This window comes from Herminiimonas arsenitoxidans (assembly GCF_900130075.1).
GTDB lineage: Bacteria > Pseudomonadota > Gammaproteobacteria > Burkholderiales > Burkholderiaceae_D > Oxalicibacterium > Oxalicibacterium arsenitoxidans.
Genome location: NZ_LT671418.1, coordinates 2,763,223 through 2,878,565 on the forward strand (window position 1 = coordinate 2,763,223; position 115,343 = coordinate 2,878,565).

At 50.4% G+C, this 115,343-nt stretch carries 110 protein-coding genes (2 of these 110 only partly in view); 94 read left to right on the plus strand and 16 right to left on the minus strand.

Annotation, left to right across the window (positions count from 1 at the left end; all coding sequences use genetic code 11):
- From rpoB to BQ6873_RS13250, 42 genes are all read left to right on the plus strand, one after another.
- Window positions 1-3,445, plus strand: the 3' portion of a protein-coding gene (gene rpoB, locus BQ6873_RS13045) for a DNA-directed RNA polymerase subunit beta (protein WP_076593027.1). Its footprint begins 662 nt before the window's first position; only the last 3,445 of its 4,107 coding nucleotides appear in the window; its start codon lies beyond the left edge, outside the window; the stop codon is at window positions 3,443-3,445.
- Window positions 3,446-3,695: 250 nt separating this feature from the next.
- Entirely contained in the window at window positions 3,696-7,940 is a 4,245-nt protein-coding gene (rpoC, locus tag BQ6873_RS13050; protein WP_076593028.1) for a DNA-directed RNA polymerase subunit beta', read from the plus strand.
- Window positions 7,941-8,250: 310 nt separating this feature from the next.
- Window positions 8,251-10,524 (plus strand): TonB-dependent hemoglobin/transferrin/lactoferrin family receptor, encoded by a 2,274-nt coding sequence (locus BQ6873_RS13055; RefSeq protein ID WP_076593029.1) that lies wholly within the window; start codon window positions 8,251-8,253, stop codon window positions 10,522-10,524.
- Between the two features lie 71 nt (window positions 10,525-10,595).
- On the plus strand, window positions 10,596-11,720 hold the full coding sequence (locus BQ6873_RS13060) for a hemin-degrading factor (protein ID WP_076593030.1): 1,125 nt from the start codon (window positions 10,596-10,598) through the stop codon (window positions 11,718-11,720).
- Between the two features lie 298 nt (window positions 11,721-12,018).
- The gene (gene rpsL, locus BQ6873_RS13065; protein ID WP_011872533.1) at window positions 12,019-12,402 is read left to right on the plus strand and encodes a 30S ribosomal protein S12; all 384 of its coding nucleotides are present in this window, start codon (window positions 12,019-12,021) and stop codon (window positions 12,400-12,402) included.
- Window positions 12,403-12,538: 136 nt separating this feature from the next.
- Window positions 12,539-13,009 (plus strand): 30S ribosomal protein S7, encoded by a 471-nt coding sequence (gene rpsG / locus BQ6873_RS13070; protein ID WP_012081253.1) that lies wholly within the window; start codon window positions 12,539-12,541, stop codon window positions 13,007-13,009.
- A gap of 124 nt (window positions 13,010-13,133) precedes the next feature.
- Window positions 13,134-15,242: an elongation factor G gene (gene fusA, locus BQ6873_RS13075; RefSeq protein WP_076593031.1), complete on the plus strand. Its 2,109-nt coding sequence runs from the start codon at window positions 13,134-13,136 to the stop codon at window positions 15,240-15,242.
- A 135-nt stretch (window positions 15,243-15,377) separates the two neighbouring features.
- Window positions 15,378-16,568, plus strand: a complete 1,191-nt coding sequence (gene tuf, locus BQ6873_RS13080; protein ID WP_076593020.1) for an elongation factor Tu — start codon at window positions 15,378-15,380, stop codon at window positions 16,566-16,568.
- Between the two features lie 86 nt (window positions 16,569-16,654).
- A complete protein-coding gene (gene rpsJ, locus BQ6873_RS13085) occupies window positions 16,655-16,987 on the plus strand; it encodes a 30S ribosomal protein S10 (RefSeq protein ID WP_012081250.1) in 333 nt (110 codons plus the stop codon).
- A gap of 210 nt (window positions 16,988-17,197) precedes the next feature.
- Complete coding sequence (rplC, locus tag BQ6873_RS13090; protein ID WP_076593032.1) at window positions 17,198-17,872, plus strand: 50S ribosomal protein L3; 675 nt, start codon at window positions 17,198-17,200, stop codon at window positions 17,870-17,872.
- Between the two features lie 3 nt (window positions 17,873-17,875).
- Window positions 17,876-18,496 (plus strand): 50S ribosomal protein L4, encoded by a 621-nt coding sequence (gene rplD, locus BQ6873_RS13095; protein ID WP_076593033.1) that lies wholly within the window; start codon window positions 17,876-17,878, stop codon window positions 18,494-18,496.
- Window positions 18,493-18,810 carry a 50S ribosomal protein L23 gene (gene rplW / locus BQ6873_RS13100; protein WP_076593034.1) on the plus strand — a complete coding sequence of 106 codons (318 nt, stop codon included), beginning with the start codon at window positions 18,493-18,495 and terminating at the stop codon, window positions 18,808-18,810. Before rplD ends, rplW begins: the two co-directional genes overlap by 4 nt.
- Complete coding sequence (rplB, locus tag BQ6873_RS13105) at window positions 18,810-19,637, plus strand: 50S ribosomal protein L2 (protein ID WP_076593035.1); 828 nt, start codon at window positions 18,810-18,812, stop codon at window positions 19,635-19,637. Before rplW ends, rplB begins: the two co-directional genes overlap by 1 nt.
- Window positions 19,638-19,646: 9 nt before the next feature.
- Window positions 19,647-19,922, plus strand: coding sequence for a 30S ribosomal protein S19 (rpsS, locus tag BQ6873_RS13110; RefSeq protein ID WP_008113170.1), 276 nt, complete (start codon window positions 19,647-19,649; stop codon window positions 19,920-19,922).
- A 6-nt stretch (window positions 19,923-19,928) separates the two neighbouring features.
- A complete protein-coding gene (gene rplV / locus BQ6873_RS13115; protein WP_012081245.1) occupies window positions 19,929-20,261 on the plus strand; it encodes a 50S ribosomal protein L22 in 333 nt (110 codons plus the stop codon).
- Window positions 20,262-20,270: 9 nt separating this feature from the next.
- The gene (gene rpsC, locus BQ6873_RS13120) at window positions 20,271-21,119 is read left to right on the plus strand and encodes a 30S ribosomal protein S3 (protein WP_076593036.1); all 849 of its coding nucleotides are present in this window, start codon (window positions 20,271-20,273) and stop codon (window positions 21,117-21,119) included.
- A 2-nt stretch (window positions 21,120-21,121) separates the two neighbouring features.
- Window positions 21,122-21,541 carry a 50S ribosomal protein L16 gene (gene rplP / locus BQ6873_RS13125; protein ID WP_076593037.1) on the plus strand — a complete coding sequence of 140 codons (420 nt, stop codon included), beginning with the start codon at window positions 21,122-21,124 and terminating at the stop codon, window positions 21,539-21,541.
- Between the two features lie 11 nt (window positions 21,542-21,552).
- Complete coding sequence (gene rpmC / locus BQ6873_RS13130; RefSeq protein ID WP_076594129.1) at window positions 21,553-21,744, plus strand: 50S ribosomal protein L29; 192 nt, start codon at window positions 21,553-21,555, stop codon at window positions 21,742-21,744.
- Window positions 21,744-22,016, plus strand: coding sequence for a 30S ribosomal protein S17 (gene rpsQ, locus BQ6873_RS13135; protein WP_012081242.1), 273 nt, complete (start codon window positions 21,744-21,746; stop codon window positions 22,014-22,016). The genes rpmC and rpsQ overlap by 1 nt, the downstream gene beginning before the upstream one ends.
- A gap of 226 nt (window positions 22,017-22,242) precedes the next feature.
- Window positions 22,243-22,611, plus strand: coding sequence for a 50S ribosomal protein L14 (gene rplN / locus BQ6873_RS13140; RefSeq protein WP_011872519.1), 369 nt, complete (start codon window positions 22,243-22,245; stop codon window positions 22,609-22,611).
- Between the two features lie 9 nt (window positions 22,612-22,620).
- Window positions 22,621-22,935, plus strand: a complete 315-nt coding sequence (rplX, locus tag BQ6873_RS13145) for a 50S ribosomal protein L24 (protein WP_012081240.1) — start codon at window positions 22,621-22,623, stop codon at window positions 22,933-22,935.
- Between the two features lie 6 nt (window positions 22,936-22,941).
- Window positions 22,942-23,481 carry a 50S ribosomal protein L5 gene (gene rplE, locus BQ6873_RS13150; protein ID WP_076593038.1) on the plus strand — a complete coding sequence of 180 codons (540 nt, stop codon included), beginning with the start codon at window positions 22,942-22,944 and terminating at the stop codon, window positions 23,479-23,481.
- A gap of 7 nt (window positions 23,482-23,488) precedes the next feature.
- Complete coding sequence (gene rpsN / locus BQ6873_RS13155) at window positions 23,489-23,794, plus strand: 30S ribosomal protein S14 (RefSeq protein WP_076593039.1); 306 nt, start codon at window positions 23,489-23,491, stop codon at window positions 23,792-23,794.
- 14 nt (window positions 23,795-23,808) lie between these two features.
- Entirely contained in the window at window positions 23,809-24,204 is a 396-nt protein-coding gene (gene rpsH / locus BQ6873_RS13160) for a 30S ribosomal protein S8 (RefSeq protein ID WP_012081237.1), read from the plus strand.
- A gap of 10 nt (window positions 24,205-24,214) precedes the next feature.
- Complete coding sequence (gene rplF / locus BQ6873_RS13165; protein ID WP_076593040.1) at window positions 24,215-24,748, plus strand: 50S ribosomal protein L6; 534 nt, start codon at window positions 24,215-24,217, stop codon at window positions 24,746-24,748.
- A gap of 9 nt (window positions 24,749-24,757) precedes the next feature.
- Window positions 24,758-25,120 (plus strand): 50S ribosomal protein L18, encoded by a 363-nt coding sequence (gene rplR, locus BQ6873_RS13170; RefSeq protein ID WP_076593041.1) that lies wholly within the window; start codon window positions 24,758-24,760, stop codon window positions 25,118-25,120.
- Window positions 25,121-25,132: 12 nt separating this feature from the next.
- Window positions 25,133-25,651 carry a 30S ribosomal protein S5 gene (gene rpsE, locus BQ6873_RS13175; protein ID WP_076593042.1) on the plus strand — a complete coding sequence of 173 codons (519 nt, stop codon included), beginning with the start codon at window positions 25,133-25,135 and terminating at the stop codon, window positions 25,649-25,651.
- A 10-nt stretch (window positions 25,652-25,661) separates the two neighbouring features.
- Window positions 25,662-25,841, plus strand: a complete 180-nt coding sequence (gene rpmD / locus BQ6873_RS13180; RefSeq protein WP_206604447.1) for a 50S ribosomal protein L30 — start codon at window positions 25,662-25,664, stop codon at window positions 25,839-25,841.
- A 26-nt stretch (window positions 25,842-25,867) separates the two neighbouring features.
- Entirely contained in the window at window positions 25,868-26,299 is a 432-nt protein-coding gene (gene rplO, locus BQ6873_RS13185) for a 50S ribosomal protein L15 (RefSeq protein WP_076593044.1), read from the plus strand.
- A gap of 27 nt (window positions 26,300-26,326) precedes the next feature.
- Complete coding sequence (secY, locus tag BQ6873_RS13190; protein WP_076593045.1) at window positions 26,327-27,658, plus strand: preprotein translocase subunit SecY; 1,332 nt, start codon at window positions 26,327-26,329, stop codon at window positions 27,656-27,658.
- Between the two features lie 24 nt (window positions 27,659-27,682).
- Window positions 27,683-27,901 carry a translation initiation factor IF-1 gene (infA, locus tag BQ6873_RS13195; protein WP_005663428.1) on the plus strand — a complete coding sequence of 73 codons (219 nt, stop codon included), beginning with the start codon at window positions 27,683-27,685 and terminating at the stop codon, window positions 27,899-27,901.
- 40 nt (window positions 27,902-27,941) lie between these two features.
- On the plus strand, window positions 27,942-28,055 hold the full coding sequence (gene rpmJ, locus BQ6873_RS13200) for a 50S ribosomal protein L36 (RefSeq protein ID WP_012081231.1): 114 nt from the start codon (window positions 27,942-27,944) through the stop codon (window positions 28,053-28,055).
- 28 nt (window positions 28,056-28,083) lie between these two features.
- The gene (gene rpsM, locus BQ6873_RS13205; protein ID WP_076593046.1) at window positions 28,084-28,449 is read left to right on the plus strand and encodes a 30S ribosomal protein S13; all 366 of its coding nucleotides are present in this window, start codon (window positions 28,084-28,086) and stop codon (window positions 28,447-28,449) included.
- A 45-nt stretch (window positions 28,450-28,494) separates the two neighbouring features.
- On the plus strand, window positions 28,495-28,899 hold the full coding sequence (gene rpsK, locus BQ6873_RS13210) for a 30S ribosomal protein S11 (protein WP_007875349.1): 405 nt from the start codon (window positions 28,495-28,497) through the stop codon (window positions 28,897-28,899).
- Between the two features lie 175 nt (window positions 28,900-29,074).
- On the plus strand, window positions 29,075-29,698 hold the full coding sequence (gene rpsD, locus BQ6873_RS13215; RefSeq protein WP_076593047.1) for a 30S ribosomal protein S4: 624 nt from the start codon (window positions 29,075-29,077) through the stop codon (window positions 29,696-29,698).
- 94 nt (window positions 29,699-29,792) lie between these two features.
- On the plus strand, window positions 29,793-30,770 hold the full coding sequence (locus BQ6873_RS13220) for a DNA-directed RNA polymerase subunit alpha (RefSeq protein WP_076593048.1): 978 nt from the start codon (window positions 29,793-29,795) through the stop codon (window positions 30,768-30,770).
- A 147-nt stretch (window positions 30,771-30,917) separates the two neighbouring features.
- Complete coding sequence (gene rplQ / locus BQ6873_RS13225; protein WP_076593049.1) at window positions 30,918-31,313, plus strand: 50S ribosomal protein L17; 396 nt, start codon at window positions 30,918-30,920, stop codon at window positions 31,311-31,313.
- A gap of 123 nt (window positions 31,314-31,436) precedes the next feature.
- Window positions 31,437-32,369, plus strand: coding sequence for an ATP-binding cassette domain-containing protein (locus BQ6873_RS13230; RefSeq protein ID WP_076593050.1), 933 nt, complete (start codon window positions 31,437-31,439; stop codon window positions 32,367-32,369).
- Entirely contained in the window at window positions 32,366-33,151 is a 786-nt protein-coding gene (locus BQ6873_RS13235) for an ABC transporter permease (RefSeq protein WP_076593051.1), read from the plus strand. The genes BQ6873_RS13230 and BQ6873_RS13235 overlap by 4 nt, the downstream gene beginning before the upstream one ends.
- A 17-nt stretch (window positions 33,152-33,168) precedes the next feature.
- Window positions 33,169-33,510, plus strand: a complete 342-nt coding sequence (gene cutA / locus BQ6873_RS13240; RefSeq protein ID WP_076593052.1) for a divalent-cation tolerance protein CutA — start codon at window positions 33,169-33,171, stop codon at window positions 33,508-33,510.
- A complete protein-coding gene (dsbD, locus tag BQ6873_RS13245; protein WP_076593053.1) occupies window positions 33,503-35,263 on the plus strand; it encodes a protein-disulfide reductase DsbD in 1,761 nt (586 codons plus the stop codon). Before cutA ends, dsbD begins: the two co-directional genes overlap by 8 nt.
- Window positions 35,264-35,388: 125 nt before the next feature.
- On the plus strand, window positions 35,389-36,027 hold the full coding sequence (locus BQ6873_RS13250; protein ID WP_076593054.1) for a peroxiredoxin: 639 nt from the start codon (window positions 35,389-35,391) through the stop codon (window positions 36,025-36,027).
- 72 nt (window positions 36,028-36,099) lie between these two features.
- Here BQ6873_RS13250 and hemB read toward each other — a convergent pair whose 3' ends face one another.
- Both hemB and yihA read right to left on the minus strand, forming a co-directional pair.
- A complete protein-coding gene (gene hemB / locus BQ6873_RS13255) occupies window positions 36,100-37,113 on the minus strand; it encodes a porphobilinogen synthase (protein ID WP_076593055.1) in 1,014 nt (337 codons plus the stop codon).
- A gap of 211 nt (window positions 37,114-37,324) precedes the next feature.
- Window positions 37,325-38,032 carry a ribosome biogenesis GTP-binding protein YihA/YsxC gene (gene yihA / locus BQ6873_RS13260; RefSeq protein ID WP_076593056.1) on the minus strand — a complete coding sequence of 236 codons (708 nt, stop codon included), beginning with the start codon at window positions 38,030-38,032 and terminating at the stop codon, window positions 37,325-37,327.
- Window positions 38,033-38,195: 163 nt separating this feature from the next.
- Here yihA and BQ6873_RS13265 point away from each other — a divergent pair, with 163 nt between their 5' ends.
- The 5 genes from BQ6873_RS13265 to BQ6873_RS13285 all read left to right on the plus strand — a co-directional run bounded on the left by BQ6873_RS13265 (window position 38,196) and on the right by BQ6873_RS13285 (window position 44,257).
- A complete protein-coding gene (locus BQ6873_RS13265; RefSeq protein ID WP_076593057.1) occupies window positions 38,196-38,855 on the plus strand; it encodes a c-type cytochrome in 660 nt (219 codons plus the stop codon).
- 146 nt (window positions 38,856-39,001) lie between these two features.
- Window positions 39,002-41,119: a cytochrome c biogenesis protein ResB gene (locus tag BQ6873_RS13270; protein ID WP_076593058.1), complete on the plus strand. Its 2,118-nt coding sequence runs from the start codon at window positions 39,002-39,004 to the stop codon at window positions 41,117-41,119.
- Window positions 41,120-41,277: 158 nt separating this feature from the next.
- Complete coding sequence (gene ccsB, locus BQ6873_RS13275; protein ID WP_076593059.1) at window positions 41,278-42,429, plus strand: c-type cytochrome biogenesis protein CcsB; 1,152 nt, start codon at window positions 41,278-41,280, stop codon at window positions 42,427-42,429.
- 144 nt (window positions 42,430-42,573) lie between these two features.
- A complete protein-coding gene (gene msrP / locus BQ6873_RS13280) occupies window positions 42,574-43,557 on the plus strand; it encodes a protein-methionine-sulfoxide reductase catalytic subunit MsrP (RefSeq protein ID WP_076593060.1) in 984 nt (327 codons plus the stop codon).
- A 55-nt stretch (window positions 43,558-43,612) separates the two neighbouring features.
- On the plus strand, window positions 43,613-44,257 hold the full coding sequence (locus BQ6873_RS13285) for a protein-methionine-sulfoxide reductase heme-binding subunit MsrQ (protein WP_076593061.1): 645 nt from the start codon (window positions 43,613-43,615) through the stop codon (window positions 44,255-44,257).
- Between the two features lie 46 nt (window positions 44,258-44,303).
- Here the strand turns inward: BQ6873_RS13285 and lysA are convergent, their stop codons facing one another.
- Together lysA and lptM are read right to left on the minus strand one after the other, a co-directional pair.
- On the minus strand, window positions 44,304-45,587 hold the full coding sequence (lysA, locus tag BQ6873_RS13290; RefSeq protein WP_076593062.1) for a diaminopimelate decarboxylase: 1,284 nt from the start codon (window positions 45,585-45,587) through the stop codon (window positions 44,304-44,306).
- 7 nt (window positions 45,588-45,594) lie between these two features.
- A complete protein-coding gene (lptM, locus tag BQ6873_RS13295; RefSeq protein ID WP_076593063.1) occupies window positions 45,595-45,813 on the minus strand; it encodes an LPS translocon maturation chaperone LptM in 219 nt (72 codons plus the stop codon).
- Window positions 45,814-45,853: 40 nt separating this feature from the next.
- Between lptM and cyaY the strand changes: the two genes are divergently transcribed.
- The gene (cyaY, locus tag BQ6873_RS13300; RefSeq protein WP_076593064.1) at window positions 45,854-46,192 is read left to right on the plus strand and encodes an iron donor protein CyaY; all 339 of its coding nucleotides are present in this window, start codon (window positions 45,854-45,856) and stop codon (window positions 46,190-46,192) included.
- Between the two features lie 80 nt (window positions 46,193-46,272).
- On the opposite strand, the gene BQ6873_RS13305 is transcribed toward cyaY, so the two are convergent.
- The gene (locus BQ6873_RS13305; RefSeq protein WP_076593065.1) at window positions 46,273-48,624 is read right to left on the minus strand and encodes a penicillin-binding protein 1A; all 2,352 of its coding nucleotides are present in this window, start codon (window positions 48,622-48,624) and stop codon (window positions 46,273-46,275) included.
- A gap of 353 nt (window positions 48,625-48,977) precedes the next feature.
- On the opposite strand from BQ6873_RS13305, the gene BQ6873_RS13310 reads away from it, so the two are divergent.
- The 7 genes from BQ6873_RS13310 to BQ6873_RS13340 are packed head-to-tail and all read left to right on the plus strand — an operon-like array spanning window position 48,978 to window position 56,910.
- The gene (locus tag BQ6873_RS13310; RefSeq protein WP_076593066.1) at window positions 48,978-50,057 is read left to right on the plus strand and encodes a pilus assembly protein PilM; all 1,080 of its coding nucleotides are present in this window, start codon (window positions 48,978-48,980) and stop codon (window positions 50,055-50,057) included.
- The gene (locus BQ6873_RS13315) at window positions 50,057-50,680 is read left to right on the plus strand and encodes a PilN domain-containing protein (RefSeq protein ID WP_076593067.1); all 624 of its coding nucleotides are present in this window, start codon (window positions 50,057-50,059) and stop codon (window positions 50,678-50,680) included. The genes BQ6873_RS13310 and BQ6873_RS13315 overlap by 1 nt, the downstream gene beginning before the upstream one ends.
- Before the next feature lie 15 nt (window positions 50,681-50,695).
- Window positions 50,696-51,352 (plus strand): type IV pilus inner membrane component PilO, encoded by a 657-nt coding sequence (locus BQ6873_RS13320; RefSeq protein ID WP_076593068.1) that lies wholly within the window; start codon window positions 50,696-50,698, stop codon window positions 51,350-51,352.
- The gene (locus BQ6873_RS13325; RefSeq protein ID WP_076593069.1) at window positions 51,349-51,891 is read left to right on the plus strand and encodes a pilus assembly protein PilP; all 543 of its coding nucleotides are present in this window, start codon (window positions 51,349-51,351) and stop codon (window positions 51,889-51,891) included. The genes BQ6873_RS13320 and BQ6873_RS13325 overlap by 4 nt, the downstream gene beginning before the upstream one ends.
- 35 nt (window positions 51,892-51,926) lie before the next feature.
- Window positions 51,927-53,987: a type IV pilus secretin PilQ gene (gene pilQ, locus BQ6873_RS13330; protein WP_076594130.1), complete on the plus strand. Its 2,061-nt coding sequence runs from the start codon at window positions 51,927-51,929 to the stop codon at window positions 53,985-53,987.
- A 58-nt stretch (window positions 53,988-54,045) separates the two neighbouring features.
- Window positions 54,046-55,722 (plus strand): bifunctional shikimate kinase/3-dehydroquinate synthase AroKB, encoded by a 1,677-nt coding sequence (aroKB, locus tag BQ6873_RS13335; protein WP_076593070.1) that lies wholly within the window; start codon window positions 54,046-54,048, stop codon window positions 55,720-55,722.
- A gap of 39 nt (window positions 55,723-55,761) precedes the next feature.
- Window positions 55,762-56,910, plus strand: a complete 1,149-nt coding sequence (locus BQ6873_RS13340; protein ID WP_076593071.1) for a deoxyguanosinetriphosphate triphosphohydrolase — start codon at window positions 55,762-55,764, stop codon at window positions 56,908-56,910.
- Window positions 56,911-56,961: 51 nt separating this feature from the next.
- Here BQ6873_RS13340 and BQ6873_RS13345 read toward each other — a convergent pair whose 3' ends face one another.
- Window positions 56,962-58,053 (minus strand): enoyl-CoA hydratase/isomerase family protein, encoded by a 1,092-nt coding sequence (locus BQ6873_RS13345; protein ID WP_076593072.1) that lies wholly within the window; start codon window positions 58,051-58,053, stop codon window positions 56,962-56,964.
- A 179-nt stretch (window positions 58,054-58,232) separates the two neighbouring features.
- On the opposite strand from BQ6873_RS13345, the gene BQ6873_RS13350 reads away from it, so the two are divergent.
- The 7 genes from BQ6873_RS13350 to BQ6873_RS13380 all read left to right on the plus strand — a co-directional run bounded on the left by BQ6873_RS13350 (window position 58,233) and on the right by BQ6873_RS13380 (window position 66,390).
- A complete protein-coding gene (locus BQ6873_RS13350) occupies window positions 58,233-58,691 on the plus strand; it encodes a type IV pilin protein (RefSeq protein WP_076593073.1) in 459 nt (152 codons plus the stop codon).
- Window positions 58,685-59,299, plus strand: a complete 615-nt coding sequence (locus tag BQ6873_RS13355) for a GspH/FimT family pseudopilin (RefSeq protein WP_076594131.1) — start codon at window positions 58,685-58,687, stop codon at window positions 59,297-59,299. Before BQ6873_RS13350 ends, BQ6873_RS13355 begins: the two co-directional genes overlap by 7 nt.
- Window positions 59,300-59,311: 12 nt before the next feature.
- Window positions 59,312-59,761: a PilV family protein gene (locus BQ6873_RS13360; protein WP_231949337.1), complete on the plus strand. Its 450-nt coding sequence runs from the start codon at window positions 59,312-59,314 to the stop codon at window positions 59,759-59,761.
- Between the two features lie 11 nt (window positions 59,762-59,772).
- Window positions 59,773-60,888 carry a PilW family protein gene (locus BQ6873_RS13365; RefSeq protein ID WP_157889168.1) on the plus strand — a complete coding sequence of 372 codons (1,116 nt, stop codon included), beginning with the start codon at window positions 59,773-59,775 and terminating at the stop codon, window positions 60,886-60,888.
- Window positions 60,885-61,490: a pilus assembly PilX family protein gene (locus BQ6873_RS13370; RefSeq protein ID WP_076593076.1), complete on the plus strand. Its 606-nt coding sequence runs from the start codon at window positions 60,885-60,887 to the stop codon at window positions 61,488-61,490. Before BQ6873_RS13365 ends, BQ6873_RS13370 begins: the two co-directional genes overlap by 4 nt.
- Before the next feature lie 77 nt (window positions 61,491-61,567).
- Window positions 61,568-65,632, plus strand: a complete 4,065-nt coding sequence (locus BQ6873_RS13375) for a pilus assembly protein (RefSeq protein ID WP_076593077.1) — start codon at window positions 61,568-61,570, stop codon at window positions 65,630-65,632.
- Between the two features lie 98 nt (window positions 65,633-65,730).
- Window positions 65,731-66,390, plus strand: a complete 660-nt coding sequence (locus tag BQ6873_RS13380; protein WP_231949338.1) for an energy transducer TonB — start codon at window positions 65,731-65,733, stop codon at window positions 66,388-66,390.
- Window positions 66,391-66,459: 69 nt separating this feature from the next.
- On the opposite strand, the gene hpf is transcribed toward BQ6873_RS13380, so the two are convergent.
- The 7 genes from hpf to BQ6873_RS13415 form a co-directional block, all read right to left on the minus strand.
- On the minus strand, window positions 66,460-66,822 hold the full coding sequence (gene hpf / locus BQ6873_RS13385) for a ribosome hibernation-promoting factor, HPF/YfiA family (RefSeq protein WP_076593079.1): 363 nt from the start codon (window positions 66,820-66,822) through the stop codon (window positions 66,460-66,462).
- 103 nt (window positions 66,823-66,925) lie between these two features.
- Window positions 66,926-68,395: an RNA polymerase factor sigma-54 gene (locus BQ6873_RS13390; RefSeq protein ID WP_076593080.1), complete on the minus strand. Its 1,470-nt coding sequence runs from the start codon at window positions 68,393-68,395 to the stop codon at window positions 66,926-66,928.
- 21 nt (window positions 68,396-68,416) lie between these two features.
- Window positions 68,417-69,157, minus strand: a complete 741-nt coding sequence (gene lptB, locus BQ6873_RS13395; protein ID WP_076593081.1) for an LPS export ABC transporter ATP-binding protein — start codon at window positions 69,155-69,157, stop codon at window positions 68,417-68,419.
- Window position 69,158: 1 nt separating this feature from the next.
- On the minus strand, window positions 69,159-69,713 hold the full coding sequence (gene lptA, locus BQ6873_RS13400) for a lipopolysaccharide transport periplasmic protein LptA (protein WP_076593082.1): 555 nt from the start codon (window positions 69,711-69,713) through the stop codon (window positions 69,159-69,161).
- Window positions 69,714-69,759: 46 nt separating this feature from the next.
- Window positions 69,760-70,353 carry an LPS export ABC transporter periplasmic protein LptC gene (gene lptC, locus BQ6873_RS13405; RefSeq protein WP_076593083.1) on the minus strand — a complete coding sequence of 198 codons (594 nt, stop codon included), beginning with the start codon at window positions 70,351-70,353 and terminating at the stop codon, window positions 69,760-69,762.
- Entirely contained in the window at window positions 70,350-70,901 is a 552-nt protein-coding gene (locus tag BQ6873_RS13410; RefSeq protein WP_076593084.1) for a KdsC family phosphatase, read from the minus strand. Before BQ6873_RS13410 ends, lptC begins: the two co-directional genes overlap by 4 nt.
- A complete protein-coding gene (locus BQ6873_RS13415; RefSeq protein ID WP_076594132.1) occupies window positions 70,901-71,929 on the minus strand; it encodes a KpsF/GutQ family sugar-phosphate isomerase in 1,029 nt (342 codons plus the stop codon). The genes BQ6873_RS13410 and BQ6873_RS13415 overlap by 1 nt, the downstream gene beginning before the upstream one ends.
- 109 nt (window positions 71,930-72,038) lie before the next feature.
- Here BQ6873_RS13415 and BQ6873_RS13420 point away from each other — a divergent pair, with 109 nt between their 5' ends.
- From BQ6873_RS13420 to BQ6873_RS13450, 7 genes are all read left to right on the plus strand, one after another.
- Window positions 72,039-74,027 (plus strand): monovalent cation:proton antiporter family protein, encoded by a 1,989-nt coding sequence (locus BQ6873_RS13420; RefSeq protein WP_076593085.1) that lies wholly within the window; start codon window positions 72,039-72,041, stop codon window positions 74,025-74,027.
- 153 nt (window positions 74,028-74,180) lie between these two features.
- Window positions 74,181-75,692 carry a UbiA family prenyltransferase gene (locus BQ6873_RS13425; RefSeq protein WP_076594133.1) on the plus strand — a complete coding sequence of 504 codons (1,512 nt, stop codon included), beginning with the start codon at window positions 74,181-74,183 and terminating at the stop codon, window positions 75,690-75,692.
- Window positions 75,689-76,066, plus strand: a complete 378-nt coding sequence (locus tag BQ6873_RS13430) for a DMT family transporter (RefSeq protein ID WP_231949342.1) — start codon at window positions 75,689-75,691, stop codon at window positions 76,064-76,066. The genes BQ6873_RS13425 and BQ6873_RS13430 overlap by 4 nt, the downstream gene beginning before the upstream one ends.
- 10 nt (window positions 76,067-76,076) lie before the next feature.
- Window positions 76,077-77,606: an ArnT family glycosyltransferase gene (locus BQ6873_RS13435; protein ID WP_076593086.1), complete on the plus strand. Its 1,530-nt coding sequence runs from the start codon at window positions 76,077-76,079 to the stop codon at window positions 77,604-77,606.
- A gap of 64 nt (window positions 77,607-77,670) precedes the next feature.
- Entirely contained in the window at window positions 77,671-78,561 is an 891-nt protein-coding gene (locus BQ6873_RS13440) for an alpha/beta hydrolase (RefSeq protein WP_076593087.1), read from the plus strand.
- A gap of 86 nt (window positions 78,562-78,647) precedes the next feature.
- Window positions 78,648-79,568 (plus strand): AEC family transporter, encoded by a 921-nt coding sequence (locus tag BQ6873_RS13445; protein ID WP_076593088.1) that lies wholly within the window; start codon window positions 78,648-78,650, stop codon window positions 79,566-79,568.
- A gap of 140 nt (window positions 79,569-79,708) precedes the next feature.
- Window positions 79,709-80,656 carry a bifunctional helix-turn-helix transcriptional regulator/GNAT family N-acetyltransferase gene (locus BQ6873_RS13450; RefSeq protein WP_076593089.1) on the plus strand — a complete coding sequence of 316 codons (948 nt, stop codon included), beginning with the start codon at window positions 79,709-79,711 and terminating at the stop codon, window positions 80,654-80,656.
- 117 nt (window positions 80,657-80,773) lie between these two features.
- Here BQ6873_RS13450 and uvrA read toward each other — a convergent pair whose 3' ends face one another.
- Entirely contained in the window at window positions 80,774-83,629 is a 2,856-nt protein-coding gene (gene uvrA / locus BQ6873_RS13455; protein ID WP_076593090.1) for an excinuclease ABC subunit UvrA, read from the minus strand.
- Window positions 83,630-83,768: 139 nt separating this feature from the next.
- Here uvrA and BQ6873_RS13460 point away from each other — a divergent pair, with 139 nt between their 5' ends.
- A complete protein-coding gene (locus tag BQ6873_RS13460) occupies window positions 83,769-84,998 on the plus strand; it encodes an MFS transporter (RefSeq protein WP_407928052.1) in 1,230 nt (409 codons plus the stop codon).
- A gap of 15 nt (window positions 84,999-85,013) precedes the next feature.
- Window positions 85,014-85,508: a single-stranded DNA-binding protein gene (ssb, locus tag BQ6873_RS13465; protein ID WP_076593092.1), complete on the plus strand. Its 495-nt coding sequence runs from the start codon at window positions 85,014-85,016 to the stop codon at window positions 85,506-85,508.
- A 116-nt stretch (window positions 85,509-85,624) separates the two neighbouring features.
- Here ssb and BQ6873_RS13470 read toward each other — a convergent pair whose 3' ends face one another.
- Window positions 85,625-86,536, minus strand: a complete 912-nt coding sequence (locus BQ6873_RS13470) for a LysR family transcriptional regulator (protein ID WP_076594135.1) — start codon at window positions 86,534-86,536, stop codon at window positions 85,625-85,627.
- 140 nt (window positions 86,537-86,676) lie between these two features.
- Here BQ6873_RS13470 and BQ6873_RS13475 point away from each other — a divergent pair, with 140 nt between their 5' ends.
- The 22 genes from BQ6873_RS13475 (at window position 86,677) to BQ6873_RS13580 (ending at window position 113,644) form a co-directional block, all read left to right on the plus strand.
- Window positions 86,677-88,011 carry a DUF3100 domain-containing protein gene (locus tag BQ6873_RS13475; RefSeq protein WP_076593093.1) on the plus strand — a complete coding sequence of 445 codons (1,335 nt, stop codon included), beginning with the start codon at window positions 86,677-86,679 and terminating at the stop codon, window positions 88,009-88,011.
- Between the two features lie 35 nt (window positions 88,012-88,046).
- Entirely contained in the window at window positions 88,047-89,243 is a 1,197-nt protein-coding gene (locus tag BQ6873_RS13480) for a M20 aminoacylase family protein (RefSeq protein WP_076593094.1), read from the plus strand.
- Window positions 89,244-89,268: 25 nt separating this feature from the next.
- Window positions 89,269-90,648, plus strand: coding sequence for an L-serine ammonia-lyase (locus BQ6873_RS13485; RefSeq protein WP_076593095.1), 1,380 nt, complete (start codon window positions 89,269-89,271; stop codon window positions 90,646-90,648).
- Between the two features lie 358 nt (window positions 90,649-91,006).
- Window positions 91,007-92,227, plus strand: coding sequence for a porin (locus tag BQ6873_RS13490; RefSeq protein WP_083664467.1), 1,221 nt, complete (start codon window positions 91,007-91,009; stop codon window positions 92,225-92,227).
- A 397-nt stretch (window positions 92,228-92,624) separates the two neighbouring features.
- Window positions 92,625-93,821, plus strand: coding sequence for a multidrug effflux MFS transporter (locus BQ6873_RS13495; RefSeq protein WP_076593096.1), 1,197 nt, complete (start codon window positions 92,625-92,627; stop codon window positions 93,819-93,821).
- Between the two features lie 149 nt (window positions 93,822-93,970).
- The gene (locus BQ6873_RS13500; RefSeq protein ID WP_076593097.1) at window positions 93,971-95,380 is read left to right on the plus strand and encodes a MipA/OmpV family protein; all 1,410 of its coding nucleotides are present in this window, start codon (window positions 93,971-93,973) and stop codon (window positions 95,378-95,380) included.
- 620 nt (window positions 95,381-96,000) lie between these two features.
- Window positions 96,001-97,773, plus strand: coding sequence for a collagen-like triple helix repeat-containing protein (locus tag BQ6873_RS13505; protein ID WP_231949344.1), 1,773 nt, complete (start codon window positions 96,001-96,003; stop codon window positions 97,771-97,773).
- A 628-nt stretch (window positions 97,774-98,401) separates the two neighbouring features.
- Window positions 98,402-100,093 (plus strand): ShlB/FhaC/HecB family hemolysin secretion/activation protein, encoded by a 1,692-nt coding sequence (locus BQ6873_RS13510; protein WP_083664468.1) that lies wholly within the window; start codon window positions 98,402-98,404, stop codon window positions 100,091-100,093.
- Window positions 100,094-100,295: 202 nt separating this feature from the next.
- Window positions 100,296-100,496, plus strand: a complete 201-nt coding sequence (locus tag BQ6873_RS13515) for a Flp family type IVb pilin (RefSeq protein ID WP_076593099.1) — start codon at window positions 100,296-100,298, stop codon at window positions 100,494-100,496.
- Between the two features lie 55 nt (window positions 100,497-100,551).
- A complete protein-coding gene (locus BQ6873_RS13520) occupies window positions 100,552-101,070 on the plus strand; it encodes a prepilin peptidase (protein WP_076593100.1) in 519 nt (172 codons plus the stop codon).
- A gap of 68 nt (window positions 101,071-101,138) precedes the next feature.
- Window positions 101,139-101,630, plus strand: coding sequence for a TadE family protein (locus BQ6873_RS13525; RefSeq protein WP_076594138.1), 492 nt, complete (start codon window positions 101,139-101,141; stop codon window positions 101,628-101,630).
- A 34-nt stretch (window positions 101,631-101,664) separates the two neighbouring features.
- Window positions 101,665-102,600, plus strand: coding sequence for a Flp pilus assembly protein CpaB (cpaB, locus tag BQ6873_RS13530; protein ID WP_076593101.1), 936 nt, complete (start codon window positions 101,665-101,667; stop codon window positions 102,598-102,600).
- A 44-nt stretch (window positions 102,601-102,644) separates the two neighbouring features.
- Complete coding sequence (locus tag BQ6873_RS13535; protein ID WP_076593102.1) at window positions 102,645-103,943, plus strand: type II and III secretion system protein family protein; 1,299 nt, start codon at window positions 102,645-102,647, stop codon at window positions 103,941-103,943.
- A gap of 32 nt (window positions 103,944-103,975) precedes the next feature.
- Window positions 103,976-105,223 carry an AAA family ATPase gene (locus BQ6873_RS13540; RefSeq protein WP_076593103.1) on the plus strand — a complete coding sequence of 416 codons (1,248 nt, stop codon included), beginning with the start codon at window positions 103,976-103,978 and terminating at the stop codon, window positions 105,221-105,223.
- 39 nt (window positions 105,224-105,262) lie between these two features.
- The gene (locus BQ6873_RS13545; protein WP_076593104.1) at window positions 105,263-106,576 is read left to right on the plus strand and encodes a CpaF family protein; all 1,314 of its coding nucleotides are present in this window, start codon (window positions 105,263-105,265) and stop codon (window positions 106,574-106,576) included.
- A complete protein-coding gene (locus tag BQ6873_RS13550) occupies window positions 106,576-107,508 on the plus strand; it encodes a type II secretion system F family protein (RefSeq protein ID WP_076593105.1) in 933 nt (310 codons plus the stop codon). The genes BQ6873_RS13545 and BQ6873_RS13550 overlap by 1 nt, the downstream gene beginning before the upstream one ends.
- A 103-nt stretch (window positions 107,509-107,611) precedes the next feature.
- Window positions 107,612-108,466 carry a type II secretion system F family protein gene (locus BQ6873_RS13555; RefSeq protein WP_231949347.1) on the plus strand — a complete coding sequence of 285 codons (855 nt, stop codon included), beginning with the start codon at window positions 107,612-107,614 and terminating at the stop codon, window positions 108,464-108,466.
- A gap of 2 nt (window positions 108,467-108,468) precedes the next feature.
- Window positions 108,469-109,323, plus strand: a complete 855-nt coding sequence (locus BQ6873_RS13560; protein ID WP_076593107.1) for a tetratricopeptide repeat protein — start codon at window positions 108,469-108,471, stop codon at window positions 109,321-109,323.
- Window positions 109,316-109,714: a DUF3613 domain-containing protein gene (locus BQ6873_RS18280; RefSeq protein ID WP_231949348.1), complete on the plus strand. Its 399-nt coding sequence runs from the start codon at window positions 109,316-109,318 to the stop codon at window positions 109,712-109,714. The genes BQ6873_RS13560 and BQ6873_RS18280 overlap by 8 nt, the downstream gene beginning before the upstream one ends.
- A gap of 21 nt (window positions 109,715-109,735) precedes the next feature.
- On the plus strand, window positions 109,736-111,838 hold the full coding sequence (locus BQ6873_RS13570; protein ID WP_083664470.1) for a pilus assembly protein TadG-related protein: 2,103 nt from the start codon (window positions 109,736-109,738) through the stop codon (window positions 111,836-111,838).
- Window positions 111,839-111,868: 30 nt separating this feature from the next.
- Window positions 111,869-112,225: a DUF4282 domain-containing protein gene (locus BQ6873_RS13575; RefSeq protein ID WP_157889170.1), complete on the plus strand. Its 357-nt coding sequence runs from the start codon at window positions 111,869-111,871 to the stop codon at window positions 112,223-112,225.
- 21 nt (window positions 112,226-112,246) lie between these two features.
- Window positions 112,247-113,644 carry a sigma 54-interacting transcriptional regulator gene (locus tag BQ6873_RS13580; protein WP_076593111.1) on the plus strand — a complete coding sequence of 466 codons (1,398 nt, stop codon included), beginning with the start codon at window positions 112,247-112,249 and terminating at the stop codon, window positions 113,642-113,644.
- Window positions 113,645-113,694: 50 nt separating this feature from the next.
- On the opposite strand, the gene BQ6873_RS13585 is transcribed toward BQ6873_RS13580, so the two are convergent.
- Window positions 113,695-114,561, minus strand: a complete 867-nt coding sequence (locus tag BQ6873_RS13585; RefSeq protein ID WP_076593112.1) for a pirin family protein — start codon at window positions 114,559-114,561, stop codon at window positions 113,695-113,697.
- A 134-nt stretch (window positions 114,562-114,695) separates the two neighbouring features.
- On the opposite strand from BQ6873_RS13585, the gene BQ6873_RS13590 reads away from it, so the two are divergent.
- Window positions 114,696-115,343, plus strand: partial view of a LysR family transcriptional regulator gene (locus tag BQ6873_RS13590; protein ID WP_076594139.1) — the 5' portion only. 258 nt of this gene lie beyond the right edge of the window; 648 of the gene's 906 nt are visible here — the first part of the coding sequence; its start codon is at window positions 114,696-114,698; the stop codon falls past the right edge of the window.

Here is a 115,343-nt window from a genome sequence, read left to right on the forward strand (position 1 = left end):
GCCGGAACAAATCCTCGAAAACTTCTTCGTTTTCGATGATTTCGCATTGCATTCGGATGGTGCCGAGATGGCATTCGTTCCAGAACGCCTGCGCGGTGAAGTCGCTCGTTTCGACATCACTGACAAAACCGGTAAAGTACTGGTCGCAAAAGACAAGCGTATTAACAGCAAGCACGTCCGCGACGTAGAAGCTGCTGGTATCAAGCATATTTCGGTTCCGGAAGACTATCTGCTGGGCCGTATTCTGGCGAAAAACATCGTTGATAAAGAAACTGGCGAAGTCATTGCCAGCGCCAACGATGAATTGACAGAAGACCTGTTGGCGCGTCTGCGCGAAGGTAAAGTCACTCATATCCAAACGTTGTACACCAACGATCTGGATCAAGGCGGCTACATCTCGCAAACGCTGCGTATGGACGACACCAACGATCAGATGGCTGCAAAAGTCGCTATCTATCGCATGATGCGTCCAGGCGAACCGCCAACCGAAGATTCAGTTGAAGCATTGTTCAACGGCTTGTTCTACAACGCAGATCGTTACGATTTGTCGGCTGTCGGCCGTATGAAATTCAATCGTCGTATCGGTCGTGATGAATTGACCGGCACCATGACACTGTCGAACGAAGACGTGTTGGCAGTGATCAAGATTCTGGTTGAGTTGCGCAATGGTCGCGGCGAAGTCGATGATATCGATCACTTGGGTAACCGTCGCGTACGTTGCGTCGGCGAATTGGCTGAGAACCAATTCCGTGCTGGTCTGGTTCGTGTTGAGCGCGCTGTTAAAGAGCGTCTCGGCCAAGCTGAAGCCGACAACCTGATGCCGCATGATCTGATCAACTCCAAGCCAATTTCGGCTGCGATCCGTGAATTCTTCGGTTCGTCGCAGTTGTCACAGTTTATGGATCAAACCAATCCATTGTCGGAAATCACGCACAAACGTCGTATTTCTGCACTTGGACCTGGCGGTTTGACACGTGAACGTGCCGGCTTTGAAGTTCGTGACGTACATCCGACTCACTACGGTCGTGTGTGCCCAATCGAAACACCGGAAGGTCCGAACATTGGTTTGATCAACTCGCTGGCTATGTATGCTCGCTTGAACGAATACGGTTTCCTCGAAACCCCATATCGTAAAGTTGAAGGCAGCAAAGTCACGACTCAGATCGACTATTTGTCCGCAATTGAAGAAGGTCGTTACATCATCGCTCAGGCGAATGCGACGATCGACAAAGCTGGTATGTTGTCCGATGAACTGGTTTCCGCACGTGAAGCTGGTGAAACGATTCTGGTATCGCCAGAACGTGTCCAGTACATGGACGTAGCGACAGGTCAAGTTGTGTCGGTTGCTGCTTCGTTGATTCCGTTCCTCGAACACGATGATGCGAACCGCGCATTGATGGGTGCCAACATGCAACGTCAGGCTGTTCCTTGCCTGCGTCCAGAAAAAGCATTGGTTGGTACCGGTATCGAACGCACAGTTGCAGTCGATTCGGGTACGACCGTTCAAGCATTGCGTGGCGGTATCGTTGATTACATCGATGCAGGCCGCGTCGTGATTCGCGTCAATGACGACGAAGCACAAGCTGGTGAAGTCGGTGTTGATATCTACAACCTGATCAAGTACACCCGTTCGAACCAAAACACGAACATCAATCAACGTCCTATCGTGCAAGTTGGCGATCGCGTTGCTAAACATGACGTTATCGCCGACGGCGCATCGACTGACTTGGGCGAACTCGCTCTGGGTCAAAACATGCTGATCGCGTTTATGCCATGGAACGGTTACAACTTCGAAGATTCGATTCTGATCTCTGAAAAAGTTGTGGCTGATGACCGTTACACCTCGATTCACATCGAAGAGTTGTCGGTTGTTGCACGTGATACCAAGTTGGGTGCCGAAGAAATCACACGTGATATCTCGAACCTGGCTGAAAACCAACTGGCGCGTCTGGATGAATCCGGTATCGTCTACATCGGTGCAGAAGTGACCGCTGGCGACACACTGGTCGGTAAAGTAACGCCTAAAGGCGAAACACAACTGACCCCGGAAGAAAAACTGCTGCGCGCGATTTTCGGCGAAAAAGCATCTGACGTAAAAGATACATCGTTGCGCGTACCGTCCGGCATGGTCGGCACCGTGATTGACGTGCAAGTGTTTACGCGTGAAGGTATTCCACGCGACAAACGTGCACAACAGATTATCGATGACGAACTGCAACGCTATCGTTTGGATTTGAATGATCAGTTGCGTATCGTTGAAGGCGATGCATTCCAGCGTCTGGAAAAAATGTTGATCGGCAAAGTCGTCAACGGCGGTCCTAAGAAAATCGCTAAGGGCGCGAAAATCACTAAAGAGTATTTGGACGATCTGGACAAATACCACTGGTTCGATATTCGCCCTGCAGACGACACATCGGCAAATGCTTTGGAAGCAATCAAGGAATCCATCGCTGAAAAACGCCATCAGTTCGATCTGGCATTTGAAGAAAAACGCAAGAAACTGACGCAAGGCGATGAATTACCGCCAGGCGTACAGAAGATGGTCAAAGTGTATCTGGCAGTCAAACGTCGCCTGCAACCTGGTGACAAGATGGCGGGCCGTCACGGTAACAAAGGTGTGGTTTCACGCATCTTGCCTATCGAAGACATGCCGCACATGGCTGACGGTACACCAGCAGACGTCGTGCTGAACCCATTGGGTGTTCCATCGCGTATGAACGTTGGTCAGGTGTTGGAAGTTCACTTGGGCTGGGCAGCTAAAGGTCTGGGCTTGCGTATTGGCGAAATGCTGACTGCACAAGTACAAATCGCTGAACTGCGCAAATTCCTGGCTGCGATTTATAACGAATCTGGCAAAACGGAAGATCTGGACAGCTTCAGCGATGCAGAAATCCTGGAATTGGCTGGTAACCTGAAAAACGGCGTGCCGTTCGCAACACCGGTGTTTGACGGTGCTGATGAATCGGAAACCCGTCGCATGTTGGATCTGGCTTACCCAGATCACATTGCGAAGCAATTGGGCATGACCGCTTCCAAGAACCAAGTCACGATGTATGACGGTCGTACCGGTGAAGCGTTTGAGCGTTCTGTAACCGTCGGTTACATGCACTACCTCAAACTGCATCACTTGGTTGATGACAAGATGCATGCTCGTTCGACCGGTCCTTACTCGCTGGTTACGCAGCAACCACTGGGCGGTAAAGCTCAGTTCGGTGGCCAGCGTTTCGGTGAGATGGAAGTCTGGGCACTGGAAGCATACGGCGCGTCTTACGTCTTGCAAGAGATGTTGACCGTCAAGTCCGATGACGTGAATGGCCGTACCAAAGTGTACGAAAATCTCGTCAAGGGCGACCACGTCATCGACGCCGGCATGCCGGAATCCTTCAACGTTCTCGTTAAGGAAATCCGCTCGCTGGGTATCGATATCGACCTGGAACGCGACTGATGTAAAGCAAGGGAGGAAGGACATGACGTCCTTCCTCCCTTTGCTGCTTGAAATTTAGTATTGAAGTAAAAGTAGTCAGTAAAAAATAGTAAGAACGAAAATAGCAGTTTTTGGAAGTGTCGTCTGTCCCGGTATGCGCGGAACTTAGCTCGCGAAGCTTAGCTCTCCCGCCCATGCGAACAGGGTTTAAAGCAGCGCCGGCACAACCGTCTCATCATCAAGCGTTTTTTCACGCCAACTGGAGTGATACATGAAAGCACTGCTCGATCTATTCAAGCAAGTTCAGCAAAATGAACAATTCGACGCGATCAAAATTGGTCTGGCGTCTCCTGAAAAAATCCGTTCGTGGTCCTACGGCGAAGTCAAGAAGCCGGAAACCATCAACTATCGTACTTTCAAGCCTGAACGTGACGGCTTGTTTTGCGCAAAAATCTTTGGCCCTATCAAAGATTACGAATGCCTTTGCGGTAAATACAAACGCCTGAAACATCGCGGCGTTATCTGCGAAAAGTGCGGCGTTGAAGTTACGTTGGCTAAAGTGCGTCGTGAACGCATGGGCCACATCGAGTTGGCATCGCCAACTGCACACATCTGGTTCCTGAAATCGCTGCCATCCCGTTTGGGTATGGTGCTCGATATGACCTTGCGGGATATCGAACGCGTACTGTATTTCGAAGCCTACGTTGTGACCGATCCAGGCATGACTCCGCTGAAAAAATGCCAGATCATGTCGGAAGACGACTACGCAGCTAAATACGAAGAATTCGGCGACGACTTCACCGCATTCATGGGCGCCGAAGGTATCCGTGAATTGCTGCGCGCTATCGACATCGATCGCGATGCTGAAATGCTGCGTCAGGAATTGAAAGATTCCAAATCCGAAGCCAAGATCAAGAAATACGCTAAGCGCTTGAAAGTGCTGGAAGCGTTCCAACGTTCGGGCATCAAGCCTGATTGGATGATCATGGAAGTGTTGCCAGTATTGCCGCCAGAACTGCGCCCATTGGTGCCGCTGGATGGTGGTCGCTTTGCAACCTCCGATCTGAACGATTTGTATCGCCGCGTCATCAACCGTAACAACCGTTTGAAGCGTTTGATGGAACTCCGCGCGCCGGAAATCATCACCCGCAACGAAAAACGTATGTTGCAAGAAGCGGTCGATTCGCTGCTGGATAACGGCCGTCGCGGTAAAGCGATGACTGGCGCTAACAAGCGTCCGCTGAAATCGCTGGCAGAAATGATCAAAGGCAAGGGCGGTCGTTTCCGTCAAAACTTGCTGGGCAAACGCGTCGATTACTCGGGTCGTTCCGTTATCGTTGTGGGCCCACAACTGAAATTGCATCAATGCGGCTTGCCAAAATTGATGGCTTTGGAATTGTTCAAGCCATTCATTTTCAACAAGCTTGAATTGATGGGCTTGGCGACAACGATCAAGGCTGCGAAAAAACTGGTTGAGATTCAAGAACCAGTCGTGTGGGACATCCTGGAAGACGTGATCCGTGAACATCCGGTCATGTTGAACCGTGCGCCTACCTTGCACCGTTTGGGTATCCAAGCGTTTGAACCAGTCCTGATCGAAGGTAAAGCAATTCAATTGCACCCGCTGGTCTGTGCTGCATTTAACGCCGACTTTGACGGCGATCAAATGGCGGTTCACGTTCCATTGTCGATCGAAGCACAGATGGAAGCACGCACATTGATGCTGTCTTCGAACAACATCTTGTTCCCATCGAACGGCGAACCATCGATCGTTCCTTCGCAAGATATCGTGTTGGGTCTGTACTACGCGAGCCGCGAAGCGATCAACGCCAAAGGCGAAGGCATGATCTTCCCGGACGTTTCGGAAGTCATCCGCGCCTACGACAACAAAATGGTTGAGCTGGCAACGCGTATCACTGTTCGTATCACCGAGTATCCAAAAAATGTGGAAACCGGCGAATTCGAAAAAACAGTTACTCGTTACGAAACCACAGTTGGTCGCGCAATCCTGTCCGAAATTCTGCCTAAAGGCTTGCCGTTCTCAGTATTGAACCGCGCGCTGAAAAAGAAAGAAATTTCGCGTCTGATCAACTTGTCCTTCCGTAAGTGCGGTCTGCGCGCAACGGTAGTATTTGCTGATCAATTGCTGCAATCAGGTTTCCGCTTGGCGACACGTGCCGGTATCTCGATTTGCGTCGATGACATGCTGGTACCGAAAGAAAAAGTCAACATCATCGCGACGGCTGAAGGCGAAGTTAAACAGATCGAACAGCAATACTCGTCCGGTCTGGTTACTGCTGGTGAACGTTACAACAAAGTGGTTGATATCTGGGGCAAAGCAGGCGATGACGTCGGCAAGGCCATGATGGATCAACTCAAGGTTGAAGACGTTACCAAACGCGACGGCACCAAAACCACACAAGAATCGTTCAACGCGATTTACATGATGGCCGATTCCGGTGCGCGCGGTTCCGCAGCACAGATTCGTCAGCTGGCCGGTATGCGTGGTCTGATGGCGAAACCGGATGGTTCCATTATTGAAACGCCGATCACCGCGAACTTCCGCGAAGGTCTGAACGTTTTGCAGTACTTCATCTCGACTCACGGTGCGCGTAAAGGTCTGGCCGATACCGCTCTGAAAACAGCGAACTCGGGTTACCTGACACGTCGTCTGGTTGACGTTACGCAAGATCTGGTTGTGATTGAGGATGATTGCGGTACGACAAACGGCGCATCGATGAAAGCGCTGGTTGAAGGCGGTGAAGTTATTGAAGCATTGCGTGACCGTATCCTCGGCCGCGTAGCGACTAACGACATCGTTAATCCTGAAACACAAGCAACCCTGTACGCGGCTGGCACATTGCTGGACGAAGACATGGTTGAAGAAATCGAACGCCTCGGCATCGATGAAGTAAAAGTACGTACACCATTGACTTGCGATACACGCTTCGGCCTGTGCGCAATGTGCTATGGCCGTGACTTGGGTCGCGGTTCGATGGTCAACGCCGGTGAAGCAGTAGGTGTTATCGCCGCACAATCGATCGGTGAGCCAGGTACTCAGTTGACGATGCGTACCTTCCACATTGGTGGTGCAGCGTCGCGTGCGGCAGTTGCTTCGTCGGTGGAAGCCAAATCGAACGGTACCGTACGCTTCACAGCAACGATGCGTTACGTCACCAACGGTAAAGGCGGTCAGATCGTCATTTCCCGTTCGGGCGAAGTGTTGATTACTGATGACTACGGTCGTGAGCGTGAACGTCATAAAGTACCGTACGGTGCAACCCTGATCGTCAAAGACGGCATGGTTATCAAAGCCGGTACCGCATTGGCAACATGGGATCCATTGACCCGTCCGATCATTACCGAATACACCGGTGTGGTGAAATTCGAGAACGTCGAAGAAGGTTCGACCGTTGCACGTCAGATCGATGAAGTGACTGGTCTGTCGACTCTGGTTGTTATCGATGCAAAACGTCGCGGTTCGGTTACCAAAACGTTGCGTCCACAGGTCAAACTGTTGAACGAACAAGGCGAAGAAGTGAAGATCGCCGGTACCGAGCACGCAGTGACGATCGGCTTCCAAGTCGGTGCGCTGATTACTGTTAAAGACGGCCAGCAAGTTACCGTCGGTGAAGTATTGGCACGTATCCCGACCGAATCGCAAAAAACACGTGACATCACCGGTGGTCTGCCGCGTGTTGCCGAATTGTTCGAAGCGCGTTCGCCGAAAGATGCCGGCATGCTGGCAGAAGTCACCGGTACGGTTGCGTTCGGTAAAGAAACCAAAGGTAAGCAACGTCTGGAAATCACAGACATGGACGGCAACAAGCACGAGTTCTTGATCACCAAGGACAAGCAAGTGCTGGTACATGACGGCCAAGTTGTGAACAAAGGCGAGATGATTGTTGACGGCCCAGCTGATCCACAAGACATTCTGCGTTTGTTGGGTATCGAAGCGCTGGCACGTTACATCGTCGACGAAGTTCAAGACGTGTACCGTTTGCAAGGCGTGAAGATCAACGACAAGCACATCGAAGTCATCGTGCGTCAGATGTTGCGTCGCGTACAAGTTGTTGATGCTGGCGATGCAAATTACATCGTGGGCGAACAAGTTGAACGTTCGGAACTGTTGGACGAAAACGATCGCGTGATTGCAGCGGGTAAGATTCCTGCAACCTACGAAAACGTATTGCTGGGTATTACCAAAGCATCGTTGTCGACCGATTCCTTCATCTCGGCTGCGTCGTTCCAAGAAACGACACGTGTTCTTACCGAAGCTGCGATCATGGGTAAACGCGATGGTCTGCGTGGCTTGAAAGAAAACGTGATCGTTGGTCGCTTGATCCCTGCTGGTACCGGTTTGGCATTCCACCGTGCTCGCAAGGAAAAAGAATCGTGGGAAGCAGAAGAGCGTACAGCTCTGTTGCAATCCGAGAAAGCTGCTCGCGCAGCGGAAGCGGAAGCGCAATTTGCTGACGTTTCAAGCACCCCGGATAGCGATACCGACGCTTCGTAATTCAAGCTGTAGTTGAAGCATCTAACGGCATCAGGAGAAATCCTGGTGCCGTTTTTTTATGCTTGTTCTGTTTGGGTGCAGACAGCGTTCAGCTGTTGCATAGAAGCCTCATTTCTAAGTTGATCTGCAAATAATAATGATTATCATTTGAATGTAAGATATCATCACGTCCTGATGTTTGCCATCGGCAACATCGCTATTTTTATCGTGTGCCTTGCTTTACGAAGCCGCCACGCGAAAACACCAAAAAATTACGGCAGCCAGCATTACTTTCGCGAGCAACCTATCCACAATTAAAGGAATGGTTGTTATGAAGTTATGCAGGAAGAAACTCGCCTTGGCCACCATGCTCGTCTTGCAGCAATGGCCAGCACATCAAGCAGGTGCACAACAACTCAGCAAGCTCGATGAAATCACTGTGACCTCTACACGTGGTACCTCGGGCGACATCTCGCGTGCGGCAGCGACTGTATCTGTCATCACGGCAGAAGAGATGGAGCAGCAGAACGCTAAGGACATCAAGGATGCGCTGCGCTATGAGCCGGGCGTTGAAGTAAGGCGGGCAGTCAACCGCACCAGTGGTATCAGCGGAGCGAGTGCCACTGCCGGACGTGGCGGAAATGAAGGAATTACTATTCGCGGACTGGATGGCAACCGTGTGTTGTTATTGGAGGATGGCATCCCGGTTCCGCGAGCATTCAGCGTTGGTACTTTGAGTGCTGGACGCGGTAGTTATTTGGATACGGATTTGTATCAACGTATAGAAGTGTTACGTGGGCCAGCCTCGTCGATGTACGGCAGTGATGGCTTGACGGGCGCGGTTAATTTCGTGATTAAGGACCCGCAGGACTACCTGAATATCTTCAATAAGAATACGTACTTTGCATTACGTCCGTCCTATGACTCAGTAGATAACAGTTACGGTACGAGCGGAACATTTGCAATCGGTGGCGAGCGTTGGCAGGGTATGTTGCTACTAAATACCAGGCATGGGAAAGAGACGGATAACAAGGGTGAGCGGGATGTCATCGGTAGCACTCGCACGACGCCTGATCCATCAACGTATGACACTCAGTCGGCCTTGGGTCGTGTCGTGTTTCGTGCTACGGCGCAAGATGTCTTCAAGCTGACGTTGGCGACAACGGAAAATAAAACTTCGACTAATAGCCTGTCCGCTCTCGGTCCTGCTTCTGTTGGGACGGTTAGTGGTTATCAGACAACGAGCAATGTACAAAGTGATCGTGTCAGTTTGGCATACGAACGCGACGATGCCGAAAATACAGCCATTCAGAAAATTCGTGCCAATCTGTTTTATCGTGATGCAAAGACCAATCAATATACTTTTGAAAGCGGAACTGGTTCTGGAAGGCCGCGTTTCCGCAATGTAACGTATGAGGATACGGCGATCGGCGGTGGCGTGATGGCTGAAAGCCGTTTTGATCTCGGCTCAGTGCGTAATCAGCTGGTGTACGGAGTTGATGTCAGCAGGAGCACGCTAAGTCAACAAGCGAGCGGCACAGGTTGGACGGTTTGTACTGGAACGCAATATTGCGAACTATTTCCGAAAACGAATTACTCAATTTTTGGTGCTTATGTGCAGGACGATATGCGCTTTGGGAAGTTGAGTGTCATTCCGGGATTGCGTTATGACGCGTATGAGCTAAATCCTCAAGCGAGTGCGCGCTATGACGCACAAGCAAATGCGAATGGTCAGCCGGCTTCGCGTAGTAAAGATAATGCGCTCTCGCCAAGATTGGCATTTGTGTATGAGGTGACGCCGGCGTTGGTGCCTTATGCGCAATATGCACGAGGTTTCCGTGCGCCGTCGCCACATGAAGTGAACTCCTACTTCAACAATGTCGGTACTCCGAATCAATCGTACATGCAAATTGCTAATCCGAACCTGAAAGCGGAAACCAGCAATTCTTTTGAAATTGGTTTGCGTGGCAAGATGGACTTTGTAGATAGTCGCGTACGGTACAGCGCAGCTGCATTTGCTGGAAAATATAAAAATTTCATAGAGCTTGTGCAGATTGGCGGTAACTTCTCAGTTGCGACTCCTGCTATCAACCAATACATCAATGCATCTCGTGCAAACATCCATGGTGTGGAAGGGCGCGTTGACTGGCGCTGGAATGCGGGCTGGACGGTACGAGGTGGCTTTGCTTATACACAAGGCGATAGCATCAACCGGAATGGTGTGAAAGCCGGCCTGGATTCCATTTCTCCGTTGTCAGTCGTAGCGGGATTACGCTATGAGAAAAACCAAACTTGGTTTGTGCAAGGTGATGTGCTTTACAACACAGGGAAGAAGCGTAGCGACCTTGCATCACAAACTGTAACTGTCTCTAATCAAGCGCAGCCAGCGTTCGTCCCTTCATCGTTTGCCATTCTGGACCTATCGAGTGGTTATCGCTTCAGCAAAAACGTCAGTCTTAATGTCGGTGTACGAAATTTATTCGATCGCAAATATTGGGTCTGGAATGACGTGCGTGGACTTGGGCTTGCTGGCAATGCAGGCAATTTGGATGCTTACACCTCTCCCGGTCGCAGCCTCAATGCCAGTCTAAAAATCGAATACTAATAACCCGAACCCGACACCTTTGCGCATCTGCAAAAGCTGTCGGGTATTTTTTATAGAAAGAGGAAAACACAATGAGATACACAAAATTGATGAGTGCTTTACTGGCGACGTTGGCTTTGTCCGGCACGGCGCTGGCGGATGCAGATGCTGACGCCCTCAAGGCAAAACAAGTAGCCTTGCAAGCTGAGCAACCAGGTCTGTTTGCAAGAGACGTCGCGCAAAAACTCGGTGTCAGTGAAGCGAAACTGCTGGCAGCCGACATCGGTCGCGGTGCGACGCTGCTGCGCTCAGATGTGGCTACTTACAAAGCCTTGTTTAACCGTATGCACGAACTGGGTCGGATCAAGGCGATTACACGCAATGAAAACGGCGTCATCGAACGTACTGCAGTCGCGTTGCCGCCCAAGCTGGATGATAAAGGTCGTGTGATGCTGGGTAGCGGTTTCGTTGGTACCGAGATCGATTTGCGCTTCAAGATGGATAGCTGGGGTTATGCATTTGCGGTGGTCGCGCCCCGTGGCGGTGGCAGGACCAGCCGCAGCTTGCAATTCTTTGACAAGAATGGCGAGGCTATCCACAAGGTTTATCTGAACGATGAAAAAGGTGTGCCGGCGTTTGACAAGCTGGTGGCCGAGTTCAAGGCGGCGGATCAAAAGCCGAACTGGGCTGTCGCTGCCGTCAAGCCAGCGAAACCTTTGACCGACATGCATATCAAGGAACTGCGCAGTGCCTGGTACGAAATGACCGACGTGCATGAATTCCAGCGCCTGATTAATGACTTCGGTATTTCGCGCGAACGTGCGTTTGAACTGATCGGCACCGATGCTGCTTACAAAATCACCGGCAAGTCGGTGGAAGCCCTGCTGGAAACAGCTTCCAAGAAGGAGCAGCCGATTATGGTGTTTGTGAGCAACTCAGGCATGGTTCAGATCTATAGCGGCCTGATCGAGAAAACCGAGGCCAAGAACGGTTGGTTTAATGTGCTGGATCCGGACTTCGATCTGCATCTGCGCCAGTCAGGTGTCGATCACGGCTGGGTGGTGCGTCGCCCGGCCAAGAGCGGAACAATTACTTCGGTGGAATTCTATGATGCGAAAGGTGAGCAAGTTGTTAACTTTTTCTCCCGTCGCGATCAAGGCAAGGAAGAAACCAAAGTTTGGCGCGATATAGTTGGCAGTTTGGCACGCTTGCCTTAAGGATTTCGTTGCCGTGCGCGTAGCAATTAAGCATCGCGCGCGGCGTCGAATGAAAACTATCCTTGACCCTTGATAATTTGGGGAATATACTCGCGAGTTCTCGATTTTAAGCTCTGCTGGGCTTAAGCGTTCTTTGATCTGCCGTGTTGTAGTTCCTTCCTGGCAATTCCTGCGCGCTTTTTCCTTCATGGTTAATCGAGCCGCGCGTTGATTTAATTCTTCCGCAATGATTCTTTAGTCCCCGGACAACCGTTTTCGGGTTCGTATTATTAATGTTGTATTAGCTGGATAGAGAGCGATGCCAACCATCAATCAACTGATTCGCCAGCCGCGTGTTTCTGCACGCGTCAAGAGCAAATCGCCGGCGCTGGAAAACAGCCCGCAAAAACGCGGCGTATGTACCCGCGTTTACACCACAACTCCAAAGAAGCCTAACTCGGCTCTGCGTAAAGTTGCCAAAGTGCGTTTGACCAACGGTTTCGAAGTAATTTCGTATATCGGCGGTGAAGGCCATAACCTGCAAGAACATAGCGTCGTGCTGTTGCGCGGCGGTCGTGTAAAAGATTTGCCGGGTGTGCGTTACCACATGGTTCGCGGCGCGTTGGATACCCAAGGTGTTAAAGACCGTAAGCAAGCACGTTCGAAGTACGGTACCAAGCGTGCAAAAGCTGGCAAGAAGTAATTAAAAGTTTTTCGCAGTCTCTGCGAAATGAGTGTCGGTCCCCAATGGGCCGAGTAAGTGGATGGTTATGATGACCTCCGCGAGTGTGCAGCAAATTTGTTGTTTGCACCTCAACTGAAGATTGAAAGGAATCGAAATGCCACGTCGTCGTGAAGTTCCCAAACGGGAAATCCTGCCAGATCCGAAGTTCGGCAATGTTGATGTTGCTAAATTCGTTAACGTTTTGATGTTGTCCGGTAAGAAATCGGTCGCAGAAAACATCATTTACGGTGCGTTTGAGCACATCCAAACTAAATCCGGCAAAGATCCGCTGGAAGTGTTTACAGCCGCAATCGCGAACTGCAAACCACTGGTTGAAGTGAAATCCCGTCGTGTTGGTGGTGCTAACTACCAGGTGCCGGTTGAAGTGCGTCCAGTTCGTCGTATGGCTTTGTCCATGCGTTGGTTGCGCGAAGCTGCAAACAAGCGCAGCGAAAAATCGATGCCACAGCGTCTCGCTGGCGAATTGCTCGAAGCGGCTGAAAGCCGTGGCGGCGCAATGAAAAAGCGCGATGAAGTTCACCGCATGGCAGAAGCGAACAAGGCGTTCTCGCACTTCCGCTTCTAATAGATTGGTGGGCTGGTCTGTCTATACAGATGCAGTTCGCCACATGTGTAATTTGTTCGAGGCCGGGCACATTTTGGAAAAAATGGCGCTCGGTTTTGTTCATTAAAAAGAATTAGGACTAATTATGGCCCGCAAGACCCCCATTGAGCGTTACCGCAATATCGGTATCTCGGCTCACATTGATGCTGGTAAAACGACGACTACCGAGCGCGTTCTGTTCTACACAGGCGTTAACCACAAGCTGGGTGAAGTGCATGATGGCGCAGCCACCATGGACTGGATGGAACAAGAGCAAGAGCGCGGTATCACGATTACTTCCGCTGCTACCACTTGCTTCTGGAAGGGTATGGCAGGTAACTTCCCAGCGCATCACATCAACATCATTGATACCCCGGGCCACGTTGACTTCACCATTGAAGTTGAACGCTCGATGCGCGTACTCGATGGCGCATGCATGGTTTACTGTGCAGTAGGTGGTGTGCAGCCACAATCCGAAACAGTTTGGCGTCAAGCTAACAAGTACAAAGTCCCACGTTTGGCATTCGTCAACAAGATGGACCGTACCGGCGCAAACTTCTTCAAAGTCTACGATCAAATGCGCGCGCGTTTGAAGGCGAATCCTGTGCCTATGCAAGTGCCTATCGGTGCTGAAGATTCGTTCGAAGGCGTAATCGATCTGGTCAAGATGAAAGCAATCATCTGGGACGACGCTTCGCAAGGTATGAAGTTTGAATACGGCGACATCCCTGAGCATCTGTTGGCTGAAGCGAAAAAATGGCGTGAAAACATGGTTGAAGCCGCCGCTGAAGCATCAGAAGAACTGATGAACAAGTACTTGGAAGAAGGCGACTTGTCAGAAGCTGAAATCAAGGCAGCGATTCGCCAGCGTACTATCGCCAGCGAAATCGTTCCAATGATGTGCGGCACCGCGTTTAAAAACAAAGGCGTGCAAGCTATGTTGGACGGCGTTGTTGAGTACTTGCCATCGCCAGTGGATATTCCACCAGTGCCAGGCCTGAACGAAGATGACGAACCAGTTGTGCGTAAAGCAGAAGACACCGAGAAATTCTCGGCACTGGCATTTAAGATCGCAACCGATCCGTTTGTTGGTCAATTGTGCTTTATCCGTTGCTACTCAGGTACTTTGAATTCCGGCGATACCGTTTTCAACTCTGTTAAAGAGAAGAAAGAACGTATCGGTCGTATCGTTCAGATGCACGCGAATCAACGCGAAGAAATCAAGGAAATGTTGGCAGGCGACATCGCTGCGATCGTTGGCTTGAAAGATACAACGACAGGCGACACCCTGTGCGACGACAAAGCGATCGTTGTGCTCGAACGCATGATTTTCCCTGAGCCAGTTATTTCTCAAGCTGTTGAGCCTAAAACCAAGGCTGACCAAGAGAAAATGGGCTTGGCTTTGAACCGTTTGGCGGCTGAAGATCCATCGTTCCGCGTGCGTACCGATGAAGAATCAGGTCAGACCATCATCGCTGGTATGGGCGAATTGCATCTGGACATTATCGTTGATCGTATGAAGCGCGAATTCGGCGTGGAAGCGACTGTCGGTAAGCCACAAGTTGCATACCGCGAAACCATCCGTAAAGTTTGCGAAGAAATCGAAGGTAAATTCGTCAAGCAATCCGGTGGTCGTGGTCAGTACGGTCACGTGGTTCTGAAGATCGAACCGCAAGAACCGGGCAAAGGCTTCGAATTCATCGACGCAATTAAAGGTGGTACGGTTCCTCGCGAATACATCCCTGCAGTTGAAAAAGGTGTGCGTGAAACATTGACCTCAGGTGTTCTCGCGGGCTACCCAGTGGTTGACGTTAAAGTCACCCTGTTCTTCGGTTCATACCATGACGTCGATTCGAATGAAAACGCGTTCCGTATGGCAGCATCGATGGCGTTCAAAGACGGTTGCCGTAAAGCCAGCCCAGTCATTCTGGAACCTATGATGGCTGTTGAAGTTGAAACACCTGAAGACTACGCTGGTACCGTGATGGGTGATTTGTCCTCACGTCGCGGCATGGTTCAAGGTATGGATGAAATCGCGGGCGGTGGCGGCAAGATCATTAAAGCCGAAGTACCTTTGTCCGAAATGTTTGGTTACTCGACATCGTTGCGTTCCGCAACACAAGGTCGCGCAACCTACTCGATGGAATTCAAGCACTACTCTGAAGCACCTAAGAACGTGATCGATGCAATCGTCACATCGAAGGCGCCTAAGTAATTATTCGTTGAAAAAAGACCAAGCGAGCAGAGCAGTTTTGCAAAGCTCCTTGGTCGATAGCAAGTAAATGTTGATGGGCCTCCCATGAGGGATGTCCTACTGTAAATAAATCGTTCTTTTTGAAGGAAGAATAAAATGGCAAAAGGCAAATTCGAGCGGACCAAGCCGCACGTGAATGTGGGCACAATTGGTCACGTCGATCATGGTAAAACCACATTGACGGCAGCGATTGCGACCGTGTTGTCGAAGAAATTTGGCGGCGAAGCTAAAGCGTACGATCAAATTGACGCAGCGCCAGAAGAAAAAGCGCGCGGCATCACGATCAACACCGCACACGTCGAATACGAAACAGCAAACCGTCACTACGCCCACGTTGACTGCCCAGGCCATGCTGATTATGTTAAAAACATGATTACTGGTGCTGCACAGATGGACGGCGCGATCCTGGTTTGCTCCGCAGCAGACGGTCCTATGCCACAAACTCGCGAACACATCCTGTTGTCGCGTCAAGTTGGTGTTCCATACATCATCGTCTTCTTGAACAAAGCAGACATGGTCGATGACGCAGAATTGCTGGAATTGGTCGAAATGGAAGTGCGTGAGCTCCTCTCCAAATACGAATTCCCAGGCGACGACTTGCCTATCATCAAAGGTTCCGCTAAGTTGGCACTCGAAGGCGACACAGGTCCATTGGGCGAACAAGCAATCCTGGCGCTCGCAGAAGCCCTCGACAGCTACATCCCAACACCAGAACGCGCAGTTGACGGCGCATTCCTGTTGCCAGTAGAAGACGTATTCTCGATCTCCGGTCGCGGTACCGTTGTTACCGGTCGTATCGAACGCGGTATCGTCAAAGTTGGCGAAGCCCTCGAAATCGTTGGTATCCGTGACACCCAAGTCACCACCTGTACTGGTGTTGAAATGTTCCGCAAATTGCTCGACCAAGGTCAAGCAGGCGACAACGTCGGCGTATTGCTGCGTGGTACCAAGCGTGAAGACGTGGAACGTGGTCAAGTTCTGGCAAAGCCAGGTTCGATCAAGCCACACAAACATTTCACAGGCGAAATCTACGTACTGTCGAAAGACGAAGGCGGCCGTCACACACCATTCTTCAACAACTACCGTCCACAGTTCTACTTCCGTACAACGGACGTAACTGGTTCGATCGAGTTGCCGAAGGATAAAGAAATGGTTATGCCAGGCGACAACGTGTCGATCACAGTAATGTTGATCAACCCGATCGCGATGGAAGAAGGTCTGCGTTTCGCTATCCGTGAAGGCGGTCGTACCGTCGGCGCTGGTGTCGTCGCTAAAATTATTGAGTAATAAACCGACTAAGTGACAGGTAACTGTCACTTAAATATCGCCGCGAGTGCTTATCCGCTCGCGGCTCGCTCTTTTAAGGAAATAAAATGTCAACAGCACCGAAATCAGCTCCAAACCAAAAGATCCGTATTCGTCTGAAAGCATTCGACTATCGTTTGATCGATCAGTCGGCACTCGAAATCGTTGATACAGCGAAACGTACCGGCGCAGTCGTCAAGGGCCCAGTGCCACTGCCAACTCGCATTCAACGTTTTGACGTTTTGCGTTCGCCGCACGTCAACAAAACATCGCGCGATCAATTCGAAATCCGTACTCACGTTCGTCTGATGGACATCGTTGATCCAACGGACAAAACAGTTGATGCATTGATGAAACTGGATCTGCCAGCTGGCGTTGACGTAGAAATCAAGTTGCAATAATTGTAAAGATTGCTGGGTTGGGCTCGAATGATGATGTTCCAGCCCGGCAATTGAAGGCTGGGAACAACAATTCACACATTTAGGTGTTGTGGAAGTGCTGTACACCAGTTATAATCTCGGGCTTCGCTAAGGATTCCGCTTTGGAATCCTTGTGGTACTCGTAGTTTCAAATATCAGCCCCGCCCAATCGTAGGTGGGAATGGAGAAAAAATGAACCAAAACCAAGATAAAGGCCAAGGCCTGCTTGGTCGCAAGGTTGGTATGATGCGCATCTTCACGGATGACGGGGATTCAATTCCTGTGACCGTGTTGGACGTGTCTAACAATCGTGTGACGCAAATCAAAACGTCTGAAGTCGATGGTTATTCGGCTGTTCAGGTCGCCTTCGGTAGCCGTCGTGCTTCCCGTGTCAACAAAGCATCTGCTGGCCATTTCGCCAAAGCTGGTGTTGAAGCTGGCTCAGTGCTCAAAGAATTCCGCATTGCCGCTACTGCTGCTTCCGAACTGAAAGTTGGCGATGTTATCGCTGCTAGCTTGTTCGAAGTCGGTCAAAAAGTAGACGTGCAAGGTGTGTCGATCGGTAAGGGTTACGCTGGTGTTATCAAGCGTTACCACTTCGGTTCCGGTCGCGCTACCCACGGTAACTCCCGTTCGCATAATGTTCCAGGCTCCATCGGTATGGCGCAAGATCCAGGTCGTGTTTTCCCTGGTAAGCGCATGACCGGTCACTTGGGTGACGTTACTCGCACCATACAAAACCTTGAGATCGCTCGTATTGATGCTGATCGCCAGTTGTTGCTGGTTAAAGGTGCTGTTCCTGGTGCAAAAAACGGTCAGGTGATTGTTTCGCCTGCTGTTAAAGTCAAAGCAAAGAAGGGGGCTTAATCTATGGAACTCAAGCTCCTGAATGACCAAGGTCAATCGTCTTCAAACGTTGCTGCACCGGATACTATTTTCGGTCGCGATTACAACGAAGCGCTGATTCACCAAGTCGTCGTTGCCTATCAAGCCAACGCACGTAGCGGTAATCGCAAGCAAAAAGATCGTGAAGAAGTTCATCACACGACTAAAAAGCCATGGCGTCAAAAAGGTACGGGCCGCGCTCGTGCTGGTATGTCGTCGTCGCCTTTGTGGCGTGGTGGTGGTCGGATTTTCCCGAACTCGCCTGATGAAAATTTCTCGCACAAAGTTAACAAGAAGATGTATCGCGCAGGTGTTTGCTCGATCCTCTCCCAGTTGGCTCGCGAAGGTCGTCTCTCCGTAATCGAAAACCTGTCAGTTGAAGCGCCTAAGACCAAGCTCTTGTCGCAAAAATTGAAAGATATGGGTTTGGATTCAGTGCTCGTCATTACTGATAGCCTGGACGAAAATCTGTTGTTGGCGTCGCGTAATCTGCCTAACGTGCTGATTTGTGAGCCACGTCACGCTGATCCAGTTTCGTTAGTGTTCTATAAAAAGATCCTGATCACGAAATTGGCATTGGCCAAGATTGAGGAGATGCTGGCATGAGCGCGATTCAGAAATATAGCGAAGAACGCTTGATGAAAGTGTTGTTGGCGCCGGTTATTTCCGAGAAAGCTACTTTCGTTGCTGAAAAGAACGAACAAGTTGTTTTCCTCGTAATGCCAGATGCTACCAAGCCAGAAATCAAGGCTGCAGTTGAGTTGCTGTTCAAGGTTCAAGTTGAATCTGTTCAAGTTGCCAACCGTCAAGGTAAACAAAAACGTTCGGGCCGCTTCAATGGTCGCCGCAACCACACACGTCGTGCGTTTGTGTGCCTGAAGCCAGGTCAAGAAATCAACTTCACCGAGGAGGCTAAATAATGGCACTCGTTAAAGTCAAGCCGACCTCGCCTGGTCGTCGTGGCATGGTCAAGGTCGTTAATGCCGACCTGTACAAAGGCCGTCCATTCGCAGGCTTGCTCGAAAAGAAATCGAAAACTGCTGGTCGTAATAACAACGGTCACATCACTACTCGCCACATCGGCGGTGGTCATAAGCAGCACTATCGCGTTATCGACTTCAAACGCACTAAAGATGGTATCCCTGCGAAAGTGGAACGTATCGAATACGATCCAAACCGCACGGCTAACATCGCGTTGGTCTTGTACGCGGATGGTGAGCGTCAATACATCATCGCAACCAAAGGTATGGCGATCGGTGATCAATTGATGAATGGCTCGGAAGCGCCGATCAAATCAGGTAACTGCCTGCCGATCCGCAACATCCCAGTCGGTACCGTTATGCATTGCGTCGAAATGTTGCCAGGTAAAGGTGCTCAAATGGCACGTACCGCTGGTGCTGGCGTTGTGTTGATGGCGCGTGATGGTACTTACGCTCAAGTTCGTTTGCGCTCCGGTGAAGTTCGCCGCGTGCATATCGAATGCCGTGCAACCGTTGGCGAAGTTGGCAATGCTGAGCATAGCCTGCGCAAAATCGGTAAAGCAGGTGCGATGCGCTGGCGTGGTGTTCGTCCTACCGTTCGCGGTGTGGTCATGAACCCGGTCGATCACCCACACGGTGGTGGTGAAGGTAAAACGGCAGCAGGTCGTCATCCAGTGTCGCCATGGGGCCAGCAGACAAAAGGCAAGAAGACGCGTCGCAACAAGCGCACGACTTCTATGATCGTCTCGCGCCGCGGCAAGAAATAAGGATAAGACATGACACGTTCATTAAAAAAAGGGCCGTTCTGTGACGCCCACCTGGTGAAAAAAGTTGAGACCGCGCAAGCGATCAAAGACAAAAAGCCAATCAAAACTTGGTCGCGCCGTTCGACAATCATGCCTGACTTCATCGGCTTGACGATCGCAGTGCATAACGGTAAGCAACACGTGCCGGTTTACGTATCCGAGAACATGGTTGGTCACAAGCTCGGCGAATTCGCGCTGACCCGCACGTTCAAAGGTCATGCTGCTGATAAGAAGGCTAAGAAATAAGGTCCGATGATGGAAACTAAAGCTACCCTCCGTGGTGTGCGCCTGTCGGCTCAAAAGGGCCGTCTCGTTGCAGACCAGATCCGCGGCAAAAAAGTGGATCAAGCGCTCAATATCTTGCAATTCAGCCCTAAAAAAGGTGCTGCGATCATCAAACGTGTGTTGGAGTCCGCAATTGCGAACGCCGAGCACAATGATGGTGCGGATATCGACGAATTGAAAGTTACAACAATTTATGTTGAAAAAGGTTCGGTCTTGAAGCGCTTCACAGCGCGTGCAAAAGGCCGTGGTGATCGTATCTCTAAACAATCCTGTCACATTTATGTGACTGTCGGTAATTAAGGAGTCACGATGGGACAGAAGATACATCCAACCGGTTTCCGCCTTGCGGTATCGCGTAATTGGGCATCGCGTTGGTATGCTGGCAATAGCAATTTTGCCACCATGCTCAACGAAGATCTCAAAGTTCGCGCATACCTGAAAACAAAACTGAAGAACGCTTCAGTTGGTCGCGTCGTTATCGAGCGCCCAGCTAAAAATGCTCGTATCACCATTTACAGCTCACGCCCTGGTGTCGTGATCGGTAAAAAAGGTGAAGACATTGAAGTGTTGAAGTCCGCACTGACCAAAATGATGGGCGTGCCGGTTCATGTGAATATCGAAGAAATTCGTAAGCCAGAAACCGACGCACAACTGATCGCTGATTCGATTGCACAGCAATTGGAAAAACGTATCATGTTCCGTCGTGCAATGAAGCGTGCAATGCAAAATGCAATGCGCCTCGGTGCACAAGGCATCAAGATCATGTCGTCCGGTCGTTTGAACGGTATCGAGATCGCACGTAAAGAATGGTATCGCGAAGGTCGCGTACCACTCCACACACTGCGCGCAGATATCGACTACGGTTTCGGCGAAGCGGAAACAACTTACGGCATCATCGGTATTAAAGTTTGGGTTTACAAGGGCGATCGTTTGCCTAGCGGCGAACTGCCAGTTGACCTGACAAAAGAAGATGACACCAAACGTCGTGGCCCACGCCGTGACGATGGCAAACCAAGCAGCCGTCCACGTACTGCTCGCCCAGAAGGTCAACCAGGTGCTGCTGCACCAGGCGCCGCACCGGCAGCTAAGCGTGTTCGTGCGAAAAAGCCGGATGGCGCTGTTGATGCGGCTGTGTCGGCTGAGAAAGCAGGAGAATAATCATGCTGCAACCAGCACGCAGAAAATATCGTAAAGAGCAAAAAGGCCGTAATACCGGTATTTCCCATTCGCGCGGCACAGCCGTGTCGTTCGGTGAATTCGGTCTGAAAGCAATTGGTCGTGGTCGTATTACTGCTCGCCAAATTGAAGCGGCACGTCGTGCAATGACGCGTCACATCAAACGTGGTGGCCGTATCTGGATTCGTATTTTCCCAGACAAGCCAATTTCGCAAAAACCTGCTGAAGTCCGTATGGGTAACGGTAAGGGTAATCCGGAATACTACGTGGCTGAAATTCAGCCAGGCAAAATGTTGTACGAGATGGATGGCGTTGACGAAACTCTGGCTCGCGAAGCGTTCCGCTTGGCTGCAGCTAAACTGCCGTTATTGACTAAGTTCGTCGTCCGTCAAGTCGGCCAATGATAGGGATGAACATGAAAACATCTGAACTCCAAGGCAAAGACCAAGCGGCTTTGACCAAAGAACTGAACGATTTGTTGAAAGCTCAGTTCGGTCTGCGTATGCAGATTGCAACACAACAGCTGAACAACACATCGCAGCTGAAAAAAGTACGTCGCGATATAGCACGTGTGAAAACGGTCTTGAATCAGAAGGACGCCAAATAATGAACGATCAAGTAAAACAAGCGCTTAAGCGTACGTTGATTGGCAAAGTCGTGTCTGACAAGATGGACAAGACCGTAACCGTGCTGATCGAGCGTCACGTCAAGCATCCGTTGTACGGCAAAATCATCATGCGTTCGAGCAAGTATCATGCGCATAATGAAGGTAACCAGGCAAAAGCTGGTGATACGGTCGAGATTCAAGAAGGTCGTCCTATCTCCAAAACTAAAGCTTGGACCGTGACACGTGTTGTACAAGCAGCGCAAATAGTTTAATTAGTTGTTGCGGACCCGCTATTTCGATGTAATAATAGCGGGCTTCGTTCTTGTAATGTTTCTGTTGCAAGGCAGTAAAAAGAGTTAGCGCCGAGTAGTGGTGCTAATCAAAGGTTTTTGAAATCGTCCACCTCATCAGTCTGCTTTCGGCGGGCTGCCGGGACCAAGACTGACCGTGAGTGTGCATTGTGCGCAGTGATCGGGTTAAGTTGGGAAAGAAAATACTATGATTCAAACTGAAAGCCGGCTCGAAGTAGCCGACAACACTGGTGCTCGCGAAGTAATGTGCATCAAGGTGCTGGGCGGTTCAAAACGCCGTTACGCAGGTATTGGCGATGTGATCAAGGTCACCGTCAAAGTTGCAGCGCCACGTGGTCGTGTGAAAAAAGGCGAAATTTATAACGCTGTTGTTGTGCGTACTGCTAAAGGTGTTCGTCGTCAAGATGGCTCCCTGGTCAAGTTCGACAGCAATGCAGCAGTTTTGCTCAACGCAAAGCTGGAGCCAATTGGCACGCGTATTTTTGGACCGGTTACACGTGAATTGCGCACTGAGCGCTTCATGAAAATCGTTTCTCTTGCGCCTGAAGTTCTGTAAGGAGTCGTGATGGATAAGATTCGTAAAAGCGACGAAGTCATTGTGCTGACTGGCAAAGACAAAGGCAAACGTGGTGTTGTTCAACGCCGTGTTGATGCTAACTACGTAGTTGTCGAGGGTGTCAACGTTGCTAAAAAAGCGACCAAGCCTAACCCAATGACAGGTGCAACTGGCGGCATCGTCGATAAGTTGATGCCAATTCATGTGTCGAATGTTGCGTTGTTTAACGCTGCAACCGGCAAGGCAGATCGTGCTGGCTTTAAAGATGTGGACGGTAAAAAAGTCCGCGTTTACAAGTCAAGCGGCGAAGCAGTGAAGGTTTAAGAGATCATGGCCCGTCTCCAAGAATTCTATAAAGAAAAAGTCGTTGCTGATTTGACTGCAAAATTTGCATACAAATCGGTAATGGAAGTTCCGCGCATTCTGAAGATCACCCTGAACATGGGTTTGTCGGAAGCTGTTGCAGACAAGAAAATCATCGAACACGCAGTTGGCGATTTGACTAAGATTGCTGGCCAAAAGCCAGTAGTTACCAAAGCGCGCAAGGCGATTGCTGGTTTTAAAATTCGCGAAGGTTATCCAATCGGTTGTATGGTGACTTTGCGTGGCGCTCACATGTATGAGTTCCTTGATCGTTTTATCACTGTTGCGTTGCCACGTGTGCGCGACTTCCGTGGTATCTCCGGCAAGGCGTTCGACGGGCGTGGTAATTACAATATCGGTGTGAAAGAGCAGATCATTTTCCCCGAAATTGAGTACGACAAGATTGATGCATTGCGTGGTATGAATATCAGTATCACGACAACTGCAAAGACCGACGATGAAGCAAAAGCGCTTCTCGCCGCATTTAAATTTCCGTTCAGAAACTGAGGTTGCCATGGCAAAACTGGCACTGATTAACCGTGAACAAAAGCGTGCAGACCTGGTAAAGAAATATGCCGGCAAACGCGCTGAGTTGAAGGCGATCATTGATGACCAATCGAAGTCGGAAGAAGAGCGCTACGAAGCGCGCCTGAAATTGCAGGCGTTGCCACGTAACTCGGCTCCTACTCGTCAACGTAACCGTTGCGCTTTGACTGGTCGCCCCCGTGGCACTTTCCGTAAGTTCGGTTTGGGCCGTATTAAGCTCCGTGAAGTCGCCATGCGTGGCGAAATCCCGGGTATGACTAAAGCCAGCTGGTAATAGGAGAATAAGCAATGAGTATGAGCGATCCTATCGCCGATATGCTGACCCGTATCCGCAATGCGCAAGTGGTTCAAAAGACTTCGGTAGCAATGCCGTCGTCGAAGGTCAAAATTGCGATTGCCAACGTCCTCAAGGACGAGGGTTACATTGAAGACTTCGCCGTGACAGAGGCTGCTGGTAAAGCAGAGCTGAAAATCGGTTTGAAATATTATGCAGGTCGTCCAGTTATTGAGCGCTTGGAGCGCGTATCCCGTCCAGGGCTGCGTATCTACAAGGGCAAGGACGATATTCCAAACGTCATGAACGGTTTGGGTGTGGCTATCGTGTCAACACCAAAAGGCGTTATGACTGACCGCAAAGCGCGCGCAACCGGTGTCGGTGGCGAAGTTATTTGCTACGTCGCCTAAGGAGTGCAAGATGTCTCGTGTAGGTAAAATGCCGATTGCACTGCCTAGTGGCGCGGAAGCGACCATTACTGCAGCGCAAATCACAGTAAAAGGCCCGTTGGGTACTTTGTCCCAGTCATTGAATGGCTTGGTGCAGGTCGAAAACACTAACGGTACACTGAATTTTAAAGCCGCTAACGACAGCCGCGAAGCAAATGCGATGTCGGGTACATTGCGCGCATTGGTCAATAACATGGTCAATGGCGTAACTAAAGGCTTTGAAAAGAAATTGACGTTGGTTGGCGTTGGTTACCGTGCGGCAGCGCAAGGTGACAAGCTGAATCTTTCGTTGGGTTTCTCGCATCCTGTAGTACACCAAATGCCAGCCGGCGTGAAAGTGGAAACACCGACGCAAACCGAGATCCTGATCAAAGGCATCAACCGCCAGCAAGTTGGTCAAGTGGCTGCTGAAGTCCGCGCATACCGCAGTCCTGAGCCTTACAAAGGCAAAGGCGTTCGTTATTCGGACGAAGTGGTTGTGATTAAAGAAACCAAGAAGAAGTAAGGGTTGACGATGGATAAGAAACAATCACGTCTGCGCCGCGGACGCCAAACTCGAGCAAAGATCGCTGAGTTAAAGGTGATTCGCCTGGCAGTGCATCGCACCAACTTGCACATCTACGCTAGCATCATCGGACCAGATGCCAAAATTTTGGCCTCAGCATCGACATTAGAAGCTGAAGTGCGCCAAGAGTTGGCTGGTCAGTCCGGTAAAGGTGGTAATACTGCCGCTGCTGCACTGGTAGGCAAGCGCGTTGCAGAAAAAGCACTGAAAGCAGGAATCGCCGAAGTTGCGTTCGATCGCTCCGGTTTCCGTTATCACGGCCGCGTCAAAGCAGTTGCTGAAGCTGCGCGTGAAGCTGGTCTGAAGTTCTAAGGAAGAATCGTCATGGCAAAAATGCAATCCAAAATGCAAAGCGATAAGCCGGATGATGGCATGCGCGAAAAAATGATCGCGGTCAACCGTGTGACCAAAGTGGTCAAGGGTGGTCGTATCATGGGTTTCGCAGCATTGGCTGTAGTCGGTGATGGCGATGGCCGCATCGGTATGGGCAAAGGCAAATCGAAAGAAGTGCCGGTCGCAGTGCAAAAAGCAATGGAAGAAGCGCGCCGCAAAATGATCAAAGTCACGTTGAAAAACGGTACTTTGCAACACATGGTAACCGGCAAGCACGGCGCGTCATCAGTTTTGATGCTGCCAGCTAAAGACGGTACTGGTGTGATTGCTGGCGGTCCAATGCGCGCAATTTTTGAAGTAATGGGTGTAACGAACGTTGTGGCGAAATCCACTGGTTCGACCAATCCTTACAACATGGTTCGTGCAACACTGGACGGCTTGGCAAAAATGAACACTGCTTCGGAAATTGCAGCTAAGCGCGGCAAGTCTGTTGAAGAAATTCTGGGCTAAGGTGAGCACAATGGCAAAGACAGTTAAAGTTACATTGGTCAAAGGTTTGATCGGTACCCGCGAAACACATCGCGCTACCGTTCGCGGCCTGGGCTTGCGCGGTATCAACTCGGTATCCGAGTTGGAAGACACACCGGCAGTTCGCGGCATGATTAACAAAGTATCGTATCTCGTGAAAGTAGTGTCGTAAGCCTCGGCTTGCGCACGGAGAAAATCATGGAATTGAATAGCATTCAACCAGCAGACGGCGCTAAGCACTACAAGCGACGCGTCGGCCGTGGTATCGGTTCCGGTCTGGGTAAGACATCGGGCCGTGGTCACAAAGGTCAAAAATCCCGTTCAGGCGGTTTCCATAAAGTCGGTTTCGAAGGCGGTCAAATGCCTTTGCAACGTCGTTTGCCTAAGCGTGGTTTCAAATCGCTGGCAACGCCATACAAAGCAGAAGTTCGCTTGTCCGATCTGGAAGCATTGCCAGTGACGGAAGTCGATATCCTGGCATTGAAACAAGCCGGCGTTATCGGTGAGCTCGCACGTGTTGTTCGCGTTATCTTGTCCGGTTCGATCACTAAAAAAGTGACGCTCAAAGGCTTGATCGCAACAAAAGGCGCAAAAGCAGCGATCGAAGCCGCTGGCGGTTCGGTTGCGTAAGTTTGTAGTCTGATAACGGAGTAAACATTGGCGACTACTCCTCAGCTTGCTAAGGGTGCGACAAGTGGATTTCCATGGGGTCGCCTCTGGTTCTTGCTCGGTGCATTGGTTGTATTTCGTATCGGTGCACACATTCCTGTCCCAGGAATTGATCCGGAACAGTTAGCGCAGTTGTTTAAGCAAAATCAAGGCGGTATCTTGGGCATGTTCAACATGTTCTCGGGTGGCGCGTTGTCCCGCTTTACGATTTTTGCGCTCGGTATCATGCCGTACATTTCTGCATCGATCATCATGCAATTAATGTCGGTAGTGTCTCCGCAGTTGGAAGCGTTGAAAAAAGAAGGCGAATCAGGCCGTCGTAAGATCACACAATACACACGCTACGGCACGTTATTGTTGGCGACCTTTCAAGGTTTGGGTATCGCAGTGGCGCTGGAATCGCAAATTGGTCTGGTCATTGATCCAGGCATGGCGTTCCGCCTCACGACAGTCATTACGCTGGTAACCGGCACAATGTTCTTGATGTGGTTGGGTGAGCAGATTACCGAACGTGGTTTGGGTAACGGCATCTCGATCATCATTTTCGCTGGTATCGCGGCAGGTTTGCCAAGTGCAGTTGCAGGTTTGTTTGAATTGGTTCGTACCGGTTCGATGAATGCACTGTCAGCAATTCTGATCTGTCTGGTGGTTGCTGCTGTAACGTATCTGGTTGTGTTCATTGAACGTGGCCAACGCAAGATCTTGGTGAACTATGCCAAGCGTCAAGTGGGTAACAAGATTTACGGTGGTCAAAGCAGTCATTTGCCATTGAAGTTGAATATGGCTGGTGTGATTCCTCCGATTTTCGCTTCGTCGATTATTTTGTTCCCGGCGACGATTACGAGCTGGTTCACATCGGGTGAAACGACAAGCAAGTTTGTCCTGTTCTTGAAGGATCTTGCAGCGTCGATGGCACCAGGTGAGCCGATTCATGCTTTGCTGTATGCTGCTGCGATTGTTTTCTTCTGCTTCTTCTATACCGCTTTGGTATTCAACAGCAAAGAGACAGCCGATAATTTGAAGAAGAGTGGTGCGTTTGTTCCAGGTATACGTCCTGGTGATCAAACCGCTCGGTATATTGATAAGATTTTGACTCGGTTGACATTGGCTGGCGCGGTCTATATTACGCTGGTGTGTTTGCTGCCTGAATTCTTGATCGCTCGTTGGAAGGTACCGTTCTACTTCGGTGGAACATCACTTCTGATTATTGTGGTGGTAACGATGGACTTCATGGCACAGGTGCAAAACTACGTGATGTCGCAGCAATATGAATCGTTGCTCCGCAAAGCGAATTTCAAGGGCGGGATTCCAACGCGCTAAGCGCGAAGGAAAACGGGCAAACGAATGGCAAAAGACGACGTAATCCAAATGCAGGGGGAGATTCTAGAGAATCTTCCAAACGCAACATTTCGAGTTAAGTTGGAAAATGGGCACGTAGTGCTTGGTCATATTTCAGGAAAAATGCGCATGAACTATATTCGCATTTTGCCTGGCGACAAGGTGACGGTAGAATTGACACCTTATGACTTAAGTAGGGCACGTATTGTGTTCCGTACTAAGTAACTTTAAAAACGAATCAAGAACTGTAAGAAAGAGGGCAAAAATGAAAGTGCTCGCATCAGTCAAGCGGATCTGCCGCAACTGTAAGATCATCAAGCGCAAGGGCGTCGTTCGAGTAATTTGCATCGAACCGCGTCATAAGCAGCGCCAAGGTTAATTTAACGTTATTGATTGAGGAATAACGAATGGCACGTATCGCAGGGGTAAACGTACCCAACCATCAACATACTGTAATCGGTCTGACCGCTATTTATGGTATTGGCCGCCCACGTTCGCAAAAAATTTGCGACACAGCCGGTGTTCTGACCACTAAAAAGGTCAAAGATCTGGACGACAACGAGCTCGAAAAGCTGCGCGATGAGATTGCAAAATTCATCGTCGAAGGCGATCTGCGCCGCGAAATCTCGATGAACATCAAGCGCCTGATGGACTTGGGTTGCTATCGTGGTATGCGTCATCGCAAAGGTTTGCCTTGCCGTGGTCAGCGTACACGTACGAATGCACGTACTCGCAAGGGTCCGCGTAAAGCAGCACAATCGCTGAAGAAATAATTCAAGTAAGTAGTTCGATTAGACGTCGGATTCAAGGAAAGAATAATGGCAAAAGCACCTAATAACGCCGCAGCAGCACGTGTGCGTAAGAAAGTTAAAAAGAACGTTGCTGAAGGCATCGCGCACGTACACGCGTCTTTCAACAACACCATCATCACGATCACAGATCGTCAAGGCAATGCGCTGTCATGGGCAACGTCTGGCGGTGCTGGCTTCAAGGGTTCGCGTAAATCGACTCCGTTTGCAGCGCAGGTTGCAGCAGAAGCAGCTGGCAAGGTCGCGATTGAATGTGGCATCAAGAATCTGGAAGTTCGCATCAAGGGCCCAGGCCCAGGCCGTGAATCGGCTGTGCGTGCGTTGAACAATCTCGGTATCAAAATTACCCAGATTCAAGACGTTACACCAGTGCCACATAACGGTTGCCGCCCACCAAAGCGTCGTCGTATCTAAGCATTTGTTGTATCAACGGTAGTTTGTTGTGCCGTAATTCGCCCGCCAAAGACCTTGGCGGGTTTTGTTCTTAAGTAAGCCCACTGTCTGATTGCAGATTTGTCAGACTAGCGCTCAGTGAATTGGTTTTCGCAAGAAGATTCATTCGGGGCGTCATTATCTAAAGGAAATTCTCGTGGCACGTTATATTGGACCTAAAGCAAAACTCTCCCGTCGTGAAGGTACCGACCTTTTCCTGAAAAGCGCACGTCGTTCGCTGGACTCGAAATGCAAACTTGATTCGAAACCTGGTCAACATGGTCGCACTTCCGGTGCTCGTACCTCTGACTACGGCAATCAATTGCGTGAGAAGCAAAAAGTTAAACGTATGTACGGCATCTTGGAACGTCAGTTCCGCCGCTACTTCGCAGAAGCCGACCGCCGTAAAGGCAATACCGGCGAAACATTGTTGAAATTGCTCGAAGCGCGTCTCGACAACGTCGTGTATCGCATGGGCTTTGGTTCGACACGTGCTGAAGGCCGTCAGTTGGTCTCGCACAAAGCGTTCACCGTCAACGGTATCGTTGTCAACATCGCTTCGTACCAAGTTAAACCGGGCGACGTAATCGCCGTTCGTGAAAAATCGAAAAAACAAGTGCGTATCGTTGAGGCTTTGTCCTTGGCTGAACAAATCGGTATGCCATCATGGGTATCTGTTGATGCTAAGAAAATGGAAGGTACTTTCAAGTCCTCTCCAGATCGTAGCGAAATCGCTAACGACGTCAACGAATCGTTGATCGTCGAATTGTATTCCCGTTAATACTGAATCCCCGGCCCACCTTCTGGTGGGCTTTTCTCGTAATGCCATCAGCCTTATCGGTGTAATGAGCCGAGGGTATTGAAAAGGACATTTCATGCAAAACAGTTTGTTGAAGCCACGTATTATTGAAGTTGAAGTGCTCGGTGCCGGTCACGCTAAAGTCGTAATGGAACCGTTCGAACGTGGTTATGGCCACACCTTGGGTAACGCGCTGCGTCGCGTTCTGTTGTCTTCGATGGTTGGTTACGCGCCAACAGAAGTCACTATCGCTGGTGTAGTTCACGAATACTCGTCACTCGACGGCGTGCAGGAAGACGTTGTTGATCTGTTGTTGAATCTGAAGGGCGTTGTGTTCAAGTTGCACAACCGTGACGACGTCACCTTGATTCTGAAGAAAGACGGCGAAGGCCCAGTGTTGGCATCCGATATCGAATTGCCACACGACGTTGAGCTGATCAACCCGGATCACGTGATTGCTCACTTGACCGCCGGCGGCAAACTCGACATGCAGATCAAAGTCGAAAAAGGCCGTGGCTATGTACCAGGTAACGTTCGTCGCTTGTCGGAAGATACCAACAAGACTATCGGCCGTATCATTCTGGACGCTTCGTTCTCGCCAGTTCGCCGCGTGTCGTACGCAGTTGAGTCGGCTCGTGTTGAACAGCGTACCGATCTGGACAAGCTGGTCATCAACATCGAAACAAACGGCGTGATCTCGCCAGAAGAAGCGATACGCCAATCGGCGCGCGTTCTGGTTGATCAACTGAATGTATTCGCTGCTCTGGAAGGCACAGAAGCGCCAGCAGATGCACCTTCACGTGCACCTGCCGTCGATCCTATCCTGTTGCGCCCAGTCGATGATCTGGAACTGACAGTGCGTTCGGCTAACTGCCTCAAAGCAGAAAACATTTACTACATTGGTGATTTGATCCAACGTAGCGAAAATGAATTGTTGAAAACGCCTAACCTCGGCCGTAAGTCCTTGAATGAAATCAAGGAAGTATTGGCATCCCGCGGTTTGACGTTGGGCATGAAACTCGAAAACTGGCCGCCAGCTGGTTTGGAGAAGTAATTTAAGTTGGGGTAGAGGCGACTCTGCCCCAATGGTTTTTGTAGTAGAATCCACCGTCGTAAAATTTATAGATACCGGTCCGCGTCATTGCACTATGCAGTGTCGATAGAAGAACTGGATTTAAACTCAAACTAGAAAGGAATTACCATGCGTCACCGTCACGGCCTTCGTAAATTAAATCGTACTTCTTCGCATCGTCTTGCTATGTTGCGCAACATGACTGTTTCCTTGCTGCGTCACGAAGCAATCAAAACAACGTTGCCAAAAGCAAAAGAACTGCGTCGCGTTATTGAACCGATCCTGACTCTCGGCAAAACCGACAGCCTGGCAAACAAGCGTCTCGCCTTCAATCGCCTGCGCGATCGTGAAATGGTTGTCAAACTGTTTGCTGAACTCGGTCCACGTTACGCTAACCGCAATGGCGGCTACCTGCGTATCTTGAAAATGGGTTTCCGTGTTGGCGACAACGCACCTATGGCATTTATCGAATTGGTTGATCGTCCAGATACAACTGAAGCTGTTGACGATACCAGCGGCGAATAAGTAAGCGACCGCGCAAGCGGTTTGCATAGATGACAAAAGCCAGGCATAGCCTGGCTTTTGCTTTTTCAGAACGACAAAGATGTTTGTGGCAAGATGGACGCTCTTAATAAAGAACCGTTACTCATGTCCGATTCTTCTATTCTCTCCGTCGTCGACTTGCATAAATCGTTTGGCCGCCATGCTGCAACCAGCAAGGTGATTGATGGTTTGTCATTCGCATTGCGGCGCGGTGAATGCTATGGGCTATTGGGGCCAAATGGCGCAGGTAAAACAACGACACTGCGTCTGTGCCTGGGCTTAACTACGCCTGACAGTGGCACGATTACGCTGGTTGGTCACGCGATTCCACAATATGCGCGCGAAGCACGTGCGCGTGTCGGTGTCGTACCGCAAGGCGATAATCTGGATCCTGATTTCACCGTATCGGAAAACCTGCTGGTCTTTGGCCGTTACTTTGGTATCGATGACAAAACAATACTGACGCGTATTCCATCGCTGCTGGAATTTGCCAATCTGACGAATAAAAAAGACGCGCGTATTGGCGAGTTGTCCGGTGGCATGCGGCGCCGTTTAACCTTGGCGCGTGCCTTGGTTAACGATCCTGATCTGATCTTTATGGATGAGCCGACCACCGGTCTCGATCCGCAGGCGCGCCACATGATCTGGGAACGTCTGAAAGCGCTGCTGGCACGTGGCAAAACGATATTCCTGACCACACACTTCATGGATGAGGCGGAGCGCCTGTGCGACCGTCTCGCCGTGATGGATCATGGCAAATTAATTGTAGAAGGTTCGCCACGTGATTTGATTGCGCAACATATTGAGGCACAAGTGGTCGAAGTCTATGGCGATGGTGCAGCAGCATGGGGTGCAGCGGAAGGACGGGCAAAATCAGCGCGTTATGAAGTCAGCGGTGAAACTATCTTTTGCTATACCAATGATGCGCAAGCCTTGCTTGATGGTTTGGATAAAACGCCCAATGTGCGCTACGTTCACCGTCCAGCCAATCTGGAAGATGTGTTTTTAAAATTGACCGGTAGGGAGATGCGAGATTGAAATCGACCTTATACGCTTTGCCTACTTTTTCGCTGCGCGCCTTCCCAGTCTGGCAACGCAATTTCCTAGTGTGGAAAAAACTGGCAGGTGCCAGCGTGCTGGGCAATATTGCCGATCCATTGATTACGCTGGTTGCTTTCGGTTATGGCCTCGGTAGCTTGCTGACGCATGTGAATGGCATTCCATATATTCAATATCTGGCATCTGGCTCGATATGCATGTCCATCATGATGGCGGCTTCGTTTGAGGCGCTGTATTCAGCTTTCTCGCGCATGCATGTGCAGAAGACGTGGGAGGCGCTGTTGAATGCGCCGCTATCACTGGATGATGTGGTGCTGGCAGAAATGTTGTGGGCAGCGACCAAGGCCTTGATCTCGGGTGTGGCGATCCTGTGCGTGATCTTTGCTCTAGGTATAGGTTTGCATTGGCATACTATCCTCGTAGTGCCTTTGCTGTTCTTGATCGGCATGATGTTCGCATCCCTAGGCTTGGTGATTAATGCATTGGCTAAAGGCTACGATTTCTTCACCTACTATTTCACGCTGGTGTTGACGCCGATGATCTTTTTGTCAGGTGTGTATTATCCGATAGCGCAATTGCCATCGTGGTTGCAGGTGATCTCCAGTATATTGCCGCTGGGTGCCGCGGTGAATTTGGTGCGCCCACTGATTCTGGGTACTTGGCCGCCAACGCCGGTGCTGGATATAGGCATATTGCTTATATATTGCGTCGCAGGATTTTATGTGGCGATCGTATTGACGCGCAAACGTCTCTTGAATTGAACGAAGGTTGAATACGCATGTCGATAACAGGCCAAGTATTGTTGGTGTGCAGCAATGTGCCCAATATAGAAAGCGCGAAGAAGTTAGCGCAGCACTTGCTTGAACAACGTTTGGCTGCGTGCGTGAATATCTTGCCTGCAGTGCAATCTATGTATCGCTGGCAAGGCGTGATTGAAGAGGCAAGTGAAGTAACGCTACATATTAAAACGACACAAGCGCGTTACACCGAATTGGAAGCAGCGATCAAGGCCGCGCACCCATACGATGTGCCGGAAATTATTGCAGTTCCCGTTGTTGAAGGTTTGTCGGTCTATCTCGATTGGGTGAGGCAGGAAACAAATAAGGATAGTGATGTTTAAGAAATGGATGTTGATGCTGCGCGGCTTTTTGCTCGCAATTGTATTGTGCGGCTTGGCGCCGCTTGTGCACGCTGATGAAGATTTTTTGAACCCTGAAGTAGCGTTCAAATTTTCTGCGCGCATGGACGATGCAAAAACAATAGTAGTCACTTATGCGATCGCCGACGGTTATTACATGTACCGTGAACGCTTTGCATTCAAAGCCGCTGGTGCAACATTGGGCGAGCCGATTATTCCTGATGGAAAAATCAAATTCGATGAAACGTTTCAGAAGGATGTCGAAACGTATCGCAATAGTGTGACGATACGTATTCCGGTAGAGGCCTCTGCACCGTTCACATTGATAGCGACCAGCCAGGGTTGTTCGGATAAAGGCTTGTGCTATTCGCCTATGGATTCCGAGGCGCGTTTATCGGTTGCAGGCGGCGGAGCAGAGATATTGTCATCGTCTACCCCTGCTGCGCAGGCAGGCAATGCTTTGCCTGAATCTGAAATGGGGCAGATAGAACGTTCGCTGAAAAGCGGGAAGTTGCTGACCATATTGCCATTGTTCTTTTTGCTGGGCTTGGGGCTGGCGTTTACGCCTTGCGTCTTGCCTATGGTGCCTATCCTTTCCAGCATCATTGTGGGTGAAGGCACGCAAGTAAAGCGTAGTCGCGGCTTTGTATTGGCGCTGGTGTATTCGCTGGGTATGGCCATCGTCTATACCTTGCTCGGCACGGCAGCGGGCTTGATCGGTGAAGGCTTGGCAGCGGCGCTACAGAATCCGTGGGTCTTGGGTACCTTCGCTATTTTGATGGTTGTACTGGCCTTGTCGATGTTTGATGTTTATCAATTGCAGATGCCAGCAGCAATACAAACCAAATTGACGCAGGCATCGGAGAAGCAATCTGCCGGCAAGTTAATCGGCGTGTTCATCATGGGTGCTTTGTCGGCCCTGATAGTTGGTCCTTGCGTGGCCGCTCCTTTAGCCGGTGCCTTGGTCTATATCAGCCAGACTCGTGATGTGATGATAGGTGGCAGTGCTCTGTTTACGATGGCGATCGGTATGAGTGTGCCTTTATTGCTAGTCGGTTTGTCAGCAGGCGCTTTGTTGCCGCGTGCCGGGATGTGGATGGATGCGGTCAAGCGTTTCTTTGGCGTGCTGATGCTGGTCGTCGCTTTGTGGATGGTGTCGCCGGTGATTCCTGCTGTTGCGCAAATGCTGGGCTGGACTGCGCTGCTGGTTGGTTATGGCGCCTACTTGTTGTGGGGCGCAAAAGGTGGTTGGTTCTCGAAGGCGGTTGGTTTGATTTGCGTCGTACTCGGCATGTTGCAATTGGTAGGCGTCGCAACCGGTGGCCGTGATGCATTGGCACCGCTTGAACATTTGCAAGGCGAGCGTCAAGAGAAGGTGACGTTCAAGCATGTTAAAACGGTAGCGGATCTGGACGCCGCTTTGGCGCAGGCTAAAGGCAAACATGTGATGCTGGATTTTTATGCGGATTGGTGTGTCTCTTGTATCGAGATGGAAAAGCTGACTTTCACTGATCAGCGTGTGCGTACCCACTTCGCTGAAATGGTTCTGCTGCAGGTCGATGTGACGGCGAACGATGCAGAAGACAAAGCCATGTTGCGTCGCTTCAATTTATTCGGACCGCCGGGCATTATTTTCTTTGATAAGGCCGGTCAGGAAATCCAGGGCGGGCGTGTCATTGGTTTTCAGAACGCAGACAAGTTCACGCAATCATTGGCACTGATCAAGCAATTTTAAGTGCGACGCAGCTTGCGCTATGATCATAGCTCCTCGTTATTTGTATAGTTGTTATTTGTCGTTGGGAAAGTGGTCTGGCAGGGCTATAGTCAGACTTTAATGATTACAGTGCAAAGGAGAAAGCAATGACTTTACGTTTAGGCGATACTGCCCCCGATTTCACGCAAGATTCGTCGATCGGCAAAATAAAATTTCACGAATGGGCAGGCGATTCCTGGGTTGTTTTATTCTCGCATCCAGCTGACTTTACACCGGTCTGCACGACTGAGCTGGGCCTGACCGCCAAGCTGAAACCTGAGTTCGACAAACGCAATGTGAAAGCGATTGCACTGTCGGTTGATCCAGCAGACAAGCACGTCGAGTGGATCAAGGATATCGAAGCCACGCAAAAAACCGTGGTTGGTTTTCCTATTGTTGCGGATGCGGACAAATCGGTTTCCACTCTGTATGACATGATCCATCCGAATCAATCGGCGACGGCTACCGTGCGTTCGCTGTTCGTGATCGATCCGCAAAAGAAAATCCGTCTGACAATTACTTATCCTATGAGCACCGGCCGTAACTTCGATGAAGTGCTGCGCGTGATCGATGCCTTGCAATTGACTGATGGTTACACCGTTGCAACACCAGGTAACTGGCGCGATGGCGATGACGTGATCATTCCGCTGACGGTACAGGATGAGGCAGTCATCAAGCAGAAGTATCCTAAGGGTTACAAGGCTGAGCGTCCTTATCTGCGCCTGACACCACAACCGAATAAATAATCGGTATTGCTGCAAATAAAAAAGCGTCCATTTGGACGCTTTTTGTTTTTCTACTGACTTCCTAATCCGTGATCAGCCGAGTTTCAGGCGTCGCGCGATATCGCGTGCAAAGTAAGTCAGCACGCCATCGGCTCCAGCACGTTTGAATGCGATCATGGATTCCATCATGGTCTTGTCGTGATCGAGCCAGCCATTTTGCGCTGCGGCCTTGATCATCGCGTATTCGCCACTGACTTGATAGGCAAAGGTCGGGACCTTGAACTCATCTTTGACACGACGCACGATGTCCAGATACGGCATACCTGGTTTGACCATCACCATGTCTGCACCTTCAGCCAGATCCAGGGCAACTTCACGCAAGGCTTCGTCGCTGTTGGCTGGATCCATTTGATAAGTGGACTTGTTGCTTTTGCCCAGCGTCGCGGAAGAGCCGACTGCATCGCGGAATGGGCCGTAAAACGCCGATGCGTATTTGGCAGAGTACGCCATGATGCGCGTGTAAATATGATGATGCGATTCCAGCGCGGAGCGGATGGAGCCGATGCGACCATCCATCATGTCGGACGGTGCAACGATATCGACACCGGCTTCGGCTTGTGCCAGCGCTTGTTTGGTGAGGATGGCGCAGGTTTCATCGTTGAGTACATAACCGTGTGCATCGATCACGCCGTCCTGGCCGTGGCTGGTGTATGGGTCGAGCGCGACGTCGGTCAGGATGCCTAATTCAGGGAAACGCTTTTTTAACTCACGTACGGCGCGTGGGATCAGGCCGTTCGGGTTGGTTGCCTCGATGCCATCAGGTGTTTTCAGCGAGGCTTGAATGACGGGGAATAATGCCAAGACCGGAATATGCAGTTCTACGCATTCTTCCGCCACGCTTAATAATAAATCAACAGAAAGACGCTCCACGCCCGGCATGGATGACACTTTTTCACGCTGGTTTTCGCCTTCGGTAATAAACACCGGATAAATCAGATCGGCCGGTGTGACTACGTTCTCGCGAATCATCGCGCGCGAGAAGGCGTCCTTGCGCATACGGCGCATCCGTACCGCGGGAAATTGTGCATTGGATAAAAGTTTGGACATGGCGGTCATTCAACAAAATGAGGGTTGTTAAAAAAACGGGAAAAATAAATGAAACTTTTTTACCGTATGCTCATCCTAGTAGCGGGTGCTTTGCATCTCCCGCTTCTCCTCCCTGAGCGGGGCCAGGTCGCACAAGCGCGATATGGCATTATTGCCCTGGAGATACTCCCCTTTCTCCAGGGCCTTTTTTTGCCCGGCGTGTACTTATTCGTCAGACATCATTTGTATCTGTGTCGTTCGCTGCTTCTGGCGGTTCGACATTCAATCCTAACAATTCCACTATCTTGTCATTGGCTTCATCGAGGCCGCTGCGTTTGAGCGCCGAAAATAATTGTGCCGTAAATGGAAACGGTTCGCCGTTTTCATCCACGTAGCTGCCAAGGATGGTACGCGCAGTGCGCAAGGCATTGGCCGAATCGTTGCGGTTGAGTTTGTCGGATTTCGTCAACAGGCAGTGTATCGGCTTGCCGGTTGGGGCAAACCATTCCAGCATCTGGATATCAAGATCGGTAAACGGACGACGTGAATCAATAATCAATACCAAGGCGGCGAGTTGTTCGCGACGTTGTACGTAATCGCCCAGCAATTCTTGCCAGTGCAGCTTGGCCGAGCCTGACACTTGTGCGTAACCATAGCCAGGCAAATCCACCAGCAGGCCGCGGATTTCATCTACCTTGGTTTCATCTTTACGATGTTGGCCGACATGCGCGCCACCAATGGAGAAATAGTTGATGTGCTGTGTACGGCCCGGTGTTTTGGACGCAAAAGCCAGTTTTTTCTGGTTGCACAGGATGTTAATTGCAGTAGATTTACCTGCGTTAGAGCGACCGGCGAATGCGATTTCAGGGACTTGCGTATTTGGCAGGTCACGGAGATGATTGACCGTGGTAAAGAAGCGGGCTTGCCAAAGTAGGGACATAGGATGAGCAGAAAATGCTTGAAGGGTGGCAAAAATGCCGGAAAGCTATTGTACAATAAGGGGTTACGCATTGTTGCGCCGCAGAAGAGAACTCGTGTCTAAGTGGCCGTAAATCGTCGCCAATCGGGCAAAATTTTAATAATTAAGTCTCCAGGGTGTTTGAATGAATCGTGTTTGTTCTCCAATCGTAAAATCCTTGTTCGTTGCATTGTTGGCAATTGCCTCTATCGCCAACGCTTCTGAAGATAAAAAAGCCGTTAAAGCTGATCCAGCCAAAGGCGAAGCGCTTTACAACACGGGCGACGCTACACGCAATGTCACCGCTTGTATCGCTTGCCACGGTGCAGCAGGTAACTCGACGATCTCACAAAATCCCAAGCTTGCAGGTCAGCACGGTGCTTATATTCATAAGCAACTGGTTGATTTCAAAGGCCCTACGCGTAACAACGCGATCATGACTTCGATTGCCAAAGGCATGACAGAAGACGATATCCAAAACGTGATCGCCTATCTTGCCAAGCAAAAGCCATCCCCAGGCGCAGCCAAGAATAAAGATACGGTTGAACTGGGCAAAAAAATCTACCGCGGTGGTATTGCTGAAAAGAGCGTTCCAGCTTGCGCAGCCTGCCATAGCGCAAACGGCGTAGGTATTCCTGCGCAGTACCCACGATTGGCTGGCCAGCATCAAGACTACACAGCGGCGCAATTGATCGCTTTCCGCACCGGCGCACGTAAGAACAGCGAGCCGATGACAACCATCGCCAAGCGTATGTCGGATGAAGAAATTCAAGCAGTATCAGATTACGTCGCTGGCTTGAAATAAAAAAATAATTGCCAGAAGATGAATAAAAAAAGGGGTGGCTAAGGCTACCCCTTTTTTCTTTTTACGGAGACACCGCGAACATACACCGGATAGCATCTACACTGACGGTCGGCGTATGGTTTTAGTAGCGGTTTTAGGATGACGGAATGACAAGCGAAACAGAAACAAATACAGGCGGATGGGAATTAAAAACCAGCCGCCGTTGGTTGGCGGATACCGTCGAGTTGTTGTCTTCAATGCGGTTTGCGATCAGTTTGCTGACACTGATTTCGATTGCATCGATTATCGGTACTGTACTGAAGCAAAACGAACCGATGACGAATTACGTCAATCAGTTCGGGCCTTTCTGGTTTGAGGTATTCGGCAAGCTGAACCTGTATGCCGTGTATTCGACTTGGTGGTTCTTGCTGATCATGGCCTTCCTTGTGACGTCGACTTCGCTGTGCTTGTTGCGTAATGCGCCCAAGATGTTGAAGGACATGCGCAGCTGGCGCGAAAACGTGCGTGAACAATCGCTGCGTAACTTTCATCACAAGGCAGAGTGGCAGGTCAATATTTCACGTGCTGCTTTGACTTCACAAATGTTGGAGCGCGTTACTGCCAACGGTTACAAAACCAAAGTCGTTGAAAAAGAAAATGCCACGCTGATTGCCGCCAAACAAGGTGCGGCCAATAAGTGGGGCTATATTTTTGCGCACAGCTCGATAGTGATTATCTGTATTGGTGGTTTGCTCGACTCCGAGTTGCCGATACGCATACAAAAATTATTGTTCGATAAAACGCCGTTCTCAGGCAGCGGCGTCATAGCAGAAATTCCAGCGCAGCACCGTCTGGGTTTGGGCAATCCCACCTTTCGTGGCAATACGCTGATCCCGGAAGGCAGTAGCAGTAGCACGGCCATTATTGCGCAGCAAGATGGCGTACTGATTCAGGATTTGCCTTTCACGATACAACTCAAAAAATTCATCATCGATTACTACTCGACCGGCATGCCCAAGTTGTTTGCCAGCGAAGTCGTGGTGACTGATCATGAAAACGGCAAAGTATTTCCCGCCACTATCAAGGTGAACGAACCACTGATCTATCGTGGCGTAGCGGTGTATCAGTCGAGTTTTGAAGATGGTGGCAGCAAGTTGAAGCTGGCTGGTTATCCGATGCAGGGCACTGGACACACGGCATTTTCCTTGCAGGGTGAGGTAGGTGGTGCGACACCGCTTGAATCTGCCAAAGGTGGTGATTACACGGTTGAATGGTCAGGCTTCCGCGCATTCAACGTCGAGAACATGGCGAAGAATGGGCAGGATGTACGCGCCGTTAATCCGAATCAGGGTTTGTCATCCAGTTTCGACAAACACCTGGGCTCCGCAGCGAAAAACGCTAATAACAAGGATTTGAAGAACGTCGGTCCAAGCGTGCAATATAAATTGCGCGACAAGAATGGCCAGGCACGTGAATACCATAACTACATGCAGCCTGTGCTGGTAGACGGCGCGTATGTTTTCCTCGCTGGTATGCGTGAGTCGCCAGCCGAACCGTTCCGCTTCCTGCGCATTCCTGCTGATGATAACGATACGGTGGAAGAGTGGATGCGTCTGCGTGCAGCGATTCTGAATCCTGATTTGCGTTTGTTGGCGGCGCAACGCTATGCGCAGCGTGCATTGCCGGAATCGCGTGAAGGCGTTGGCGCCTTGCGTGCGCAATTGCAGGCTTCGGCATTGAAAGGTTTGACGATTTTTGCCGGCGACGGACAGAATGCTGGTTATATTGCCGTGTCGAAATTTCTCGAACGTATTCCGCCAGAAGACCAGGAAAAGGCTGCTGATATTTTCATGAAAATCATGAATGGCAGCATGTGGGATTTGTGGCAAATCGCACGTGCAAAAGAAGGTTTGAAACCCATCGAACTGGATGAGAAGCACGGTCGCTTTTTGCAACTGGCAACGAATGCATTTTCAGATTCTTTCTTTTACGGTGCGCCGGTTTACCTGCAGTTGCAGGGCTTTGATGAAATCAAGGCATCGGTATTGCAAGTGACACGTTCACCAGGCAAGAATATTGTTTATTTCGGTTGTTTGTTGCTCGTGCTCGGTGTGTTCTCGATGTTCTATATACGTGAACGTCGACTCTGGATTTGGATCAAATCGGAAGATGATGGCGCGCGCGCAATCATGGCAATGAGTTCACAACGCAAGACACTCGACTTCGAAAAAGAGTTTGAGATATTTAAAAAGCAACTGCTGCAATCAGGGCCGGAACAGAAGTAACAAACTGAATTAACGGGCAGACTCAACTATACTGAGCTGCCCTTATCGGTTTCGCCTTTGCAGGATATGCAGATCAAGAATTTACACTGAACTTTGTACGGCTTTATCCAAGTGAAAAGCCATAGTGCAAGTCGGTAGTAATCATTACGGAGATAGCAATGGACGCAGTACAAGATCAAATTTATACGCAGCCACCGGGTTTCTTCAAGCGCCTGTCGGCGCTGGACTGGTTATATGGCGCAGCCTTGCTGGCAGCGTCGTTGTTTGCGTTGAATCGCTTTGGCCATCATATGGATATCTACGAGGAAGCAATCCTCGTATTGGCCGCGCCTACGTTTGCCTGGTTGGGTTGGCACTGGAAATCGGTGCGTTGGCTGATTGCTTTGTTAGCGGTGTTGTCGCTCTCAGCAATTTCGATGTACGGCGGCGCGCTGGCCATGGCCGATCAAAAATTCTTCCTGAAGTATTTGCTCTCCAGCCAATCGGCGATTTTGTGGATGAGCACGCTCTTCCTTTTGTCGACAGTGTTTTACTGGGGAGGATTGATCGCGCGTTCACCTACCGGCGCTTCACTCGGCAGTAAGCTGTGCTGGGCGGCGGTGATCATGGGTTTCACCGGCATGCTGGTACGTTGGTATGAGTCGTATTTGATCGGTGCCGATGTTGGTCATATTCCGGTATCGAATCTGTATGAAGTGTTCATTTTGTTCTGCATGATCACGGCACTCTTTTATCTGTATTACGAGCAGGTTTATGCGACGCGCCAGTTGGGGCCATTCGTGTTGTTGGTGATTTCAGCGGCTGTTGGCTTTTTGCTTTGGTATACGGTCAGCCGTGATGCTGCAGAAATTCAACCACTGGTTCCTGCTCTGCAAAGTTGGTGGATGAAGATACATGTACCAGCCAATTTTATCGGTTACGGCACGTTTTCATTGGCGGCAATGGTAGCCGTCGCTTACCTGTTGAAGTCGCACGGTATATTTGTTGATCGCTTGCCTGCGCTGGAAGTGCTGGATGATGTGATGTACAAGGCGATCGCAGTTGGTTTCGCGTTCTTTACTATTGCTACTATTCTTGGTGCATTGTGGGCGGCAGAAGCGTGGGGCGGTTACTGGTCGTGGGATCCCAAGGAAACCTGGGCGCTGATCGTCTGGCTCAACTACGCATCCTGGCTGCACATGCGTTTGATGAAGGGTTTGCGCGGTAAGGTTGCTGCATGGTGGGCTGTAATTGGCTTACTGGTAACAACTTTCGCTTTCCTGGGCGTCAATATGTTCCTGTCCGGTTTGCACTCCTACGGTGAGCTGTAAGATCGGCATCACGTCGAAGACACAATTCTGAAAAGAACGGGCAAGGGGAAACTGAATTTGTGGTTTCCCCTTTCTATTTTGAAACTCCTGTAAGGTTGTCGGGTCTGAATAGACTAATGAGCACAAGCCTTATACGGAGCTGCCATGTTAATCAAACGCAATTCGGATGGAATCGATCTTCCATACGCCTCTGAAATTACACCGCGTGCGGTCTTTGAAGCGCGACGTTCTTTCATACAAAAACTTGCAGTCGGCTCTATTGCCGGTGGCGCATTGCTCGAAATGGCAACGCGCGAAGCATTTGCCGCACAATCCGCCACTGCACAAAAACTCGCAGCCAAGCTGAATCCGGCTTATGTCGTGATGGATAAGCAAACATCCTACAAAGACGCGACGACTTACAATAATTTTTACGAATTCGGTACCGACAAGAGCGATCCCGCGCGTTACGCCTCCACACTGAAGACGCATCCGTGGACGATTGCTATAGAAGGTGAAATCAAAAAACCGATGACGCTGGATATGGATAGTCTGCTGAAATTGGCTCCGCTGGAAGAGCGCGTCTATAGATTGCGCTGTGTGGAAGGTTGGTCGATGGTGATTCCGTGGATAGGTTATTCATTGTCGGAATTGATCAAGAAGGTCGAACCGAATTCCAACGCAAAGTATGTTGAATTCGTGACAGTGGCAGATAAGGAAACGATGCCGGGCTTGAATCGTGCCGTGCTGGATTGGCCGTATGTAGAAGGTCTGCGCATTGATGAAGCAAATCATCCTCTGACGCTGCTAACGCTAGGCATGTATGGCGAAGTATTGCCGAATCAGAATGGCGCGCCTGTGCGGATTGTGACACCGTGGAAATACGGTTTTAAATCGGCCAAGTCTATCGTCAAGATCCGCTTTACCAAGGATCAACCGCGTACGGCGTGGAATCTGGCAGCACCACGCGAATACGGTTTCTATTCAAATGTGAATCCACAAGTTGATCATCCGCGTTGGTCGCAAGCGAGTGAGCGCCGTATTGGTGAAGACGGCTTGTTTACCAAGAAGCGCCCAACCTTGATGTTCAATGGATATAGTCAGGTTGCTCCACTGTATGCGGGCATGGACTTGAAGAAATTTTTCTGATGCTGACAAGGTACTTTTTGATCAAGCTCATTTCCGTGACTATCAAGAGCGCATCATGCTGACGCTTAATCCTTCTTCGCGCCAATTCACGATACTGAAGGCTATCTTATTCGCGCTGGCCTTGCTGCCGTTTGCTCGGTTGGTGTTATTTACCATGACGGATCAGTTGGGCGCCAATCCGATTGAATTCATCACGCGCAATACGGGTGACTGGACGCTGTATTTTCTGTGCATGACTTTGGCGGTGACGCCTTTGCGACGTTTTAGTAAATGGAACTGGTTGCTCAAATTGCGTCGCATGATAGGTTTGTTCGCCTTCTTTTATGCCTGCCTGCACTTCATGACTTTCTTCTGGTTCGATCATTTCTTTGATCTGGCTGAGATGTGGAAAGATGTGCTCAAGCGTCCCTTCATCACCGTTGGTTTTTCTGCATTCGTCTTATTGATTCCGCTTGCTGTTACCAGTACGAATGGCATGGTGAAACGTTTGGGGGGCAAGCGTTGGCAATGGCTGCATCGCCTGGTCTATGCGATTGCGATGCTGGGCATCTTGCATTTTTGGTGGATGAAGGCGGGGAAACACGATTTCGAACAACCGATCATTTTTGGATCAATCGTTGCTGTCTTGCTGTTGCTGCGGATTTTTTGGTGGTGGCAGAAGAGGGCGAAAGCGCCTGCGGTCGCAGGTAGTGTTATCTAATCATCGAATAGGATAAGCAGTGCTTATCCTATTCGCATGCATACAATCAAGGCAATAAAGATTCCAGCGCAAACAGGTCGCTCGCCAATTCACGTTTGCGTATCAGGTGTGGCGTTGCACCATCCACCATGATTTCTGCAGCGCGACCACGCGTGTTGTAGTTGGATGACATGGTCATGCCGTAAGCACCGGCCGACATGATGGCCAGCAGATCGCCTTCTGCTATTGCCAGTTCGCGGGAACGTGCGAGCCAGTCACCTGATTCGCATACCGGGCCAACTACATCGTAAGTTTGTGCCGTTGAATCGCGTTGCACTACAGGTTGCACGCCATGCCATGCTTCATACATGGCTGGGCGCATCAAGTCGTTCATTGCGGCATCAACGATCGCAAAATTCTTGGTCTCGCCATGCTTGATGTATTGCACTTCAGTCAGCAAGATGCCGGCATTGCCGACGATAGAGCGACCTGGTTCGAACAATACTTTGATAGGTGCGCCGCCGTGTTTGCTGTTGCGCCATGCATCGATTTTGGTAAACAGACGCGATAGATAATCACCAACTGCAACCGGTTTATCGTTGTCGTAATTAATGCCGATGCCGCCGCCGATATCCAGATGATGGATAGCTATTCCTTCGCTCGCCAAGGTATCGATCAACTCGATCAATTTATCGACTGCTTCCAGCAAAGGCGCATCGTCCAGTAATTGCGAACCGATATGGCAATCGATGCCGACTACATTGATATTAGGCAAAGCTGCAGCAACGCGGTATGTCGTCAACGTGTCTTCGTAAGCGATGCCGAATTTATTGTCTTTCAATCCTGTCGAAATATACGGATGCGTCTTTGCATCGACGTTAGGATTGACGCGCAAGGAAACGGAGGCTTGCTTGCCCATTTCTGCCGCGACTGCATTGAGGCGATGCAATTCAGGAATCGATTCAACGTTGAAGCATAGAATGTCGTGCGACAAGGCAAGTTGCATTTCTTCGCGCGATTTACCGACGCCGGAAAAAATGACTTTGCGTGGTGAACCACCAGCAGCCAATACGCGTAATAATTCACCGCCGGAGACAATGTCGAAACCGGAGCCGAGTTTGCTGAGCAGATTCAGTACAGCCAGATTGGAATTCGATTTAACCGAATAACACACCAGAGCAGTATCACCATTGCGGCCATGCTTTTTGCAGGCATCGGCGTAGGAAGAGAAATTCTCCACCAGCGCTGCTTTGGAATAAATGTAGGTTGGTGTACCGAATTGTTGGGCGATTTGCGTCAGAGGTGTATCCTCCGCGCAGAGTACGCCGTCTTGATAAGAAAAATGCGACATGATGGGTTTACTTGGTATCAGATGACGTGGTGTCTGCTGCCGCAGGAGTAGTCGTTGCTGGCGGCATGACTGGTGCAGCCTTGCGTGTTTGGCCTGATGGCGGCTTGCTGCCGGGCATATAAAGCGGCCCTTGCTGACCGCAACCGGCGAGCAGACTGATGCAGGCTATGCCGGCAAGAGTGTAAAGAAACGCGACGAAGCGCGATAAGCCAGAATGAGACTTCACGATTAGAATCACTGTTTAACGAAACGAGTTGGAGTGTAGCATGACCGAATCAGAATTCCTGAAGCAAGCAGAAGCAACGTTGGACCAAATTGAGGCGACGCTGGAAGATCTGGCCAATACCAGCGATCTGGATGTCGAATGTACGCGCAGCGGCAATGTGCTGGAGATCGAATTCATCGATAACGGCTCGAAAATCATCGTCAATAGCCAGGCGCCTATGCAGGAATTGTGGGTGGCGGCAAAATCCGGCGGGTTCCATTTCAAGGGCAATGGCACGCAATGGGTAAATACACGCGATGGCGCGGAGTTATTTGCAGCTTTGTCGGAAATGGTCAGCAAGCAGGGCGGTATAGCAGTGACCTTGCACGACAAGCATTGAATTGTTGTTGTATCCAATAAAAAAGCGGGAAGACCTTAAGGGCTTCCCGCTTTTTGTATTGTTGCAGTTTCTTGTCAGAATTAGAACAATTCGTTCTTTACTTCATCCTTGGTCGGTGCATTCGACGGTGTTGCTGCATCGCCCGCGTCCAGATTACGCACACCTAATCCTGGTGGGCTTTCTGCGTAATAGTAGTCGCCATTGACGGTGATGATGCCTTCCGGCACGGTGCGCTCAACCATGGGCACATCCTTCAGTGCCTTTTGCATGTAGTTGATCCAGATCGGTAAGGCCAACCCGCCGCCGGTTTCGCGATTCCCCAGATTTTTCGGCTGATCGAAACCTATCCATGCAATACCGACAATATTGGGTTGATATCCGGCAAACCAGGCATCGAAGGAATCATTGGTGGTGCCGGTTTTTCCAGCCAGATCGGTACGCTTCAAAGACATCGCCTTGATCGCGGTGCCAGAAGTAACGACGCCCTTGAGCATGTTATCCATCAAGAATGCATTGCGTGCATCGATGGCGCGATTGGCTTCATCGCCGGCTTTGTCAGGTTTGACTTCAGACAGCAACTTGCCATTGGCATCGCTGATTTTGGAAATCAGATATGGACTGACTTTGTAGCCGCCATTGGCAAAAACCGAGTAGGCAGCGGCCATTTGTAGTGGCGTCACCGAGCCTGCGCCTAGCGCCAAGGTCAGATACGGCGGATTTTTGTCTGCATCAAAGCCAAAGCGGGTGATGTATTCCTGTCCGTATTTCGCGCCGATTTTATGCAGGATGCGGATGGAAATCATGTTCTTCGATTTGGCCAAGCCCTTGCGCATCGTCATCGGACCTTCGTATTTGCCGTCGTAGTTCTTTGGCTCCCACGGTTGTCCGCCAGTTTGGCCTGCATCGAAGCTGATAGGCGCATCGTTGATGATGGTGGAAGGCGACAAGCCTTTTTCCAGCGACGCGGAATAAATGAATGGCTTGAATGACGAGCCGGGCTGACGCCACGCTTGCGTGACGTGATTGAATTTATTGCGATTGAAGTCGAAACCGCCGACCAGGGCACGGATCGCGCCGTCATTGGTATTGGCTGCGACGAAGGCGGATTGCACTTCCGGCATCTGGATGATGCTCCAGGTTTTTCCTTCTTGCATGACGCGGATGACTGCACCGCGCTTGACGCGCTTGTTCGGTGGCGATTTTTCACTTAACAGATTGGCGGCAAAGGTCAGGCCAGAACCTTCAATTTGAATTTCTTCACCGGAGACCAATACTGCACGGACCAGCTTAGGCGTGGCCTCCAGTACCACGGCTGCGACTAGATCGTCGCTGTCTGGGTGATTTGCCAGCTCGACTTCAATGGCGGCTTCAGCTTCTTCCTTATTAGTCGGAATCTCGATATAGCTTTCCGGACCGCGATAGCCGTGGCGTTTTTCATAGTCCATCACGCCGCGGCGTACTGCGAGGTAGGCCGCGTCTTGGTCGGCCTTGGTAATCGTCGTGAAGACATTCAAGCCGCGGGTATAAGTTTCTTCCTTGAATTGTTCGTAGACCAGTTGACGCGTCATCTCCGCGACATATTCAGCATGTACGCCGAATTCGCTGCTATTTGTCTTGATCTTGAGCTCTTCGTCTTTGGCTTGGTTGTATTCTGCTTCGCTGATATAGCCCAGTTGATACATCCGTTGCAGGATGTATTGCTGACGCGACTTGGCGCGTTTTGGGTTGACGACCGGGTTGTAGGCGGATGGTGCTTTCGGCAAGCCCGCCAGCATCGCTGCTTCGGCTATCGTGATGTCTTGCAGTTTCTTACCGTAATAGATCTGTGCGGCGGACGAGAAGCCGTAAGCGCGCTGTCCCAGATAAATCTGATTCATATAGACCTCAAGAATTTGATCTTTCGACAGGTTCTTCTCGATTTTCCACGCCAGCAACACTTCGTAAATCTTGCGTTTGAGCGTTTGTTCGCTCGACAGGAAGAAGTTTCGTGCGACTTGCTGAGTAATCGTGGAGGCGCCTTGGCGCGTGCCGCCGCTCAGATTGTGCACTGCTGCGCGCACGATCCCGACGTAATCCACGCCGCCATGTTCAAAGAAACGGTCATCTTCGATCGCCAGTACGGCTTTCTTCATAATGTCCGGAATTTCTTTGATATGAACCAAATTTCGTCGTTCTTCGCCGAATTCACCTATTAATACGTTATCTGCGGAGAAAATGCGCAGTGGAATTTTCGGCCGGTAATCGGTGAGTGAATCCAGTGCCGGCAAATTGGGATACGCCATCGCCAACGCAAAAAACAGTATCAGTGCGCCTATGACGCCCAAACCTGCGATCAAGCCGATAACTCCTAGGCTGATTCGTAATGCCAGATTGGGTGCGCGTTTAGGTGATTTTGGTTCGGTACTGCCGGACGGTGATTGTTTGGAAGCCATGCAGAGAGGAAAAGTGAGAGATCGATATTCGGGCCATTATAGCTGGCTGCTGTGAAGGGGCGAGATTGTGACTTAATTGTGACCAACAAACAGTAACAAATAGGGCTAATTACAACATCCCATTTGCTACGTGGACTTTTGGCAACGGAATTGCAAATTACTTTGTGGAAATTGCTTTACACTTTTGGAGGCTTGTTGCTACGATTTAATGTAACGTTTTATCAATGTGCTCTAAATATACGTTTTTAAACGAATTTTATCGAAAAAACATCGCTTTTCTATTAGTTCGAGTTTGGACAAGCTAAACGGCGTCGCGTTCACATACTAAATAACGTTTCTAGGGAGAACTGCCCTTGGCTTTAGATTTTGGCTCCTTGTTTGGCAAAAAGAATCCGCCGCTGATTGGTTTAGACATTAGTAGTTCCGGGGTGAAACTCGTTGAATTGTCTGAAGTAGGAAAAAGCGAATTACGTCTTGAGTGTTTTGCCTCGGAACCGCTGCCGCGTGGCGCAGTGGTGGATGGCAACATCGAAAATATCGATCTGGTATCGGATGCTATCCAACGCGTCTGGAAAAAAAGCGGGACGCGCGCCAAGTTTGTGGCGATGGGCATGCCGCCTGCATCAGTTATTACTAAAAAGATCATACTTCCCAGCGGTTTGTCCGAAGAAGGGCTGGAATTGCAGGTGGAAACCGAGGCCAGCCAATACATTCCCTTTGCGTTGGATGAAGTACGGCTTGATTTTGATGTGATCGGTTTGGTTGAAAATTCGCCAGATGACGTTGAAGTCATGCTGGCCGCAACCCGCAAAGAAAAAGTAGAGGATCGTGTAGCTGTCGCTGAAGCGGCCGGTTTGACGCCGACTATCATGGATATTGAGTCCTACGCGGCACGTGCGGCTATTGATCGCATTACTCAGCAATTGCCGAATGCCGGACAAGGCCAGATCATGGGTTTGTTCCAGATAGGCTCGCAAGTCACGCATGTCTCGATGTTGCTAGATGGCCAATTGATTTATGAGCGCGAACAGCCGTTCGGTGGTCATCAGTTGACGCAAGAGATTACTCGCACCTACGGCTTGTCGTACGAAGAAGCAGAAATCAAAAAGAAAAACAACGATTTGCCAGATGGCTATCAGACAGAAATACTGGAACCGTTTCTGGAAAGTGCTGCGCTTGAGGTAACGCGCGCGATTCAATTCTTCTTTACCTCGACGCCTTATACACGTGTCGACCAATTATTCCTGGCTGGCGGCTGCGCCATCATTCCAGGCATGGTGGACATGGTTGCCAACCGTACCAAATTATCGACCTCTGTCGTCAGCCCTTTCAAAGGGATGCAGCTTAGCCCGAACGTACGAGAAAAACAGTTACGCATAGAAGCACCAGCTTATTTGGTCGCATGCGGATTGGCGATGCGGAGGTTTGACTGATGATCCGTATCAATTTACTTCCGCATCGGGAAGAAAAGCGTAAGCAACGTAAAAAGGATTTTGTCGCTCTGATGTTATTGAGCGGGATCTTCGGCGCCTTGATCGTAATCGCGGTAGGTGCGTTCTTTGCTAGTCAGCTGTCCGATCAACAAGAGCGCAATAATTTCATTAAAACCGAGAATACGCGACTTGATGGCGAAATCAAGGAAGTGGCGAATCTGAAGCAGGAAATCGAAGCCTTGAAAGCGCGTCAGCAAGCAGTAGAAGATTTGCAAAGCGATCGCAATCAACCGGTTTATCTGATGGATGAACTGGCGCAGCAAGTTCCAGAAGGCGTGTATCTCAAATCCTTTAAGCAGGATGGACAACGTGTTCTGTTGAATGGCTACGCGCAATCGAATGAACGTGTTTCTGAATTGCTACGCAATCTTGGCAATCATTCGCCTTGGTTAGAGCGTCCGGATTTGATCGAGATTCGCTCAACAGGTATCGGTCAGGGCAAGGATGCAAAGAAAGTATTTGAATTCACCATCAATGCCGGCATCAAGCGTCCGCGGGATCAAGATCCTGCGGCGGTAGATGCAAAGGGAGTTGCGTCAGTCGCGACTCCACCGAAACCTTGATATGAGACAGGCATCATGGCAGATCTGAAAAATATCGGTGAATCGATCAGCGCGCAGTTCCGCGATCTGAATGGCTTGCATCCTGGTCAATGGCCGGTTGTTCCGCGTATGTTGTGCGCGCTTGGCGTGCTGGTGGCGGTACTTGGTGTTGGTTGGTACTTGTACTGGAGCGAGCAGTTGGATGAGCTTGATCGTACGGCTGCAGAAGAGTTGACGCTGAAAGATGCGTACAAATCCAAAGTACAGCAGGCGATTAATCTGGTCGGTTTGCGCAAGCAAAAAGAACAAGTCAATGAATACGTCTCCACGCTGGAAAAACAATTGCCAAGCAAGGCGGAGATGGATGCACTTCTGTCAGACATCAATCAGGCTGGCTTGGGACGTGGCTTGCAATTCGAACTGTTCAAGCCGGGCCAGGTCGTCGTGCGAGATTACTACGCGGAATTGCCAATCGCAATCAAGGTAACGGGGAGTTACCACGACGTCGGTGCGTTTTCCAGCGATATTGCGAACCTCCCGCGTATCGTCACCTTGAATAATATGAATCTGGTTGTCGCCAAGGGCAATACCTTGACCTTGGATGCGGTTGCCAAGACGTTCCGTTATCTGGATGACGAAGAAGTTGCCGCACAACGCAAGGCCGCTGCCGGCAAGAAAAAAGGTGGCAAATGATGACGCTCATTCAATTCATGAAGCGCGTTACTCCGGTCATGCTGGCATTCGGTTTGTTTGGTTGCGGTAATAGCGGGACCGATGATGTCAGTCAGTGGATGAAGGAAGTCCGACAGCAAACGCGTGTGTCCATCAAGCCTTTGTCTGAGCCGAAAAAATTCACGCCGTTTACTTATGACGCCAAGGATAGAGAAGATCCTTACAGCCCAAACAAACTGGCAGTGGCATTGGCCAAGGCGCGTAAAGATGGCGGTTCGATCAGGCCCAATCTGGATAGGCGTCGCGAAGCATTGGAAAGTTATCCGCTGGATACCTTGGTGATGGTTGGAACCTTGACCAAGCCGGGTTTGACCTATGCCTTGTTGCAGGTAGACAAATCAATATATCAAGTCAAGGTAGGAAACTACATCGGCCAGAATCTCGGCATGGTGACCAGAATTACCGATACAGAAGTAGCGTTGAAAGAAGTCGTTCAAGATGCGGCCGGCGATTGGGTCGAACGTGAAGCCAAGCTGGAGTTGCAGGAGTCGCAAAAATGATCGCGTTACAAAAAAAATTCAAAAGCTCTCAAGGGATGGTGCAAAAAATGTGGCGACTATTTGCGTTTGTCGGTCTCTTATCGATCGGTGGTGTAGCGGCAGCACAGGAAAACGCAATTCAATCCATTACGGCCAATCAGCAAGGCTCAAATGTCGTGGTGAAGGTGGCATTAAAAAATCCGTTGGCTAAACCGCCAGTCGGATTTTCCATCAGCAGCCCGGCACGCATTGCGCTTGATTTTGCGAATACAGCGAATGCCACTGGCAAAGGCTTGCAGGATATTGGCTTGGGCGATGTTCGGAACGCGAATATTGTGCAGGTAGGTGATCGTTCGCGTTTGGTATTCAATTTGACGCGTTCATTGAATTACGCCACGACGATAGATGGCAATACTGTGATCGTTACCATCGATGGCACTGGTGCTGTCGCGACACCGGTTAATGCGGCTGGTCTGCCTGTTCCGGGTGCGCAGGTAAGTAGCGGGCGACAAGCGTTGCGTGATATCGATTTCCGCCGTGGTAATAATGGGGAAGGTCGTATCGTTGTCGATTTGCCGAACAACCAAGTTGCAGTGGATGTACGTCAGCAAGGTAAAAAGATTGAAGTCGATTTCATGAAAACGACTGTGCCGGACGTCTTGCGTCGTCGTCTGGATGTTGCTGATTTCGGTACGCCGGTCAATATCGTTACGACCCAGCAGCAAGGCGACAATGTGCGCATGACCATTGAGCCTAAGGGTTTGTGGGAGCACAGTGCCTATCAAAGCGATACGCAATTGGTAATCGAGGTCAAGCCGCTAAAAGAAGAGCCAAACAAGCTTGGGCAAGGTGTGCGTGATTATCGCGGCGAGAAATTGTCCTTGAACTTCCAAAACGTTGAAGTGCGTGCAGTATTGCAAGTGATTGCTGATTTCACAGGTTTGAACATCATCACCAGCGATACGGTGAGCGGTAATTTGACCCTGCGCCTGAAGGATGTGCCTTGGGATCAAGCTCTCGATATCGTGATGCAGGCTAAAGGTCTCGATATGCGGAAGAATGGTTCGGTACTGTGGATTGCGCCACGTGACGAATTGCTGACGAAGGAAAAACTAGAGCTGGAACAACGTGCACAAATCGCCGAGCTGGAGCCGATCAAAACGGAAATATTCCAGTTGAATTATCAAAAAGCGGAAGCGTTTAAACAGATTTTCGGTATTGATGGTGGTAGCCGTAGCATCCTGAGCAAGCGCGGCAGTGCTGTAGTTGATCCGCGTACCAATCAATTGTTCGTTACTGATATCGCATCCAAGCTGGAAGAGATTCGTGCATTGGTGAAAAAAACCGATATTGCTAGTCGTCAGGTCATGATAGAGGCGCGTATCGTTGAGGCGGATGATAAGTTTAGTAGCAGCTTGGGTGCCAAATTGTCGTTTGGTGTACAAAATCAAGGAAACTTCGAGCTGGGTGGTAAACAAACGAGCGCCACTACCGCGGCGGGTGCGCCGACCTTGGGCAGTAGCGCAGTCAATTTGCCTGCTAGCACAATCAACAGTAATACTCCGGGCTCAGTTGCCTTGACCCTGTTTAACGCTGCAGCAACTCGCTTTATTGGCCTCGAACTGTCGGCACTAGAGGCTGACGGTAAAGGTAAAGTCATTTCCAGTCCACGTGTCATTACCGCTGATCAGTTGAAAGCCCTGATCGAACAAGGTACAGAGTTGCCATACCAGCAAGCGACTAGCAGCGGTGCAACCAGTGTGTCTTTCCGTAAAGCCAATTTGAAGCTGGAAGTCACACCGCAAATCACACCGGATGGCAACGTGATCCTGGACGTTGATGTGACGAAAGATACTGTAGGCGTAGAAACCCGTTCCGGTTTTGCGATTGATACCAAGCATGTGAAGACGCAGGTGCTGATTGATAACGGTGGTACGGTCGTGATTGGCGGCATTTTCCAGCAAACCGAACGCGATTCGGTATCTAAAGTGCCGTTCTTTGGCGATATTCCAGTTCTTGGTAATTTGTTCAAAACTACCGGTCGTACCAACGACAAAACAGAATTACTTATTTTCCTGACACCTAAAATTCTCAACGACAAGGTTTCAATCAGGTAGGATGCCGGTTATAGGCAGAGCCATGTTGGCTGCTGCGCCTGATTAGAGAGAGTTTGTAGTGGGTGGAAATATTTTTCTGGTCGGCTTGATGGGTGCCGGCAAAACGACAGTCGGTCGTGCGCTGGCAAAAAGGCTAAACAAACGGTTTATCGATTCCGACCATGAAATCGAAGAGCGGACCGGTGCGTCCATTCCCTTGATTTTTGAAATCGAAGGCGAAGCAAGCTTTCGTCAGCGGGAAGCGGAAGTTATCCGCGACTTGACCGCGCAACACGATATTGTCTTGGCAACGGGAGGTGGCGCAGTATTGAATCCTGAAAGCCGGGCCTTTCTTAAAGAGCGCGGCACGGTGATTTATCTGCGCGCCAGCGTCAATAGCATTTTGCAGCGCACCAGCCACGACAAAAATCGCCCATTGCTACAAACAGCTGATCCGCGCAAAACCATAGAAGAATTATCCCGGACGCGCGAACCTTTCTATAATGAAATTGCGCACATCGTCATCGATACCGGACGACCTAACGTACAATTCCTGATGCAGTCCATTTTGTCTCAGCTTGGGCCCGAGCATGTGCCGACGGAGGCGCATGCATCGTTGCAACAGGATCATCAATCTTTATCAAAGTATTCCATGACGTCTCAGCTCTCTTCTACTGCCGATACCTTGCACGTTGATCTCGGTACGCGCAGCTACCCAATCACGATTGGGCAATCCTTGCTTGGTGATCCGGCTGTACTTGCCGCGCACATTGTCAGTTCGCGTGTTGCCATCGTGACTAATACCGTGGTTGCTCCCTTGTATCTTGAGCAAGTGAGTAAAACGCTGACTGCTGCCGGTAAGCAGGTAACGCAGATCGTGTTACCTGACGGCGAAGAAGAAAAAAACTGGGCGAATCTGATGAAGGTGTTCGACGTTTTACTGGCTGAAAAATGCGATCGCAAAACGACCTTGGTCGCATTAGGTGGCGGCGTGATTGGCGACATGACAGGTTTCGCTGCGGCAGCTTATATGCGCGGCGTGCCATTCATCCAGGTGCCGACGACATTGTTATCGCAAGTTGACTCTTCCGTCGGCGGCAAGACCGGGATTAATCATCCGCTCGGTAAAAACATGATCGGTGCATTTTATCAACCGCAAGCCGTGATTGCCGATACCTCAACACTGAATACATTGCCAGCCCGCGAACTGTCTGCCGGTTTGTCGGAAGTGATCAAGCATGGCGCCATCATTGATGCGCCATTCTTCGATTGGATAGAAGCCAATATGAGCAAGCTGGTGGCAAAAGATGCTGATGCCTTAGCTTACGCGATTAAACGCTCATGCGAAATCAAGGCAGATGTAGTGCGTCAAGATGAGCGCGAAGGTGGCTTGCGTGCGATTCTAAACTTCGGTCACACCTTTGGTCATGCGATTGAAGCAGGCATGGGCTATGGCGTTTGGTTGCATGGTGAGGCCGTCGGTTGCGGCATAGTGATGGCGGCAGATTTGTCGCATCGTTTGGGCTTCATCGATGCCGTGTCAAAAGAGCGCATTACAGCAGTTGTCAAAGCTGCGGGTTTGCCGACAGTCGCACCTGATCTTGGCACTGAGCGTTGGTTGGAACTGATGGAAGTCGATAAGAAGAATGAAGGCGGCCAAATCAAATTCATTTTGCTTAAACCATTGGGTACATCAGTCATCATGACAGTGCCGCAAGAAGTGTTGTTGCAAACATTGAACGCATGCATTTCCTGAGCAGTCATTCGCTCATCGCATGTCCAAGCATAGGCTGACATGAATATAGAAGCTCATTTGGCACCATATGCGGCCCGTTCCGATACATCGACGGGTCGCCGCTTCAATGAACCTTCTACCTCATCGCGCACCGAGTTCCAACGCGATCGCGATCGCATCATTCACTCCGCTGCTTTTCGTCGGCTCGAATACAAGACACAAGTGTTCGTCAATCACGAAGGTGATTTATTCCGCACGCGCTTGACACACAGTATTGAAGTCGCACAGATCGCCCGCTCGATCGCTCGTAATTTACATTTGAATGAAGATCTGGTTGAAGCAATTTCGCTCGCGCATGATCTTGGTCACACGCCATTCGGCCATGCGGGTCAGGATGCATTGAATCTTTGCATGAGTGATTACGGCGGCTTTGAACATAATCTGCAAAGCCTGCGCGTGGTTGATACGCTGGAGCAGCGCTACGGTGCGTTCGATGGCTTGAACCTGATGTTCGAAACGCGCGAAGGCATACTCAAGCATTGTTCTTTGTCGAATGCAAAAAAACTGGGTGCGATAGGGCAGCGCTTCATCGATAAAAAACAGCCGACGCTGGAAGCACAGCTGGCGAATCTGGCCGATGAAATTGCTTACAATAATCACGATATTGATGACGGCTTGCGTTCTGGCTTGCTCACGACGGCACAGTTAGATGAAGTTGACTTTTATGCACGGCATCGTCATCAAGTCGAATTGGCGTTCCCAGGTATCAATGGGAGACGTGCCATCAATGAAACGATACGTCGCATGATCAATGCGTTGATCGTCGACGTCATTGAAGCTTCGCAGCAACGCATTCAAGCCGCGCAGTTAAAAACGGTAGACGATGTGCGCAATGCGCATGCCTTGATTACATTCTCAGACAATATGCGTGCGGAAGCTGCACTGCTTAAACGCTTCTTGCGCGAAAATCTATACCGACATTTTCAAGTCAATCGCATGACGAGCAAGGCGAGACGCATCGTGACGGAATTGTTTGATGCCTTCATGCGCGAACCGAATTTATTGCCGCCAGATTATCAACGGGCGCCCAGCGATGCTCCGCAGGCCGGGGCAACGCAAGCGCGCGACATTGCCGATTACATTGCCGGGATGACGGATCGCTATGCGATACGTGAGCATAGACGCTTGTTCATGATTGAAGAGATGTGAGTTGCGAGTAATGCCGCTCGGTTCTTGATAAAAAATCGCTCGTTATTCGCTTCAACTCAGTTCGCGTAGCGGATGTGCATAGTCTGGCCAGGCAGAGTCAAAGAACGGTGCGATCATTTCTGGCGTTACTTCTTCAAATGAGGCAGGACGCCACTGCGGCGCATTATCTTTGTCGATAACGAGCGCGCGTATGCCTTCTACTGTTTCCCCATGTTCAAAACAACGGCGCACCATTGTACGTTCCAAGCGCAAGCAATCAGCTAGTTCCAATTTGGCTGAACGTCGAATTTGTTCCAGTGATACGTGCACCATCAAGGGCGAACGCTTTAGCAATATCTCCCAAGTTTTTTGCGCGAATGGATCATCATCTTGTTTCAAGGATGCGATGATGGTCGCTACATCATTATGTGCAAAATGACGATCGATCAAATCGCGTTGTTGCGCAAGCAGGCTATTCGCAGGATTAATTTGTGCAGCAAACGGGGCGGCGAACTCTTCGATGGCCTGACGGTACTGACTATCTTTGACCGATTCGAGCAAGGTCAGTAAGGCTGGCAACTCTGCGCGCGGTATAAATACATCGGCCAGATTTGCATACAGCGCATCGGCTGCACCGACTATTTCTCCGGTCAGCCCGAGATAGGTGCCGATTTCTCCCTGAAGACGCGACAAGAAATAACCGCCGCCTACATCGGGGAATAAACCGATATTCACTTCAGGCATCGCCATGCGCGTGCGCTCAGTCACGATGCGTATGCTGGCAGCAGCGCTGCTTTGCGCAATCCCCATGCCGCCACCCATCACGATGCCATCCATGACTGCGATATAAGGTTTTGGATAGTGATGAATCAAATGATTCAAAGCATATTCTTCAGTAAAAAAATCCTCCAGCAATGCGCTACCGCCGGTCAGGCCGCCATGTGCAACTTCGTGGAAGAAGCGGATGTCTCCACCAGCACAAAACGCTTTGGGGAGGCTGCTGCGGATGACAACTGCTCGCACATCCGGATTTGTTTGCCACGCTGCCAAGCTTTGCATCAGCGTGCGAACCATCGGCAGTGAGAGTGAGTTCATCGCCTGCGGGCGGTCCAGTATCAAGTTGCCTAAGCCATGGGCGAGTTTGCTGCGTATGTGTTCGGACATGATGCGCGAAATGAGTGAGTAAGGTTGTATGAATAATATCCGCTCATTCTATCGGCTTATGTTGTGGCAAGCACCACAGTTGACTCAACCATTCAGAACCTGAATTGCACCGTTTGTCGGATGAGGCTGGCCCTACCGATTGATTGCTTTAAATTAATGTTAATTACAGGAAAGATGCCATGAAACATATATTTTTGCCGACATTACGCAGGTCCAAGGGGTTTACCCTGATTGAGCTCATGGTGACTGTTGCGATTATTGGAATACTTGCTGCGGTGGCAGTTCCTGCATACCGAGATTATGTAATACGTGGAAAAATTCCAGATGCGACATCCAATTTGGCGGCGAAGCGGGTGCAGATGGAGCAATATTTTCAGGATAATCACACCTATGCACCTATTACAGATGCTCCTTGTGTCTCAGATAGTACATCTAGTAAATATTTTACTTTCAGTTGTTCTGTGGCTGGAACAGCGACGGCCTTCACACTTCAAGCTGTAGGCACCGGTACGATGACGGGTTTTACTTACACCGTGGATCAAGCTAATACCAAAGCAACGACAATGACGACTGGAGCACCTTCCGGTTGGACTAGTAATAATAGCTGTTGGGCTACCAAGAAGGGGGGCGTGTGCTAATTCTGCGTCAACCTCAGCGAGGTGTCAGTTTGATCGAACTAATGGTCGGATTGGTAATCGCTGCTGTCTTGTTTGCCTTGGGGGCACCGAATTTCAGTGCATTTATTCAGAATAGCAAAATTCGTAACGCAGCAGAGGCTATACAAAATGGACTCAGCCTAGCGCGGGTAGAAGCTGTTCGAAGGAACGCGAACATTCAATTTGTCCTGGGTTCTAGCTCTTCGTGGACCGTTGGTTGTCAGACAGCGGTTGCTGATCTGGATAGCGATGGTGTAGCTGATTGTCCTTCCATCATTCAAACACGTCTCACGGCTGAAGGATCGACAAATGCGGTAGTGACGACGTCGGAAGTTGTGGCGTCAACAAATGCAATAAATGCGGCCCCGACTTTTACTTCCACGCTTAGTTTTAATAGCTTAGGCAGAGTAACAAGCGGAACGCTTCCAGCAGGAAATAATGCGATTTTCGACGTCAGTAATCCTACTGGCGGTACTTGTGCCGCAGAGAGTGGGGTAATGCGCTGCTTGCGAGTTATCGTTACCTCGGGAGGGCAGGTTCGTATGTGCGATCCGGCACTTACCCGCCCCTCTGATCCTCAAGCATGTTAAGGAGTTATGTCTGTGCGTGTTACTTCCTTAAATAAGCAAGCTGGCATGATGCTGTTGGAAGGGCTGATTGCCATTCTTGTTTTTTCTCTAGGCATACTTGCCCTTGTTGGTATGCAGTCCGTCGCTGTAAAGCAAGTGACTGATGCCAAGTATCGCTCTGATGCTAGTTTATTGGCCAATCAGTTGTTGGGGGAAATGTGGGTAAGCGATCGAACTCCTGCAACCTTAAAAGCCAACTTCGATACAGCAGATGGCACTTCCACGAATTTGACTAATTGGAAGGCTGCGGTGGCTAGCACTCTGCCGGGAATTACTGCAACTGAATATCAGCCAACGGTAAACGTCACATCTATTGGAACGGCTAATGATGGGATGGTAACCATCACTGTCTATTGGCTTGCACCGAGTGAGGCGTCTAATAATAAGCCGCATAAATACGTCACTGTTGCGCAAATTAGGTAAAGGAGAACACATTGTCGTTGAGCTCTAAATTATCTGTGCGTCGCTCTACGGGTTTCAGTTTGGTGGAAATCATGGTTGGACTGGCGATCGGCATGCTGGCAGTTATTGTCATACTGCAGGTTTTTGCTCTTTCTGAGGGACGAAAGCGTACCGCAACTAGTGGCGGAGATGCGCAAAGTAATGGCGCAGTGATGTTGTATCAATTGCAGCGAGACATTAGTCAGGCGGGGTATGGCATGAGTGCTGCGAGCCTGTTTAATTGCAATGTCACATGGACTGTGGCATCGGGCAGTGCACTGGCAACCGCCATTCCCTTGGCTCCCGTCACGATCAACCCGAGTCTGGACATTATTCCTGCAGGTGATGTTAATACTGACAGGGTGCTGGTGATGACCGGAAATACTAATGGTCAGCCGCAGGGTAACGTCATTAATAATGGTACGACGATTTATACGGTACAAATGCCAAGTGCCTTTGCCGTGGGTGACAGAGTCATTGCAGTACCAGCGGCATGCGGTGCTGCCAATATGGTTCTTACACGCATTACAGTAGCTCCACCGACTACCGCAAATACGGTAACGGTAGCAACAGGAGCTGGTGGCACTGTGCTTTATAACCTTGGGCAAGCACCGACTGTGTCTGCCTATGCTATTCGCGGCGGCAATCTGACAGTCTGCGATTACATGATTAATGATTGTGGCTTACTCGCTAACACAGACAATCCGTCGATATGGGTGCCACTTGCGCCCGACATTGTCAGTATGAAAGCGCAATACGCACGTGATACAACTGCGGTGATGGATGCCATTCCAGATGTTTATGATCAAACGACACCGACTACCGGGTGCGGCTGGGCGCGAACTTCTGCTATACGACTAGCTCTTGTTGCACGTAGCAGCCAATATGAAAAAGAGCTTGTCACAACGACTGCGATTAACACGGGCAATCCTGTAAACGCGCCTACGTGGGCTGGTAATGCTACGGCCCCGATTGTTGCCGCAGCAGGTACCTTGGGGCCAAATGCTGCGATTGATGAGCCATGGAAGCATTATCGCTATAAGGTATTTCAGACCATAGTGCCGATTCGAAATGTTGCATGGATGGGAGTGCCGAAAGAATGTGTATGAGTTCCTCACGTTTTTTTATTCCTCGTGCAAAACAGGCGGGAGTGGTATTGATTATTGCTCTTGTAGTACTGGTAGCGATGACGCTTGCAGGCATTGCGTTGATGCGCTCAGTTGATACGAGCAATCTTATTGCTGGTAATTTGGCATTTCAGCAGGCAGCAACGAATTCTGGGGACGCTGGGGTCGAGGCAGCCGTTTCCTGGCTACAAGCGGCTAACGTTGGTAGCACGCTAAGTTCTGATGATGTCACACAAGGGTATGCAGCAAATGGTGGTGATGCCACACAGAATCCAACGGCCGGGCAATCGTGGGATGCCTATTGGACACAGTCGCTAACGGCTAGGAAGGTTGATCTGAATGGTGGCGAGGCTGATGTCGGCGGCAATAAAGTTTCCTATGTTATTGATCGTATGTGCAACTTAGGCGGGGCTAAAGCCGTTGCGTTTTGTACCTCTTCACCAGTGGTGACGGCTGCAACGGGCAATGATCAAGGTCCTGGAGTTCAGCCCAATGCTGGTTCGACGGTGTATTACCGGATCACGGTACGAATTGCCGGGCCAAGGAATACGGTTAGTTATGTTCAAACGATGGTCTCAATGTAACCGACATCGCTCTGTTACTTCTACAAAAGTGCTCATTGCTTGCGTCGCACAATCTGCTTCAGATCCAGGGAATTACCATGAAAGCTAATCATTTGTTCAGACAAGCCAGCGTCCTACTAGTGGCTTTGACTTGTGTCGTCACCGCACATGCGGCGTTGACAGATATTTCTACCGAGCCGTTGAACACATACTCAGCCCGTTCTTCAACGGACGTGAAGCCCAATATCATGTTCATTCTTGATAATTCGGGGAGTATGGATTGGTTGCACATGCCTGACGATAGCGGAGATGCGGGGAGTGCAGTACCTTTTACTTACGGTTATTACGGATATCGCAGTAGTCAATGTAATGGTGTTTATTACAATCCAGCTATTAACTATAAGGTGCCGGTAAAGGCTGATGGCACAAATTACGATAACGCCACATTTACAGATGCCTGGTTGGATGGATATAACACTGCCGCTGGTAGCAGAAATTTGAGCACAAATTTTAAAGCGGAAACCAATGCCAGTGGTAGTACCAGTACTAAAGGTGATAGCTCTGGCGTGCCCGCTTATTATTTTGCTTATTCGGGTTCACAGACTGCGGAAAGTCAGAAAAATTATTACAACACTACTAGCACTTTTTCCAAAGAGTGCAGTAGTGCTAATGGTGTGGCCCCAGGAAATACTGTATTCACCAAGGTTACGGTTAGTTCAACTTCTGGCCCTGGTGGTGCTGATGAGCGACAAAATTTTGCCAACTGGTACAGCTACTATCGTTCCCGCATGATGATGATGAAGAGTGCATCGGGCTTGGCATTCAAGAATATTGATGACAGATTTCGTGTTGGCTTCATGACGATTAATGACGCCACTGGAACCAAAGATTTTCTTAATATCGCAGACTTCAACAGTACAAGTAAAGCGGCTTGGTATGAATCGCTTTATGTCAGCAAGGCAAGCGGTAGTACGCCGCTTCGGAGTGCACTTGCTGATGCTGGCCGTATGTACGCGGGGAAACTCACTTCAAGAAATGGCGTGACGGTAACGGACCCTTTGCAATATTCTTGCCAGCAGAATTACACGATTCTTTCTACAGATGGTTTCTGGAATACGGGTAGTGGTTATAAGTTGGACGGCAGTACTGCAGTTGCCAATCAGGACGTGAGTATGTCTCGTCCTTATTATGATGGTGGGGCGGCACAAGTTCAAACTCGAACTAGTACACTGCAGAAAAGTACCAAGTCAGGACGAAACTGGGGAGATTGGGTCAACGCTGCTTCGTGTGAGGTTTCGAATAGCACTCAATGTCAATATACGAATTGGACATCATGGGGGAATGTGACTGCGGGTAGTTCGTGTACCGCTGTACCAAGATCCGTCACACCTAACTATACGGTTGCAACGGCAAGGGATTGCCGAACAGTATCCAGCTCCGGCGGTGCTTCCGATACGCTGGCTGACGTAGCGGCTTATTACTACAATACTGATTTACGCAATGCTGATGCTGGTGGTGCAGATGCTACGGGAACTTGTACCGGACCGATTATTGCACCAGCCACGACGGCCAATAAACTTTGTCCAGATAACGTACCGTCAAATGGTTTGGATACGGCGACTACCCAGCATATGACGACTTTTACAGTGGGCTTGGGCGTACGAGGCAGAATGGTTTATTCGCCGACTTATAAAACCGATACAAGCGGTGACTTTGCATCAGTAGCATTGGGGACCACCGCTGCTTCTGGTATTTGTTCCTGGCAATCGAGTGGCTCGTGTAATTGGCCGGTTCCTGGCATCAGTAATAATGACGAAGGCTTGATTGAGAACGTCGATGACTTGTGGCACGCCGCAGTGAATGGACGTGGAACTTATTTCAGTGCGACTACTCCGGATTTGCTATCCAGCGGTTTGCTTAGCGCATTATCAACGATCATTAATACACCCCGCCCCGGAACTGCGGCGGCAGCTGCCAGTAGTAATCCAAATGTGAGCGCAACTGATAATTACGTTTTTAGTTCCTCATATAAATCCGTAGAGTGGTATGGCGAACTTATCCGCCAGCAGATTACTCCATCCGGAGATTTGACTGCGCAAAATTGGTCAGCGATGAGACTGCTTGATTGTGCGACTACAGCTTGGACGGCCAATACTAGTTACATCGTTGGAAATGGATTTAGAAATGCGGATAAGTGCTATACGGTCAACAGTGCCTACGTTTCCGGTGCAACGTTTAATAGCGCGAGTGTCGACGCCAACAACACAACGGTAGTCAATGTTGATGAAACAGCGACGCCCAAGGTTCCGATAGTACCTTTAAGTACTCGTACCATTTACACCAAAGGTGCAAGCGGCTTAATCCCTTTTCAGTGGACTGATAGTGGCAGCGGTAGCTTGTCCACTGCGCAACAAAGCTATTTCACAACACCCGCCATCACTTACGCTTCTGCTACAGCAGGGCTCTCGCAATTTTGCTCTCCCGCTGGCGGTACCTCTTTGCAAGGCGCTACCTGTTTGACTGCAGCAGATCAAACAGCTGCCTCAGGGGCCGCACTTGTTAACTATTTACGTGGTGATCGTAGCAACGAAGGTACGTATTTCCGCAAGCGTACTCACGTTTTGGGGGACATCGTATCTTCCGAGGCAAGATACGTGCAAACTCCTTTGTTTAACTACAGTGATACAAATTACAGCGCGTTCAAAACGTTAATGGCACCGCGCAGCGGCAAGGTTTATGTTGGTGCCAATGATGGCATGCTGCATGCATTTGACGCTGCAACCGGTCAGGAGTCATGGGCGTATATTCCGAGCATGGTGCTGCCGAATCTATACAAGATTGCAGATAAAAGCTATTCGGCGGACTCAAGCAAACATCAGTATTACGTCGACAATTCTCCTGAGACGGGTGATATTTGTCCGAATGCGCCAACTTCAACATGTACAGCCGCGCAATGGAAAACCATTTTGGTTGGGGGCTTGAATCGTGGTGGCAAAGGCTATTACGCGTTGGATATCACTGATCCAACTACACCAACGTTATTGTGGGAGTTTACCGATACTAATCTTGGCTATACCTACGGCAATCCAACAATCACCAAATTGGAAGATGGTACATGGGTGGTGCTAGTCAGTTCCGGCTATAACAATATAGATAGTAGTGTCACGGCAGATGTTGGCAAGGGGCGTTTGTACGTACTTAACGCCAATACTGGTGCAGTCATAAGAAGTATTGCTACGAACGCGGGAAGCGCGGCATCCCCGAGCGGGCTTGCTCGTGTTAGTGCTCATGTGCTTGAGTCCATGACCAACAACACTGCAAGAGCAGCTTATGGCGGGGACGCTGCCGGTAATCTATGGCGGTTTGATATTAATGGTGATATTGGTGCCGCAGGGTACGATGCGCAGTTGCTAGTGAACTTGACTGATGCCGCGGGCAATGCACAACCAATTACAGTTCAACCAGTAAAGTCTACTATCAATAGCAAGCCGGTAGTGTTTGTTGGTACTGGCCGCTATCTGGGTACGACGGATGTTAGTGATAGCCGTACGCAGTCCTTCTATGCAATCAAAGACAATTTGGATGCAACAACGTACGATAATCCGCGCACTGCTGGTAATAATTTCGTCCAACAAACATTTACTGACACGACTTGTCCTGCGGGAACATCGACCTCGATTTGTACTCCGAATCAAGTAGTGCGAACAAGTAGCAATAATCCAATGGATTGGAGTACCAAAAATGGTTGGTATGTTGATTTCTTGACTGGGGGGGAGCGTGTTAGTGGTGATCCCTCGTTGGCGTTAGGCGCGCTTCTCTTTACGACGATCACGCCACAGGCGTCTAATGCCAATGCATGTGGAGTGGAAACCGGTACTGCGGCCAGTTTCCTTTATTCACTGGATTATCTAACCGGCGGCCCTGTCTTCGGCGCAAACAACGTCAGCGGTATAAGTCTTGGATCCGGTCTTGTCACAAGGCCAGTAGTGATCGTGTTGTCTGACGGTACAGTTAGAGTTTTGATCAGGACATCAGGGACGGCGATTAATTCGGATCCAAATAGCACAGATCTTGCCGGAGGAGAGAGTAAGACTCCACCTATTCCACCCCCACCTAATGCTGGGACGAGACGGGTTTCGTGGCGTGTATTAAGTACTCAATAGCAGCAAGTTGGATGATGGAATGAATGTGTTATTTCATCATCCTGAGTATGACTTAGAGATAATTTTTCATATAAATTTTGCAAAACCAGTCTCCTCATTTGTTGGCATTGCTATTGTCGATAACAGCTCATCTTGGAGCTGGTTTTATCCTCGCTAATGGTGCATCTATCACTGAGGAAAGCGCTGCGTATCAGCGAGATACGGGAGTGCCAACGTGGACAGATATGGAAATGGTTGATGGCGGGGTCAAGCGCCAGCAGCTAGTAGTTGTCGACTTGGGGCAAACAAGTGCGACAGTAGATCTCGCAAAGTCGATGCCTGTAGAGAACGAAGAATATTCCGTGAAATCTATGGACGGGTTTAGTAAATCACTTCAAATGATTGTGGGGAAACAGAGCGAAGAGCTTTCTACCTCACCTATTGTGACGTTGCCTGAGCCGTATTATTTTCAAGTAAATGAGTTAACTGAGAGGCCTAATGTTTTGCTGGATATTTCACCTGATCTAGCTTTCTTTTTGCCAAATGGCTTGTCGCAAGTTGCAATACTGCGATTACTGATAAATGAGTACGGCGATATTGATCAGGTTGCTATAGAAAATTCTGTCCTCTCCGCTCAAACTCAAGATTTAGTACGTGATGCGTTTGCCAAAATCAAATTTTCACCTGGGAAAATTAATGAGGTCCCTGTCAAAAGCCAATTGAAAATTGAAGTCATATTGGAAGGCGCAGATAAACCGATATTAGAAAGTATCAAATAGTCGACGATGTACGTAAAAAAGGGCGCAAACTGCGCCCTTCATTTCATCTGACCGATTTGCTCGGTCTATCTATGCACCTGAGGGTGCAACAACATCGGACTCATCCGGCAATCGTTTGATCGCTTCGTGTTGATGGTCTTGTTGCTTGGTTTTATATTTGATCACTTGGCGATCGAGTTTGTCGATCAGCGTATCGATGGCAGCGTATAAATTATCTGCGATGCTTTCCGCATGCAGATCCTTGCCTCTCACGCGCAAGTTTATTTCTGCTTTTTGGCGTTTTTCTTTTTCGGGAAGATTGTCTACAGTCAGGATGACTGCGATATCGATAACGTGATCAAAATGACGTTTGATGCGCTCCAATTTACCTTGTACATATTCGCGGATGGCGGGGGTTAATTCGAGGTGATGTCCACTGATTGTGAGATTCATACAGTGCTCCTATGGCAGATCACTGGAGGTTCGGGCGCGTCTTGTTATCTGACTACGCTGAACACAGCAACGTATAACAACAAAAAACTACTCAGGACGATATCTACAACGACTTGCGCAGATTGACCGGTGGAATCTTCAAGGCTTCACGATATTTTGCGACGGTCCGTCTTGCTACCACCATGCCTTGTTCTGCCAGCATGTCGGCAATCTTGCTATCAGAGAATGGAATTTTCGGGTCTTCGGCTCCTATCAATTGTTTGATCAGTGCCCGTATCGCAGTTGATGACGCTTCGCCACCAGCTTCTGTTGCGACATGGCTGCCGAAAAAATATTTCAATTCGAACATCCCGTGTGGGGTGAGCATGTACTTCTGGGTGGTTACACGTGAAATAGTACTCTCGTGTAAACCCAGTGTATCAGCTATTTCACGTAAAACAAGCGGTCGCATGGCAACTGCACCATGTGAAAAAAAGTTTTTTTGCCGCTCTACAATTGCCTGTGCGACACGAAGGATGGTGTCGAAGCGCTGGCGCATGTTTTTGATTAGCCATTTAGCCTCTTGCAGCTGGGAACCAAGCGATCCTTCGCCCTTGCTTTGCTTCAAAATGTTGGCATACATGCTATTAACGCGCAGGCGCGGCATGACGTCGTGATTGAGCATGACTTGCCAGCCATTGCGCGTGCGTTTGACGATGACGTCCGGCACCACATAATCCGATGTATCGGTGGCGAAGATCGAACCTGGGTGCGGATTGCATTGCTTGATGATGACTTGTGCTTCGCGCAGATCTTCATCGTCGCAATCGAGTGCCTTGCGCAGCTTGTTGAAGTCGCGTTGCGCAAATAGGGGGAGATGATTTTCCACAATGGCGAGTGCCATGCGGCGCGTCACCATCGCCACTTTCGGGAAGCGCTTGATTTGCAATGCAAGACATTCAGAAGCATTGCGCGCACCGACGCCGGCTGGATCGAAGCTTTGCAGCAGATTCAAGGCGATCTGCAATTCTTCCAGTTCGATCTCTAGTTCTTCTGGCAGGCGTGCGTGAATTTCTTCCAGCTCTTCTTCCAGATAGCCGTTGTCGTTCAGTGCATCGATGATGAGTTCAAGCAAGGCGCGGTCGCGTCGTTCGCGTACGGTGACGCGCATCTGTTCCAGCAAGTGTTCGCGCAGTGTGGTCTCGTGCGCTTCCAGTTGCGGACGGGCGTCGTCATCTTCCGGTGCCTTCGATGTGCGTGCGACATCGTCAAAGCTCCATTCGCTTTCAGCGCTGGAAGCTTCTGGTAAATCGGGTGCGTCGAATGTTGTTTCACTCTCGGGCGTTTGGGCGTTGGCTTCGACGCTGGCGCCTTCCGGTGTGGTGCCGTTTGCACCGATGGCACCGTCAGCCAGCAAGCGTATCGCATGATCGAGCGGATCATCGGTACGCTCCAGCATCGGATTGTCGGCCAGGATCTGTTCCAGTTCCTGATGCAATTCAAGAGTCGACAACTGCAACAAGCGTATCGATTGTTGTAGTTGTGGCGTTAAGGCCAGATGTTGCGAGACTCGTAATTGCAGGGATTGCTTCATAGACTTTTTTCTCTTCCGCGCTTACATGCGGAAGTGTTCGCCCAGGTAGACGCGACGCACCGATTCGTTGGCAATGATGTCGTCAGGTCGTCCACTGGCCAATACTGCGCCCTGGTTAATGATGTAAGCGCGATCACAGATACCCAATGTTTCGCGCACATTGTGATCAGTGATGAGTACGCCGATGCCACGTTCCTTCAGGAAGCGCACGATACGTTGAATTTCAATCACGGCGATCGGATCGACGCCGGCAAACGGTTCGTCGAGTAGCACGAAGCGTGGATTGGTTGCCAGTGCACGTGCGATTTCAACGCGACGGCGTTCGCCACCTGATAAGGACAGTGCCTGATTTTCGCGCAGCTTTTCAATTTGCAGATCAGCCAGCAGTGTGTCGAGGCGCTCTTCAATTTGCGAGCTGTTTAATGCTTTGCCATTGGGGCGTTGCAATTCGAGTACTGCGCGTATATTGTCTTCGACGCTCAACTTGCGGAATACCGATGCTTCCTGCGGCAGATAAGACAAGCCGAGTTGCGCGCGTTTGTGGATAGGCAGGCGCGAGATGTCGACACCATCCAGTTCAATGCGGCCGGCATCGGATGGTACCAATCCGACGATCATGTAAAACGATGTGGTTTTGCCGGCACCATTCGGGCCGAGTAGACCAACGACTTCGCCGCTTTCAACTTGCAAGGCGACATCGCGCACAACCTGGCGCGCGCCATAGCTTTTTTGCAGTCCGTTAACAATCAGCTTGCTCGACATCTTATTTTGCCTTTGTATCAGCGGCGCGTGGCTGGATCACGGCCTTGATGCGTCCGGCGCCTTGTTTGCTGTCGCCGGATGCAGTGTTATTGACGGTGAAGAATTCAGCGCGGGTATCGTAGGAAATGAACTCGCCTTCGACTTCATCCGTCGGTTTGCCATTTTCCAGGCGACGCATGCGTGCCTTGGAAAACAGCTTCATGATCTCGGCCTTGTCGTCATACTCGATGCGTTCGGCTTGACCATCTATCCATTGATCCGGACCGCCATCGCGTTTCTGGCGAAAAGTTGCCAAGCCACCAGGTGGCGCGTACAGCGTGATGAACTGATAGCCGGCAGGATCTTGTTTCACGACCATTTTGTTGGCCTTCATCAAGATAGTGCCGCGCGTCAGAACGACGTTGCCGGTGAAGGTATTGATCTGCTTGACGTCGTCGTATTCCATTTGATTGGCTTCGACGTTGGTCGGCTTGGTCGCATCAGCCTTTTCGGCGTACGAACCGAGAGCGGTGCTGACGCCAGCGATAAGCAGCAGTGCGGATAGTAATCGTTTCATGAGAATTCTCTAAAAGAATGCGTCGAGTAAAGGTCGAATCGCGCGCTCAATTGTGGCGCGTTGCTGCCTGATACAAACCATTTACGTTACTGGATAAACGAAACTCACCGGTTGCATTATTGGCAAACATGCCAGTGCCAGTCAGGACTGAGGTGCCGAGTTTTAGCTCTACCGGTTTTGGTGTTTTCATGATGTCTTCGTCCGGTAGCAATAACAAATACGAAGTCTTGAGTTGAAAATGTTGTGAAGTGGCAGATGCAGGACGATCTATGAGTACGTTATCGTACATGTGTACTTCATTGTTTGCGTTGAGCAGGGTTGCGCGCAGCGAACGGCTGACCATCGCAGGCTTGTCCTTGCTGAAGCTGTGCATGATCGGATTTTGTATCTGATAGGAATCGTCGAGAGGGTAATGCTTCATCTCGCTTCCAGTCAGGTTGTAGCGGGCTTCGCCGTCTTTGCCCATTTGCACGAAATTGAATTTCTCGACATAGAAGTCCGGATCGCTACGCGGTTTGGCTGGCAGCGTATCTTCGGTTTGTCTGCGCATGACTTCTACTAACCAAAAGCTGCCCAGCGCTAATGCAGCGCTGAGTGCAAGCAGCACGATGATGCGTACGCTATTGGTGGGGCGTCTCATGCAAGATACGGCGCGAGCGCCGCCTCGTAGTTGCCTTGCGCGCGCAGGATAAAGTCGCACAGTTCACGCGCCGCGCCGCGGCCGCCGCTGGCTTGTGTGACGTAATGCACGCGCGAGCGTACTTCAGCATGTGCATTCGGTACGCTGGCGGCAAAGCCGACACGCAACAAGATAGGCAGATCAATTACATCGTCGCCGATGAAGCCGCAGACATCTGCGGTCATTTTGGTTTGAGCCAGCAACTGCTCGAACGCGCTGCGTTTGTCGTGTATGCCCTGGAATACGTGATGTATGCCAAGATCGGTGGCGCGTCGCAATACGATGGGCGATTGGCGCGCGCTGATGATGGCGGTGGCTACACCCGATTGCTGCAGCAGTTTGATGCCGTGGCCATCGAGCACATTGAATGTTTTGGTGACTTCGCCTTCAGGGCCGAAATGCAGGCTGCCGTCAGTCAGAATGCCATCGACATCAAAAATCATTAGTCGCACATTTGCTGCGCGGGCTGTGGCGGTAGAGTCAGCGACGGTATCTGCGGGCGCTATCATCAGATTACTTTCGCGCGAGTCAGATCGTGAATGTGTAAGGCGCCGACCAGCTTGCCGTTGGCATCGGTCACCAGCAATTGATTAATGCGGAATTCTTCCATCATATCGACGGCGTCCACTGCGAGCTGTTCTGGATGAACGCTGCGCGGATGGGCGTGCATAACTTCTGCTATCGATAGTTTGGAGAAATCCTGCTGGGTTTCGATCAGGCGGCGCAAGTCGCCATCGGTGAAGACGCCGATGGCGTGGCCGTCTTTATCTACGACGGCAGTCATCGCCATGCCCTTTTTGCTGCTTTCCAGCAGGGCTGCATATAGCGTGGCATCGGCTGCGACGGTAGGTACTGCGTCGCCGGTACGCATCACATCACGTACGTGCGTCAACAAGCGACGACCTAATGCGCCACCTGGATGCGAGCGGGCGAAATCTTCTTCGCCGAAGCCGCGTGCATCCAGCAAGGCGACCGCGAGGGCATCGCCCAGTGCGAGAGTCGCCGTCGTGCTGGCGGTAGGTGCGAGGTTGAGCGGGCAGGCTTCTTTGTCGATATGGACGTTCAAATGCACATCAGCTTGCATCGCCAGATTGGATGCGTCATTGCCGGTGATGGTGATCAGGTGTGCGCCCATACGTTTGATCGTGGGCACGATGCCGAGCAATTCACCAGCTTCGCCGGAATAAGAAATTCCGATCAAGACATCATCGGCGGTAATCATGCCGAGGTCACCGTGCGAGGCTTCTGCTGCATGGACGAAAAAGGCCGGCGTGCCAGTCGAGGCCAGAGTCGATGCGATTTTGCGTGCGATATGGCCGGATTTGCCTATGCCGGATACCACCACTCTACCTTTGCAGTTCAGCAACAGAGTCAATGCCTGGATGAACTGTGTATTGGTCTTGTTGGTGATGCGCTCTTTTAGTGCAAGGATGGCGTCCGCTTCGATTTGCAGCGTGTCGCATGCAAATTGCAAGGCGCGCGCAGTGCTTTGGGCATCAAAAGTTGCCGGCGGGTTTGGGGCATGGGATACACTCATGCCGAAAGTATAAACGAATTCGCAAAGCAAAAAACCTGCCAGACGTAACAAAAATGTGGTTTGATAGTTCTTCGTTGCTTTACCACCTTACTTCGGCCGACTCCACAGAATGCTGTCCCCTCTAGAACTTACGCTCCTCTTGCTTGCGGCTGCGGTATTGGGCGTGGTTGCCTTCCGCATGATGCATCTGCCACCCATGTTGGGTTATTTGGTCGTCGGCATCGTGATCGGGCCACACACGCTGGGGTGGGCGGAAGATAATGCCACCACGCATGCTTTGGGCGAGTTCGGCGTCGTGTTCTTGATGTTCTCCATCGGGCTGGAATTTTCTCTACCCAAACTCTTATCGATGCGACGGACGGTGTTCGGTCTGGGCATGGCGCAAGTGCTGCTGACGATAGCGGCGACCATGGTGTTCGGCTGGCTGGTGGCGCATCTATCGACACGCCTGAGCGGCATTAGCTGGCAGGCGGCGTTGGCGATAGGCGGCGCGCTGGCAATGTCGTCAACGGCGATAGTGTCCAAACTGTTGACCGAGCGCTTGGAGCTGGAGAGTCAGCATGGGCGGCGCATCATCGGTATCTTGCTGTTTCAGGATTTGGCGGTCGTACCTTTGCTGATTTTGATTCCAGCGCTAGCTAATCCGCAAGGCGATCTGATGACCACCTTGCTGTGGGCGACGCTGAAGGCTGCGATAGTCTTGTTCCTGCTGTTGTTTATTGGCCATAAATTGATACGCAGCTGGTTCCGCATTGTGGTCAAACGCCGCTCGCAAGAACTGTTCATGCTGAATCTGTTGCTGATTACGCTGGGCGCTGCGTGGATTACGGAAATGGCGGGTTTGTCGCTGGCTTTGGGCGCATTTGTTGCCGGCATGCTGATTTCCGAAACTGAATACAAGCATCAGGTCGAGGAAGACATCAAATCCTTCCGCGATGTGCTGTTGGGTTTGTTCTTTATCACTATCGGCATGTTGCTGAATGTGCGTCTGGTAATTGAGTATTGGTGGCTGGTGCTGCTCTTGCTGAGTGGCGCGGTGTTGTTGAAATTCGGACTGATCGCTTTGCTGGCCAGATGTTTCGGAGCGCCGGTTGGTGTGGCATTGCGGACGGGTTTGATACTGGCGCAGGCCGGTGAATTCGGTTTCGTCTTGTTGAATCAGGTCGGAGGCTTGGATCTGGTGGAGCCGCTGATTATTCAGTTGATACTGGCATCCATGGTGTTGTCTATGCTGGCGGCTCCCATCATCATCGCCAAATCCGATGCGATTGTGATGAAGCTGTCGGCCAATGAATGGATGGTGCAATCGCTGGCCTTGACGCAGATTGCGACCCGTACGATGGCGACGCAGCAGCACGTGATCATTGCCGGTTTCGGTCGCAGCGGCCAAAGTCTGGCCAAATTACTGGAAGCAGAAGGCATTACTTATCAGGCGCTGGATCTTGATCCCGACCGCGTCAGTGAGGCGCAGGCGGCTGGTGCCAATGTGTCTTACGGTGATGCTGGTCGGCGTGAAAGTCTGGTCGCAGCAGGTATCAATCGTGCTGCCGCCTTGGTGGTGACCTATGCCAGCACGCCGTCAGCGTTAAAAGTATTGCATCACATGCATGATTTGGCACCGAACCTGCCGGTGATTGTGCGTAGCTACGACGATACGGATCTGGATAAATTGCGTGCGGCAGGTGCGACCGAAGTGGTGCCGGAAGCGCTGGAAGGCAGCCTGATGCTGGCTTCGCATGCGATGTTGACGCTGGGCGTGCCTTTGCGCCGTGTGGTGCATCGCGTGCAAGCAGCGCGGACTGAGCGTTACGCAACTTTGCGCGGCTTCTTTCACGGTAGTAGTGATGTCTCGGACGCATCCGAGCATTTGCAGGTGCGTCTGCATTCAGTGGTATTGACCGACAGCGTCAAGGCAGTGGGTAAAATGCTCGCTGATTTGAAGCTGGAAGAACTGGATGTCGAAGTGACGGCGGTGCGACGTGGCAAAGGTCGTGTGGATGTGACGCCAGAAATGATCCTGATGGCAGGCGATACCATCGTCTTGCGCGGTGCGGCAGAAGAGCTGGCGCGGGCTGAAAGCCGTCTCTTGAAATCCTGAAGAGCGCCGGTTGTGGTTGACGGTCTGCATCTGAAGACGGAAAATTGCCAACCCGCAATGCGCCTTGATGGCCGTGGGCGGACAGAGTGATGCTGATCCGGCAATATGTGGTTTTCCCGAGATTGAATATTTCTCTTGTTTTCAGGTGGTGATTTGAGCGTTTCCCTTGGTAATTCCTCCCGTTCCTTATTTGATGCGCCCGATTCCGAGCGTGATTCTGCGAGCGTGCCTGTTGCCAATGCTGTTCCGCTGTATGTCGATCTTGATGGCACACTGACGTATACCGATTTATTGTTTGAATCGGTCCTGCTGTTAATCAAGCGCAATCCTCTTTATCTTTTACTCTGCGTGCTTTGGCTGCTGCAAGGGCGCGGCTATCTGAAAGCGCAAATCGCCAAACGCATCAAGCTTGATGTATCGCTGTTGCCATATAACGACACATTGCTCGCCTATTTGCAGCAGCAACACGTCGCTGGTCGGCGCTTGATTCTGGCCAGCGCATCCGATCGCGGTTTGGTGCAACAAGTGGCCGATTATCTCGGCATCTTCGATGCGGTATTGGGCAGTGATGAAACGACTAATCTGAAATCTGCTGCCAAGCTGCGTGCAATTGAAGAGGATGCCGGGGCACAGGGTTTTGCTTATGCAGGTAACAGTTCTGCCGATCTGGCTGTGTGGGCACGCGCAACGGAAGTGATTGTCGTCAATGCACCGTCGAGCATAGTGCGTCGTGCGGAGCAATTGAAAGCGCCATCACTCATCATTCCGGCACGACCTTTCAAATCTAGTCTGCTGGTCAAGGCGCTGCGTCTGCATCAATGGGCCAAGAATGCCTTGCTGTTCATTCCTTTATTGGCTGCGCATGATTTTATCGGCGCATGGTGGCTGTCCACTTTATTGGCATTCATAGCCTTTGGCATGTGCGCATCGGCGACTTATATCGTCAACGATTTGTTCGATCTGGCATCGGATCGCGCGCATCCGCGCAAGCGGGCACGGCCTTTTGCTGCTGCGACCTTGTCGATCCCATTCGGTATCGCGTTGATCGCAGTTCTGTTGCCGCTTTCTTTGTGGCTGGCGGCTGAAATTTCCCTGCTCTTCTTCAGTTTGATGGTGCTGTATGTAGTGGTAACGCTGCTGTATTCCGCGCGCCTGAAGCAGGTGGCGATTGTGGATGTGTTGGTGCTGGCCTTGCTGTACACGCATCGCATTCTGGCGGGTGGTGTGGTCAGCGCTGTCATGATTTCCAACTGGTTGTTGGCGGTTTCCTTGTTCATGTTCCTCAGTCTGGCTTTGGTCAAACGCTGTGCCGAGTTGGAATTCATGAGTGGCGATGGACATGTCTCATTGGCTGGGCGCGGTTATCGCACCAGTGATTTGCCGTATTTGATTGCGATGGGTATCGCCAGTGGTTTTGTGGCGGTGATGTTGCTGGCCTTGTATATCGATAGCCAGATTGGCGACGCGATGTATCTGCATGTCGAATTGCTATGGTTGATCTTGCCGGTCGTGCTGTTCTGGATCATGCGTTTGTGGCTGAAAATTTCGCGCAAGGAAATTCATGATGACCCGCTGTTGTTTGCGATTACTGATCGCACCAGTTGGGTAGTTGCCGTCATCATCGCTTGCATAGCTTGGGCGGCGACACTGAAGGGGATTGCATGAGTCAGGTTGGCGCATTGGGGTTGGCATTTTTTTGCGTATGCTTAACGGCATTGGCGCAAGTGCTATTGAAGATGGGCATGTCATCGTCAGCGATACAGCAGGCGATGGCGAGCGATATGCGTTCGATCTTTTGGCTGGCATTGAGTAGTCCGCTGATTTGGGGCGGTATGCTGTGCTTCGGCGCGAGTGCAGGATTGTGGTTGCTGGTATTGGGTAAGCTGGAAGTCAGTATGGCTTATCCTTTGATTTCGCTCGGCGTGGTACTGACCACAGTGGCGGGAATCTTCATATTGGGTGAGTCGGTCAGCATTTATAAAGTGCTGGGCGTGGCCTTGATTATTACAGGCGTACTCATCCTGTCGGTAAAGAACTAAGGAATCTGGAATGAATTTGAACTCAACGCGTTCGCTATACGCCGGCGCTGATCCGGTACGTGCGCGGCAAGTCTTTCGATGGACATTTGCCATCACCCTGTTGATCAAGCTGTGGTTGGCCGCTTATTTTCCAATGACGGGCGATGAGGCGTTTTTCTATCAGTGGGGCGTGTTTCCGGATTGGGGTTATTCGGACCATCCGCCTATGGTGGGCTGGTTGCTGTTTGTCTTGAACAGTTTTTCTGATCATCCTTTGTCGCTGCGATTCTTTACGGTCTTAATGTGGAGTTTGATCGCGCTGGGCATGGTTGATCTGTTGCGCCGAATTTCTCCGTATCAGGAAGGTGCTGCGTATTGGCTGGGCACTTTATTCCTGCTGCTGCCATTCACGTTGCTGTTGAATATTGTTACGACAGATACGCCGCTGATCTTCTTTATGTTCCTGTCCGGCTATTGCTTCATACGCGGCAATTTGTCTGGCAAAACCTTGTGGTATGTCGCGACCGGTATTTTCCTTGGTTGTGCGCTACTGTCGAAATACTTTGCTGGCTTGCTGGCGATTGCCTACTTTGTTTATCTGTGCCGCTCGCGTCGTGGCTGGGTCAACCTGATCATCATCGCCTTGTGTTCAGCACCGTTGTTTGCCATTACCGTGGTATTCAACGCGCATAACTGCTGGTCCAATGTGATGTTCAATATGATCAATCGCAACGAGAATGCGGAGTGGTCGCTGTATACGGTAGGTCAATATCTGTTGATGATGGTTTATCTGATCACGCCTTGGATATTCATCAAGCTCTTGCGCTCGGCTGGAATGATGGCGCAGCGTGGTGCCATTGTCGTGTTGTTCCTGGTGCCTTTTGCCTTGTTCCTGTTGCTGTCCATGGAAAAAACCATAGGCTTGCATTGGGTGCTGGGCTTTATGCCTTTCCTGTTTTTGTTCATCGGCACCTGCAGTAGTGCGGAAGATTTGCGCAAATATGCAAAGTGGACGGCCTGGTTCTCAGTGCCGCACTTTTTATTCCTGGCCGCGATCATTCTGTTGCCGATCACGATGTGGAAAGACTACGCCTTGCATGACGACATCGTGTTTCATAAGGAAGCGAAAACGATAGTCGCCACTTTGCGCAAGGATTTGCCAGCGGGTGGCGTCATCATGGCGCGTGCTTACACGCCAGCCGCTTTGTTGTCTTATCACGCAGGCGAATACTTGCCGACTTTTGGTCAAGGGAAGTTCCATGCGCGGCAGGACGATTTGCATGTCGACTTCAAGGAGTACGCGGGTAAAACTATTCGTATGTTTGATCGCCGAGCGATTAATCCTGCTGATCTGGCACCGTACTTTTCATCTGTGACTGTGCATACTATGCAGGAGGATGGCGTGACCTTCTGGTATGCGGATGGCAAGGATTTTAACTATGAGGTGTATCGTGAGCGTATCTTGACGACAGTTGCTGATAAATATTATCGGATACCGTCATTCTTGCCGGTCTACGGATGTGGTTTCCTCGAGCGTTACGATTTGCCTAGACCTAAGTAATTTTTGATGTGTGCAGGTAGTCGTCCTCGTAGTTTTTACTGAACTCAAGGAAAGGCTGGTGGCTATGAAAAAAAGGACACTGGCTTTTCTTGTTGCAACGACCTTATTGGGTGGGCTGATAGGATGCGCTCCGCTGACGGTCATCAATGCGCTGACTACCTCGCGCAGCTACGACAAGAAGGCGGACATTGCCTTTGGCAATGATCCACGTCAGCAGCTTGATGTCTATACGCCGCACAATCTCAGCGGACTGGCCCCGGTTATCGTATTTTTCTACGGCGGAAGTTGGAATTCAGGTAATCGTGGCGACTATGCGTTTGTCGGTGAAGCCTTGGCATCGCGTGGCATCGTGGCAGTGGTGGCCGATTACCGTTTGTATCCGCAAGTGCGCTATCCGGATTTCATCGATGACGCTGCACTTGCTGTCGCGTGGACACTCAAGGATATCCATCGTTTTGGCGGTGACCCCAAACGGATATTCGTCATGGGACATAGCGCTGGTGCTTACAACGCGGCCATGGTTGCCTTGGACCCGCGCTGGTTGGGCAAACTTGATTTGAAGACTGGCGTATTGCGCGGCTGGATCGGATTGGCCGGACCCTACGATTTTATTCCTATCGAAAATCTGGATGTGCGGCCGGTATTCTTTTATCCTGCAACGCCACCCGAATCACAGCCGATCAATCATGTAATGGCAAGTGCACCACCAGCATTGTTGATTGCATCGCATGACGACAAGGTCGTTAATCCCTTGCGTAATACGGCTGGTATGGCGAATAAATTGCGTGCCTCAGGTGTTGAAGTGACGGAGTTGTATTTCGATAAAACGAGTCACGCCAGCTTGATCGCAACCATGGCTTGGCCTTTACGCGGTCTGGCGCCTTTGCTGGATAATGTCGAGCAGTTCGTCAAATCGGACGGTGGACGTGAAAAGTATGCAAGACAAGAAAAATAGATTTTGCAGTAAGCTTTAGATGATGTTGCCGGAGTTGGAGCAATCCCTTCCGGCATTTTTCATGATGATCAGGACAGTTGAGAACAATGGAAATATTTGAACGCATACTCGGCATTATCTTGCCGGTCTTTATCATCATCGCGCTTGGTTATGGCTATGCCCGTTTGCGTGGCGACTCGGTTCGATCCGATATGACGGCGGTTAATCGCGTCAGCATGGATGTATTGTGTCCGCTATTGGTATTCACTGCATTGGCGGCCAAGGATTTCGATCTGGCGCATAACGGCACCTTGATTCTGGCCGGTGCCCTGATTTCATTGGGCTCGGGTTTGCTGGCGTGGCCGGTGGCGCGCATGTTCGGCTATGACGTGCGTAGCTTTGTGCCGCCCATGATGTACAACAATTGCGGCAATATGGGTTTGCCCTTGGCGATGCTGGCGTTTGGCGCATCGGCGCTTGGTTCTGCCGTCGCTTTATTCATGGCCTGCAATCTGGTTTACTTCTCGATCGGCATCAAGATCATCGAGAGTGGTCGTGGCGATCATAATGGCGTACACGTCTCGCCTTGGAAGTTCCTCGCCAATCCAATGATGATTTCGATGATCATCGGCATGGCGTTTGCGATTGTGCACATACCTTTGCCTGCACCTTTATTCACCGCGATGAAGATGCTGGGCGATTCTTGCATTCCACTGATGTTGTTTGCACTTGGCGTACGCATGATGGACGTCAGCTTCAAGAGCTGGCATATCGGTTTGGTCGGTGCTGCCGTTTGTCCGATTGCCGGCTTGATCATCGCCTGGGTACTGGATCACGTGTTTACTTTGAATCCAGAGCAACGCGGACAAATGTTCTTGTTCGCTTCACTGCCGCCAGCCGTGTTCTGCTTCATGGTGGCGGAACAATACAAGCAGGAGCCGGACAAGGTGGCATCGATAGTCTTGCTGGGCAATCTGGCGGCACTGGTGTTTGTGCCTGTCGGTTTGTGGATGGGTTTGCCGAAGTAAATTCGCGAGAACTTGTTTAGCTAATCAAATCTCTCGCTTATCTCCCTGAGTACGCTAACGCCGTGCTCGCACACGGCGCAGGAAAGATCTTCCATCACAATAATTTAGTTGTATCATGCAACTTTATTTGGAAGATAAAAATGCCTGCCGATCATTCTCTCCTCGTCGATTCCATCCGTACTGCTTCGCGCAAGATAGTGCGTGAGCTGGGCTTTATGCAGCCGACGCTGGCTGCTACGCCTTATCCACCGTCGGCTGTGCATGCGATTTTGGAAATCGGCGCGCAGTCTGCGCTGACGGCGGCACAACTGGCGGACCTTTTGAGTCTGGAGAAGTCCAGTATTAGCCGTATGGTGCGCAAGCTGGTCGAAGCTGGTGAATTGCAGGAAACGGTCAGTAACGACGATGCGCGAGCGAAGCAGCTGACGCTGACCGCACAGGGACGGCGCACGTTGACCGCGATCCACAAGTTTGGCCGGCGGCAAGTCTCCACTGCCTTGGCGCAGATGACGCTGGCTGAGCAGAAGGTGGTGGGGCAGGGAATGGACGCTTACGCGCAAGCGCTAGAGGCACATCGTCTCGGCAAGCCGGCAGTAACGCCGGTCAAGCCATTTCAGATCAAGTCGGGTTATCGTCCTGGCGTGATTGGTCGAGTGACGGAGATGCACGCTTCTTTTTATGCGCGCAGCGCCGGCTTCGGTCAGTTCTTCGAAAGCCAGGTGGCAGCTGGCATGGCCGAGTTCGTTCCTCGTCTGGAAAATTCGCGTAATGGCTTATGGCTGGCTTTGCACGAGGACAGAATTGCCGGAGCGATTGCTATAGATGGCGAGGATTTGAAAAACAACTCGGCGCATCTGCGCTGGTTCATCGTGGATGAAAGTTTGCGCGGTGCAGGAGCGGGGCATGCTTTACTGAAAGCAGCCGTCGCATTCTGTGATCGGCAGCGCTTTGCTTCGATACAGCTATGGACATTTCAGGGACTGGATGCTGCGCGTGCACTGTATGAAAGTGTCGGTTTTTCTTTAGTCGAGGAGCGCCCTGGCAGTCAGTGGGGCAAAGAGGTTATCGAGCAACGTTTCGTGCGTTGAGATAGTGATTTTCACCGCGAGAAATTTGCAGTTTTGTGAATCAGTAAATCATGAACTCAGCCTCTATCTTAGGCTGAGCTAAAAATAGAGACTGAGTTCAATTCCTGCAGTTGATGCTTACTTCTTTTGCTTCAACAACGGTGCCAGATACTTGCCGGTAAAGCTAGCTGGATTCTTCGCCAGATCTTCCGGTGTGCCGGTGCCGATCACCTGACCGCCGCCTGCGCCACCTTCCGGTCCCATATCGATCAACCAGTCAGCTGTTTTGATCACGTCCAGATTGTGTTCAATGATCACGACAGTATTGCCTTGATCGCGCAAACGATGAATCACTTTCAGCAGCAAATCGATATCGTGGAAATGCAAACCAGTGGTTGGTTCATCCAGGATGTAGAGCGTGCGGCCGGTATCGCGTTTCGATAATTCCAGCGACAGTTTGACGCGTTGTGCTTCACCGCCGGACAAGGTGGTGGCGCTTTGACCCAGGCGTATATAACCGAGGCCCACGTCCAGCAAGGTTTGCAATTTGCGTGCAATCACAGGCACCGGTTTGAAGAAGACGTGCGCTTCTTCCACCGTCATGCTTAGCACTTCGGTGATGCTCTTGCCTTTGTACTGAATTTCCAGCGTCTCGCGGTTGTAGCGATTGCCGTGGCAGACGTCGCACGGCACATACACGTCCGGCAAGAAGTGCATCTCGACCTTGATCACGCCATCGCCCTGACAGGCTTCACAACGACCACCTTTGACGTTGAAGGAGAAACGTCCAGCCGAATAGCCGCGTTCTTTCGAGGTCGGCACCGTCGCAAACAAATCACGGATAGGCGTGAACAAGCCGGTGTAGGTCGCAGGATTGGAACGTGGAGTACGACCGATAGGCGCTTGATCGACAGAGATCACTTTGTCGAAATGTTCAAAGCCGCTAATCGATTCATGTGCTGCTGGTTCTGCTTGCGAGCCGTACAGATGGCGTGACGCCGCGTGGTACAGCGTATCGTTGACCAGCGTCGATTTGCCGGAACCCGATACGCCGGTGACGCAAGTCAGCAAGCCGACTGGCAATTCCAGTGTGACGTTTTTCAGATTGTTGCCGGTCGCGCCGGTGATGACAAACTGCTTCTTCGGATTGATCGGTGTGCGTTTCTTCGGCACGGCAATGCCGAGTGTGCCGTTCAGATATTGTGCGGTCAGCGAGGTCTTGCTTTTGAGGATGTCTTTCAGTGTACCTTCGGCAATGACTTCACCACCGTGCACGCCTGCGCCTATGCCCATATCGACTACATAGTCGGCGCAGCGGATGGCATCTTCATCGTGTTCAACGACCAGCACACTGTTGCCGATGTCGCGCAAATGCTTGAGCGTTTCGATCAGTCTGTCGTTGTCGCGCTGGTGCAAACCGATGGACGGTTCATCGAGTACGTACATGACGCCAGTCAGGCCGGAGCCGATTTGTGAGGCTAGACGAATACGTTGCGCTTCGCCACCAGACAAAGTATCGGCACTGCGTTCCAGCGACAGATAATCAAGGCCGACGTTATTCAAGAACTTCAGGCGTGAAACGATTTCCTTGACGATACGATCGGCGATTTCTTTCTTCGCGCCGGTCAAGGTCAGGGTTTCAAAGAATTCCAGCGTCTGACGCAAAGGTGTGGCCGCGACTTCATAAATGGCGCGCTTCTGTGCGCCGTTGCCGACCAGCACGTTGCGTGCTTCGACGCGCAGACGCGCACCGTTGCAGCTAGGGCATTCTTTTTCATTGATGAACTTGGCCAGTTCTTCTTTCACGGCCATCGAATCGGTTTCGCGATAACGACGCTGCAGATTGTTCACGACGCCTTCGAACTCATGCTCGCGGATAACGGTGCGGCCTTTTTCGTTGACGTAGGTGAATGGAATCTTTTGTTTGCCTGAGCCGAACAGCACTGCTTGCTGTGCTGCTTCCGGCAGTTTTTCAAACGGTACGTCGATATCGAATTTGTAGAACTCCGCCAGATTCGACAGCATCTGGAAGTAGAACTGATTGCGTCTATCCCAGCCTTTCACCGCGCCGCTGGCCAGTGACAAATTAGGAAAGGCAACGATGCGCTTCGGATCGAAGAATTCGATATGGCCGAGACCATCGCACTCAGGGCACGCGCCCATAGGATTGTTGAACGAGAACAGACGCGGTTCCAGTTCTTGCAGCGCATAGCCGCAAATCGGGCAGGCGAATTTGTTGGAATACAAATGCTCGACGCCGGTATCCATTTCCAATACCAGTGCGCGGCCTTCGGCCAGGCGCAATGCGGTTTCAAAACTTTCTGCCAGACGTTGCTTGATATCGGCTTTGACCTTGATGCGGTCGATGACGACATCGATAGTATGTTTCTCTGCCTTCTTCAGTTTAGGCAGATCATCGACGTCATAAGTTTTTGCCGCAGCGGTGCCGCTCTGCACGCGGAAGCGGACAAAACCTTGCGCCTGCATTTGCTCGAACAGATCGACGTGTTCGCCTTTGCGGTTGGCGACAACCGGTGCCATGATCATCAGCTTGGTGTCTTCAGGCATCGCGAGTACGGCATCAACCATTTGCGATACCGATTGTGCCGCCAGCGGATTCTCCGGATGGTCGGGGCAATATGGTGTGCCGACGCGTGCGTACAGCAGACGTAGATAATCGTGGATCTCGGTGACGGTGCCGACAGTGGAGCGCGGATTGTGCGACGTAGCTTTTTGCTCGATGGAAATTGCCGGCGACAAGCCTTCGATCAAATCGACATCGGGTTTTTCCATCAGTTGCAAGAACTGGCGCGCATACGAAGACAGCGATTCAACGTAACGACGCTGACCTTCGGCGTACAGCGTATCGAACGCGAGCGACGACTTGCCGGAGCCGGACAAGCCGGTAATCACGATCAGTTTGTTGCGCGGCAAATCCAGATTGATGTTCTTGAGGTTGTGCGTACGCGCACCTCGGATACGAATCTCGTCCATTCACTCTTTCAGCTAGGCTTTTCCGACAGATTCCGGCCTTTTTTGAAGGTCGGGAGCGGGTTAAAACGGGTCAACCTGCTACTATAGCGGGTTTTAAAGCGGGCCGTTAAACCGCTTCTTGTTCTATTTCCCTGCTTACATGTCATCCAATTCATCAAACGACGTCAGTTCCGGTATGACTCGCACCGAAATCCGCGCCAGCACATCGCTTGCGTCGATTTTTGCGTTGCGGATGCTGGGGCTGTTCCTGATTCTGCCGGTCTTTTCCGTTCATGCAAAAAGCTTGCCGGGCGGGGAGAGTGCGACTCTGGTCGGTTTGGCAATGGGGATATACGGTTTGACACAGTCTTTCGGGCAGATACCATTCGGTATCGCCTCGGATAAATACGGACGCAAGCGCATTATCGTCATCGGGCTGATTCTGTTTGCGCTGGGTTCTTTCATTGCCGCTGCGGCCGACAATATCGTCTGGGTCATCATCGGGCGCGCAGTGCAGGGCGCGGGCGCGATTTCTGCTGCAGTCACTGCGTTTATTGCTGATTCGACCAGAGAAGAGCATCGCACCAAGGCAATGGCGATGGTTGGTGGTTCTATCGGACTGACCTTCGCCGGTTCGTTGGTGATTTCGCCTTTGCTGTATCAGGCGATCGGCATGGGTGGCATTTTCGCGCTGACGGGTGGTTTGTCGGTGCTGGCGATTTTTGTTGTCTTATATATAGTTCCTGCCGCACCGGCTTTGCCGCCGAATCGTGTGTCCATACGCGAAATTTTGGCGAATGGCGAATTGATGCGCCTGAACTACGGTGTGTTTGCCTTGCATCTGACGCAAATGGCGATGTTTGTCGTGATGCCGTCCGCCTTGATCCGCTTCGGCCATCTGCCGCTGGCTGAACACTGGAAAATCTATTTGCCGGTGGTGCTGGTTTCTTTCATCTTGATGTTGCCGCCTATCTTTATTGGTGAAAAACGCGGCAAGTCCAAGCAAGTATTTGTCGGCGCGATTGCCTTATTATTAATGGTTCAAATCGGCATGTGGCTGGTGTTGTCACAAACACAGGCGCATTGGACATGGCTGATAGGCTTGTTGCTGGCCTTTTTTATCGCATTCAATATTTTGGAGGCGAGTCAGCCTTCCTTGGTATCACGCATCGCGCCGCCAGGCAGCAAGGGTGCTGCATTGGGCGTCTATAACACCTTGCAGGCACTCGGTTTGTTTTGCGGTGGCGCATTGGGTGGCTGGCTGACGCAACATGTCAGCGGTGCATCTGTCTTTGTTTTGGGTTCAGTATTAACGGTGGCGTGGCTTATAATTGCTGCCAATATGAAAAACGTACCGCGCCGCAGCCAGGTTCAGGCTGCCGTAGTTTAATCGGAGAAATATCTAATGGCATCAGTCAACAAAGTCATCATCGTCGGCAATCTGGGTCGCGATCCTGAAACACGCTATATGCCTAACGGCGAAGCGGTGACCAACGTGGCCGTGGCGACGACGGAAAGCTGGAAAGACAAAAACAGCGGCGACAAAAAAGAAATCACCGAATGGCACCGCATCACCTTCTATCGCAAACTGGCTGAAATCGCCGGTCAATACCTGAAAAAAGGTTCGTCGGTTTATATCGAAGGTCGTTTGCAAACACGCAAGTGGACAGACAAAGACGGCGTTGAGCGTTACACCACAGAAATCATTGCTGACACGATGCAAATGCTGGGCGGTCGTCCAGGCGCAGGTGGCGGTGGTGGCGCTCCGATGGATGATGATTACGGTAGCAGCGCACCAGCGCCGCGTCAGAGTTCGGGCGGTGGCAGCAGCGCACCACGTCCAGCCGCCAAACCGGCAGCATCGAATTTCAACGATATGGATGACGATATTCCTTTCTAATCGATACCTGGTTCTGTAAAGTAAAAAAGCCCCTGTCAGATTCATATCTGGCAGGGGCTTTTTACTGGTCTCGCGAAAGCGTCAGCGTTGATGGCGGGCGCTTTTTTATTCTCCGTTCACTGCATCGAAGTTAATCGCGACGACATGTATTGCAACATTTTATTTGCGGCGCTTGATAGTTTGCGGCCGCTACGTGTAATCAAATGCGCTTCGGCATTTTCCATGACTGGGTGCTTGACCGGGATAGTGAATAACTCACCGGAGGCAAGTTCGCTGCTAACGACGAAGGATGGTAAAAAAGTTACGCCCATTTGCAGGCGAACAAATTGCCGCAAAATGTAGAAGGAATTGGTAGTCAGATTCGGCGTTAGGCGGATTTTCTCCGTTTGTTCGACCAGTTGCAGGATCTGGCGCAGGCCGAAGGTCGTATGATTGAGCGCCATTGGATACGGCAGGAAGTCCTTGATTTCAAACGGGCCTGGCTTGTGCAATAAGGGGAAGTCCGGGCCGACAACGGCATAGATAGGTTGCCTGCTGTACTTGCGTGAGACGATCTTATTGTCGGGAGGCGGATTCATAACCAGCCCCATATCGGCCTCATCTTCACTGACTCTGCGCATGATCTCGCTGGTGCCGCCGACATCGAGCACGACCGAAATATCCTTGTAGTCCGCGCCAAATTTCGCCAATGGCCCGGCCATCATATCGGACACAAATCCTTCTCCCAGAACAATACGGATAGTACCCTTCCGTAGGCCGCGGAGCTCTTGCAGTTCAGCCAGGACATCTGCTTTGTGAGAGTGCTGTTCACGATAGTATTGCGACAAGAGCTTGCCCGCTTCAGTCGGCTTGATGCCTCTTGTGTGACGTTCAATGAGGGTGATCCCGAGTTCTTCTTCGAGGAGCGCGACTTGCCGGCTGACTGCCGAGGGCGCTATGTTGAGTGCATCTGCGGCCGCACGCATGGTGCCACGCTGGATCGATTCGAACAGATAAACAAGACGTGCTTCATTGAGTGTTTCGTACATATCGTCGACTTCCATGTTCTAATAATTAGAATGAATTTTATGATCCATTGCAATTAATTATAGATCAGAATCTCGGCAGAATCAGCGCCTGCTCAGAGCGGCTGATGCAATCTTTTTTAGCAAAATTAAGAGGCGAGACGATGGGAAAAACAATTGAAGTAGGTGGAATGCCAAGTGGCAACAGTCTTCCTCGCTTTGTGAAATTGTATGTTTGCGCGGCCATTATTTTGGTCATTGCCGAGTTGATCGGTTCCTTTACGTTCAATATTGGTCCCGGCAAGGTGGTCTTGTTGCCTATGATTTGGGCCCTGCTGATAGGCGCCATATTGGGGTTGTCCAAAAACGTACTTCCTGCGCCCGTGCGTATCGACACCGTGATGCAATTTGATGCGGCCAAAATTCTGCAGCCGGCACTGTTGCTGTTTGTCGCCAAGCTCGGTTTGTTGGTTGGCTCATCCTTGCCGCAGATCGTGGAATCGGGCTGGGCTTTGGTGTTTCAGGAGTTCGGACATTTTGTCGGCACGATACTGATTGGTTTGCCGCTGGCTTTGCTGCTGGGTATCAAGCGTGAGGCTATCGGTGCGACGTTTTCCGTCGGACGCGAACCTAGCCTGGCCATCATTGGTGAGAAGTACGGTATGGATTCTCCCGAAGGGCGTGGGGTATTGGCAGAATATCTGACCGGTACAGTGTTTGGTGCGCTGTTCATCGCAGTGTTGGCAGGTTTCATCGCCAGTTTGAATATCTTTCATCCGGTTGCCCTGGCTATGGGTTCCGGCGTAGGTTCCGGCAGCATGATGGCGGCCGCGTCTGGCGCGATCGCCGCGCAACAAACACCGGAGATGGCCAAGCAAGTCATGACCTTTGCTGCGGCGAGCAATCTGATCACCACAACCATCGGTACCTACTTCACACTGTTCATCTCGCTGCCACTGGCAGTGTGGGGATATCGCGTGCTGGAGCCGATACTTGGTCGCACCACCACAGCATCCGTTACGCAAAAAGAAACTGCCGTTGAGCATGTCGTCGATCACGGCGGTGCACTTGGTCCTGTCGGTGTCTGTTTCGCTTGGGCGTTGTCTGGCGGCTTGACCTTGATAGGCGACTGGATCGCCCATGGCAGTAATCCGATTGCAGCGTTGCCGGGAATGTTGATTGTTTTATTTGCAGTGATGGTCGGCGTGTTAGCGAATAAATCTTTCGGTAAGAAAATCCCCGCCGTGTGCTGGGTGTCGCTGATCGCCATGCTTCTGACCGCTCCGATCTGTCCGTGGGCGCCGCAGATTGCGGAGATGACCGGCAAGATTAGTTTCCTCGCATTCATCACACCGATGCTGACTTTTGCGGGCCTGTCCATCGCCAAGGATATTCCAGCGTTTCGTCGTCTCGGTTGGCGCATCGTCGTGGTGTCCTTCGCGGCGAATGCAGGAACTTTCCTCGGCGCTACGGTGATCGCGCAGTTCTTCCACCATTGAACACATCTATTAATAGATTGAAGAAAAGGTAAAAAATGTCTCTGGATAAGAATCTCATCGCAGACATGATCAAGTGGCGACACACTTTTCATGCCTCTCCGGAATTGGCTTTCGAAGAAGTTTCAACTGCTCAGCTGGTTGCCTCGGTGTTACGTGAAAATGGTATTGCTGTTGAAGAAGGTGTGGGTCGTACCGGTGTAGTCGGAACGCTGAAACGTGGTGACGGACCAAAGATTGGACTGCGCGCCGATATGGATGCGCTTCCGTTATCTGAAAAAAACGACTTTGCCCACAAATCGCAGCACGAAGGGAAGATGCACGCCTGTGGTCATGACGGTCATACGGCAATGTTGCTCGGTGCTGCAGTCGCACTCAGCAAGAATACCGAATGGACAGGTACGATTAACTTCATCTTTCAACCGGCCGAAGAAGCCGCTGGTGGCGGCCGTGTCATGATCGAAGATGGTTTGTTTGAACGTTTCCCATGCGACATGGTGTTTGGCATGCATAACTGGCCTGGCGTGCCTATGGGGCGTTTTGCCATCAATCACGGACCGATGATGGCATCTTTCGATACGTTTGAAATCACCATCCAGGGTGTCGGCAGCCATGCAGCGATGCCGGAGCGCAGTATCGACTCGCTGGTTTGTGCCAGCCAGTTGGTGCTGGCTTTGCAAACCATCGTTAGCCGTCGCTTGCCGCCGCAGGAGACTGCGGTTGTCAGCGTTACTCAAATTCACGGTGGTGAAGCCTGGAATGTATTGCCCGACACGGCAGTCATCCGCGGCACTGTACGTTGCTTTTCCGCGAGTACCCAGCGTCGTATTCATGATCTGTTGACAGAGATTAGCAGCGGCATTGCGCAATCCAACGGTGCAAGCGCAACGGTGTCTTACCGTTATGCCTATCCGGCGACGATTAACTCTCATAACGAAACCGATATCGCTATTCGCGCTGCGAGCGCGGTGGTTGGAAAAGATAAAGTCGAGTGGGATTGTGTGCCGTCGATGGCGTCGGAAGACTTTTCCTTTATGCTCAACAGCAAGCCAGGTGCCTATATATGGATGGGTGTCGATCGCGACGAAACGATCCCTTTGCACAATCCGCATTATGATTTCAATGACGATACTATCGAGCTCGGGGCGTCGTTCTGGATCGAACTGGTACGCGATGTGATGGGCACGAGTGCCACGACCGCTGATGCAAGCGTAACAGCTGCAGTTGCCGCGTAATTACCTCACCTGAGAAGGAAACAGCATGGCAATCAGTGTATTCGAACTGTTTAAGATAGGCATAGGTCCCTCCAGCTCTCATACGGTAGGGCCGATGCGGGCTGCTGCCACCTTCGCCAACGGTTTGAAAGAAAACGGCCTACTGGATTCCACATACAGTATTAAGGCAGAGTTGTTTGGCTCACTGGGTGCGACCGGAAAAGGTCATGGTAGTGACAAGGCGGTGCTGCTCGGGCTGCTGGGCGAAGCTCCCGATCTGGTCGATATCGACACGATTGAGGCCAAGCTTGCCCAGATCCGCAGCAGCGCCAGTATCAAGCTGCTGGGGGAGCGAGAAGTCGCTTTCATTGAAAAGGAACACTTGCTGTTTTACCGGCGGCGTATATTGCCGTATCACACCAACGGCATGTGTTTCACTGCCTACGATGCGAATCAGGCTGAGCTTGTCAGCAAAGTGTATTACTCGATCGGTGGCGGCTTTGTAGTCAATGAAAATGCTGCCGCAGAAGACCGTCTCGTACCAGACAGCACGAATCAGCCCTATCAATTTAATAGCGGCGCAGACCTGTTGAGGCTGTGCGCAGCCAACAACATCTCGATCAGCCAATTGATGATGGAGAACGAAAAAGTTTGGCGTTCCGAAGAAGAGATTCGCAGCGGCCTGCTAAAAATCTGGCATGTGATGCAGGACTGTGTCACGCGCGGTTGCGAGCAGGAAGGTACCTTGCCTGGGCCTATGCAAGTTCGACGTCGTGCAGCTGCTTTGCATCAGAGGTTGCTGACGCAGTCGGAAGGTGGTGTGAGTGATCCACTGACTACTCTCGATTGGGTCAATCTATACGCACTGGCGGTAAATGAAGAAAACGCCACGGGCGGCCGTGTCGTCACCGCGCCGACCAATGGCGCGGCCGGCATTATTCCAGCGGTGCTGCACTACTACCATCGTTTTGTGCCGGGTGCGAACGACGATGGCATCGTACGTTTTTTGCTGACTGCAGCAGCGATCGGCATACTGTACAAAGAGAACGCTTCGATCTCCGGGGCGGAAGTCGGGTGCCAGGGAGAAGTTGGAGTGGCATGCTCTATGGCTGCAGGAGGCTTGGCTGAAGTAATGGGCGGCACGCCGGAGCATGTTGAAAACGCAGCTGAAATCGGCATGGAACATAACCTCGGTCTGACCTGCGATCCGATTGGAGGATTGGTACAGGTGCCCTGTATCGAGCGTAACGCAATGGGGTCGGTCAAAGCCATCAATGCAGTGCGCATGTCCTTGCACGGTGACGGACGGCATTTTGTGTCGCTTGATAATGTGATTAAAACCATGCGCGAGACCGGCGCAGACATGAAAACGAAGTACAAGGAAACATCACGCGGCGGCCTTGCAGTCAATGTGATCGAATGCTGAAGGAGTTTTTCGAAAAGCCGCTCATGTGAAACTACCGTTTTAATATCTGCCTGCACTGTATGTATCAATAAGAATGCGAAGCTCTCTCTGAGGCTTCGCATTTTTTGTTTGGGCTATCAAAAATTATCTTCCGGCTTGCGGTTCATCATGAGTCGCCTGCATGAGTCTTGGGCTTGGCTTATCGCAAAGAGCAATTCGTGTCTTTCAAATACTGATTTCGACAATGAGTTGTTCGTTGTTGAACAAGATCGCATCACTCTTCTCTCCTAGTATCGCTAAATCAAACCAGTGGCTGACATGCTGGTTTGTTTAGTCGTGTGTTCAAACACGTAGAGATAAAAATATCGGAGGAGAGACAATGAAGGAAGTTGCGCGATTTACTTTAAAGAAAGAGTGTTCCATCAGGTTGGTAAAGCATGCTGCCATAGGTGGCGTACTAGGCTTGGCCGCATCGGTATTTTCTATGAGTGCCTTTGCACAGACCTCTGTGCAGGTAAGCGGCATGCTCGATGTCTATGCCGGGGCTACCAAGAATAGTGGTGATGCGCGGAGCACATCGGGCGTGAACAGCAGCGGCATGGAAACCTCATGGTGGGGTGTCAAGGGAACGGAAGAGTTGGGTGGTGGCTTGCGGGCGCATTTTGCGTTGACCGGTTTCTTGCGACCTGATGTTGGCGCTCTGGGACGTTTCAATTCTGACTCAGCGTTCGCGCGGGATGCCAACGTGGGGCTTTCCGGTTCATTTGGGCGCGTGTCTCTGGGACGAGATGTGGCGCCGAACTTCATTCCTACATTGAGCTTCAGCCCGTTCGGAGGTTCATTCGCATTCTCGCCACTGGAACTGCATACACAGACGCCTTCAGGTCGCTATCGTGGTCAGGCCTGGTCGCCAACCGTGTCCGGCGATACGGGTTGGAGCAATCAGATCATGTATGTCACGCCGAAACTCGGCGGATTTACTACCAGCCTGTTCTTTCAATTTGGCGAGCAGGCAGGAAATGCGAGCAAGAACAACTACGGCGCGAATACCATGTATGAGAGTGGGCCGCTTTCTTTCGGTGCCTACTTTCAATCTGTAAAGGTCAATAACCCACTCGATCCAGTTACCAATGGTGCTTCCCAGGTTTTCACGTTTACTCCGTACAACCAGGTGACCGGCGCGACTTATACGTTGTCTGCGTCCAAGAATGACACCTGGTTTGTCGGTGGCGCTTATGACCTGCAATTCATGAAGCTCTTTGGCACACTGAACTATGGGACGAGCCGCTTGATTGGGGCGGCGGACGACAGCCAATATGATCTGAAATCGAATACGGTGCAATTGGGTACCAGCGTGCCTGTGGGTAAAGGTTCTGTTTTGTTCTCTTGGGCTCGCACCAATGTGAAGGCCGATGGCAACTTCAGTGCCGTATTGGGCAGCTCGGGTGTAAAGTCGTCGATCATTCGTAATACGGCCTCGCTGGGGTATGACTACTTTTTCTCCAAACGTACCGATGTGTATAGCGTGGTCAGTTACGACAAGCTGACAGAGCAATCCAGTGGAATCAGTTTTGGCGTGGGCATACGTCAGCGCTTCTAAGGTATTCATCAGGGCGGTTCACATATGCTGCCCTGATGAAGCAATGTCTAGCTTCAGTATTCCTGTAAACATTTGACGGTGCGCGTTACTGAAATCTGCGCGCGCTGTTGCCTATGTTGTTTGATTGTCTTCGCTCTACAGCATTTTGCATCGGCATCAACTGAATTCCCGTAAAATCTCACCTAACGACACTTGGTGACGATTGCTTGCTTGTTGCAAAGACTTCTAAGGAGCCTAGTGGCTCCGTTTTTCATTGCGGAACGATTATTGCGTGTAGGCAAATCATTCTTGCCTAAGTTTTTCTACCATTCGCTCTGATCGCTAGCGTATCAACGCTGATGCGCTGCTTCAAGAGATCATGGCTTGCATGATACTGTTTCCTGAATAAGATCAATCAATGAATACACCTTTCCTGAAAAATGCGCTGGTGCTGGGTTTGCTGTCCGCCATCGGTCCGTTCGCCATTGATATGTATTTGCCGGCTTTGCCGTCGATAGGGCAAACCTTGGGTGCGTCCACGAGTGGCGTGCAGGCAAGTCTGATGGCATTTTTCATTTCGCTAGGCATAGGCCAGATCATCTATGGTCCGATTTCGGACATGATGGGGCGCAAGTTGCCGCTTTATTTTGGTCTGATACTTTTTGCTGTTTGCAGTGTGGGTTGTGCGCTGGCACCGGACATTCAAACCTTGATCGTTTTGCGCTTCCTGCAAGGATTGGGTGCGAGCGCAGGCATGGTGATTCCGCGCGCGGTGGTGCGTGATTTACACACAGGTCATGATGCCGCACGATTAATGTCGCTGTTGATGCTGGTGTTTAGCGTGTCGCCTATTCTTGCGCCGCTCGCCGGTAGCTTTTTGATTGAATGGGCGGGTTGGCGCAGTGTGTTTTGGGCTGTAACGGTGGCAGCTGTGATGGCCTTGGTATTGCTCGCGACCAGTCAAGAAGAGACGCGTCCACCCGAGCAGCGTGTAGATAGCAGTGTGCGCAGCGCGCTTCAGGGTTATGGCTTGCTACTGCGCGATCGCCACTTTTTGGGTTTGGTATTCATCGGTGCTTTTGGTATTTCCAGTTTCTTTGCTTATCTGGCCAATTCATCGTTTGTGCTGATTGATCACTATGGCCTGACACCACGGCAATACAGTATTGCCTTTGCTGCCAATGCGGCGGCCTTTATCGGGGTGTCGCAATTTACCGGACGCTTAAGTGCGCGTTTTGGCTTGGTGCCGGTAGTAAAGGTTGCCGTAGTGGGTTATGCGTTGGTGATGAGTTTGCTGCTTGCAATCAATCTGATAGGCATAGATCGTTTGGATGTGATGTTAGTGATGTTATTTGTCGGTTATGGCTTCCTTGGTTTGGTGGTGCCAACGACATCGGTGCTTGCATTGGAGGAGCACGGTGCCATCGCAGGTACGGCTTCGGCATTGATGGGGACGCTGCAATTCGTGACGGGTGCTTTGGTGATGGCCTTCGTGGGCTTATTTGTAGACGGTAGCGCAAGGCCTATGGTGGTGGGTATTGCAGTTTGCTCACTGGTGGCCTTGGCAATGTCGTGGATAACCTTGAGTAAGGCGAGATTGCACGGCAATAAATAAGGGCTCGCATGTTTGTTACCGCACAGATTAAATCAGGCATGTCGATGCAAAATTGCCATGAGCTAGTAATGCGTGCATGATTCTTTATCCGCTATCCAAACAAGACGCTTCAGTCTTCCCATAAGAACAATTTAAAAAGAGAACTCTTGATGGTAATATCCTTATTTCAACGCAGCAAAGTCACTCGAAAAATCGCACTGTCGATTTTTGCATTCTCTACTGCCGTGACTGCACATGCGCAGACGGCGTCCAGTCCTTTCAGTGATTTGATTACAGAGCCTGGTGGTGCCGGACTGGGCGCTGTCATGCGCATGGAAAAATCTCCTTATATCGGTGGTGGTGTGCGGCGCGATTTGCTGCCGCTCTATCTATATGAGGGCGAACATGTTTCCGTGCAGGCGAATCGCATCGGTATCAAATACGTTCCGGATGCAGAACAGCGCTTTGACGTTTTCTTTCGCCGGCGTCTGGAAGGATTTCCTGAAGATGGAAAAATTCCTGTCTTGAGCGGGATGACGGCACGTAGCACCGGTGTTGATCTGGGATTTACTTATCGTTATCAACAACCGTGGGGGACGCTCTATGCGTCGCTTTTGCATGATGTCAGTGGCACTTCGAATGGTAATGAGCTTGAGCTTGAATATGCCTATGATTGGCGTTCGGGTCGATTGACCTTGCGTCCTAGCGTGGGTATCTCCATGCGCGACTCCAAGCTCAATAACTATTACTACGGCGTGCTATCGAGTGAAGCGACTGCAAGCCGACCTGCTTATAGGTCGGGGGCAGGCACCAATGTTTCGCTGAATTTGTATAGCTCTTACGATGTGACGGAACGCTGGCGCTTGTTGGCAGGTGTATCGCTGACATCCTTGAGTAGCGATATAAAAGATAGCCCAATTGTGCGCAAAGGCCTGCAACCATCGTTCTTCATCGGTGCTGCTTACGATTTTGGTAGTTACAAGAAATTGTGGGCAGATGAAAAAACGCCGACGTATGTGCGCGTTCTGTATGGCCGAGCCGGCGCTGATAGCTGTCACTTGGCGAAAATCCTGACTTTCAAATGTGCCGACTTGGATAAGACGAATCCAACCAGCATCATGGGTGTGCACATCGGTAAACCGTTTATCGAGAAGCTCAACGGTTGGCCGCTTGATTTTGTCGGTTATGCCGGTGTGGTGTATCACGACGATAGAAACTTGCAGGCTAACGGCGTGCAGGTCGATCTGTTCATGAAGGCCTATTACTACGGCTTGCCGTGGAACGATAGAGTCAAGACACGTCTCGGTTTTGGATTGGGGGCTTCATTCGCCAATCGTGTGCCGTACACCGAAGCGAGTAGTCAGGCCGCGCGTGATCGACCTACCTCGCGCTTGTTGAATTATCTGGACCCGACGATAGACGTGAGTCTGGGTGATTTGATCGGCTCGCGAGCATTGAAGGATGCATATGTTGGTGTCGGTGTGTCGCACCGTTCAGGCATCTTCGGTTCGTCTCGCCTGCTTGGCAGCGTGAATGGTGGCTCGAACTACCTCTACACTTATTTTGAAATGAAAATCTAATCACTGAGTCCGTCACATGATGTTTGTGTGGCGGACTTTTGTTTTGCCGTCTTGAGAACAGAGTTGATCGACTGAGTTTCAATGCACTTAGGTGTGCGTCTATGTGAGTCTCGATACTCATTCCTGTCTTATCACACAGCGTTTTCTCCCTCTTCAAACACCGTCTTCGCTCCATCCTTCTTCTACTAGTACGTAGTGTGTCATTGCCGTGATTTCTGCAGCGTGTGTTGCGGGAAACCTAGTGTGATGTGCGTCAACACGTAATGCATAACCGTCAGATTTTTGAACTAAACGACTACAAAAGATAAGTAGCCAGTCATAGATGACTGTTCTCTTCCAAAGAAAGTTCAAGAAGCCATAAATCTTGAAATACAGAACATTTTGTTCCGAACGTTACGTTACAAGTAACACGGAACACGCTATTCAAGACCGTAAGAATAGCGATGACATTCCTTTAATTTTCAATTCAAGTATTTGATTTTTAAGTGGTTTTTAAAAAACAAAAAAAATGTAAAACGCCTTTTTCCGATTGGCATGCAATTTGCCACTTGGAAAGTACGGGTCTTCATATTTGAATTAAAACGAGGGGAACGAGGATGAACAACTTACAGAAAACAATGATGAGCACCGCGCTCCTTTCAGCCATTGTGTTGATGAGCGGTTGCACCACCACTAAAACGGTTGGTAGCGGCTCTAGCAGTTCAGGCGATAACAGCACACCAGCCAAGGTAACGACGACAGGGGTGATCGTCGACAAGACCGGTAATCTGGTTTCGGCAGTCGGCGGCGCAGTATCCGGCGTCGGTACAACAGTTGGAAACCTAAACTTGCCGATTGTTCCTAAACAAACGCAAACAGATTTGGGCAAGGTGGTTGTTGATGGCGGTGGCATCGTTACCGTACTCGGCAATGGCATTAGCAGCGGTCTGGGCCAGATGGGTTTGATCGACAATCCAGTCGGCGTGACGCTGGCCAATACCGGCAATGTCGTTGATCAAACCGGGGTAACTGTACGTAGTGCAGGGACACTGGTTACCAATCTCGGTAGTGGCGAACTGTCAGTACTGGCGCCGGTGACAACACCGGTCGGTGGCTTGGTTACGAATGTCGGTCAGACTGTTTCCAACATCTCTGTGCCATTGACAACCTTGCTTGCTACTGGCCCTGTCGAAAGAATTACACAGACGCTCAGTCATACAATTGTTCCACTCACCGACAACGTCACAAACTTGACGCAAGCTGTGGGTAAAACAACCGGCCTTGGTGTACCAGTTAATAACATCCTCGGCACTGTGGGCGGCAACGTTCTTGGTAACGTCGGCGGCACTCTGACAAAAAGCGGCGTACCTGTCGTGAACAATCTGGGTGGTGTAGTCGTTGCACTCGGCAATGTGGTGACATCGACTGGCATTCTGGTTCACGAAAAAGATTCGCAATCGCTTGGATTAGGCATCTTGTTCACGAACCTGGGCAATCTTGCGAACCCTTCTAATGTTTCTGGAAGTGGTGATTTGCTCGCGTTGTTGTCGCCCATCGTTAATCCACTGTTCGGTGGTGGCTTGGGTGGCATCGGTGGTATAGGCGGAATAGGTGGCACGACTAATATCCTGTCGCCAGTCATCGCCATCGTGAATCCATTGTTGGGTGGCGGTTTGGGCGGTATCGGTGGAATTGGCGGTACGACCAACATCCTCGCTCCAGTCTTTAACATCGTCGATCCATTACTTGGTGGCTTGGGCGGTACCGGCGGTACGACTAACATCCTGTCGCCAGTCTTCAACATCGTCAATCCATTGCTTGGTGGTTTGGGGGGCATAGGTGGCGGTACAGGTGGTGCCACCAATATCTTGACGCCAGTTGTTGCCATCCTGGATCCATTGCTGGGTGGCAGCTTGGGTGGCACTCCAGGTAGCGGCAATGTCGGTAATCTGTTGACACCAATCACAGGCTTGCTCAATCCATTGCTCGGTGGTGGCTTGGCTGGTGGCACAGGTACAACGAACTTGTTGTCACCAGTGACCAATATCATTAACCCATTGCTTGGTGGTGGTCTGGCCGGTGGTAGCGGTACAGGTAATTTGTTGGCACCTGTTACAGGTTTGCTTAACCCATTGCTCGGTGGTGGTTTAGCCGGCGGTACAGGTACAACGAACTTGTTGACACCAGTGACGAACATTATCAATCCATTGCTGGGTGGCGGTTTGGCTAGCGGTGCCGGTACGACAAACTTGTTGTCGCCAGTTACCAACATCCTTAACCCTATCGTTGCTCCATTAGTCGCTGGCAATGCGGGCAGCGGTAGCAGTGGCACCACAACTGGCACTAACAATATTCTGTCACCTGTGACTAATACCGTTAGCGCTTTGGTGAACGGATTGCTCGGTAAAAAATAAGATCGTCATTCTCATCCGCAAAATCCCGATCCTTGTGGTCGGGATTTTGTACGAATGGGGGAGCAGTTGATGACACGTAGTCCCGAAGAGGTTTCCGAGCAATGGGCGATAGCAGAAGTCAGATTGTCATCCAATGTCTTATACATAAGTGCGTACTAGGCTGACAAACGGTGCACCAAGAATAAAGATGTCAATAAAGCATGTCGGTTTTAGACAAGTATGAATTCTCGGTAATGTAATTTTCACAAGCGTCAACAAAGCTTGTCCAAGTTATCAGCTTCGAATTCTAAATTATTGATTCTTAGAAACATTGTTTGTCGTTTTTATCCAAAAATACCGCATTTATGGGATGTTCAGACTGACCGGACAAGCTCATTCTTTGAAGCAACTTCACTTGATTAACAATCTGCGCGTCTTTTATTGACATTGCTCGAAGGTCACTTGTTTAAAGTGTAAGACCGTCAGTAAGCACTTACAAAAGATGTCAGCATAAATTGGTAATTTGACTCTTGTCGAAAATCAACTAAGGTTAAAGCCCCCTACGCACTTTGTGCATAAGGCGCTGTGACATCGGGATATGTAGTACTGGAAGGACGCATGTAAGCAACATGCTGACAAAAGGGACTGTATGCAAAGATTCATAGAAAGAGTGGTTGCAGTCTGTCTGACGAGTGCGCTGGGACAATTGGCTTTGATGCCATGTGCAAATGCTGCGGATGCACGCAGCCCAGGCCTGGGTAATCCTCTCGATAGCTTGCCTAAACTGGAGCAGAGTCCAGCTCAGCCAGTCAGTGTTGATATTCAACCGCAAGCACAAGATCCTGCGATGCAACGTCTGCTCGCCAGCCGCATCGTGCCATCGCGCTTCCAGATCGCTGGTGTAGAAACACTTCCCTTTGAGCTCGTCGCCGCCGAATTCGCTCCACTCACAAATCGCGAAGTGACCGTTGCCGAGTTGCTGCAGGCCGCACAAAAAGTCACGCAGCTATATCAACAAGCAGGCTATCCGCTCTCATTCGCTTTTGTTCCCGCCCAAGACTTCAAAAACAATATTGTCGTCATCAATGTGGTGGAAGGTTATGTCAGTACCGTCAAGATCGAAGGCAATCCCGGCGCATCAGAAGAACGCCTGAAGGAGATTGCCGAGCAACTCAAGGAAGATCGCCCACTCCGTCGCGCAACTTTCGAACGCATCACTGGTGTACTCGGCTTGCAACCCGGCATGAGTATCAAGGCGACAGTGAGCCCACCTGTGAATACGGATGGCGCAGCAGAAATGATACTGAACGTGAGTCGTAAACCGATCACGACCGCATTCAGCTTGGATACGGCAACCTCGCATCTGCGCGGCATATTCAGTGCAACGACTAACGGTTTAACGCCGTTGGGAGAACAACTCACGGTAAGTGCACTCGCACCGCCTGGGCCATTGCATGAAAAATATGTAGGGGTGAACTATACGCAACCGATACGTCATCAAGGCATGTTGCTGCAGGTCACGCTATCGGACTACAAAGGGCAACCACAGAATCAGGCTTTGCTCGCACAGCAACTGCAAGCAAATTATGAAACAAAGACGCAACGTGTGAGTGCCAACGTCAGCTATCCGCTGATCTTGAAGCCTAGTCGCACTCTGACAATCTCTGGTGGTATCTACGCTGTGAAGAATGCCACGCGTTACACGCTGAATGTGGCAGCACCAGCGCCAAGTATTGAATTGAGCTCCGATATACGCGCCCTGAGTCTGGAGTTGTCTTCGGCTGAACTGTCAGACAGAAGCAGCACACAATGGTCGCTGGGTGTGTACCAAGGCCTCAACGCATTGGGTGCAGATCAAATCAACGGCAATATCGATCTCAATTTTTTGCGCATCAAAGGTGGCTTCTCGCACAGCAGACAGTTCTCTGACGGATACGGTGCTACGTTCAGCGGCAGCGGGCAATACAGCAACAGTATTCTTCCGTTATCGGAACAGATAGGTTTCGGCGCAAGGCTATTCGGTCTTGCCTATCCCGCCGGTGAAATTGCAGGCGATCAAGGCTGGGGACTCTCGCTGGAATTCAATCGCGCATTTCCCTATAACGGCACCTATCTAAAAAGAATTCAGCCTTACATCCTGGCTGACTCTGCGAGGGTCTATTCAAATTCAGGCACGCTGACTCATAGCCAAATTGCATCCGCCGGTTTCGGTGTGCGCTTTACCGATCAACGTTATTACTCACTGGATTTATCCATCGCGCAACCAGTTGGCGAAATACCCATCAATGCCAGCCGGCGCGCACCGCGATTGAATTTTGCTTATTCATTCCAGATGGATTGAAAGAACAAGAAAGACCATTGAAAGAATCGAAATGGTCACATGGGGAGATTTCTTTTTTAACAGTACAGGCTGCGTTTGAAGAAAGGAGTACGACATCGAGAACGAATCAACGACATTGCTAAAAACGAAGAGGCTGGCCGCTCAGTAGTGAGCGTCGGCTGAATGGTAAAAATTTATATCGATAGAGAAACAGGAGCACAAAATGAAAAACCAAATTATCCGTTTTATCAAAGATGAAGAAGGCGCAACAGCGATTGAATACGGGCTGATTGCGGGTCTGATTTCCGTCGCAATTATAGGAATAGTGACGACGGTCGGTACTGATCTAAGTGCCGTGTTTAGTTCAATTTCGACAAAATTAAAAGCCGTTGTTACTCCTGCCACAACAACCCCCCCTGGATGAGCGAGTTAGCTCAAAAATGTGGAATGAAATAACTGTAATTTTTTAACAACTGAGGATGACAGTTCTATTAGTTTTTTTGTGCATCACTATTGTCTGTTATGACCTCTTGTTCCGGCGTGTGCCAAATGGCGTGTTGTTGCTGGCGCTGTTGGCGCACACCGGTTATTTGATTGTAATGGGACATGGCATAGCTGGCATCGATGTATGGCAGTCGCTCATCGGTGGTGTGCTTGCCTTGATAGTGTTTGTTCCCTTGTATGCGTGGCGAGCAATGGGTGCTGGTGATGTCAAATTTTTGGTTGTGCTGGGTGTGTTGTTGGGATTGAAGGGGCTCGTTGTCGCGTGGTTGATTGGCAGTCTTTTAGCAGGCCTGCATGCAGTTGTTTTTTATTGGCCGCAAACATGGATGATGCTTGTACCGCAAGGTTTGCATCGTGTAATGCAGCAAGTGACAGGTAGTGCGATGTATCAGCGGATGTTGAGAGCACGGCAAGGGCGGCAAGGTATTCCGTACGCAGCGTATCTAGCGATTGCAGTTATTTTCGATTTGGTGACGACATGGGGGCGGCAATGAAAAAAGCAATTCAATGCCATACCAAGGAAGAATCGGTTTTTCTATTACTGAACGTAGTTATGTGCAGGATGAAGTCGCAGTCTGTAGTAAGAAGAAATAATGTGCATACACCTAAAAAGCAGCGCGGCGCAGCTGCTATCGAGTTCGCTGCAGTCTTTCCAATTTTTTTCATGATCTTCTACGCAATCATTACCTACGGAATGATTTTTGTAGCGCAGCAATCGATTACTTTGGCGGCGGCGGAAGGCGCACGCGCAGCTTTACGTGTGGGTTCTGCTACTAATCCTGCCGAGATCGATGCCAATCGTGAGGAGAATGCAAGAAGGGCAGCTACTGGCACAGGTAGTGTGGCTTATTGGTTAATGCCCCGTTTGGCATTTGCACCTTCACTTGCCCCATGCGGATATAACAGTCCTGCCAATAGCAGCATTCGTTGTTACAGCGTTACGGTCACTTATCCATATAAGCAATATCCGCTGGTGCCATTGCTGCTTGGTCCGTTGATGAATGTGGTAATTCCGACGCAACTATCAAGTACAGCAATTATTCAGATCGACTGACCACGCATCACTACTTTAGAAGAATGATGACGCCATGAATAAACTGACAAAAATCATCGCTGTGATTCTGGTTTTACTGGCTGTGTGTCTGGCCGCGCTTGCCTGGTGGATGGGACATCAAGCCCCGGTTCCGACTCCTAGCGTGAGTGTCGTCACCCCGGCCAAGGCAGCGTATTCCGTTGTGGTGGCGGCCAAGAATTTGGAGAAAGGCAAAGCGATCGCTGCGGATGGTGTGAAATTGCTTAATTTGCCGATGACTACAAATGGCACGTATGCCGATGCAGCAGAAGTCATAGGCAAGATTCCTGCAGGCGATATCGTAGCTGACAAGATGATCACAGAAGATCAATTGGTGCGAGGCTTGGCATTGAAGCTGGCCGATGGCGAACGTGCGGTGGCAATACCGGTGGATGAAGTAATTGGCGTCGGGAATCGGATCGTGGCTGGTGATTATGTCGATGTATTTTTCACCTTGAAAAAAGGGAATGACATCGATACCAGTCAATCACGCTTGCTGGCATCACGTCAGCGTGTGCTGACATACGGTGCAACGACTCTGGGCGAGGCCTCGTCAAGTTCTAATCCCATTTCGAGTAATCAAAATTCCCAGCCCGCGCAAGCACGTACAGCGGTGCTGGCTACACCTGTCGATCAAGTCAATCAACTTTTACTGGCTGCGCAGAATGGGAAACTGACGCTGGTATTGCGTCACCCCGGCGATGCTGGTGTGGCTAACATCGCGCTTTTTCCTGAACCCAAGAATGTGTTGAAGGAAAAATCAGGTTTGTCATCGGAGGACAAGGTCGCCTTGAAAACAGGCGATAACCAGGCTTATTCCGGCGTAGATCTTTCCAGTTGGGCGAGTGGCAAGGCGAGTGTAGCAAATAAAACTGTATTCAGATCATCAACAAGAGCGTCGAACACAGTGGAAGTCATCAAAGGAACGCAGCGGGAAAATGTTGGTTTTTAAGTGCGACATTCTCTTACCGATTATCTGAAGCGGATGCCTGAAAAATGAAAATACTCAATGCCACAGCGATAGTTGTTGGATTGTTGCTTGCAATGCCGGTAACAGCGGATGAGTCTGCTTTGACTTTGAATGTGCGCGAGCAACGTGCTCTCAAGACCCCAGTCAATCTGGAGCGGATTGCAGTGGAGGATCCCGACGTCGCAGATGTAGTGATATTGCGCGGCTCGAACAAGCGTGAGGGGAGCGTGCTTCTGGTCGGCAAGAAGCCGGGTAATACGGTGGTAACAGCATGGCCGCGCAACGGTGCGATCAAGGTGTGGAACGTTAAGGTGCAAAGTCAATTACAAGGTCAGTTACAAGAAGAGGGTGCCGATTTACAGATTAATAATGACAGCGCCAGCATCCGTGGTGAGGCGCAGTCCTTGCTTTCACATGCCAATACCAATGCATTGGGCGCGCAAGCTGTCGGGCAGGCAAAAGTATTGGATAAATCGACCATCGTAACCAGTGGTGTAGTGCAGATCGATGTGAAGATTGTTGAGTTCAGTCGGAATGTTCTCAAGGAAGCGGGTTTCGATTTTGTATTTAATCAAAATCGCGGTGCAACTTTTAGTTTTGGCTTGAACAATTTTTCTAATGTTCTTTCGTCGCAGACGCAGACGCCGATATCGCAGGCTTTCAATTTGCTTGGTGCTGGTAATGGTAGCGTCAACGCTAGATTGAAATTGATAGAACAAAATGGCTTAGCGCGCGTATTGGCACAACCCTCATTGACTGCTTTGTCTGGACAAAGTGCCAGCTTCCTTGCCGGCGGTGAGTTGCCGGTTCCGCAGTCGGGAGGGCTGGGTACGACGACTATTGTCTACAAACCTTTTGGTATTGGATTGACAGTGACACCAACTGTCTTGGCAGCTAATCGCATCGCATTGAAGGTCGCGCCTGAGGCTAGTGATCTTGACTATACGAATGCGATTGTTGCCAATAATCTGACTATCCCAGCTATTTCCACTCGTCGTACGGAAACCACGCTTGAGTTAGGTGATGGCGAAAGTTTCGTCATTGGTGGACTTGTTTCTCGCAATACAAAATCCAGTGTGAACAAGATACCTTTCCTCGGTGATTTACCTATCATCGGACCATTTTTTCGTAGCATGCAGTACAGCCAGGATGAAAAGGAGTTGGTCATTATTGTGACGCCGCACTTGGTGAAGCCGATAGCAAAAGGTGTGGAGCTGCCCTTGCCTGGTGGCGACAAAGAGAGACGCGATACGCCAGGGAATACATGGGGTAGCTACATCATGGGTGTTGCCGGACGAGATGATCTACCCGGATTTTCTAAATAAATAAAGTGGAGAAAAAACCGTTGGAACAGCTCATGGAAAAAGGTCGGCAACGTGAAATTGCCCCCAATGACAGCAATCGATTCGTCTTTTGTTCGTCTAATGGGGCACATCTGCGTTGGCTCGCTCATGCGCTAAGCGAATGGCATGTAATACAGCAGGAACTGGCTGCGACCGCGCTTCTTACTTCACGTGTGGCGGAGTGTAGGCCTAGATTGATATTGCTCGATTTTTCCGGAAATTGCGGCGACAGCACAGCCAACTGCACTGCAGACATGATTGCGTTGGCGCAGATGATGAAGAGCAAGCTGCCGGATGTGCCGGTGGTTGCTGTCGGCACCATGGATTATCCAGAAGGAGCTGTTGCGGCGCTACGCGCTGGAGTTCATCATTTCATCGACATGACGGCGCCGGTAGTCGAGGCACACGACGTTATCTACAAATTGGTTTCTGCCGTATCCAGCCCCACCGTATCGGTCGAAGGAGCGCTGATTACTTTTGTTGGCGCGCGCGCTGGAGTCGGTACAACGACATTGGCTGTTCATCTGGCCGATATCCTGCAACAAGAAAAATCGGTTCAGCACAAAGATTATCAAATAGGGCTGCTTGATCTTGGTTTGCCTGCTTGCGATGGGCAGCTTTATCTCAACGTAACAGGAAATTTCAATTTCAGCGATACGGTGCGTAATCGGCATCGCCTTGACCGGACTTTGATCCAAACTGCTTTAGCGACGAGTCATAGCGGCATCAAAGTAATTTCTTTGCCGCGTTCATTGACAGAGATCGCAGATATATCCAGTGCAGATGTGCGCTCTTTGTTGTCACAACTGCGCCTTTACTTCGATGTATTGATTATGGATTTGGGTGGTTTTTCCGATATGGCGTTTGTGGAAAGTATGGTCAGTGCTTCGGACCAGACATTGCTGGTGACTGATCAAAGTCCAGGCTCGCTGGTTTCTCTTTCAACCATGTTGAAAGAGTGTGAGAAGCATGGCGGTGATGCCAGTCGCTTGCAGTTAATCGTCAATCGTTATGACATTCGATACGGTATGAGTGCACAACAGATTGCCGAACGTTTTAGTTTACCGCTGGCCGCAGTCATGCCGGAATGTACATTGCGCTTGATGAGTAGTGCCAATCAGGGAAAGTTGTTACATGAAATCGCCAAGCACGATCCATACGTGCGAGCGGTTCATGATTTAGCAGAAAAATTATTGAATCCGCATTCGGAGAAGCAGACCAGCAAGCTATCGAGCTGGGTCCCAAGTTTTCTCAAGCCATAACGATAAACGACGGCAAGGGCCGAGATAAAGGCAGGCGAGATGAACGATCAAATAGTACTTACAAAAGAAGATGAAATCTTTGTGAATACACAAAGATTTCAGGACATCAAAACTGCTGCATACGACAATCTGTTAACGCGTATTGAGGAGTTGGGTGCTGAATTTGGTCGCTGGTCGCGGTCTGCTATACAGCAGTTCGTTAATCTGGATGTTGACGGTTTTGTGCGCTTGCGCCGCATTCCTTTGAATGAAAATGAAGTGCGTCTGATTGCCGATGCATTGACCAAAGAACTGGCCGGGCTGGGGCCGCTGGAAGATTTGCTGGCTGATGGCGATGTGGAAGATATTCTGATCAACGGTTACAACGATGTATTTGTTTCACGTCACGGTGTGTTGCAACGTGAAACTTTGCGCTTTACTGATAACAATCATTTGCTACGCATAGTGCGACGGATACTTGCGCCACTCGGGCGCCGACTGGATGAGTCAAATCCGATGGTCGATGCGCGCTTGCCAGATGGTGGACGTTTGAATGTTGTGATCGAACCGCTTGCGGTCGATGGGCCTATGGTATCGATCCGAAAATTCCGTAAAGACCCTCTTAAGCCTAGCGACCTACAGCAACTGGGAACACTTAATGACGAGTTATTTGCTTTGCTAGAAAGTGCAGTAAAGGCGCGTTGCAATATCTTGATTTCTGGCGGCACTAGTTCCGGAAAAACATCGTTACTCAATGCGTTAGCTTTTTTCCTTCCAGAAAATGAGCGCGTGGTTACTGTTGAAGATACGGCAGAGCTGTCATTGAATCATCCGCATGTCGTGCGCCTTGAATCGCGCGTCGGTAGTTTTGAAGGAACGGGCGTTGTCACGATACGTGATTTGATACGCAATAGCTTACGTATGCGTCCGGATCGCATCATTGTCGGAGAAGTGCGCGGCGCGGAAGTGCTGGAAATGTTGCAAGCGATGAACACTGGTCATGATGGCTCAATGGCGACTATCCATGCGAATACGCCTCGCGAATGTTTGCATCGTATCGAGATGCTGGCTGGCTTTGCTGGTTTTCAGGGAAGTGAGTCTAGTCTGCGCCGCCAGATTGCCGGCGCGCTGGATTTCATCGTTCAGATCGGACGCCTGTCCAATGGCCGCCGACGCATCGTATCAATCACTGAAATTACTGGTGTTGGAGACAACATCATTACAACGCAGGAACTCTATCGTCACGAAAATTTCAGTGGTCCTGACGGTGAGGAAAAAGATCGCTGGGTATCGCTCGGTATTCAACCGCATTCACCGAAGCTGAAAAAAAGACAGGCATCTCCTAATGGCGGTAATCCACAAAAGAGAAACTGATGACAGCGCTCACATTATGGTTGATGGCAGGTGCGATCTTGTTGCTCGCATTTGGTATTCTCCTGTGGCAAAACGCGCAACTTCATCAGCGCCAAGATGCTACGTCGGCATTTGTTGATCAGCAAATTCGTAGCATGGCATCGCAGCAGACTTCGACAGATGATGTTGAGCAAAATGCGGTGCTACAGCCGCGTATCGAGTCGAATATATTACGTCGTTTTTTGCTGCGGGCAGGAATAATACCTACACCAATTTTTTATGCCTTCTTGGTATTACCTGGCATCGTGTTAACGCTGCTGGCGGCAATGTTCGGAGGAATTTTGTCTGTTATTGGCACGGTATTTTTATACGTGACTTTAATATATTTTCGCTTATGGCTGAAGGCCATGCGACGCCATCAAAAAATGGTACGACAGTTGCCAGCTTTTTTGGACACGATGGTTCGGCTAACTATCGTTGGTAATAGTCTGGAATCAGCGTTTCAAGCCACAGTGCTGTCTAGCGAAGCACCTTTGCGAGACCTTCTTGATCGTGCCAACCGTCTGGTGCAGGCAGGGATGGATCTTGAGCATGCATTGATGCAACAAGCACGCTTATTTCATGTGATTGAACTGGAATTGATTGCAGCAGTGATTGGCGTTGCTCTGCGGTTTGGCGGACGGGCAGATATGGTATTGGAACGCATGGCTGCTTTCATGCGTGATCGAGAATACGCACAAAATGAACTTATTGCCCTGTCTGCAGAGACCAGGCTATCTGCGTGGATTTTAGGTTTTCTGCCGATTGGTCTGGGCGTTTTTATGATTATTTTTAATAACAAAATGTTTGTCACCATGCTGGACGATCCGATCGGGAAAAACATGCTGATTGGTGCCGCCGTGCTGGAGATTATCGGCGCTTACTGGTTGTATCGTCTGGCGAAGTCTGTGTGAGGGCAATATGACGCCGCATATCCTGATCGTTTCCTCGATAGTGCTACTGGCTGCCGCTGCACTGGTACTTGGCAGCGGCTTGTTGCGTCAAGCATGGCAATTCATGCGTAGTGAAAAAATATTGAATCGTCGCATCGATACACAAGAATATCAGGAGGAAGAAGAAAGTCAGCCACAAGGACCCTTGTGGCGTCGCTGGCTGGATGGCTTTCTCGCGTATATGGCGCACTGGGTCGATACCCCACTTGGGAAGCAATTGGTTGCCCAAGAGGACAGAGTATTGCTCGATCAATGTGGTGTGAATGACACTCGTGGGAAAACGATATTTTTTGCTATACGTGTGTTGCTTGGCGTTGGTTTGCCTGCCCTTGCATGGAGCATCGCATCTGATCGCTCACCCCTCGTTCTGCTTTGCATGGGATTTGCAGGCTTTGCTATCGGCTACATGGGGCCGAAATGGATGATGCAGATGAGGGCAAAAGAGCGCCGTCGTCAAGCTGCTGAAGAATTGCCATTGCTGATAGATCTCTTGCGTCTGCTGCAAGGTGTTGGCTTATCGATTGATCAAAGCTTAAATGTTGTGGAGAACGAATTTTCTCGTTCTTTGCCGATCTTGAGTAAGGAATTGCAGATAGCGGCGCAACAGTATTTAAATGGGCGTACGCGCGAGCAATCGCTGCGACGGTTTTCTACTGTCTTCGATAATGAGGATATGGGCGCTATTGCGCGTCTGATTGTGCAAGTCGATCGCTATGGCGGTGCAGTGCAACAGCCATTGCAACAGTTTAGTGACCGTGTGCGCGAACAGCGCAAGTTGGACATGAAAGAAAAGGTCGGAAAACTCACTGTCAAGATGACGGGCATTATGGTCTTGGCTCTATTGCCTGCTTTATTAATTATCACGGGCGGAGCCGGTTTTCTGGCTATTATCCGCGCGCTTTCCAAGCTGGGAGGCTGATCATGCAAGGGTATACCAAGATCAATGTCATAGCGGTGTTATCAGCACTGCTACTCTGCGGCGGTTGTGCCAACTTTAATTCTTCGGCCAGTGATTATGCTGCACGGAATGAGGCAGCAACGCAGCGTCAGCAGTCCGATCAGGATAAACCGGCTTTGGATAACAAGCAGGTGTACTTGGAAATGATCAAGAAGATGCAGGATCGTTCCCTGTATTTTGCTTCGATGGCACATATCGATGCGTATCAAAAAAGTTATGGATCATCGCCGGAAATACAACGCTTGTATGCAGATGCCTTGCGCGCGACCGGACAAGATGATGCGGCAGAAAAACAGTACCAACAATTACGCACAACAACGGAGGCTGCTGCGGCCTGGCACGGCCTAGGTTTGCTGGCTGCACAAAGAGGTGACTCCGTCAATGCGATTGCCCATCTACGCGAATCCAATCGACGGGATCCAACCAATGCAATGGTGTTGAGTGATTTAAGCTATGCCTTGCTGTATGACGGCGATCGTGCTGCTGCACGTTTACCTTTGATGCAGGCAGTCGAATTGGCGCCGGACAATCGCAAAGTTATCAGTAATCTGGCCCTGTTCTTTTTACTCTCTAATGAGACTGCGAAGGCAGAAGCCTTGATGAAGGATGCATATATTCCGGCCGATGTTAGAACCGAGATCCGCAAACGCAAAGATGCTATCGCGGCGCGCGGCACGCAGCCAGCGGCGAAGGTTGTTAGCGAGGCCGATATCCAGAACCGTACTTTGCCGGCCATTGCAAGTGGTAATGGCATGCAACTGCAATTGCAGTTGCAACTATTGCAACCGAATGTAGTGCCGCGCAGCCGTAGTGAGTAAACACGGTCAAGGCGTACTTTTTATCGGGATATCAGGGGGATTTATGTCGCAACTTATTTCATCCAAACGTTATACAACAACACTGCGGGCATTTTTAGTGTCGATCTACGGATGTGCTGCATTGTTATTAGGCACTATGTCGATTTGCAATGCACAAGCAGTTGATACTGAATCCAATACGTCGTTTGTGAAGAGCAAACCAAAGACACGTCAGATCGGCGAGGTCACTTCGGATTTGTTAGCCATGCAGGTTAATGGTAGTGCAGCTGGTCCTGCATTGCCCATGCTGGGGGCAACAAGCACATTGAGTTGGGAGCGTTACAAAGATAGTTTCAAGTACAAAATTCCTGAGAATTTTGATCGTGCTATCAGAAAGAACGATGGGCAATAATAATTCTTCTAACAATTGAAAATGAAAATCATGTCCGGCTCATGTATCGCCGCTTCACATGCATTGCATTGCATATGGGCGAGCTCGCGCCAGCGTGGTTCGATTGTCGTGATGGCCGCAATCGGTATTTCGACGATGGTGATCTTGTTGGCATCGATCGATATCGGCTATCTATTTTTTCAGAAACGTGAGTTGCAAAAGATTGCAGATTTGTCCGCGCTTGCAGGTGCGCAGCAATTGGGGCGATCCACGGTATCGGCTGGTAACGCATGTCCTTCATCGGTGATTACTACTGCCGAGGCTAATGCAAAAGTGGCGCAGAATTTTTCAGGGGCGATTACTGTATCTTGTGGAAATTGGGATCCTGTAGCTGAGACAACGGCGCCGCATTATCGAGCCATTGCCACTGGCATCATGCCGAATGCAGTCAGTGTGCATGTCAGTCAGTCATTCCGCAGTTTTTTTGGCGCCTGGGCGAGTAGAGCTGTGAGCGCGGTTGCGATTGCTACTGCGGATGCACAGATTGCAGTGTTTTCAGTTGGCTCTAGATTGTTGAGAATTAACGATGCTGGTGTTGTTCCGGGGCTTTTAACAAAACTGGGTGTGGGAATGAATGGCGTTGATATTGCGTCCTACAATGGTTTGGCAAATGTATCGATAAAAACTAGTGGTTTGTTGAGGGCTTTGGGCGTCCAGCTACCTGTTAATGCTGACGTAGGGACTATTAAGCAAAGCGTCTTGGATTTGAATACAGGAGGCTGTAGTAACGGCGCATGTACTTTGGAAACATTGCTTGGAGCAATGACAACTTTGGTGGGACAACAAGATTTTATTAACCTTCTAGGAATTAGTGCCGCGCAGCTTAAATTGCCGGTTCAGATTTTTTCTAATGCCAATGGACGTGGCGGCATATTGGCATTGGTTGATGCTGCAAATGGGAATTCTGCCTTAAGTACGAACATTAATGCTTTGGATTTGATAACAACTGCGATTGGCGTAGCCAATGGCCACAATGGGATTAAGTTAGAACTGGGCGCGAACCTCCCCGCAGGGATACTTCAGTCAGAAACAAAAATCGGCATCGTAGAGCCGCCATCGATTGGTATAGGGGGGAAGGATACGATGGCCTATACCTCGCAAGTTCGGGTATTTACTCATCTGCAGAGCAATTTGTTGAAGGCCAATTTGTTACGTGCTGATTTACCGATCGCTATTGAAATAGTAAACGGATCGGCAAAGATAGATGAACTATGTCAAGAAAAAATGAATGGAAAAGATACTGCGAAAATTTCGGTGCAAGCTCCTATCTTTCAACTTTGCATTGGAAGTTTGACTGCGGACAGTGCTTTTTCTAATACGGCTCCGGCATGCGACGCTAGCTTGCCGAGCCATCCGTTCCTTACTCTTCTCGGCACGACTTTGCCGCTCTCTAGTCTTGCAGTCCCTGGACTACAGAATATAGGTTCACATACCTTTGTGAAAGGAGAGACATATACCTTTGGTAACAACAACTTACCATTGGGCACGACGACTAAAAATTTGGTGGATAACTTGCTGGACTCTTTACTTGCTAGATTGCTTGGTGCTACTTATTCCCAAGGGCAAAGCACTCCCACAAAAGAGCAGCTTGCAGGGGGACTTTTGGGGGCAGTAACGGGTAATGTATTAGGTACGGCAGTAACTCAGGTCGAGCAGGCTTTGAGCGCTCTCCAAAAATTTACTAATGATGTAAAAGCGAATACAGATCTATTTACTGCACTCGGGACTGCATTGGAAAGTGTGCTAAACACTGTTGGAAATTTGGTCGGAGGCTTACTCAATGGTGTTGGTAACTTGATAGGGCAGGTGGTATGTGGGGTGCTGAATCCATTTTCACCGTCAAATGCCAACCAATGCACGTTGGCTAAACAGTTTGAAGGAAATCAAGGCAGCAGTTCAGTAAGTAAGGTGCTGTTAACTATTTTGGGCTTGATCACTCAATTGCTGGAACCGCTATTGAATGATCTTGGAAAAGCCTTGGCAGCACAGCTTAATGATTTACTTGGCATCGGTCTTGGGCAAGTCGATGTCACCTTAATCGACCTGAAATGCGGTGGCGGCGATAGTGTCAGATTGGTTTACTAAATGTCTTATAACGACTCTCGATACCTGCTCATGAAAAATAAAACATCCTTAGCAAAATGGTTTGGCTATCTCGGCTTCGATCATTTGATTGCGCCGTTCTTGATCAAGGTGATTTATTGGGGTGGAGTGGTCCTTATTTTGAGCGCTGGCATAGGCGGCTTCTTCGCGACCTTTGAAATGCCTGATAAGGGTATCTCTGGCGTACTACTCGCGATAGGTGCGACAGTGCTGTCGTTATTGATCTGGCGCTTGCTGTGCGAGATGTTGATTCTTGCGTTCAATATTTACGCAAGACTGGTGGAGATTCGTAACCTGTTATCACACCGACAGGCGAGGGTGGATGCGTATCAAAAAATACCAAGCGTGCGTGTTTTGAAAAACGACTGACGGAAGCTTTGCACAAACAGAATGCTAAAAAACAAATCGCCTCAAGAAAATATCGACATTTATGTGTGGGAAGGTAAATCCGATATTTTTGATCGCATCGTTCGCTGCCTGATTAGTTCCGAGGTAGATGTCATTCGGGCGGACAGCATGGATCTGGTACAGGATCAGGCGAAGGTGTCGCCATCCATTGCGATTATCTCTGTCACGATGATTGATGGTGGGCGCTTCAATGCGGATGATTGGCAAAAGGCGCATGGCATGCCGGTGATCTGGGTCGCGGAAGCGCCGCGTGCTTATGATTCGCGCGTTTATCCGCCAGAGTATTCACACATTTTGATGCTGGATTTTACGTGCGCAGAATTGCGTCGCCTGGTATTTGGTTTGGCAGGCGAAATGCATAGCAATACGAAGGCGGCGCAGGAGCGTGATCCGCTGATTGCAGAATCCGAAGTCATGCGTACTTTGTTGAAAGAAACGACGGCCTTTGCCGATTGCGATTCCAATGTATTGATCGCGGGTGAAACCGGTGTGGGTAAGGAGCGTATCGCGCGACTACTACACGAGAATCATAGCCGCTACGGAAATGGTCCCTTTGTTGCCGTCAATTGCGGTGCGATTCCGGATGGTTTGTTTGAGTCGCATTTTTTCGGCCATGCGAAGGGCGCATTTACTGGTGCGATGCTGGCGCATAAAGGCTATTTTGAACAGGCAGACAACGGTACGCTTTTTCTGGATGAGATCGGCGATCTTCCTTTGTATCAGCAAGTCAAATTGTTGCGTGTGCTGGAGCAAAGCAAGGTAACGCGATTGGGCTCGACGACGGAGATTGATATTGAATTTCGATTAGTGGCGGCAACCAATCGAAATTTGCGCGAGTTGGTCAGGCAAGAAATGTTCCGCTCGGATTTGTATTACCGCATGGCCGTGATTGAATTGCGTGTGCCTAGTTTGGAAGAGCGCGGTGAGATCGACAAGATCGCTATTTTCCGCGGCATCGTGATGCAGATATTTAAAAATGGTGCGCGTGACTCTTCACCGTTGCCAGAGATTCCGGATTGGTTGTTGCGCATGGTTGCCAACACGCGTTTCCGCGGCAATGTCAGAGAGCTGCGCAATATTGCAGAGCGCATCACGATTATTCATCGTCAGCTTGGCGATTGGGATAGAGCGGCGATTGATCGCGTGTTTTTGGCCTTGCAGGAATTGAAGGTGGAATGCGATAACGAAGATCAGGCTGGTACGCGGAAAAAATGGGATGCAGCTGATCGCAATCGTATTATTGAGGCGCTGGATGCGCATAACTGGCGCAGACAAGATACGGCGAATCATTTGAAAATGAGTCGCAAGGTGTTGTGGGAAAAAATGCGCAAGTTCCAGATCATCGATGGTGATCCGGAACCCGGCGAGGTAGAGCCTTGAAAAAAAGCCATGTCGACGAACCGACATGGCTTTTTTGATGTGACTTCGACTTAGCGCGGTATTTGCGCGAAGCGCCCACTGTTGAAGTCGTCTATGGCTTGGATGATTTCATCCTGACTATTCATCACAAACGGACCGTGACCCACGATAGGTTCATCGATAGGTTCGCCGCTGATCAGTAACACGACGGCATCGCTGTTGGCTTCGATGGAAATGCTGCTGCCAGCGCGATCCAGCAAAACCATTTGTGCTTCACGTGCGACCGCATCACCATTGACCAGAACGGTACCGCGTAACACGATCAATGCCGAGTTCCAGCCTTCAGGCAGCTTCAATTCACTGACGCTGCCTTGATTCAGACGCATATCCCACACCTGCATAGGCGTAAAGGTGCGCGCCGGTCCAGCACTACCTTGATAGTCACCTGCAATGACGCGTATCGAGCCGGCGTCATTTGGCAAAGCGACAGTTGGAATGTCGCGATCGACGATGGCTTGATAACCAGGCGCCGTCATCTTGTCCTTGGCTGGTAGGTTGACCCACAGTTGCACCATTTCCAGCGTACCGCCGGAACGCGTGAAGGCTTCGGAATGGAATTCCTCATGCAGGATGCCGCCGCCAGCCGTCATCCATTGCACGTCGCCGGGACCAATCACGCCGCCTTGGCCAGTGGAATCACGATGCTCAACTTCACCTTTGTAAACAATGGTGACGGTTTCGAAGCCGCGATGCGGATGCGAGCCAACGCCAGGAGGACGCGATGCAGGGCTGAACTCAGCGGGGCCGGCGTAATCCAGCAGCAAGAACGGGCTCAGTTGTTTGCCGTGGCTCTGATAGGAAAACATCGAGCGTACGGGAAAACCATCACCCACCCAATGTGGGCGAGGAGCGCTATAGACACCAATAATCTTTTTCATGCTTGTTTCCTTTCGGGAATAACAATGTATGTAACAGGATTAAGGATAGAGCAGGGACGATGGGCTGGGTAGAGGGTAAAATCGGCCATGAGTGTTCTATTTAGTGAACGATGAAACTGGGTAATGAGGCTGTGATGCAGGATTTGAATGATCTTTATTACTTTGTCCAGGTTGTGGATCACGGCGGCTTTGCGCCGGCGGGACGCGCATTGGGTGTCCCTAAATCCAAGCTCAGCCGTCGGATTGCCTTATTAGAAGAGCGACTTGGCGTGCGGCTGATCCAGCGTACGACGCGCCAGTTTTCGGTGACGGAGGTTGGTCAGACTTATTACGAGCATTGCAAGGCGATGCTGATAGAAGCTGAGGCTGCGCAAGATGCGATTGAAGCGACACGCGCCGAACCGCGTGGCGTTGTGCGATTGTCTTGTCCGATTGCCTTGTTGCACGCACATGTAAGCGCGATGCTGGCTGACTTCATGGTGCGTCATCCCCATGTGACGGTGCAGTTGGAGGCGACGAATAGGCGTGTTGATTTGGTTGGCGAGGCGATTGATATTGCGATTCGTGTCCGGCCGCCGCCCATTCAAGACAGTGATTTGGTCATGCGTGTGCTGGCAGAGCGCAGCCAGTGTCTGGTTGCCAGTCCATCGCTCTTTGATGGGCGTGTGATTCCAGCGGTGCCTGCTGATTTGGCGGATTGGCCGAGTTTGGCCTTGGGCACGCCGCAGCAAAGTCATGTCTGGAATTTGTTCGGGCCTGATGGTGCCCATGCTTCCTTGCAT

What these genes read in the sequence shown, in the direction of transcription:
- BQ6873_RS13420 (WP_076593085.1), top strand. Translation starts at nt 72,039, where the DNA reads ATGCTGTCCCCTCTAGAACTTACGCTCCTCTTGCTTGCGGCTGCGGTA.
- rpsK (WP_007875349.1), top strand. Translation starts at nt 28,495, where the DNA reads ATGGCAAAAGCACCTAATAACGCCGCAGCAGCACGTGTGCGTAAGAAA.
- BQ6873_RS13305 (WP_076593065.1), bottom strand. Translation starts at nt 48,624, where the DNA reads ATGGCTTCCAAACAATCACCGTCCGGCAGTACCGAACCAAAATCACCT.
- BQ6873_RS13470 (WP_076594135.1), bottom strand. Translation starts at nt 86,536, where the DNA reads ATGTACGAAACACTCAATGAAGCACGTCTTGTTTATCTGTTCGAATCG.
- BQ6873_RS13390 (WP_076593080.1), bottom strand. Translation starts at nt 68,395, where the DNA reads ATGAAGCAATCCCTGCAATTACGAGTCTCGCAACATCTGGCCTTAACG.
- BQ6873_RS13250 (WP_076593054.1), top strand. Translation starts at nt 35,389, where the DNA reads ATGACTTTACGTTTAGGCGATACTGCCCCCGATTTCACGCAAGATTCG.
- BQ6873_RS13515 (WP_076593099.1), top strand. Translation starts at nt 100,296, where the DNA reads ATGAAAAACCAAATTATCCGTTTTATCAAAGATGAAGAAGGCGCAACA.
- BQ6873_RS13575 (WP_157889170.1), top strand. Translation starts at nt 111,869, where the DNA reads ATGAAAAATAAAACATCCTTAGCAAAATGGTTTGGCTATCTCGGCTTC.
- rplP (WP_076593037.1), top strand. Translation starts at nt 21,122, where the DNA reads ATGCTGCAACCAGCACGCAGAAAATATCGTAAAGAGCAAAAAGGCCGT.
- BQ6873_RS13345 (WP_076593072.1), bottom strand. Translation starts at nt 58,053, where the DNA reads ATGTCCGAACACATACGCAGCAAACTCGCCCATGGCTTAGGCAACTTG.
- BQ6873_RS13540 (WP_076593103.1), top strand. Translation starts at nt 103,976, where the DNA reads ATGGAAAAAGGTCGGCAACGTGAAATTGCCCCCAATGACAGCAATCGA.
- fusA (WP_076593031.1), top strand. Translation starts at nt 13,134, where the DNA reads ATGGCCCGCAAGACCCCCATTGAGCGTTACCGCAATATCGGTATCTCG.
- rpmC (WP_076594129.1), top strand. Translation starts at nt 21,553, where the DNA reads ATGAAAACATCTGAACTCCAAGGCAAAGACCAAGCGGCTTTGACCAAA.
- tuf (WP_076593020.1), top strand. Translation starts at nt 15,378, where the DNA reads ATGGCAAAAGGCAAATTCGAGCGGACCAAGCCGCACGTGAATGTGGGC.
- BQ6873_RS13525 (WP_076594138.1), top strand. Translation starts at nt 101,139, where the DNA reads ATGAAGTCGCAGTCTGTAGTAAGAAGAAATAATGTGCATACACCTAAA.
- rplR (WP_076593041.1), top strand. Translation starts at nt 24,758, where the DNA reads ATGGATAAGAAACAATCACGTCTGCGCCGCGGACGCCAAACTCGAGCA.
- BQ6873_RS13430 (WP_231949342.1), top strand. Translation starts at nt 75,689, where the DNA reads ATGAGTCAGGTTGGCGCATTGGGGTTGGCATTTTTTTGCGTATGCTTA.
- lptC (WP_076593083.1), bottom strand. Translation starts at nt 70,353, where the DNA reads ATGAGACGCCCCACCAATAGCGTACGCATCATCGTGCTGCTTGCACTC.
- BQ6873_RS13440 (WP_076593087.1), top strand. Translation starts at nt 77,671, where the DNA reads ATGAAAAAAAGGACACTGGCTTTTCTTGTTGCAACGACCTTATTGGGT.
- BQ6873_RS13435 (WP_076593086.1), top strand. Translation starts at nt 76,077, where the DNA reads ATGAATTTGAACTCAACGCGTTCGCTATACGCCGGCGCTGATCCGGTA.
- BQ6873_RS13350 (WP_076593073.1), top strand. Translation starts at nt 58,233, where the DNA reads ATGAAACATATATTTTTGCCGACATTACGCAGGTCCAAGGGGTTTACC.
- BQ6873_RS13445 (WP_076593088.1), top strand. Translation starts at nt 78,648, where the DNA reads ATGGAAATATTTGAACGCATACTCGGCATTATCTTGCCGGTCTTTATC.
- BQ6873_RS13285 (WP_076593061.1), top strand. Translation starts at nt 43,613, where the DNA reads ATGCTGACGCTTAATCCTTCTTCGCGCCAATTCACGATACTGAAGGCT.
- BQ6873_RS13370 (WP_076593076.1), top strand. Translation starts at nt 60,885, where the DNA reads ATGAGTTCCTCACGTTTTTTTATTCCTCGTGCAAAACAGGCGGGAGTG.
- BQ6873_RS13415 (WP_076594132.1), bottom strand. Translation starts at nt 71,929, where the DNA reads ATGAGTGTATCCCATGCCCCAAACCCGCCGGCAACTTTTGATGCCCAA.
- cutA (WP_076593052.1), top strand. Translation starts at nt 33,169, where the DNA reads ATGTCGATAACAGGCCAAGTATTGTTGGTGTGCAGCAATGTGCCCAAT.
- BQ6873_RS13490 (WP_083664467.1), top strand. Translation starts at nt 91,007, where the DNA reads ATGAAGGAAGTTGCGCGATTTACTTTAAAGAAAGAGTGTTCCATCAGG.
- ssb (WP_076593092.1), top strand. Translation starts at nt 85,014, where the DNA reads ATGGCATCAGTCAACAAAGTCATCATCGTCGGCAATCTGGGTCGCGAT.
- cyaY (WP_076593064.1), top strand. Translation starts at nt 45,854, where the DNA reads ATGACCGAATCAGAATTCCTGAAGCAAGCAGAAGCAACGTTGGACCAA.
- rpsM (WP_076593046.1), top strand. Translation starts at nt 28,084, where the DNA reads ATGGCACGTATCGCAGGGGTAAACGTACCCAACCATCAACATACTGTA.
- infA (WP_005663428.1), top strand. Translation starts at nt 27,683, where the DNA reads ATGGCAAAAGACGACGTAATCCAAATGCAGGGGGAGATTCTAGAGAAT.
- rpsH (WP_012081237.1), top strand. Translation starts at nt 23,809, where the DNA reads ATGAGTATGAGCGATCCTATCGCCGATATGCTGACCCGTATCCGCAAT.
- rplB (WP_076593035.1), top strand. Translation starts at nt 18,810, where the DNA reads ATGGCACTCGTTAAAGTCAAGCCGACCTCGCCTGGTCGTCGTGGCATG.
- msrP (WP_076593060.1), top strand. Translation starts at nt 42,574, where the DNA reads ATGTTAATCAAACGCAATTCGGATGGAATCGATCTTCCATACGCCTCT.
- rplE (WP_076593038.1), top strand. Translation starts at nt 22,942, where the DNA reads ATGGCCCGTCTCCAAGAATTCTATAAAGAAAAAGTCGTTGCTGATTTG.
- BQ6873_RS13315 (WP_076593067.1), top strand. Translation starts at nt 50,057, where the DNA reads ATGATCCGTATCAATTTACTTCCGCATCGGGAAGAAAAGCGTAAGCAA.
- BQ6873_RS13585 (WP_076593112.1), bottom strand. Translation starts at nt 114,561, where the DNA reads ATGAAAAAGATTATTGGTGTCTATAGCGCTCCTCGCCCACATTGGGTG.
- rplC (WP_076593032.1), top strand. Translation starts at nt 17,198, where the DNA reads ATGAACCAAAACCAAGATAAAGGCCAAGGCCTGCTTGGTCGCAAGGTT.
- BQ6873_RS13410 (WP_076593084.1), bottom strand. Translation starts at nt 70,901, where the DNA reads ATGATAGCGCCCGCAGATACCGTCGCTGACTCTACCGCCACAGCCCGC.
- uvrA (WP_076593090.1), bottom strand. Translation starts at nt 83,629, where the DNA reads ATGGACGAGATTCGTATCCGAGGTGCGCGTACGCACAACCTCAAGAAC.
- lptA (WP_076593082.1), bottom strand. Translation starts at nt 69,713, where the DNA reads ATGAAACGATTACTATCCGCACTGCTGCTTATCGCTGGCGTCAGCACC.
- lysA (WP_076593062.1), bottom strand. Translation starts at nt 45,587, where the DNA reads ATGTCGCATTTTTCTTATCAAGACGGCGTACTCTGCGCGGAGGATACA.
- lptB (WP_076593081.1), bottom strand. Translation starts at nt 69,157, where the DNA reads ATGTCGAGCAAGCTGATTGTTAACGGACTGCAAAAAAGCTATGGCGCG.
- rplX (WP_012081240.1), top strand. Translation starts at nt 22,621, where the DNA reads ATGGATAAGATTCGTAAAAGCGACGAAGTCATTGTGCTGACTGGCAAA.
- BQ6873_RS13320 (WP_076593068.1), top strand. Translation starts at nt 50,696, where the DNA reads ATGGCAGATCTGAAAAATATCGGTGAATCGATCAGCGCGCAGTTCCGC.
- rplQ (WP_076593049.1), top strand. Translation starts at nt 30,918, where the DNA reads ATGCGTCACCGTCACGGCCTTCGTAAATTAAATCGTACTTCTTCGCAT.
- hpf (WP_076593079.1), bottom strand. Translation starts at nt 66,822, where the DNA reads ATGAATCTCACAATCAGTGGACATCACCTCGAATTAACCCCCGCCATC.
- rpmJ (WP_012081231.1), top strand. Translation starts at nt 27,942, where the DNA reads ATGAAAGTGCTCGCATCAGTCAAGCGGATCTGCCGCAACTGTAAGATC.
- BQ6873_RS13265 (WP_076593057.1), top strand. Translation starts at nt 38,196, where the DNA reads ATGAATCGTGTTTGTTCTCCAATCGTAAAATCCTTGTTCGTTGCATTG.
- ccsB (WP_076593059.1), top strand. Translation starts at nt 41,278, where the DNA reads ATGGACGCAGTACAAGATCAAATTTATACGCAGCCACCGGGTTTCTTC.
- rpsQ (WP_012081242.1), top strand. Translation starts at nt 21,744, where the DNA reads ATGAACGATCAAGTAAAACAAGCGCTTAAGCGTACGTTGATTGGCAAA.
- rplN (WP_011872519.1), top strand. Translation starts at nt 22,243, where the DNA reads ATGATTCAAACTGAAAGCCGGCTCGAAGTAGCCGACAACACTGGTGCT.
- rpsJ (WP_012081250.1), top strand. Translation starts at nt 16,655, where the DNA reads ATGTCAACAGCACCGAAATCAGCTCCAAACCAAAAGATCCGTATTCGT.
- BQ6873_RS13460 (WP_407928052.1), top strand. Translation starts at nt 83,769, where the DNA reads ATGTCATCCAATTCATCAAACGACGTCAGTTCCGGTATGACTCGCACC.
- BQ6873_RS13520 (WP_076593100.1), top strand. Translation starts at nt 100,552, where the DNA reads ATGACAGTTCTATTAGTTTTTTTGTGCATCACTATTGTCTGTTATGAC.
- BQ6873_RS13560 (WP_076593107.1), top strand. Translation starts at nt 108,469, where the DNA reads ATGCAAGGGTATACCAAGATCAATGTCATAGCGGTGTTATCAGCACTG.
- BQ6873_RS13475 (WP_076593093.1), top strand. Translation starts at nt 86,677, where the DNA reads ATGGGAAAAACAATTGAAGTAGGTGGAATGCCAAGTGGCAACAGTCTT.
- BQ6873_RS13220 (WP_076593048.1), top strand. Translation starts at nt 29,793, where the DNA reads ATGCAAAACAGTTTGTTGAAGCCACGTATTATTGAAGTTGAAGTGCTC.
- rpsC (WP_076593036.1), top strand. Translation starts at nt 20,271, where the DNA reads ATGGGACAGAAGATACATCCAACCGGTTTCCGCCTTGCGGTATCGCGT.
- rpoC (WP_076593028.1), top strand. Translation starts at nt 3,696, where the DNA reads ATGAAAGCACTGCTCGATCTATTCAAGCAAGTTCAGCAAAATGAACAA.
- BQ6873_RS13340 (WP_076593071.1), top strand. Translation starts at nt 55,762, where the DNA reads ATGAATATAGAAGCTCATTTGGCACCATATGCGGCCCGTTCCGATACA.
- rpsS (WP_008113170.1), top strand. Translation starts at nt 19,647, where the DNA reads ATGACACGTTCATTAAAAAAAGGGCCGTTCTGTGACGCCCACCTGGTG.
- BQ6873_RS13055 (WP_076593029.1), top strand. Translation starts at nt 8,251, where the DNA reads ATGAAGTTATGCAGGAAGAAACTCGCCTTGGCCACCATGCTCGTCTTG.
- BQ6873_RS13230 (WP_076593050.1), top strand. Translation starts at nt 31,437, where the DNA reads ATGTCCGATTCTTCTATTCTCTCCGTCGTCGACTTGCATAAATCGTTT.
- rpsG (WP_012081253.1), top strand. Translation starts at nt 12,539, where the DNA reads ATGCCACGTCGTCGTGAAGTTCCCAAACGGGAAATCCTGCCAGATCCG.
- rpsN (WP_076593039.1), top strand. Translation starts at nt 23,489, where the DNA reads ATGGCAAAACTGGCACTGATTAACCGTGAACAAAAGCGTGCAGACCTG.
- BQ6873_RS13550 (WP_076593105.1), top strand. Translation starts at nt 106,576, where the DNA reads ATGACAGCGCTCACATTATGGTTGATGGCAGGTGCGATCTTGTTGCTC.
- BQ6873_RS13505 (WP_231949344.1), top strand. Translation starts at nt 96,001, where the DNA reads ATGAGCACCGCGCTCCTTTCAGCCATTGTGTTGATGAGCGGTTGCACC.
- BQ6873_RS13500 (WP_076593097.1), top strand. Translation starts at nt 93,971, where the DNA reads ATGGTAATATCCTTATTTCAACGCAGCAAAGTCACTCGAAAAATCGCA.
- BQ6873_RS13495 (WP_076593096.1), top strand. Translation starts at nt 92,625, where the DNA reads ATGAATACACCTTTCCTGAAAAATGCGCTGGTGCTGGGTTTGCTGTCC.
- BQ6873_RS13545 (WP_076593104.1), top strand. Translation starts at nt 105,263, where the DNA reads ATGAACGATCAAATAGTACTTACAAAAGAAGATGAAATCTTTGTGAAT.
- BQ6873_RS13480 (WP_076593094.1), top strand. Translation starts at nt 88,047, where the DNA reads ATGTCTCTGGATAAGAATCTCATCGCAGACATGATCAAGTGGCGACAC.
- rplD (WP_076593033.1), top strand. Translation starts at nt 17,876, where the DNA reads ATGGAACTCAAGCTCCTGAATGACCAAGGTCAATCGTCTTCAAACGTT.
- BQ6873_RS13375 (WP_076593077.1), top strand. Translation starts at nt 61,568, where the DNA reads ATGAAAGCTAATCATTTGTTCAGACAAGCCAGCGTCCTACTAGTGGCT.
- yihA (WP_076593056.1), bottom strand. Translation starts at nt 38,032, where the DNA reads ATGTCCCTACTTTGGCAAGCCCGCTTCTTTACCACGGTCAATCATCTC.
- BQ6873_RS13450 (WP_076593089.1), top strand. Translation starts at nt 79,709, where the DNA reads ATGCCTGCCGATCATTCTCTCCTCGTCGATTCCATCCGTACTGCTTCG.
- rplV (WP_012081245.1), top strand. Translation starts at nt 19,929, where the DNA reads ATGATGGAAACTAAAGCTACCCTCCGTGGTGTGCGCCTGTCGGCTCAA.
- dsbD (WP_076593053.1), top strand. Translation starts at nt 33,503, where the DNA reads ATGTTTAAGAAATGGATGTTGATGCTGCGCGGCTTTTTGCTCGCAATT.
- rplW (WP_076593034.1), top strand. Translation starts at nt 18,493, where the DNA reads ATGAGCGCGATTCAGAAATATAGCGAAGAACGCTTGATGAAAGTGTTG.
- rplO (WP_076593044.1), top strand. Translation starts at nt 25,868, where the DNA reads ATGGAATTGAATAGCATTCAACCAGCAGACGGCGCTAAGCACTACAAG.
- BQ6873_RS13060 (WP_076593030.1), top strand. Translation starts at nt 10,596, where the DNA reads ATGAGATACACAAAATTGATGAGTGCTTTACTGGCGACGTTGGCTTTG.
- BQ6873_RS13485 (WP_076593095.1), top strand. Translation starts at nt 89,269, where the DNA reads ATGGCAATCAGTGTATTCGAACTGTTTAAGATAGGCATAGGTCCCTCC.
- BQ6873_RS13510 (WP_083664468.1), top strand. Translation starts at nt 98,402, where the DNA reads ATGCAAAGATTCATAGAAAGAGTGGTTGCAGTCTGTCTGACGAGTGCG.
- BQ6873_RS13270 (WP_076593058.1), top strand. Translation starts at nt 39,002, where the DNA reads ATGACAAGCGAAACAGAAACAAATACAGGCGGATGGGAATTAAAAACC.
- BQ6873_RS13535 (WP_076593102.1), top strand. Translation starts at nt 102,645, where the DNA reads ATGAAAATACTCAATGCCACAGCGATAGTTGTTGGATTGTTGCTTGCA.
- BQ6873_RS13580 (WP_076593111.1), top strand. Translation starts at nt 112,247, where the DNA reads ATGCTAAAAAACAAATCGCCTCAAGAAAATATCGACATTTATGTGTGG.
- rplF (WP_076593040.1), top strand. Translation starts at nt 24,215, where the DNA reads ATGTCTCGTGTAGGTAAAATGCCGATTGCACTGCCTAGTGGCGCGGAA.
- pilQ (WP_076594130.1), top strand. Translation starts at nt 51,927, where the DNA reads ATGGTGCAAAAAATGTGGCGACTATTTGCGTTTGTCGGTCTCTTATCG.
- rpsE (WP_076593042.1), top strand. Translation starts at nt 25,133, where the DNA reads ATGGCAAAAATGCAATCCAAAATGCAAAGCGATAAGCCGGATGATGGC.
- cpaB (WP_076593101.1), top strand. Translation starts at nt 101,665, where the DNA reads ATGAATAAACTGACAAAAATCATCGCTGTGATTCTGGTTTTACTGGCT.
- rpmD (WP_206604447.1), top strand. Translation starts at nt 25,662, where the DNA reads ATGGCAAAGACAGTTAAAGTTACATTGGTCAAAGGTTTGATCGGTACC.
- rpsL (WP_011872533.1), top strand. Translation starts at nt 12,019, where the DNA reads ATGCCAACCATCAATCAACTGATTCGCCAGCCGCGTGTTTCTGCACGC.
- BQ6873_RS13325 (WP_076593069.1), top strand. Translation starts at nt 51,349, where the DNA reads ATGATGACGCTCATTCAATTCATGAAGCGCGTTACTCCGGTCATGCTG.
- hemB (WP_076593055.1), bottom strand. Translation starts at nt 37,113, where the DNA reads ATGTCCAAACTTTTATCCAATGCACAATTTCCCGCGGTACGGATGCGC.
- BQ6873_RS13555 (WP_231949347.1), top strand. Translation starts at nt 107,612, where the DNA reads ATGCGTAGTGAAAAAATATTGAATCGTCGCATCGATACACAAGAATAT.
- BQ6873_RS13570 (WP_083664470.1), top strand. Translation starts at nt 109,736, where the DNA reads ATGAAAATCATGTCCGGCTCATGTATCGCCGCTTCACATGCATTGCAT.